The sequence below is a fragment of the Pedobacter sp. genome (assembly GCF_039594775.1).
Taxonomy (GTDB): domain Bacteria; phylum Bacteroidota; class Bacteroidia; order Sphingobacteriales; family Sphingobacteriaceae; genus Pedobacter.
Genome location: NZ_JBCNMT010000005.1, coordinates 57,672 through 173,014, shown reverse-complemented (window position 1 = coordinate 173,014; position 115,343 = coordinate 57,672). Strand labels below are relative to the sequence as shown.

The following is a 115,343-nucleotide window of genomic DNA, read 5'->3' as shown; positions in this document are numbered from 1 at the left end:
TTACTTCTACTGCCTAAAAACCAACTAAATAACCAATTTATACATGTTGGGAACATAAAACCAACTTTTCTAAAATTGGTTTAACTAACTTTAAATATGAAAAAAATTATCACTCTGCTCTTGGTCGTTCTTTTTTGTTTAAACACCTACTCTTGCAAACGCAGTTATGGTTGCGACGATGATACCCGCGACGCGCCTCTTTCCCTCTTTGATTCTAGATTGGTCATCACTTTTAAAGATAAATCCACAGGTGATTTTTTAATTAAAGGAAACTCTGGCACTTACGCCATTTCGGATATTAAAATACTTGATGAAAACCAAAAAGAAGTGAGTTTTAATGCACAAATTGCCAAGGAAAATCAAAAGGAGTACTACGTTATACACATCCCAGTATTAGCAAGCCAACCCCTACCTGAGTGGGGCCAGGCATATACTCGCAGACTGTATATTCATTTAAAAGGCGATATAGACACCTTGGATTACACCTTTAAAGCAAAAGCCTTACCATGCGGTTCCAAATTAGAGCAAATCAATGTCAAGTATAACGATTTAGAGTTAAATTCGATAGCTGACGGTTGGTATGTTTCTTTCGATGTCAATAAATAAGAACTATCTATTTTAAAGCCATCAGCATTTCACCTTGCAATACCGGAATAGTTTTACAAACATCAATTTTTAAGCAAAAACGAACATCTTCTTCTATATTCAGCTTAATTAAACGATGGTTATGAGAAGATTTTTGAAGATACCCACGTAAATTTTCTTTGGCTAGTTGGTACATATCCAGAGCAGCCACACTAGAATCATCAGCAACACTGAAATCACTTTGAAGCTGTTCTACCACGGCTCCAGCAAACAAAGTATCCTCTAAATTGAAATTGTCTTTCCAACCGGCACATAACAATAAAACATCTTTGTTTTCTTTCCTGAGATAATCGCAAACAGCAGAAAGATTAAGAAAAGAACCCACAATTACCTGATAAGCTCTTTCTTGCGCCAAGTGCATGGCTTTTGTACCATTGGTGGTGGTAAGTACAATCGTTTTTCCAGCTACTTTCTCGGCAGTATATGAAAAAGGCGAGTTCCCAAAATCATAACCTTCAACCACTTCTCCATTACGCTCTGCTGCCAACAAATAATCTTGATCAGCATAAGCTAGGCAATCTTCCACATTCATTACTGGAATAATAGCTTCGGCACCATTTTCGATACCATAGGTAATAGAAGAAGTTGCTCTTAGAATATCAATGACAACTACAATACTATTTTCGATGGCATATAAATCGAGCAGTGCAGGCGTTAAACAAACTTCAATTTTGGACATTTCTAAGTCATCTGTTTTAAGTTATAAGTTTTAAGTTGTAGCTAGTACGGATAATCTACAACTTAAAACCTAAAACCTTACTTTTTAAGAAAAGGGAATTTAACTATTTGGGCCTTTACTTTATTATTTCTGATGTCGATAAAGATTTCCGTGCCTTCTTTGGCAAATTCTTTAGCAACATAGGCAATACCAATAGCTTTTTGTAATGATGGTGACTGTGTACCTGAAGTTACTTTACCAATTTGGTTTCCATCGGCATCAACAATCAAATAATCATGACGAGGAATCCCCCTATCAATCATTTCAAAACCTACTAGTTTACGGCTTACGCCGGCTTCTTTTTGAGCAAGTAAAGCTGCCGAATTGGTAAACTCTTTGGTAAACTTGGTTACCCAACCCAAACCGGCTTCAATTGGCGAGGTGGTATCGTCTATATCATTACCATACAAACAGAAACCCATTTCCAAACGCAAGGTATCACGTGCACCTAAACCGATCGGTTTAATACCAAACTCTGCACCTGCTTTGAAAATTGCGTCCCAAATTTGATCTGCATATTGGTTTTCGAAATAAATCTCAAATCCACCAGCACCTGTATAACCTGTTGCCGAAACAAGTACATTATCAACACCAGCAAATTTGCCTTTTTTGAAAGTATAATACTCCATTGAAGCCAGGTCCATATTCGTTAACGACTGCAAAGCATCTGCAGCTTTAGGTCCCTGAACTGCCAATAGCGAAGTTTGGTCAGAAATATTATGCATTTCAACACCCTTGTCATTGAATTTTTGAATCCAGTTCCAATCTTTTTCGATGTTCGACGCATTTACCACCAACATATAGGTTTTTTCGTCAATACGATAAACCAAAAGATCGTCTACAATACCTCCAGTTTCATTAGGTAAACACGAATATTGGATTTTTCCATCATAAAGTTTCGAAGCATCGTTGCTGGTCACACGCTGAATTAAATCCAAGGCATTTTCACCCTTAAGGATAAATTCGCCCATGTGGCTCACGTCAAAAACCCCCACTGCATTACGTACAGTAGCGTGTTCTGCATTTATACCTTCATATTGTACAGGCATATTGTAACCTGCAAAAGGAACCATCTTGGCGCCCAACGAAATGTGTTTCTCGGTTAAAGCGGTGTTTTTCATTTATTCTTTATCTATTTTGAATTGCAATGAGCCCATCTTTCAAACAAGCTCATTAATATATTTGGTTGCTATTTTAACGGCCAAAAGTACTAAGAAACTGGCTAAGTTTTATTTTAAATATTTTTTATGGCAAGCCAATCATTAGAAAATGAAAACCCCTGCCAGTCGGCTGCTGTAGCCCCCGCTATATGCTACAATCTTTTTGTCCATAGCTGCCATTCAGAGGAACGAGGAATCTTAAAACCTACTAAATCTAATCCAGCATGTTTGTCATCCTGAGCCTATCGAAGGATTATGAAGCAAAAAACACTTCGACAAGCAGCCTGACACCAGTATTAGCGAAAATGCCAACAAAAAGTATTTCCCTGCCTACCGCAGGCAGACGCTGTTATTGGGTTTAGCACACACTAATCCACTTCAACTTTGTCAATCTTATCAACCTAACACGTTTAAAGATTGACAAAGTCTACAACTGTATTCCAAACCTCGTAGGTTTTTAAAAACCTACGAGGTTTAATAACAAACCTTTCATCCGTGCGTCTATCGTTAAAAACAACTTATATTTGAATCATAAATCTCAACCATGACCTTTACCACTAAAAGAACCACCTCTTCAAACCCCGATTTTATTGCCCTGGTCAAATTATTAGATGCCGAATTGGCTAAAATAGATGGCGAAGAACACGGCTTTTACGCCCAATACAATAAAATTGACAAAATCAACCACGTAATATTGATTTACGACCACGATATAGCCATTGCCTGCGGGGCAATAAAAGCTTACGCTGAGGACACGATGGAAATTAAACGGATGTTTACTCAACCCAGTTATAGAGGACAGGGTGCAGCCAGCACGCTTTTGCAAGAGCTTGAAAAATGGGCATACGAAATGAACTTCCACAAATGCATACTCGAAACCGGCAAACGCCAGCCCGATGCCGTAGCACTTTATCAAAAAAATGGTTATCAGATCATACCAAACTACGGGCAATATGAAGGAATAGATAACAGCGTTTGCTTTAAGAAAACACTAGCACAACACTAGATATTTTCAAATTTTATTAAAATTACGGTAATTATTCAATCAATTTCACAACACGCGAATAAAAAAATTAAAAAATTCACCAAAAACATTTGCATTTATAAAAAATAATATCCTTATTTGCAGTGTATAAAATACACCAACAAGAAATGATTTTTAACTCTTCAATTATTACCACCATTATTATTACCGGAGGCAAAAGCTATCGGGAGCAGTAACGTTGTGTAAAATTGAAAAACATATAAAACACAAAAAGGCGCTCCCGATAACTCGGGAGCGCCTTTTTTTTTAACCACTGAAAACTAATAAATAAACGAATGAAAGTCCTCAAATTTGGCGGTACATCCGTAGGTACCACCGAAAACATTAAAACACTGCTAAAACTAGTACAGGAAGAAAGAAAGCATGCCAATCCGGTAGTTGTATTATCGGCCATGAGCGGGGTAACCAATCTTCTTCTGGAAATGGCAGACTTGGCCGAAAAAGGCGAAAACTATCAAGAACAGCTCAATGGCATCGAGAAAAAACATTTCGACGTTGTTAAAACCTTATTACCTGCAGCGGCACAAAATCCAATTTTAACCAAGCTGAAAATTCTTTTTAACGACTTGGAAGATGCCTTACAAGCAGTTGCCAGCTTGAAGGAATTGAGCTTACGCACCAAAGATTTCATTGTTAGCTTTGGCGAAAGATGTTCAAACATGATGGTAAGCCACATCGCCACCCAATATTTCGACAATTCATTGTTTGTGGATGGCTCTCAATTGATCAAAACCGACAGCAACTTTGGCAATGCCAGGGTAGATTTTGAACTGACCGACGCACTGATCAACGAATTTTACGAGCAACACAATGACAAAGTTTTATTCGTAACTGGCTTTATTGCTAGCACTAACGATGGTAAAATAACCACTTTGGGCCGTGGTGGTTCTGATTATACCGCAGCCATATGGGGAGCAGCGCTGAATGTTGCAGAGATTGAAATATGGACTGATGTAAACGGCATGATGACCGCCGATCCTCGCATTGTTAAAAAAGCCTTTTCATTAGACGAACTGAGCTACATTGAAGCGATGGAATTGAGTTATTTTGGTGCTAAGGTAATCTATCCGCCAACCATGGTCCCCGCTTTCGCCAAGAAAATCCCATTGGTAATCAAAAATACTTTTGAACCAGAATTTCCGGGCACTTTCATTCGTAGCAATATCAAACCTTCAGATTTACCTATCAAAGGCATCTCGTCCATCAACCATATCAGCATCATTAACTTGAGCGGTAGCGGCATGGTAGGCAAAGCGGGTTTCAGTGGACGCCTGTTCTCTTTACTTTCAAGGGAGCAGATCAATGTGATATTGATTACCCAGTCTTCATCGGAGCACAGCATTACTTTCGCAGTTAATCCACCAGATGCAGCAAAAGCCGTTACACTAATTAACAAAGAATTTGAGCTAGAGTTGGCCGCTGGAAAGTTGGCTTATCCAGAAGTGGAAGGCGATTTAGCGGTATTGGCCATTGTTGGCGAGAACATGAAACGTACACCTGGCATGAGCGGCAGATTGTTCCATGCACTGGGCCGTAACGGTATTAACGTTAGAGCCATTGCACAAGGTTCATCAGAGTATAACATTTCGGTAATCATCAGCAAAGATGATTTGGCGAAATCCCTAAATGCGGTACACGATGCTTTCTATACCGATTTAAAGCGAACCTTAAACGTTTACTGTTTGGGAACAGGGAATATTGGCAAAACTTTGTTCAAGCAAATTAAGGAGCAAAGTCAATTCCTGGCTGAGAAAAATGATCTACAGGTAAAAGTAGTAGGCATTGCCAATACCAGAAAAATGGTATTTGATGCCAATGGTATCGACCTTGACCAATGGGAAGCTACCTTGGAAGAAAAAGGCGAACAAGCCAATCTATCGGAATATGTGGCAAAAATGCAATCGCTAAACTTGGCAAACAGTGTTTTTGTAGATAATACGGCAAGCGAAGCACCTATTCCTTTTTACAAACAGGTTTTCGAAAACAGCGTATCTATTGTAGCCTGCAACAAAAAAGGTAATTCTGCCGAATTTGCACAATACAAACTTTTCAAAGACACGGCTAAAAAACATGGCGTAGATTTTTATTACGAAACCAACGTGGGTGCTGGCCTTCCAATTATCGGCACTTTGAAAAACCTAATGATGAGCGGTGATAGAATAGATAGGATTGAAGCCATTTTATCAGGAACTATCTCTTTTATCTTCAACAGCTTTAAAGGCGATAAAGCTTTTTACGACATCGTGAAAGAAGCGCAAGACTTAGGCTACACCGAACCAGATCCACGCGACGATTTGAATGGCAAAGATTTCATGCGCAAAATGTTGATTTTAGCGAGAGATGCGGGCTATCCTTTAGAAGAATCGGATGTTAAAATTGACAATATTTTACCTGAAGCTTGTTTAAAAGCTGACTCGGTAGAATCATTTTATGAGGAGCTAAAGAACAATGCCGCTTATTTCGAAAATCTGAAAAACACTGCGGAAAGCGAGAAAAAAGTACTTCGCTATATCGGCAAACTGGAAGATGGCAAAGTAGACATCAGTTTACAAATGGTTGGCGAAGACCATCCGTTTTATGCCTTGTCTGGTGCCGACAATATCATTTCTTTTGTAACCGACAGATACAAGTTCCGTCCCATGGTGGTAAAAGGTCCAGGTGCTGGTGCCGAAGTAACCGCCGCAGGCGTGTTCGCAGATATTATCAACGTAGCTACTCCTTAATCAACAACTTTGTCATTCTGAGCGTAGCAAAGATTCCCGATGAGATTCCTTCTATCGTCGGAATGACAAAATGAAAAAATAAAAATGATAAAAGACCTTAAAATAGACAACCCACCTACAGTAGCTGTTGGAACAGAAATAAAAGTTTTTGCCCCTGCAACGGTAGCCAATGTAGTTTGCGGCTTCGACGTGCTTGGCTTTGCCGTAAATGCTCCCGGCGATGAAGTAGTGATGCGTTTGGTAGAAGAACCTGGAGTTCGCTTACTTAAAATTACTGGCGACGATGGAAAACTTCCTTTAAACAGTGATAAAAATACCGTAAGCGCTTCGGTAAAACATTACCTAGCACATATCGGTAGAGAAGATGTTGGCGTAGAAATAGAACTTCACAAAAAAATGCCAATTGGCAGTGGTTTGGGTTCTAGCTCTGCCAGTACTGTAGCAGGACTTTACGCCATCAACCAGCTGATGGGTAATTTGCTAACCGCAAAAGAGTTGGTGCCATTTGCCATGAAAGGCGAAGAAATTGCCTGTGGCTATGGGCATGCCGACAATGTTGCTCCCGCTATTATGGGCGGCTTTGTATTGGTCCGTAGTTACGAACCTTTGGATGTAATTTCCTTACCAGTACCACAAGGTATGTATGCCGCCATTGTTTATCCTGAGGTAGACGTACCTACCAAAGATGCCCGTCAAATGATCCGTGCAAAAGTGCAGCTAAAAGATGCCGTTACCCAATGGGGAAATGTGGCGGGTTTAGTAAGCGGACTGTTTTTAAACGATTTAGACTTGGTTGGCCGTAGTATGAAGGACGTTTTGGTAGAACCAACACGCTCTATTTTGATCCCCGATTTTGAAGTACTGCGCAAGTTAGCCATGGAAAATGGTGCCGTAGGTTTTGGCATCTCTGGTTCTGGCCCATCTGTGTTTGCCTTAACCAAAGATGAAGAGAGTGCTAAATTGATTACCAAAGCCCAACAAATGCATTTGCATCAAATCAACATTAAAAGTCAAGCTTACGTATCTGAAGTGAATACGGAAGGACCGAGAACACTTTAGATTTTAGAATTACGATTTAAAACCACATTCAAAACTTCTTTAAGACCTTATAAGTGATGTGTTTTAAGTTATACGTCATCAATAGTCGAAATGCAAAACGTATAACTTATAACGAAAACCTAATACTCAAAAAATGCAATTCTATTCAACCAACAATAAAGATTTACGCGTTTCTTTTAAAGAGGCTGTTTTTAACAGCATGCCTTTAGACAAAGGACTATACATGCCCGAGGCAATTCCTCAACTACCCGCTTCTTTCATCGACAACATCGAAAAATACTCTCTTACAGAAATTGCTTACGAAGTAGCCTCTGCTTTGCTAAAAGACGAGATGCCTGCTGAAGATTTAAAAGCTCTGGTAGAAGAAGCCGCTAATTTTGAGGCTCCTGCTGTTCCTTTGGACAACAACACTTTCGTGTTAGAACTTTTCCATGGTCCTTCGTTAGCATTCAAAGATTTTGGCGCACGTTTCATGAGCCGGGTAATGGGCTACTACCTTAAAGATGGCGAGCAGCTACTAGATGTTTTGGTGGCAACATCAGGAGATACTGGTGGCGCCGTAGCACTGGGTTTCTTAGGTGTTCCAAATACTCGAGTTACCATTCTTTATCCAAAAGGAAAGGTAAGCCCTATACAAGAACAACAACTCACTACACTTGGACAAAACATTAGAGCCATTGAAGTTGATGGTACTTTCGACGACTGCCAAGCTTTGGTAAAGCAGGCTTTTGCCGATGAAGAACTCAACCAAAAATTCCGTTTAACTTCAGCCAATTCTATCAATATCTCTAGGTTAATCCCTCAAACTTTTTATTATTTCAATGCCTATGCGCAACTAAAAAGAAAAGGCTGGAAGGATGTGGTGTTTTCTGTACCCAGTGGAAACTTTGGTAACATTGGTGCAGGCTTGCTAGCTTACAAAATGGGTTTGCCAGTAAAACAATTTATTGCGGCAACCAATGTAAACGACACCGTCCCACGTTTCTTAGAAACGGGTATTTACGAAACCAAACCATCAGTACAAACCTACGCCAACGCTATGGATGTAGGTGCACCTAGCAACTGGGTGCGCATTATGGATTTGTTTAAACAAGATACCGCAGCATTAAAAGAAGTAGTAAGTGCTTATCGTTTTACAGATGAGGAAACCTTGGAGGGCATTAAAGCCATTGCTGAAAAATACGACTACATTGCCTGTCCACATACCGCAATTGCCTATTTAGCTGTAGAGAAATTTAGACAACAAACTGGAGATGAGGCAGCAGCGGTATTCTTATCCACAGCTCATGCTTGTAAATTCCCTGATATTTTTCCACCATTGTTGGCTACTAAAATCGAAATCCCAAGTTCCGTAGAAGAACTGGCTGGAAGAGCTAAACAGGCCGACAACCTAAAAATTGACTTTGCAGGCTTTAAAAGCTATTTGCTCAACCACTAAAACCAAATTCAGGTGGAAAATCACTTTCCATCTGAATTTACACATTCCTTCTAAACAAAAAATCAGACAATTAAAAGACAATAGTTATCCACTTTTCCACACAAACTGGCCTAGTGTTTGTTTATGCTATACAACAAGGAGGAGTAGTCATGATAGCAAAAATACATTCGGGCACTGCCACGTATTATAAGGCCAAGGAGAAAAGAGCGGTTAAATCCTCAACTTACAGAGAAAGGGTGAAGGCCGACCGTATTGTAATGATTCTGATGTTGTTAGGCACTATTGCATTTGCAGTATTTACTACATAATTATAGCAATAACGCATCTATACGCTGAGCCTGTACCATATTCAAAGATTTTGACCAACTGAAAACAGTAAAGTGTCCATCCTGCGATGCTACCAAAGCCAATGCATTACGCTGGTCAAACACAAATTGTGCTGCCGACAAATGCCTTGTCCCTCCTATTTTAGCCGGATGCACTACCACAGCTTCTGCATTATTAATAGGTTCAGTATAGGAAATCTGTTGAATGTGCTCACTACTATTTGCCCTTCCGGTTTTAGCACCAAAGGCCAGTAATTCATATTCGTCTGTAATAATGGTAGCCCCATCTACTGCGGTTAATCCTGCCAAGTGGTCAATTTCTCTTTTCAAAGCTGTTTGCCAAAAAATTTCACTAGCATCACTCCGGTCTTTCTTTACCAGATCTGATAAACCTTTAAATGGCGGAGTCAGCGCGTAGCTGATAGGATGTATCACAGATTGTTTCCAATCATCACTACCCTGAGGTACCATGAGCACTGCTCCACCCCTACCATGTGCTCGCATAGAAACGGATAGTTGTATCAGAATATTTGCAGAATCGTTCCAATAACTATCAGCTGTAAGGTCAAGCAGCGATAATAAAATACTAGGACATTCACCTATTTTTGGAGCGTTTTCATTTACGATCTTAATCTGGTCACCTTTTAGTACCGCAACATTGGTAAATTTACCATAACCCGCCATCCTACGATGCTTCACCACCAATAAAGCTGGCTCCGAAACATCTACCACGAAACAGTAGTTGGGGATATTCAAGGTGGTACCCCAAATATATAGATCATAACCATCGTGCCATACCCCGATATGGATGCCTCCACGTTCTACACCAGGTGCTAATTTGGTTAACACATTTGGATTTAAAGGCAAATTCTGTTTAAACAACAAAGGCTTTGTGGCTTGCTCTGGCGGCAAAAACGCGATGGAAATTTTAGGGGAGTGCCCTTCCTCTTTCCGTAAGCTACTCCAAAAAGCAGCATCCAAAATAGCTTCAATTACTCGGGCTGGCGGTTGAGGCGCCAAGTCAATTTCTCCCTTAGCGCTAGCTTCTGCCAAGTGTTCAGCGAAATGCGTTTCTATAGTAGCTGCAACAATTTGCGCCGCTTGATAAGTAGCCCTGTTAATCATGTTACTAAGTTATCTATTTGGTTTGGCAAAGTTATCAAGTTAGCTATTTCATGTTGTAAAACTAACGTCAGTTTTAGCATCCGCTTATTATCCGGTAACTGATCTAAACAAGTAATATTCCGCAGCTAATTTATAATTGCCCATTAGTTGCCAATAAAACTCGCCTGATACCCTAAGAGCCCTCGCCTCTCTATGCACTACTTTCTTATCCTAGATCAAGAAATGGCAAAAAAATGCGCCGTAAATTTGTTTCAACAAAGGAGAAAAAACAATGGCACAGACCGTATTACACACCGCCAGCACACGCGGAGCAGCAGATCATGGCTGGTTAAAAAGCTTTCACTCTTTCAGCTTTGCTGGATATTACAATCCAGACCGCATCCATTTTGGAGCATTAAGAGTATTGAATGATGACTTTGTAACCGGTGGCATGGGATTTGGAGAGCACCCACATGACAATATGGAAATTATTTCAATTCCATTAGAAGGTGAGCTGCAACATAAAGACAGCTTGGGCAATACCGCCACCATTAAAGCTGGTGAAATACAAGTAATGAGCGCAGGAACAGGAGTATATCACTCTGAATACAACCCTGATGGTAAAAACCCTGCTAAGTTTTTGCAGATATGGGTATTCCCTAACAAAAGGAATGTAGAGCCTCGTTACGACCAAATTACTATAGACAAAGACACTAGAAATGAATTTGTACAGGTGCTTTCGCCGAATTCCAATGATGCAGGGGTATGGATTTATCAAGACGCATGGTTTAACATGGGTAGATTTGATGCAAACACTGCAAAAACCTATCAATTACATAAAGAAGGAAATGGAGTTTATATTTTTGTGTTGAATGGTTCGCTTAAAGTGGAAGGACAGGAATTAAATACCAGAGATGGCTTTGGAATTTCAGAAACTAACCAATTTGAAATTGTGGCTAGCACCGATGCTGAATTTTTAATCATGGAAGTTCCCATGAAATTTTAACCTATAAATCTGTCTGGGCTTGTCGAAAATAACCATACTTCGACAAGCCCAGTTTGATAATAGCCAAAACATAAAGCAATGATCAATATTTTAATAGTTTGTGCTAACGAATCCATTGCGGCTACAATAGCACGCTTAATTGATAAAGTAGATGACTGGCATGCTACAGTAGCTTTGTCCCTAAATGATGCCATGGAAAATTGCTATGCCAAAACTTTTGAAGTGGTTCTAATCGGTTCGGGCATTACACAAGCACAAGAAGATGTTTTAAAGCTACATTTGGAAAAACTGAAAACAAGTAGTACAATAGTAAAGCACTATGGAGGGGGCAGCGGATTGCTCTATGCAGAAGTTTATCAGGCCTTGGCCACTAAGTGACAAAAGTCATTTTTTTGGTTGACAGCGCTAACCGTCGACCATTTAAACTACCTTTACTTTTGACGCCTATAGCAAAACACACAACCCATACATTTGTTAATCAAGCCAAATCGTATGTACAAGAACAGAATACTTAACCCAGAATTAGAGCGCCTGATCATTACTGCACAAGAAGCGGCAATGATGTTTAAAGATAAAATGGTAGTGGCTTCCAGTGGCTTTACCAAGGCTGGCGACAGCAAGGCCGTACTCATGGCTTTAGCTGAAAGAGCACATACAGACCCTTTAAAAGTAACTTTAATGACTGGTGCATCTCTGGGACAGGGAACAGATGGTGCGCTTGTTGAAGCAGGTGCCCTATCTCTGCGTTTGCCTTTTCAAGTTGACCCGATTATGCGCAAGGCCATTAACAAAGGTGAAGTATTTTTCATTGACCAACATTTGGGAGAAACAGCCAATTTATTAAGGGCCAACAATTTTCCAAAAATTGACATCGCCATTTTAGAAGCTTGTTTGATAGAAGAAGACGGAAGTATTATACCCACAACCTCTATTGGGAACTCGGCTTCGTTTGCCGCATTGGCCGAAAAAATCATTATCGAGCTCAATCTATCTGTCCCCCTATCTATTAAGGGTATCCACGATATTTTTTCAACTGGCGAGTACCCCAATCGCAGAGAAATTCCAATTACCAAGGCTAATACAAAAGTAGGGGCTCCAGTGATTACTATCAATCCAGATAAAATTGTAGGTATTGTAATTACTCAAAAAACGGATAGCCCTGCAGAAATTGAAGCACCAGACACCTCTACCAAAGCCATTGCCAACCATTTGATCCGTTTCTTTAACCAAGAAGTGGCCAAGGGAAATTTAACCAAGTCTTTGTTACCATTACAGGCTGGCATCGGTAAAGTAGCCAATGCAGTATTAACAGGTTTTGTACACAGTGATTTTGAAGACTTGACTATGTATTCTGAAGTACTACAGGATAGTACTTTTGACTTATTGGACTCTGGAAAATTGCTATTTGCCTCTGGTTCATCCATCACTGTCTCCCAAGCATATTACGAAAAGATATTCTCTAATTTCGATACCTATAAAGATAAAGTATTGCTACGCCCACAAGACATTAGCAATGCAGCAGAAGTCATTAGGCGATTAGGCATTATTGCCATCAACACCGCACTGGAATGTGACATCTATGGCAATGTAAACTCTACCCATGTGAGCGGAACGCACATGATGAATGGCATAGGAGGCTCTGGCGACTTTGCCCGCAATTCATACCTCAGTATTTTTGTAACCACATCAATAGCTAAAGGGAATAACATTTCTTGCATTGTTCCTATGGTCTCACATGTTGACCATTGCGAGCACGATGTGGATATTATTGTAACAGAACAAGGGCTTGCAGATTTAAGAGGCTTGGCACCACGACAACGAGCACAGGTAATCATTAACAAATGCGTACATCCTGAATACAGACAGCAATTACAGAGCTATTTCAATCGGGCTGCTAACGAACGCGGCGGACAAACACCTCATCTATTGGAAGAAGCTTTTAGCTGGCATATTTCATTAAGGGAAACTGGCAGTATGAAAAAGCCCTTACTTAATAAATAAGCAAGGGCTTTAAGAGCGTAAACAATAGCAATTTATTGTTTAATGAATTTATGTACAGTTTTTGTGTTGCCAGATGTTAATACTACCGTATAAACACCAGCAGGTAACAAAGCGATATTTAGCTTATGCTCTTGGTCTTTAGCGGTGATTTTGCTACTCATTACCACTTTTCCCAACATATCAATCACCTGTAGCTGGTTGTACACATTTGCTGGGAATTTAACAGTAATTGCATGTGAAGCAGGATTAGGGAACAATGACACCTCGTCTTTAGCTTGACTGAAGTTAACTTGTTTAACCCCATAATCTTTAGTATCCCCATTCCTATCAACCTGCAATAACTGATAGTAGTTTTGGCCATTTATAGCATTCTTATGTAAGAAAGAATAACGCTTACCAACCTTAGAGTCACCTAGTGCGTCTACTTTGGCAAGTGGCTTAAATTCTCCTTTTTCTGTAGCATGTAATAGTTCAAAGTGCGAAGAATTAGACTCAGACTTAGTAGCCCAAGTAACCTCAACACCCGTAGCTACTGCCTTTGCAGCAAAATTGATCAAATCTACAGGTAGTGGATCTTCCACTTTAATGCTTACGTTAACCGTTTTGGTACAAGCATTGGCATCGGTTACGGAAACCGTAAAACTGTAATCTCCAGCTACAGTTGGCGTGCCTGACAATACACCTCCTGCAGACAATGTTAGCCCAGTTGGAAGTGTACCAGAACTACTGTATGAATAACTTGTAGTTCCTCCTGTTGCTAGGAAAGTATATGTAAATGCGGTATTCTTATTCACCACAGCAGCCCCTGAATAAGCCAATTGTAATGCCGATGGCTGAGTAATGGTAAATGTTTGTGTTTTTGTGCAATTATTTGCATCCGTAACGGTGCAAGTATAGGTACCTGCAACTAGTCCAGTTGCTGTGGCTGCTGTACCTCCCGATGGAGACCATGAATAGGTATATCCAGGCGTACCTCCCGATACTGAAACAGAAGCAGATCCAGTAGCACCGCCATTACAAGCAATATTGGTTTGCATAAGCGGGTTAACAACCAATGCCGGTGGTTGGGTAATGGTAAATGACCTGGTTAAGGTACAAGCATTGGCATCGGTTACGGTAACCGTATAAACACCTACAGGCAATCCGCTTGCTGTTGCAGCTGTACCGCCTGATGGTGCCCATGAATAGGTATATGGAGCAGTTCCTCCCGAAACATTAATACTAGCCACTCCATTTGATCCACCGTTACAAGCAACCGTAGTCATCGATGCGGTAGACGTTAAAGCGCTTGGTTGGGTAATGGTAACTGATCTTGTGATAGAACAAGCATTGGCATCAGTAATGGTACAAGTATAAACACCTACTGGTAAGCCAGTAGCTGTAGCCGCTGTACCGCCTGATGGTGCCCATGAATAGGTATAAGGCCCTGTACCGCCTGAAGCAGTAACTGAAGCTGTCCCATTTGCACCACCATTGCAAGAAACTGTAGTAAATGAACTAGTAGCCGTTAAAGCGGTTGGTTGGGTAATGGTAAATGTTTGTGTTTTAGTACAGGCATTAGCATCTGTAATGGTACAAGTATAGGTCCCTGCTGCTAATCCAGTTGCTGTGGCTGCTGTACCACCAGTCGGAGACCATGAATAGGTATATCCTGGCGTACCACCGGTTACAGATACAGTAGCTGTACCATTTGAACCGCCATTACAAGCAACATTAGTTTGCGAAGGCGTAACTGAAATTGCCGTAGGCTGCGTAACCGTAAATGTCCTGGTCAAGGTACAGGCATTGGCATCGGTAACCGTAACCGTATAAGTACCCGCGGCTAAACCCGTAGCGGTAGCAGCGGTACCACCGCTTGGTGCCCATGAATAGGTATAAGGTGCAGTCCCCCCGGAAACGTTAATCGTAGCCATACCATTTGAGCCGCCGTTACAAGCAACAGTGGTCATTGAAGCGGTAGAAGTCAATGCCGTTGGCTGGGTAATCGTTACCGTTCTGGTAATCGAACAGGCATTGGCATCGGTAATGGTACAGGTATAAGTGCCCACCGATAAGCCCGAAGCGGTAGCCGCAGTACCACCCCTTGGCGCCCACGAATAGGTATAGCCCGGCGTGCCGCCAGAGACCGAAACCGTAGCGGTTCCGTTACTGCCACCATTGCACGAAACATTCGTAGAGGAAGTAGTGGCCGTCAATGCCGTAGGCTGCGTTATGGTAAAGGTTTGTGTTTTAGTACAAGCATTAGCATCGGTAATGGTACAAGTATAAGTTCCTGCTGCTAATCCAGTTGCCGTGGCCGCTGTACCGCCGCTTGGTGCCCATGAATAGGTATATCCTGGTGTGCCACCCGTTACAGATACAGTAGCCGTACCGTTGGTACCCCCATTACAAGCAACATTAGTTTGCGAAGGCGTAACTGAAATTGCCGTTGGTTGGGCAATTGTAAAAGTTCTCGTAGCTGTACAACTGTTAGCATCCGTAATGGTAACGGTATAAGTACCTGCCGCCAATCCAGAAGCAGTTGCCGCTGTACCACCTAATGGTGACCATGAATAGCTATATGGAGGTACTCCGCCAGTAACACTTACACTTGCCACACCATTTGAACCACCGTTACAAGCTACATCAGTTCTAGAAGTGGTGATTGACATTGCACTAGGCTGGGTGATTGTAAACCCCCTGTTGATCGTACAGCCATTTGCATCGGTAATGGTACAGGTATAGCTACCTACGCTTAAACCTGACGCGGTTGCCCCCGTACCGCCACTTGGCGCCCACGAATAGGTATATGGACTGGTGCCGCCGCTTGGAACTACTGTAGCAGAGCCATTTGAACCACCATTACAGCTCACATTGGTTTTTGCAGAGCTAGCGCCAAGCGTACTTGGCTGGGTAATAGTGACATTTCTAGTAATAGAGCTACCTTCATTATCAGTAATGGTGCAAGTATAAACACCAACGGCTAAACCACTAGCAGTTGCCGCTGTACCTCCTGCAGGAGACCATGAATACGTATAAGGCGTTACACCTCCAGATGCCGTAACGGTAGCCGTACCATTGGAACCTCCGTTACATGAAACATTTGTAGAGGAAGTAGTAGCAGTTAAAGCAGCATTTGTAGTAAAAGTAAGGTTATTTCCATAAGCAGTTCCTGAAGAATTTGTAGCAAAAGCTCTAAAATTTACGGTTGTATTAGCTGGCAATGAGGATACAACAGAACTAAAAGTCCCTGTTCCGCTGCCAATTATTACTTTGTTATCTGACGTTGTCGGATTAGCAGTTAATCCCCATACTATCCCTCTTTCGGTAACAGATGCACCTCCGTCGGCAGTTACATTACCACCTAGGGTAGCTTTTACCGCTCCAACACCGCTTGCGGCAGTACTGGTTACTGTTGGATTAACCACCTCAGCGGTTATATTTGGTGTTGGAAAATTTGCTGGTAATAGACCCAAAGTTGCTGTACCGGTTTTGGTCCAGTTAGCTGTATTGTTAATGGCAGTTCTCAAAGCAGTGGCAGTTCCCGTTAAAGTTCCGGTATACTTGCTGTAAGCTTGTTCAGGTCCTGGTGCTGGAAAAAGAGAAATACAGTTCACGCCATTGGCAAGTCCCGTAGGCACAACACTTTCTGCTGTACCAGCTGTGTTGCTTGAATTCCAAGTGGTTACTGGATCATAGTTGGTACTGTTATAATCGCCATGAACTCCAGCAATAAAAATAGGACTAGCTGGCGCAACGCCTGTAGTACTTTGGTAAGCCAGAATCTGATCACCACCCGATAAGTTGAAGTTTGAATTTAATGCAATACTAAATCCAGAGGTACCACTAACAGTAAACGTATCTGCTGACGTTTCCATCACTGTGATAATCGTCCCGATAGGAACTGTAGCAGGAATCACCCATTGTAAGTGGGTTTCCGAGTTGGCAGCCCAGCCTGTACCCGTCCATCCTTGTTCGGAGAAATAAATGGTTTCACCCGCTGGGAGTGCTTTGAGAGCGATGAATGAGAAGCCATCTGTCGTACCGAAATCATAGCCGATAAAGGCAATGTCTCCAGCGGCGAGCGTTTGCGCCCGTAGCTTACTCATTCCAATCCCAAGAAAAGCACAGCATATGATCAATGCCATGCAAAATTTCTTTCGAAAAGAGTTGTTAAAATAGATCATGATATATTGTTTTTTTTACGATACAAAAAAACGTCATCATGCGGTCCTTGATACCTTATCCAAGAATATGACCTTGATAAAAATCAATATTTCTTTTACTCATTCAACAAAAAAAAGCCTATAGGTTAAGCCTGTTACATTTGGCAATTTTGGTACGAACCCTGCTCAATGTCTCTTCGGATACATTAAGGAAAGAAGCAATAAATCGTAAAGGAATTCTTTCTATTAGATGTGGATAGGCTTTTAAAAACCTTAAGTACTTGGATTCGGCAGACGGTAGCCTAGCAATGAAGGCCCGTTCTTCTGCGGCAGCATAAGAGCGCTCAATTAACACACGACCTATATAATTAATCTCAAAATAGTTATCATATAGATAATTTAGCATTTCTTTATTGATAACCACTAATTCGCAATCTTCTATTGCTTCAATATATTCTTCTGTGATGCCAAGGCCGTCAATACTTCGAATACGACCAATGAGCACATTCTCGACTTCAAGCCATGTAGTAATTTTTTTAGTGTTGATTTTAGTGAAGCCTCTAACGGCTCCCTTAACTACAAAAAACAAACAATCTTCCTTGTCTAACGGGCTAATCAAATACTTACCTTTTTTGAATTCAACGGTAGTTACCTTTTCAGATAAGTAGGTTACTAAATGTTCCTTTAAAGGATATATTTGATTTAAATAGTTAAAAAATATGGTAACTGGCATAAAAATTTGAGCGTTGAGATTGAAGCAAAGCAGGATTCTCTCCAACTTCAAGATAAATAAAGGTTAAAAGCAGTTTAACTTTCGATAGGGTAAAACAAATTCATCTACCCTAGAATACACGAAAGTCAAAGAGTACTAATACAATCCTTGTATTAGGATAAAGAGAATCGCCTTTTAATAAAGTTTTTGGCATTTTATTTTAGAAATACCTTATCGCAGAAAATATTTATTTGATTTATTGGTTTGAAATATGCAAGCAAATAGTCCATAACACTTGATTTTAACACAAAAAACGCCAATATTGATGATATTCCAATAGCGAAAGAAAATAAATATTGACAAATATCAAGACTTTTCATGTATCATTCTTACCTTCAATATATTGTCCTTAATAGCTATTTTTGTTCTTACCCTACTGAGCGTTTCCACCGAAAGTCCCAAAAAAAATGCGATATACTTTAAAGGCACCCTACCATTCAAATCGGGATAAACCATTAAAAAGCGCTTATACTTTTCTTCAGCCGTTGGCAACCTACAAATAAAGGCCCGTTCTTCGGTAGCAGCATATAAATTTTGCCCCAGCACTCGGCTAATGTAATTAAGCTCAAAATTGTTAAGATAAAGTACGTCTAACAAAGTCCTACTGACCTTCACTACCTCACACTGTTCTATAGCCTCGATATATTCCTCCACTTCGTCATCGGTTTCCCTTGCCCTTAAGCGTCCAATTAAATTATTTTCAACAGCAATCCAAGTGGTAATTTTCTTTTGACCAATTTTAGTAAAGCCCCTAACGGCCCCGCTAGATAAAAAATACAAACAATCCTCCTTGTCCAACGGGCTAATTAAAAATCTTCCTTTATTAAAGAAAGATGTCGTTGCTTTATCAGCCAAATAAGCTAGCAAATGCGGTTTCATTGGATACAATTGATTTAAAAACTTAAGAAAAGCAGTAATAGGCATAATTATACAAGCTAAACACTAATGCCTATAAGTAGACTCCAATTAATATTCGTTACACCTGAAAAAATATTTTTTTAATATATACTAAACCTTTGCTGTTTCAAGATGAAAACACAACCCACTATGACTGCAATAACGCACATAATTTGTCATTTCGACCTTGTGTAAATCGCGAACAGATACAAAGAAAATAGCGAGGCTAAATCTTTTTCTTTTATCCTCATTAAAAACAATTATTTCTTTATGGTTAAGTTTCTCCGCTCGTTACGATTATCGAAATGAGCGACAAATAAAAAAGCCCCGACGCTAACATCGAGGCTTTTTATAGGCAATTCGTACTTTTGCCTTTTAAAACTTTTAATTCTAATAGGTTGCAGCTAATTTCAACGCATTATAAGCGTTAACTACACCACCAGTAACCGAAATATCTTTCAAAGCATCTGCTTTCTCTACAGAATTCATGATGATTTCCTTTACTTGCTTAGCTGATAATTTCGGATAGTAAGAACGAATTAATGCCGCCAAACCAGCTACCACTGGAGCAGCCATACTCGTACCATTGTTATCTTGATATTTTTGATCTGGATAAGTAGAATAGATACCGAAACCTGGAGCAAATACATCTACGGAAGTTTTTCCGTAGTTAGAAAAACTTGCTTTAAGTCTACGATCGTTATAAGGAGTTGATGCACCAACTGTAATCCAGTTCTCTGCTAGAGTACCGTCCTCATATTTGTTAGTTGGGAAATTAGTCTCTACATCAAGGTTTTTGTTATCGTTACCTGCTGCGTGTACCAATAAAACATCTTTACTTATTGCATACTTCACAGCATCGTCTACTACTTTTTTATCTTGTGAGTAAGCTTTACCAAAACTCATGTTCAGAACCTTCGCCCCGTTATCTACCGCATAGCGAATAGCATTAGCAACATCTTTATCACGCTCATCACCATTAGGCACGTTACGTACCGCCATTAACAATACATTATCGGCAACACCTTTAATGCCAATATCATTTTTTCTATCTGCACCAACAATACCCGCTACGTGTGTACCATGCGATGGATCTGGTCCTTTAGAATCGGCGTTACCATAAATGCGTTCGTTGCTATTGTTCTCATCATCACCAACTATATTACGCGGATCAAAAGTTAAGTTGTAATTGTAATTAACCTGATCATAAAAATGCTCATAACCAGCTTTTACTCTAGTTTCATAGAAAGTTTTATAATCAGTATTGGCCAAAGCCCTAAGCAAAGCATTTTTAGCAGTACTTTCAGCCTGTCCTTCCGGTGTAAAGCCTTTCACATCCTCCAAAGTAGGATTTTCTTTACCTAATTTTTTAACAATACTTTCTACGCCATTTTTCAATCCTGTATAGCCAGCAAGGTTTGCTTTAGCTTCTGCCAAACCTTTATCAAACTCCTTTTTCATAGCTAAATAAGCCTCAAAAGCAGGTCTGTCATTAGCAGTTACATTCTCTTCAGTAACGTTAGCGAAACGGGCGGCATCACGACGTATCAAACGAGTAAGCTCCAATGCCTCTTGGTTGATATTACCTCCCTTTCCACCTAAAAAGCTCCAGCCGTTAACATCATCTATGTAACCATTCTTATCATCGTCCTTACCATTACCGGCTTTTTCTTTTTTGTTCACCCACATTACAGACTTTAGGTCCTCGTGAACCCCATCAACACCACTATCCAAGATACCAACAATTACAGTAGTCGATTTTTTACCTTTTAATAACTCATTGTATGCTTTTTCAGTACTGATCCCAAAAACGCTATCTGCTTTAAGATCTAAGTTGTACCAGTTTTTCTTTTGCGATTGGGCAGACGCAATAAAAGGACCTGTTGCCAATAATGCTAAGGCAACCAATCTTTTAATTTGGTTTGTATTCATTTGTGTTAATAATAAGTTTTAGAAATAAAAAACGGCAAGATAGCTTGTTTTATTATCATTATCAATGCGGCGGATCCCTCAAGGCACATTTATGGGCTAAACCTGACAAACCCATTGCTGATAAAGCAAGACCTCATAGGTTTTGAAAACCTACGAGGCCTGAATGAATTGGTAGTGCTTAATCGTTTTTAACTTCATCCGCTCAATACACTCACAACCTTTCCTAAGCTCTTCTCTCTCCATTTTTAGGGAGAGAGGGTTAAAAAAACAGCGACCAATTAGGCCGCTGCTTTAAAAACCAACATTAACGAAATGAATCCTTAATTGTTGTCATACTATGCCTTATTGCCAGCCTCCACCCAAAGCTCTGTACAATTCTACACTAGCATTTAACTGCGCCGTCTTCAAACCTGCTAAATCAAGCTCGCCCTGCAACAGATTAGATTGCGCAGTAATTACCTCTAAATAATTGGCCATTCCGCTTTTGAATAATAAATCTGCATTTTTCACTGCCGATTTCAGAGTGCGTACCCTATTTTGGGCAATGCCAAACTCCGTTTTTAGATTTTCCAATTTAGATTGCTCATTCGATACCTCAACTACTGCCTGTATTACCACCTGTCTAAACAGCAATACCGACTTTTCCCTTTCCACCTTCGCCAATTCAAATTGCGTTTTCAATTCCTTTCTATTGAAAATAGGTTGGGTAATGCCCCCACCAACAATTCCAAATAACGAAGCAGGAACATTAAACCAATTGCTGGCCTTAAAAGAGTTAACACCCGCACTTGCCGAAATCGTTAACGATGGGTACAAGCTCGCATTAGCAACACCAACCTTGGCATTCGCTATTTTCAAACCAAGTTCTACACTCTTCACGTCCGGTCTAATAGCCAACATGATGGATGGAATGCCAACGGCCAATTGCGTTGAAATTTCTAATTGCGCTAATGTTTCCGAACGTTCTATCGCTGTTGGAAATCTACCTGTCAGTTCGCTCAATGCATTTTCCTGGATGCTGATTTCCTGGGTAATTTGTGGAATAAGCTGGCTAGCTTTAAGCAGTTGCGCTTCCGTTTGTTCTACCGCCAGTGAAGTTACCTGACCTACCTCAAACTGCTTACTCACCATTTTCAAAGTGCTATCACTAAGTGCCAAATTTCTTTTGGCAATGCTTAACTGCTCGTCAAGCAACAGCAAACGATAAAAACTAGTCGCCACCGTGGCAACTATCCTCGTTTGCACCGCTTTCTTCGCTTCCGCACTCTGTAAATAAGTAGCATATGAAGCCTCTTTTTGCTTGCTGATTTTACCCCAAATATCAGCTTCCCAGCTCAGGGCCAAATTGGCATTATAATCTTCAACGTGGGTAGTCTTCAAAAACTGCGAAGCACTAAGCCCGTTCAAACTATTATCAGAAGGACGATTTGAACTGGCAGTCACCTGCAAATTTAACTGTGGAAGATTCCCCATTTTAGCCCGCTTTAACAGCAAATTGGCCGCATCTATATTTTTAATAGCAATCTGTAAATCAATATTTCGCTCAATGGCACTATCAATCAAGCGTTGAATAGTCTTCGTCGCAAAAAAATCCTTGACTAAAATATTTCCGATACTTGTGGTATCAGTTTGAACTACCCCTCTGTACTGCGAAGGCGTATCCCGTATCGGGTTAATCACATTTTTGGGAATGCTACAACCGTAGCTCCCCAAAATGAAGGTGATTAAAAAACTATATATGAATGTTCTCATGATTTTATATTATTTAATTTCCTCATGTTTATGCTGAGGGTTTGCATTGATTTCTGCCAATGGAGCACCAGTTACCTTTTCCTGTAAATATTGGAAGATGATGAAGAGTACGGGGATGATGAACAACCCTAAAATTACGCCGGAAACCATACCTCCCGCTGCACCAATACTAATACTATGGTTACCTTGTGCCGATGGTCCAGTGGCAAACATCATCGGGATCAGTCCCACCACAAAAGCAAGAGATGTCATGATGATAGGACGCAGCCTCAATTTCGCCGCTTCCAATGCCGCAGCAATCAACGGTTTACCAGCCCTTCTGCGCTGTGCCGCAAACTCCACAATCAAAATCGCGTTTTTAGCGAGCAAGCCGATAAGCATGACCAAAGCTACCTGTACGTAAATGTTGTTTTCTATACCAGCAAAGCCGATGGCCAAGAACACTCCAAATATTCCCACTGGAATAGAAAGGATAACTCCCAAAGGCAGCAAATAACTCTCGTATTGAGCGGCCAATAAAAAGTAAACAAATACCAAACACAGAATAAAAATCACGGCCGACTGTCCACCAGAAGAAATCTCCTCCCTTGTTTGGCCAGAGAACTCGTAGCTATAGCCTGCTGGCAATTGTTTAGCGGCGACTTCTTCAATCGCTTTAATAGCATCACCCGAACTAAAGCCTGGTTTTGGTATTGCATTAATGGCGATAGAATTAAACAGGTTATATCTTGAAGCAGTTTCCGACCCATAAATACGGCGCAAATTCACCAAGGTATTAATAGGCACCATTTCACCCGTTTTGTTTTTCACAAACACCCTATCAATAGAAGCTGGATCTGCTCTATCGGCAATATCGGCCTGTACAATTACCCTATAATACTTTCCAAATCGGTTAAAGTCAGATGCTTGCGCACTACCAAAATAAGCCTGCATCGTTTGCAATATATCTTTTACGTTCACTCCTAACTGGTCGGCCTTTTCCTGGTTAATATCTAATTCCAATTGAGGGTAATCAGCCTTGAAACTGGTAAATGCTACCGCAATGGCTGGTTGTTTCATCAATTCGCCAATAAAGTTTTGCGAAATGCCACTAAATTTATCCAGCTTACCTCCTGTTTTGTCTTGCAGTACCATATCTAAGGCTTCTACGTTACTAAAACCAGGCACCGTTGGGAAACTGAATACAAAGAAACTACCCCCAGGTATACCCGCCAGTTGTCCCCTCACTTGGTTCATGATTTCGTCGATATTCTTCACAGCACCCCTTTCTTCTGTAGGCTTAAGCAATACGAAAACTACCGCAGCCGACGGACTAGTAGAGTTGGTTAGCAAGTTAAAACCCGAAATGGCCGTTACAAACCTCGATGCATCTAACTTCTTCAAAGTATTCTCTGCTTCCGTCATTACCTTTTGGGTTCCATCCAAAGAAGTTCCCGAAGGTGTTGATACCGAAATTGCGATAAAGCCCTGATCTTCCGTAGGAATAAAACCCGTACGAGTAGTTCTAACCATCCAAATCGTCACTATGGTAATGACCGCCAAACCACCCAAGCTTAACCATCTGTTTTTCACCAAAAATTTCAGACTGCTCACATAACGGTTGGTCATGGCATTAAAGCTGCTGTTAAAACCACTAAAGAATTTTTCCTTAAAGCCCTTTTTAACTGGTACCTCACCTTCTTTAACTGCCTTATGATTGTCTTTTAAAAACAAGGCAGCCAGTGCAGGACTTAAGGTTAAAGCGTTAACCGCAGAAATGACAATGGCAATGGCCATAGTAAAGGCAAACTGACGGTAAAACAAGCCCGTTGAACCTTCCATAAAACCAACAGGTAAAAATACCGCGGCCATCACCAAGGTAATGGAAATAATAGCCCCTGTAATTTCGCTCATGGCCTCATGCGTAGCCACTTTGGGTGGCAAGTGTTTATGTTCCATTTTGGCATGCACTGCTTCCACCACTACAATCGCATCATCAACCACAATACCAATGGCCAAGATTAAAGCGAATAGGGTGAGCAAGTTAATGGAGAAACCAAACAACTGCATGAAAAAGAATGTACCCAAAATAGCTACAGGTACTGCAATAGCAGGAATCAACGTTGACCTAAAGTCTTGAAGGAAGATAAATACAACAATAAACACTAGAATAAATGCCTCAATCAATGTATGGATTACCTGATCAATACTTTGATCCAAGGCGACTTTTGTACTATAAAAAATATTGTGCTTAATCCCTTTTGGAAAATCTTTTGAAGCTTTCTCCATCAGCTTATTAATGGCAATCTGTATTTCGTTAGAGTTAGAGCCTGCCAATTGGATTACCCCAATTACAACCCCTTTCTGCCCATTTAAACGCGTTAAACTGTTGTAAGAATAAGCACCAAGTTCAACCCTAGCCACATCTTTTAAACGGAGTATAGAACCATCCGCATTAGTTCTTACCGCAATATTTTCATATTCTTCGGGCTTGGTTAGTTTGCCTTTGTACTTAATTACATACTCAAAAACCTCTTTGCTTCGCTCTCCAAATTTACCAGGAGCAGCCTCCAAGCTTTTATCCTGAATAGCACCCATTACCTCGTTAGGCGTAACTTTATAAGTAGCCATTTGTGTTGGGTTTAACCAAACACGCATCGAGTAATCTTTTACTCCACCAAAAATACTGGCAGCTCCTACCCCAGGGATCCTTTTGATTTCCGGAATAATGTTAATTTGGGCATAGTTGGCCACGAAAGTCTGGTCATATTTCGCCTCGTCCTCTGTAAACATCCCAATAGCCATGATAAAGCTATTTTGTTGTTTTGCAGTGGTAATACCTTGTTGCACCACTTCGGCAGGCAATTGGCTGGTAGCCTGAGCTACCCTATTTTGAACATTTACCGCCGCCTGATCCGCATTGGTACCTAATTTAAAGAAAACCGTAATGGCCAATGAACCATCATTACTGGCCGTTGAGCTCATGTAAGTCATGTTTTCCACCCCGTTAATCGATTCTTCGATAGATGGTGCTACTGAACGCAAAACCGTCTCGGCATTCGCACCCGGATATACCGCAGTAACCAAAACCGACGGTGGAGCAATATCTGGGAACTGTTGAAGCGGTAACTTAGTTAAACCAAGCACCCCAAGTATTACCAATAAAATGGAAATAACCGTGGCAAGTACCGGCCTTTGTATAAATATTTTGAACATTATGTTATTGTTAATTTTTAGAAATTAATTGGGCTATTTTTTCACCTTTTTTATCTGGCTGAATAAGTTGCCCATCTTGAAGTTTATCTAAACCACTTAAAACGATTTGATCTCCCGATTTTAAGCCGTCTTTAATTAAATAGTTGGTACCAGCTTTTCCATCGATAGCAATAGCCACTTTGTTTACTTTGTTGTCTTTCCCAACAGCAAACACAAAGATCTTATCCTGCATTTCTACCGTTGCAGACTGTGGAATCAACATCGTATCATCGTGAGACAGGCCTAATCTAATTTTTCCGGTATTACCAGATCTTAATAAGCCTTTTGAGTTGGCAAAAACTGCTCTTAAGGTAATTGAACCAGTAGTTTTATCGAACTGACCATTGATCATGTCTATCTTTCCCTTAACTGGATATACACTTTGATCTGCCAAAACCAATGATACGGCAGGCAAATGCTTAATTCTATCCGCTACAGAATTTCCTTCGTATTTAGCATTAAAGTTGATGAAATCAGTTTCTGCCAAAGAGAAATAGGCATACACTTGATTTACATCCGAAAGTTGGGTAAGCGCTTCAGGATCTGTAGGAGCAACTAAGCTTCCTTGTTTTTTGGGCAAACGCCCGATGTAACCGCTACTTGGTGCTTTAATTTGGGTATAGCCCAAATTAATTTGTGCACTGTTTACACTTGCTTTAGCCTGTTCAACATTGGCCAATGCAATTTGATAAGTAGTTTTTGCAGTCTTCAGTTGAAAATCTGAAACTACCTTACTTTGCACCAAAGGTGTTAATTTATCGACTTCTAATTGAGCATTTAAAACTGCAGCCTGCGCAGCCTGTAGTGCAGCTTTGGCATTATTCAATTGTGCCTTAAAAGGCAGTTCCGAAATTTGGAATAACAACTGGCCCTTGCTTACCAACTGGCCTTCGTTCACAAAAATTCGGTCAATAGTACCTGCAATTTGAGGTCTGATTTCCACGTCCGTAGTTCCTTGTATCGCAGCTGGATAATCGACAAAAGTTTGTTGCTCACCAGTAGTTACCGTAGTTACGGGCAATAAAGGTGGTGCAGCGGCGGCCATCTGCTCAGGTTTTGCTGTACAGCTGGTAAGAAATAGCACTATGGTGATGATAAACAAAATTATCCATTCGTTAAATAATTTAACACTGTTAAATTGAGGGTGATGTTTGTATATATGATTCATGATATTGGGGATTTTATTACTTTATCTTACGTTAATAATTAATTTAACACTGTTAAATTGAGGGCGAAAAAAATTTTAGTCGTTAATGGTCTTAATGATTGCCTTGATAGCACTTCTTAAAATTTGCTGATTAATCTCATCATTAGCACCTTTTTGGACAAGGTTGATAGATACTAATCCGTGGATTAACGACCAAAAAGTATAATATTTTAAACAAGAAGTGTCTTCTGATACCGGCTGTTTAGTCAACAATTTTTCAATGGCATCGTAAAACAAATCAGTGGTATATTCCGCTTCCGGCATTTTCTTGTACAACTCACAACAGTTAACCTGAACGCCATACATCAGCTGGTAATATTCTTTTTCTTCAAAAGCAAAATCCCAGTAAGCTAACCACATGGCCTCTAATTGATCTTCTGCATTGGTCTTGCTATCTCTGGCTTCTTTAACTTTTAATCCTAAGTTGATATAACCTTGCCTAGTCAGTTCCAACAGGATTCCTTCTTTGTTTGGAAAGTACTCGTAAATGATTGGCGCCGTATATTCAATTACATCCGCAATTTTTCGCATACTTAATGCGGCCCAACCCTCCTGTTTCACAATTTGTAAAGCAGCGGCCAAGATACCTTTTCTGGTATCATCTTTTTGACGCTGTATTCTTTCTTTACTTCCCATGAGTTATAGTGCCATAAAATTATTTAACACCGTTAAACAAAGGTATAAACACTTTTAATTTCTCATATCATCTATTTGTCAGAAATATTTATGACACAAAAAAACCTGCCTAGAACACGTCCTGACAGGTTTTGAGTATGAGGTCTGATTAAGGTTTAAGCTACTTTTTTCTCGCCAATCAATCTTTTGATCCTACTTTCAATGTAATCAAGATCAAAAGGCTTACTGATATAGTCATCAGGACTTACGCTCTCGCTCAATTCTTTACTACGAACATTTGCCGACATCACAATTACCGGAATATGTTTGGTAAAAACATCAGTTTTCAAATCTCTGCAGATATCGATACCGTTTCCATCCGGCAGCATCACATCTAGGATAAATAAATCTGGAATAGAGTCTTTAAGCTTTGTTTTTAGTTCACTAAAGGTAGATGATACTTGGATTTCGTAACCTTCATCTTTCAATAAAAATTCAATAATGAAAGCAATGTCTTTGTCATCTTCTAAAACATGGATGCGTTTTTTCATGTGGCTAATTTAAATAGTCTATACGGTTTAACACTGATTTTGTTAGAGGTTAAACAAGCCTTGGCACAAAAGGTTTTAAAAAAGATTTATTTTTTATTCTTCGGTCAATTTTAACCTGCTGAAAAAGTAGGCACAAAAAACCAATAAAGCCGTTACAGCGATCCAAAGTGTATTATAGCCAAATTTTTCGGCAATGTAAAAACCACTCGTAGGCCCTACCACTTGCGCCACCGACCAACTTAGCGTATAGCCAGCGGCATAAAGCCCCCGGTTATATTCGTTACTGCGCTTCACTACAAAAGTATTGAAGAATGGAAGAGAGAACATCTCTCCAAAGGTAAAAAGCAAGATACTGAGCACCGCCAATACCAAAGGAATAAATTTAGGCAACAGTAAAACTGCGAAGGAGAGTGATACAATAATCACTCCCATCACAATATAAAAAATAGGAGACCTCTTATTTTCAATTTTGCTGATCATCACCATTTCCATCAAGGCAATAACTACGCCGTTAATGCCAAGAATAAATCCAATCAACGCTTCATTCAAATGCCAAACTTCCTTATAAAAAACTGGCACCACCCTAAACATTAAAAAGAAACAGGTGGTAAACATGGCCGATAGGATAAGAAATTTTATAAAAGGCATATCTTCCCAAGGCTTTCTTACATTCATTGCCCTTTTTTCCTGAGCTGTTTGATGTTGGAGCTTCTTAGCAGGAAGTAAAAAGAATATGGCTATGGCTACCAATACACTTACGCCACCATCAACTATAAAAAGTAATTTATAGTTAAATGATGCAATAATACCACCCATACTAACCCCTACTGCCCAACCAATATTAGTAGCCAAACGGTTTAATGAGTAGGATCTAGTTTCTGTACCCTTGGCCGCATAAGAAGCAATGGCGGCATAATTGGCTGGCCTAAAAGCTTCCGAAAAAAAACTAATGACCACTGACAATACACAAAGCCAAGTAAAATCTTCAACCATTGCAAAAAACAGAAAAAATGTTCCGCCCAATAAAGCTGCAATAATTTGCACCGGCCTAAAACCAAAAACATCAGTAAGTTTTCCTCCAACGGCTGCCCCAGCAATAGATCCAAAGCCAAATAACGAAATAATAATTCCCGCATCTGACTCAGAGCGGTGCAGTGCCTGTGTGACATATAAGCCCATGAAGGGCACAGCCATAAAACCGCAACGATTGACTAAAATTACAAGACTGAGTATCCAGGTTTGCCGACTTAAGCCAGAAAACGAGGTTCTATAAGCATTTAAAATACGGCTGAACATTCGGATTTAGTTGATGTGTAAAATTACGTTTTTGGCTATTAATTAACCACAGATGCACAGATAAATAAAAATCAAATTCATGCAACTGATTTGATAATTTCAATATCATTATTAGCAATCAAAAATATTATCCGTGCATCTGTGGTTAACAATGCTTAATTTTGATACTCTTTTTCCGAAACAACAAATTTTATTATGTCAACAGAAATCAAGTGCCCTAGCTGTAATCATTCATTTCCTTTAGAAGAAGTAATGGTGGAAGAGTATAAAAAAGACTTGCGAGAAAAAATGCAATCCTTTACCAAGCAAAAGGAAGATGAGTATCGCAAAAAATTGGATGCGATTGAAAGCTCTAAAAAACAGCAAGAAGAGGCTTTTGAGAACCAAAAGAAATTACAAGAACAAGCTTTTGAGCAACGTTTGGCAAAGGAAAAAGAAGCTTTACAGGCCAGTGTCTCTGAAAATTTGCGCAAGTCTATCAGTGCCGATTTTGAAAACAGGCTGAAACTGCTTGACGAAGCCAATAAAGAAAACGAAGAAAAGCTAAAAACCGCCCGTCAGAAAGAGTTGGAATATTTGCAGATGGCCAACGACTTAAAACGAAAAGAAGAGGAGCTTGACCTGTCCATACAAAAAAAGCTTACCGAAGAACGCGAAAAAATGGCCATAGATATTAGGAATATCGAAAACCAGCGTTTACAACAAGCCGAGCTTGATTTTAAGATGAAACTGGCAGAAAAAGATAAACAACTAGAGGATCAAAAGAAGCTGGCGGAAGAGATGAAGCGCAAGGCGGAACAGGGTTCTATGCAATTACAGGGCGAAATCCAAGAGTTGGCATTAGAGGAACTGCTACGCAACTCGTTCCCTTTTGATTTGGTACAAGAAGTTGGCAAGGGCGTACGGGGAGCTGATTGTATTCAAACGGTAAGGAATAATTTCGGACAAGAGTGCGGACACATCATTTATGAGAGTAAACGTACCGTTGCCTTTGCTAATGATTGGATAGAGAAACTAAAGGCAGACATGCGTAGCCAGGGCGCTGAAATTGCGGTACTAGTTACGCAAAACATGCCAAAAGACATGAGCTGCTTTGGTTTAAAGGACGGTGTTTGGATTTGTACTTTCAATGAAGTACAGGCTTTAGCTGCCGTTTTACGTGACGGTATTTTACGCTTATTCAACGCTGCCAAATCGCAAGAAAACAAAGGCGATAAAATGCACATGCTTTATGATTATTTGACTAGCAATGAATTTTCTGAACAGTGGAAAGCAATTAGAGAAGGTTTCTTAAGCATGAAGCTATCCATCCAAAAGGAAAGAGACGCAATGGAAAAACTCTGGAAAGCAAGGGAAAAACAACTGGACAAAGTCCTATTGAACGCCGCTCACGTGAAGGGTTCCATTGAAGGAATTGCTGGAAGTGATAATATACAATTAAGTTTAACAGACGACGAGGACCTCTTTTTAGAATAACTAGCATTTTTTTTAACGTTTGCGACATTGATTTTGTAAATTGCTAGGTATAAAGCCAAATAACTAAAACTAAATGAATAGCAGTTTACTCGATATTAAGGATTACATTGTATTCCTAGTTTACTTTGTGGTAGTAGCCGGTTACGGATTATACATCTATTACAAAAAGAAATCCGCAACTACCGATTCCAAAGACTATTTTCTGGCAGAAGGATCCTTAACCTGGTGGGCAATTGGTGCTTCGCTCATTGCTTCCAATATTTCTGCCGAACAATTTATAGGCATGAGCGGTTCTGGCTTTAAAATGGGATTAGCCATAGCGGCTTATGAATGGATGGCCGCAGTTACCCTCATTGTAGTAGCTGTCTTTTTCATGCCGGTATATCTTAAGAATAAGATTTTTACCATGCCGCAATTCCTCAACCAGCGCTATAACGGCACTGTTGGAATGATCATGGCCATATTTTGGTTAATGCTTTATATTGTCGTTAACCTTATGTCTATCCTCTATTTGGGAGCCGTAGCCATTAGTGGTATTTCTGGACTTAACATTACTCTTTGTATTGTATTACTTGCAGCTTTTGCTATTATCATTACCCTTGGCGGAATGAAGGTAATTGGCTATACTGATGTGATCCAAGTATTTGTATTGGTTTTGGGAGGATTGGTTGCTACTTATCTGGCCTTGGATATTATTTCCGAAGGAAAAGGCGTTTTAAATGGATTCACCAATTTACATAACGGAGCATCTGAACATTTCCATCTCATCTTTAAACCCAACAATCCGAATTATATGGATTTACCGGGCATTAGTGTTTTAATCGGAGGTATGTGGATTGCCAATTTGAGTTATTGGGGTTGTAACCAGTATATCACTCAGCGTGCCTTAGGCGCATCCTTGCCTACGGCTAGGAACGGTCTTTTATTTGCAGCATTCCTTAAACTTTTGATGCCTATTATTGTGGTAATTCCAGGTATTGCGGTGTACTACATTATTAAAAACAACATGGGCGATATCAGTGCCGACAGCCTATTAACCTCATCAGGGGCTCAAGATCCAAACAAAGCCTATCCAGCACTTTTAACTTTACTCCCAGTGGGCCTCAAAGGTCTTTCTTTTGCTGCACTTACCGCGGCTATTGTCGCTTCTTTGGCAGGAAAAGCTAATAGTATTGCCACTATTTTCACTTTAGATATCTATAAAAAAGCAATCAACAAAGATGCCTCAGAGAAAAAGTTGGTGGGCATTGGAAAAATTGCCGTTTTAGTTTCTATGCTCTTAGGAACAGGTTTGGCCTTAGTGGTTGGCGATGCTTTAATGGGAGAAGGGAAACAAGGCTTCCAATACATACAGGAATATACTGGTTTTGTATCCCCAGGTATTTTTGCCATGTTTATCTTAGGTTTCTTTTGGAAAAAAACCACCTCAAATGCTGCATTGTTCGCTACCATTGGAGGCTTTGTATTTTCGGTAATCCTTAAGTTTTCTCCTGATTTTATGGATCTTTCCTTCTTATCGAGCATTAACTTTTCAGTACCTAATGCCAAAGGTATCTATGAAATCCCATTTATTGATAGAATGGCTATCGTATTTTTACTTTGCGTAACAGGCATGTACATTATATCTGTGATAGAAAACAAGAAAAAACCAGTTACGAGTGGATTAGAGATAGACCCAAGCATGTTTAAAACCAATAGGGCATTTACCATAGGAGCATTATTGGTTATTGCTATAGTTACAATTTTATACACTATTTATTGGTAGCAAAAAAAGGTTTGGAAGACTTTATGGAAAGCGCTTTTCGCTATCATCAATTCAATAGATTAAACATTTCTATTGAAAAAAGAGTTTATTAACGTAAATAAATATAAAATGATGAAAATGAAACTTAGAAACTTTGCATGGGCCGTTTTGGCATTGCCAATGGCTTACAGTTGTAATCAAAGTGGCAACAAACAAACCGATGATCATGCGAGCAAAGCTGTAGCCGATACAGTGACCCAATGTTACACCTCAGCTTTTGAAGGTGATAGCGCGGTCATGAACATCAACATCATCGACAGTACAAAAGTCGAAGGTAAATTGGTCATCAACTATAAGGAAAAACCTCATAATGATGGTATTGTAAGAGGTGAGTTTAAAGGAGATACTTTATTTGTAGACTATACTTTTAAAACTGGCCAAAATCCTACAGAATTTTCAAATCCTTTGGCATTCATCAAAAAAGATGGCCATTTGAAAATGGGTGTCGGCATTATAGAAACTACCATGGGCAGGTCTTACTTTGCAAAGGACAAACCAATTAACTTTGAAAGGGGGAAATTTGATTTTGCTCCAACTGAATGTAAATAGCATCAACTCTTATAACTTGAGTCAACTCCGAACTTACTGGTAATTAACCTGTAAAACTGATGCTGAACTAAATTTGCTTCGCAGCTACTTTGTGATCAGCATGATGGAACGTTTATTTTGCGTCACCCTGAATTTATTTCAGGGTTGGTATACATAAAATAATTAAAAATTATAAGTCAGCGACATAACACAGATTTATAAACACAAAAAAGCCCCGCACATGCGAGGCTTTTTTTTTTCATAAGCAATTTGTATTTTCTAGTAAAGAGTAAACTCTACCCTTCTGTTTTGCTGACGACCTGCAGCAGTTTTGTTAGTTGCAATTGGTTGGTCTGGACCATAACCTGTTGCCTCTATACGTGAAGCGTTAGCACCTTGAGAAACTAAATAAGCTTTTACTGATTCTGCTCTTTCTTTCGATAAGCGCATGTTCAATTCTCTTGAGCCAGTGTTATCAGTATGGCCAGCTAATTTTAAGCTAAAGTTTTTCTCTACCAATAAAGCAGCTACTCTGTTTAAAGTTGCATAAGATTTAGAACGGATAGTTGCTTTACCTAAATCAAATTCAAGGTTGGCAATCGCATCTCTTACTACCTTACGATCAGCTTCAGTCACAATTACTTTCTCAGTAACTACTGGAGCAGGGATTTTAATAGGACATCCTGAACCATCTACCACAGTACCCGCAGGCGTGTTAGGGCATTTATCCAATTTATCAGCCACGCCGTCACCATCACTGTCTTTCAATAAGTCGTTCATTTCCGAACGTAATTTTGAATTTTCAGCTTTTTGCGCATCTAGGTCAGATTTAAGTGCATTTGCTGTGTTTTTAGCAGCCAAAGCCTCTTCATAAGTAGCGGCAGTTGGGCTAAAGAAAGCTAATTGTTTCCCTTTACCTAACGCAAACTCTAGACCTGCATAACCGTAGTTATACTTGTCGTTGCTACCTCTGGCATAGCCATCAAATTTGTCGCCATCAACAAAGTTGATGGTCCAACCTAAATCGAAGTTAATACCTTCAGATAAACGGAATTTCGCACCAACACCAACAGGAACAATCATTTTGTTAACCGCTGGCCCAGTAACTTCTGTACTAGATCCCGTAGCAACAGTAGTTGGCGCGTAATTTACAAAACCACCACCCGCCAAGGCATAAAGCGTTGCATTGTTGTGCTGATTGAACATGCTCCAGTTTACCATGTTAACCTGTGCACTTAAACTTGCCGAATACCTAAGATCAGTATTATAAGAAGCGATCGGGCTGGTATTTATCGTACCATCATTAAAAGTTTCAGAGTTGTCACCTCGAACTTTACCTCTCACTCCGTCTAAACGTAATGCGAAAGCAGGGCTAATTTGTTTTTTGATGTATAGACCGTAACCGAAACTAGTTTTCCAATTTGAGAAATCGTTTTGACCGCCCAAAGGAGAAATACCGGTTAAAGCACCAGCGTTTACACCAATTGACCAGGTTCTAAGAGCTGGTTTTTGGCCCGAAGTTTCTTGAGCTTGGGCACTGTTACCGATGATTAGTCCAGCTAATGCAATCGGAAAAATTTTTAAGAAATTTTGTTTCATAATATTGACTTTATAAGTATCTGTCAGACACCAAATCTTAGTCAATAGCTGTACCAACTCTTAGCCAACAGCAAAAAAACAAAACACAACAAACTGAAAAACAATAAATTAACAATAGTAACAAAAAAGTTAAAGAAAGAAAAAAAGTGTGTGGTTTGCTATACACTTTTAAAAAAAGGCAATAAAATAAACGGAAAAAGCAGGCATTTATTTTATGCCAATTTATAAATTATCTAAAAATTTAAAATAAAATTTCCATTTTGTAGATTCCATTCGATCAAGATGGGGAATGAATTTGTAAAAGAAATCCTCAGCATCTTGGAAAATACTGAAAAAAAGAGGTCAACATCCATTAACCTCTTTCTATATTTTATACAATCGTTTTATTACCATCCACCGGCAGTGTCATCTCCCCTGGGATCAGCCCCTGTTTGATAGATGCCTTTTTTAGTTACCAAAATGGCATCTACTCTTCCAATGCTGCCACGCTTATAAAAAGTATAACCTTTTGCTTCCAACTTTTGCTGGGCTTCGGGGGTTAATGTATTAGGTTCAATATCCACTCGATCAGGCAACCATTGGTGGTGGAATTTTTTGGCATTCACGGCCTCCTGCATATTCATTCCAAAATCTACCACGTTAACAATAGTTTGAAAAACGGAAGTCATAATGGTAGAACCTCCAGGTGTTCCAACTACCATTGCCAGTTTACCATCTTTTTCCAAAATGGTTGGCGTCATCGAACTTAGCATTCTTTTGTTTGGTGCAATAGCATTAGCTTCATACCCAACCAATCCAAAATAATTTGGAACTCCGGGCTTAACCGAAAAATCATCCATTTCATTATTTAAGAAAAATCCAGCCCCTTTTACCACCACATAGTTTCCATAGGAAGTATTAATAGTAGTAGTTAAAGATACAGCATTGCCATCTTTATCTACGACAGAAAAGTGTGTAGTTTGTTCGCTTTCTTTTCTGGCAAACTCTCCAGCTTGGATTTCGCTACTTGGCGTCGCTTTTGCCCAATTAAAATTAGCCATACGCTCCTTATTATACGCAGGCTCCAATAGCTGCTTTTGAGGAACTTTCCAAAAATCAGGGTCACCAAGGTGCTTTGCCCGATCAGCATATACTCTTCTCTCTGCTTCCACCATCACTTGCACCGTTGAATCGGCATTATGCCCCCATTTAGAAAGTGGAAACGGCTCCACCGACTGTAACAGCTGAACCAAAGCAATACCTCCGCTTGATGTTGGCGGCATGGTAACTACCTTATATCCTCTATAGCTACCAATAATAGGCGTTCTCCAAGCGGCATGATAATTTTTCAGGTCCTCTTTGGAAATCAATCCTCCGCCCCTTTTCATTTCTTCTACAATATAGTTGGCTACTTCACCTTCATAAAAACCCGCTCTGCCTTTATCTCGAATCAATTTCATCGTGTTTGCCAATTCAGTTTGAACCAATAAGTCGCCTGCTGCCCATTCCCCATCTTGTTTAATAAATACCGTACCCAAAGGATTAAACTGTTTGAACTTGTTTTGCAACCTATTTAACTCATTAGCTTGTTGTTTAGTAATTTTAAATCCATTGGCAGCTAATTGATAGGCTGGCTCAACCAAATCGGCCCATTTCAGTTTACCATATTTTTTATGCAGCTCTACCATTCCGGCAACCGTACCTGGTACACCAGCCGCTAAATGTCCTTCTTTACTCTTTTCAGAGATGGCATCGCCATTGGCATCCAAATACATGTCTTTAGAAGCTAGTGCGGGTGCTTTTTCTCTAAAATCCATAGAATTAAGTTCCCCCTTGGCAGATCTATAGATTAAAAAGCCCCCGCCGCCAATATTACCAGCATTTGGGTATACTACTGCCAATGCAAACTTTACCGCTACGGTAGCATCAACCGCATTACCTCCTTTTTTAAGGATTTCGACACCTACTGCTGTGGCCTCTGGATGGGCTGATACTACAGCGCCTTTTTTAAATTCTAAAGCTTTTCCTGCCTTTTTCGAATCAGCATTTGACAGGAATTCAAATGCTTTTACATCTTTTTCTACCTGAGCCTTCGCCTGGTTAAAATTTAACAGTAATACCATGGCGAGCCATTTGCTCATTTTAATCCTTCTATTTAGTTTCTGGATGATAGTTTTCTGCATCTTTATATATTTTCTCAATAATTTCTTTGTTCTTTTCCAAAATCACTTTACGTTTCAAACTTAGTTTTGGCGTTAGTTCACCCCCATCAATACTCCATTCTTTAGGCAACAGCGCGAATTGTTTTACCTGTTCCCATTTACCAAATTCCTTATTGGCTTCATCAATTAACTTTCGAAATTTCTCGTGCACCTCTTTATTCTCTACAATGGTTTCGTTACTGCCATATTCAATACCCTTCACTTTGCACCAACCTTTTAAGGTTTCAAAATTTGGCACGACCAATGCTGCTGGGAATTTTCTATTTTCGCCCAAAACCATGATTTGTTCAATAAGCGGTGCTTCCTTAATTTTGTTCTCAACCATCTGTGGTGCTACATACTTGCCACCCGCTGTTTTAAACATTTCTTTTTTCCTATCGGTAATTTTCAGATAACCATCTGTAAGCTCACCAATATCGCCAGTATGAAACCAACCATCTGCATCTACGTTTTCACTCGTTAAATCAGGTCTATTGTAATATCCTTTCATTACATTATGGCCTTTCACTAATATCTCGCCATCTTCAGCAATTTTCACCTGTACGCCTTCAATAGGCTTTCCAACGGAACCAAATTTAATAGCGTCAAAATGGTTTACCGATATTACTGGAGAAGTTTCAGTAAGACCATACCCCTCAAAAACAGGCAAACCCGCCGCCCAAAACACCTTTGCTAAGCGAGGATTTAGGGCAGCTCCCCCAGAAATGATCACTTGAATATTTCCTCCAAGTGCTTCCTGCCATTTTTTAAACACTAATTTTCTGGCGACACCTAATTTAAAGGTATACCACCAACTTTTTTCGATATCGTATTGCTCCGCCAAACTTAACGACCAAAAGAAAATCATTTTCTTAATACCTGTTAAGGCTTTCCCTTTCTCTACTATTTTATCATAGACTTTTTCCAAGAGCCTAGGGACCGTTGAAAAACCACTTGGCTTCACAAATTGTATATCTGCCACAATTGTGTCCATACTCTCGGCATAATAAACTGCAATGTTTAAATAGACATAAAGGTAATGAATCATTCTTTCGAAAATATGCGACAAGGGCAGAAAACTAAGGGCATGGGTAACGTTTGGGGGTAAAAGCACTGCCGACATCTTGAAGTTCTGCACCAAATTATCATGGGTGAGCATTACGCCTTTAGGTGTCCCCGTAGTTCCTGAGGTATAAATAATGGTCAAAATATCTTCTGGACTAACGGCTGCCCTATATTGTTCTAAATCCACTGCTGAATTTTGCTTTCCTACTTCTACCAACTCTTCCCAACAGGCTACTCCTTCAACCTTATTAAAGCTATAGATTTTCACTTCATGTTTCACCTCGGCAATCACCTTTTTTACTTTATTGTAAAGTTGATCATCGGCTACAAAGATCACGGTGATTTCAGCATCTTCTATGATAAATTTGATATCATGCTCAGCCAATGTTGGATAAAGGGGAATTTGATAAGCTCCGAGCTGCAAAATAGCATAGTCGCAGATGTTCCATTCTGGTCTATTTGCAGACATAATAGCCACCCTAGATCCTTTTCCTATGCCAAGAGTCGTTAGTCCCCGGCTCACATGGTCAGTCAACTCACAAAATTTTTGTGTACTGTATTTGCGCCACTCGCCATTTATTTTTCCGCTGACAAACTCATCTTTAGAAAATTTTTCTAGATTATATTTTAGGAGGTCGAAAACTCTCGTTACTGATACTGACATACGATTGATATTTATATTGGCTAATCCTGAAAAACAGCCTTTTGTAGCTGTAGAACATCCTAATTTAGGATTTTTAAATGAAGTTTATACTATGCAAGCATAATTATTTTACACCTAATTGGTTTTATCAGAAAACAAAAAAACTGCTCTATTGTTGTTTTAAATGTACAAAAGGCACAGAAGTTGATAAGCGTGCTCTTATATATTAAACAACAATTAACATTTTTATGAAAAAATTACTTTTTACTATTATCGCTGGCGTTGCCTTTTTTGCTATGAACTTATCTAATGCAAATGCACAAAGTTACAAGACGGCCTTGGGTTTAGGTCTTGACTTCGGTAACGGTTCTACTTTGGTTGGTCCTTCAATCAAGCATTTTTTTAGTGCTACAGGCGCAGGACAAGCTGAAGTTTTATTTGGTGGACACAGCACTCGTTTGCAAGCTTTCTATCAATACCATGGTGCCATTAATGGTGCCCAAGGCTTAAAATGGTATGTAGGTGGTGGTCCAGGTTTAAATTTCTTTAGTGCTGGAGGTTATAGCCACACTAATTTTTTATTGATTCCACAAGCTGGTTTAGATTTTAAAATTCCAGGAGCACCTATTCAAATGGGTTTTGACTGGAGACCAACTGCTTGGATTGGCGACAATTCTGATTTCGAAGCAGGAAGATTTGGTTTTGGTTTTAGATTTACTTTCTAATCGCAAAACAAAGTAACTAAACAAAAAGGGCAGCCAATGGCTGCCCTTTTTGTTTATAAGACTATCTTAAACACCCATCCAGCGTTTTCTTACCGCCAGTTGTTGCGCAGTAGCATTTTCATTATAGCTAGCTTTTATGCGCACGTTAGGGCTTTCTTTTAGGGTTAAAGAAATTTTCTTTTCCATCCCATCACGCTTCACCGTTACTTCTACTACATCCCCCACTTGCTTTTTGGCAATAGTTGGCAAGGCTTCCAAAGTAAGTCCTGGATTTGGCAATTTGATGTTGCGCATTTCTTCGTTAATGCTTGAACCGTCTAACGCCAAAATTTCATCATTAACGTTTAATCCTTGAATCCAAGCTGGTGAATTTCTAGAAACACCACTAATATTTACACTTCTTGTAACCGACAATGTCGTTCCAGTATACGGCTTATTTGGTGAAGCGATTTCTGCCTTGGCATCAATTCCGGCATATGCAAAAAACTTTTCAAAGTCGATGTCATCTACACCATCAATATATTTTGCCCAAAAATTGGTAAAGCTTATTCCGCTAATTTTCTCTACCATCGCTTTGAATTCGGCATCGGTATAGCCTCTTTTCTGAACTTTTCCTTGCTCATACATGGCTTTCATCACGTCGTCCAAACTTTTAGCACCTTTAGTAGCATTCGCAATTTCCAAATCCATCAACATTCCTACCACTTCACCTTTGCTATAGTAAGAGATGGAACTGTTTTTTGAGTTTTCATTAGGACGATAGCCTATGATCCAAGCATCAAAACTAGAAGATGAAGCCGACTGGAATTTAGATCCAGGAGTGTTAATTACTGTTCCTAATCCACCAATAAGATCATTCAAGAAAGTAGTTTGATTGGTAGCACCAGCCCTAATCAATAACTTGTTTTCATAATATGAAGTAAATCCTTCGGCAGTCCAAAGATTGGTCGTGTAGTTTTCGTTATCATAATCAAACGGTCCTAAAGCAATTGGACGAAGTCTCTTTACGTTCCATAAGTGGAAATATTCGTGAGCTACTAATGAAAGGAAACTTTTGTAGCCTCTTTCAGACCCATATGCATTTCTACTTGCACCTAGCACGGTTGAATTTAAATGCTCTAAGCCACCGCCGCCTTGCGCATAGTTATGAACAATAAAGGTGTAGTGTTTATTGGGGTTTTCACCAAAAATTGCGGTGCCTTGCTCCACAATTTTAGCCATGTCTACTTTTAAACGCTCTTTATCGTAATTACCGCCGCCGTACATGGCCACCTCATGTTTTACACCTGAAGCCATAAATTCAAAAATATCCTGATTACCCACTTCTATCGGGCTATCAAACAGGATATCAAAATCTGACGCATGATAAGTGAATTTTTGTCCAGCCACTGGTTCTAAACCAGTGCTCACCTTATCCCATTTACCAAAAGGCACAATTTTTACGGTGCTTGGATTTTTGATCATTCCAGCTGGATACATGAAAATACCCGCCGAAGAAAGAAAGGCATGGGACTCATCGATGAATGCTGTACGTACCGAGATTTCAAAAGCATAAACTCTATAGTTAACTTTTAGGGCTGCTGCTTTGGCATTATAAACCCTCCAAGTGTTTTTGGTTACCTTTTGCACTTTGGCAGGCTTACCATTAATGGTAGCAGTAAAGCTTTCTACATTTTTACCAAATTCACGCACCAAATAAGAACCTGGTGTCCAAACAGGCATTTTCAAATCTACATAATCTTTTGCGGCAATGCCCGACATGTTCATTTCTACCTCTGCATAGTGTGCCTGGGGCTCTTTAAAAGACACCTCAAAGCCAATTTTAACCTGCGATTTAGCTGCCATAGTTAATGTTAGCAACAATGCTGCTCCTAGGATTTTTTTCATTTAATAGTTAATAGTTTCACAATGATAAAGAACCAAAACCACTTTGTCGATTGATTCTTTAATTTACATTTTCTGCTGGTATAACAAAGGGGTTCAAATCCATAAGAATACCAAGCGTATTGGCACAAAAATAGAATTTAAAACTTCTTTCCTCAATGTTTATCCTCAAAGCGCTGTAACATAGTTAGTACATCTTAGTAATGGTGAAACAATTAGATATTTTTGTTTGTATTCACTTCGCAATTTTTGAGCATAGTAGCTTAAACTGAAGACGACATAAACCATTTAAAATTCTATACCGAATACAAACTATTAAGATGAAAAAAAGGTATATATTCTATTTTGTATTGGCACTTGGATTGGCCTATCTTGTTTATTACAGAATTACTGAAAATAAAAAAATTGAAGGTGGAGGACCAAGCGGTGCAGGCCCTGGAAAAGGTGGAAAAGGCAAAGGAGGAGCTCCCTTAAATGTAGATGGAATTATAGCCACAACCAGTGATTTCTCTAGCAATTTAGATATTACCGGAAGTATCGAAGCCAACGAAGCCGTTACGTTGAGAAGCGAGGTTTCTGGATTGGTTACTGGTATTTATTTCAAAGAGGGCAGTAATGTAAGTAAAGGTACAACCTTGGTTAAAATCAATGATCGAGATATACAAGCTCAGCTTAGAGAAGTAGTCACAAGGGAAAACCTGTCGGCAAGTAATGAAAACAGGGCCAAGCAATTATTGGCAAAGGGCGCCATTAGTCAAGAGGAATACGACACCTCTTTGGCCGAATTGCAAGCTTTGAAATCGCAAGTGCAATTAATCAGAGCACAGCTTGCCAAAACGACCATTATAGCACCTTTTAGTGGCAAAGTGGGCTTGCGCAACATTTCGGTGGGCGAATATATTACCCCTAGCACCACCATCGCGAATTTGTTAAGTACCAATCCGGTAAAAATCAGTTTCTCCATCCCTGAAAAATACGTTTCGCAACTAAAACCAAATAGCAATATTTCATTTACCATTGATGGTAGCAATAAAACTTTCTCCGGAAAAGTATTCGCTATAGAACCAGGTATTAACCAAACTACAAGAACCTTACAAATTAAAGCCTTGGCACAAAATGCCAGCGGTGAATTACTTCCTGGTTCGTTCGCCAAAGTAAAGCTATCGTTATCGACTATCAAAGATGCCATATTAATCCCAACGGAAGCTGTGATTCCTGTACTTAAGGGCAAAGTGGTTTATATTGCCAAAAATGGCAAGGCTCAACAGGTGCCTGTGGAGACTGGAACCAGAACAGCAGATAAAATTTTAGTGCTTTCGGGGCTGAACGTTGGAGACACCATACTCACCACAGGTGCAATGGCCCTAAAACCTGATGCAGATGTGAAAGTTAAAATAGCCAAAAAGTAAATATGAGTATTTCAACCACCAGTATAAAAAGGCCAGTTTTGGCCATTGTGATGAATCTCATCATTATCCTGTTTGGGGTAATTGGCTACAACTTTTTGGGTATTAGGGAATATCCCTCTATTGACCCTTCTATCATTTCGGTGCGAACCTCGTACCCGGGCGCAAACTCCGACATTATCGAATCTCAGATTACCGAGCCCTTAGAAAAATCCATCAACTCCATTGATGGGATAAGGAACATTACTTCGTCAAGCAACCAAGGAACCAGTAATATTACGGTCGAATTTAACCTTGGAAAAGATATCGATGTAGCGGCTAATGACGTCCGAGACAAGGTATCTCAAGCAGCCAGAAATTTACCCAAAGATATTGATGGTTTACCTATTGTAAGTAAAGCCGACGCCAATTCGGACGCGATTATCTCCATGACCATTCAAAGTGACAAACGTGGCGTGACCGATTTGAGTGATTTTGCAGAAAACGTAATTGCCGATAGGATACAAACCATACCGGGTGTAAGCAGTATGCAGATACAAGGGCAGCGTAAATATGCCATGCGGATCAGGATTGACCCTTCCAAATTGGCTTCCTATGGACTTACTTCTCAAGATATTGTAACCGCATTAGACCGAGAAAACGTAGAACTTCCTTCGGGCAAACTAACTGGTGCTTCCACTGAGCTTACCGTAAAAACACTTGGAAAGCTTGCCAACGCTGAGCAGTTCAACAATTTAATCATCAAGGCCGATAGTAGCAATGTAGTAAAGCTTCAGGATGTAGCTGTTGCTGAGATTGGTTCTGAAAATGAGGAGACAGTATTACGCGAATCCGGAAAGCCCATGGTGGCAGTTGGGGTAATTCCTCAACCCGGAGCCAACTACTTAGACATTAGCAAAGAGTTCTACAAAAGATTTGAGAAGTTACAAGCCGATATGCCAAGCGATATTAAGCTAAAAGTTTCGCTTGATACTACTCAATTCATCAAAAGATCGGTAACCGAAGTAGCAGAAACTATTTTAATTTCACTGGTACTGGTAATCCTTATCATCTATCTTTTCTTTAGAGATTGGGGTATTGCTTTTAGACCACTGATAGATATTCCGGTGTCCTTAATCGCTACTTTTTTCATTATGTATATTTTTGGTTTTTCCATTAATGTACTGACGTTGTTGGCTATTGTTTTAGCGACAGGTTTGGTAGTTGATGATGGAATTGTGGTTACAGAGAATATCTTCAAAAAAGTGGAGGAAGGTTTATCTCCTATTGAAGCAGCCATTAAAGGCTCTAACGAAATTTTCTTTGCTGTAATTTCTATTTCTATCACCTTAGCAGCGGTGTTCTTACCGGTAATTTTTCTGCAGGGTTTTGTAGGGCGATTATTTAGGGAATTTGGGGTCACCATTGGTGCAGCGGTATTAATTTCAGCTTTTGTATCGTTGACGCTGACGCCAATGTTAAATGCGTATTTGATGAAAAAAGGAGGCCATAAACCTTCTAAATTTTATCGATTAACAGAACCTTATTTTATCAAATTAAACGAAGGCTATCAAACCAATCTAGAGAAATTCCTTAAACGCCGTTGGTTGGCAGCCCCAATTATTTTGGTTTGCGCAGGCCTGATCTTCCTTTTTTGGAAAGTATTGCCCAAGGAAACAGCACCGTACGATGATAGAAGTGCGATTAATATGAGCGTTAGTACTCCCGAGGGTACTTCTTTTGCCTACACAGATAGGTTTATGATGAAGATTAACCAGATGGTTCTGGATTCAATACCAGAAAAAAATGTTAATATCACCATTACTTCTCCAGGTTTTGGGGGTGCGGGCTCTACCAACTCGGGCTTTGTGAGAATGGGCTTAGTTGACCCTGGAGAGAGGAAGAGAAGCCAAAAAGAAATAGCAGAACAGCTTACTAAAATTACCCGTAAATATACCGAAGGGAAAGTAACCGTTACCCAACAGCCTACCATTTCTGTAGGGCGGAGAGGCGGCTTACCCATCAGTTACATTATTCAGGCGCAAAACTTTGAAAAGCTTCGTGAGAAAGTGCCTCAATTTATGGAAGAAGTATCGCAAGATCCAACTTTCACTACCTCTGACGTAAACCTTAAATTTAATAAGCCAGAAATTAATCTTACCATTGATAGAGACAAGGCCAAAAACCTTGGTGTTTCTATTGTGGATATTGCCCAAACCTTACAACTTGGTTTAAGCGGACAACGTTTCTCTTATTTCTTTATGAACGGCAAGCAATATCAGGTAATTGGGCAGTTTGACGTAAGCAATAGAAAAGACCCATTGGATTTAAGCTCGGTATACGTACGAAATAATAAAGGTCAGTTGATCCAGCTCGACAACTTGGTAACCGCTAAGGAAGAAAGTAGTCCGCCACAACTGTATCGAAATAACAGGTTCATTTCGGCCACGGTTTCTGCTGGCTTAGCTCCTGGAAGAAGTATTGGCGACGGTATTGAGGCTATGGATAGGATTGCGGCCAAAGTACTCGATGAAAGTTTCACCACCGATCTAAGTGGTGAATCGAGAGATTTTAAAGAAAGTTCATCTAACACCATGTTTGCTTTCGGATTGGCGCTTTTACTGGTCTATCTTATTTTAGCAGCGCAGTTCGAAAGTTTTAAAGACCCTATTATCATTATTTTAACGGTACCAATGGCTGTTGCAGGCGCGTTTTTATCTCTATGGTTATGCGGACAAAGTTGGAATATTTTTAGTCAAATTGGTACTATTATGCTCATTGGCTTGGTAACCAAAAACGGTATTTTAATTGTTGAGTTTGCCAACCAGCTTAAAGAACAAGGGAAATCTGTACAGGAAGCTATTAGAGAAGCCGCTGTTTCAAGGCTGCGTCCAATTTTAATGACCAGTTTGGCTATTGCCATTGGAGCATTGCCTATTGCAATGGCCTTGGGTGCAGCTGCTAAAAGCCGTATGAGCATGGGAACGGTAATTATTGGGGGAACGCTTTTCTCATTAATATTAACCCTTTTTGTAATTCCAGCCATCTACTCCCTTTGGTCAAAAGAGCATAAAGAAAATACAGACCTCAAGCAATCGCTAGCAGCGGCATTGGCCGATGAAGAAAAACCGAAAAACCAATAGTGAAAATGAAAATCAAATCATACATATACGCAACGTTCACGATTTGCCTTTGTAGTATTTCATCGGTTTTTGCACAAGAAAAACTGACTTTACAGGAAGCAATCAGCATTGCACTACAAAATAACTACGATATTAAACTGGTTAAAAATGAAGTAGAAATAGCAAAGAATAACTCCAATTGGGGCAATGCGGGTATGCTTCCTATAGTTACTGGCGATTTTTCTACCGGAGGCAGTAGACAGAACACGGTACAAACCCAAGCCAGTGGCACCGAAAGAAGAATCAACGGAGCTAGAAATAGCAACATGGGCTATGGTTTCGGCATTAACTGGACGGTATTCGACGGCTTCAGCATGTTTGCCAACTACGAACGCCTAAAGACTTTGGAACAACAGGGCCAAAAGAACGTGAATACGCAAATTCTCAATACCATTACCGAAGTACTTTCTGCCTACTACAACATGGCCAAGCAACAACAATTAGTGATTGCGGCTGATAGTACCATTGATGTTTCAGCACTACGTTTACGCATAGCAGATAGTAAGCTAAAAATAGGGCGTGGCTCAAAACTGGATGTCGTGGCAGCACAGGTAGATTATAATACCGATACATCTACCTACCTTCAACAAAAAAATCTACTGAATAACTATATGGTAGCATTAAATAGGCTTTTGGCCAGAGATATTACTACCAAATTTTCAGTGGATAACATTTTTGACATCGACGCAAACCTCAACTACACTACACTCTCCTCTCAACTTGAACAGCTAAACCCAACTTTGCAAAGTGCTATTCTTAACCAAAAGGTGGCAGAATTAAGCTTGAAACAGATTCAGGGAAACCGCTATCCACAAATTAGTCTTAACAGTGGTTATGATTTCAATAAAAGCGAATCCCCTACTGGCTTTAACACCCAATTTAGGGCCCGTGGCTTCAGCTATGGATTAACTGCTAGCATCAATATCTTTAATGGCTTTTTACAGCGTCAAAACGAGCGCAATGCCAAAATAAACATTAGCACGGCGAAAACACAAGTGGAGCAAACCAAACAAAATCTTGTTGCGCAGCTTACCGAAGCTTATCAAGACTATACTACTTTTTTGGAGCTGGTTAAATTAGAGCAGGGAAATGTGAATCTGGCCAATCAAAATTTGGATATTACCCTAGAAAAATACAGACTTGGAAATATTACACCATTGGAATTACGTGAAGCCCAAAGAAATGCTATTAATGCCAACAATAGGTACCTAGAAATAAAATATCAAGCAAAATTGTCGGAAATCTACTTAAAACAGATTAGTGGCACGTTAAATTTGTAATATTTTTTTATTTTAGAGCATGATTTTAGTTGCAGATAGCGGCTCGTCCAAAACAGACTGGATGGCCTACAGCCCGAGCGAAACACTTTCATTCAGCACACAAGGTATTAATCCTTATTTTGCAAATGCTCAAGATGTGGTAAGAATACTTTCTAAGAACAAAGATATTTCAGCCATTGCAAGTCAAGTTAAGGAAGTTTATTTTTTTGGTGCAGGATGTTTAAACCCTGATAAACACGAGATTATTTCCAATGGTCTTTCCTCATTTTTCAAAAATGCCTTTATCAGTGTAGACCATGACCTGTTAGGTTCGGCTTATGCTACCTGCGGTGATAAAAAAGGCCTAGCCTGTATTTTAGGAACAGGTTCAAATATTGCTTATTATGACGGTCAAAACGTTTATAATGGCAAACACGGCTTAGGCTACATTTTAGGTGATGAAGGTTCTGGCACTTACTTCGGCAAAAAAATGCTGATTTCATTTCTCCATAAAACTATGCCGGCTGATCTGAGAGAAATTTTTGAAGAAACTTTTCAGATTACCAAAGACATTGTGGTCGAAAACATTTACCAAAAGCCTTTCCCTAACTCATACCTTGCTACTTTCAGTAGGTTTATGGTTCATCATAGGCAACATCCTTTCATCCAAAAAACCTTAAGAGATGGTTTCCAAGAGTTTATAGATTCAAATGTTAAGGATTATAAGAATTACAAAACCTTAGAATGCAATTTCGTAGGCTCTATTAGCTACTATTATCAAGAAGAATTAAGAGCTGTATTTGCAGAAAACAATCTTAGAATTGGCAAAACGTTGCAAAAACCGATAGAAGGTATCTTCGAGTATATCTTAAAAAGAGAAGGGATATTAGAGAAAGCCGGTTAGCGTTCTAAGCGGCTTCTGAGTTTTTATTTTGTTTACGTTTATCGTAAACTTTTTTCATACCATAAGCTACGCCAGCTGCAACCAAAATACCTACACCTCCATCTATTGGTACCGGGTAGTCTGTTATATCATCATTAGGTGAATCGTTAGGATTACTGGGCCCAGGATCTTCTGACTCAACTTGAGCTACCACATAATTACTGACAGAGACTGCCAAAACAACTAGAAAAAAAGCCTTGTAAATTGTTTTTGTTATGTTATACCTCACAAATCCTAAAGTTATGAATTAGTCGGCTATCGCCATCTTATAAATATGTCTGCAATTATAGATTTTTTTAATTGAAAAAAAGAATTTTTCTGATAAAAAATACTCTTTACAACTCTAAAAATCAGTTTATTACTAACGTCTACAAAACTACTTTTAATAGGCCGCTTTATAATTGACATTAATATCGAGCTTAACCTTTTGTCCGGCCACAATTTCGACGGTATTGATCTCCCCCTCTCCGTTGAAACTATTCGCAAAAAAGCTGTTCTTTTCTTCTATCGTAAAAATTGAATATTTCCCGGGCGGCAATTCACATTGATAAAAGCCTTTGGAATTAGACTTGATGGCTTTCACCAATTGGGCGTTGATTTTCGTAAATAGAGGTGCTTGTCCTTCTACGTCCTTAAACGTAGCGACCTTATAGATATTGATTTGTTTTTCAACAGCTCTTCCGCCGTTAGCCTTGGGCTCATCTGGCGAAGGCATCATGTTACCCTGCACCCAATAAACATAACCGTATACGCCTTGCTTAATACTAGGCCTAGCATTATTTTGTAACGTACAACTCATCAACAAGAACATTGAACATAAAATTGTTATATTTTTTTTAATGTAAGTCATCTAATTATGCTTAAAATTGTTCCTCAAAATAATCATTTATTTAGATTTAATAAAATTTATGCCCCGCAGCGTTAAAATAGGATTGTCGTTCTCTATTTATATCAGTATTTTATGCTATTTACCTTTCTATTCATATGCTCAAGCTGATCAGCGCAATCAAACGAATACCGCATTTTTAAAGGAAAATTCTATTGCGCTAGAAAAAATAGAAAATACGAAGCTAACTAAGGCATTTTCGTTGGCACTGGAAAAAGGTTGGGAAACATTTGGAATAACTAAAGAAGGAAAAGTTTTCACCCTACATGGTGTTGACGATTTTGGCATGCCCTTATATAAAATCACAGACAATAATTCTGTCTCTGCGGCAACCATTAATACAAATAGGCTTTACACCGGAGGCTCTTTAGGGCTCAATTTAAGTGGAAGCACCCTGCCAATTAACAAGGTTGCCATTTGGGATGGCGGTGCTGTTTTAGCCTCACACACTGAATTCGAAAACAACAGAGTGGAAGTAAAAGACGGTGTTAGCGGTAGTTCTATGCATGCAACTCACGTTGCAGGCACCATGATGGCGTCTGGCAAAAATCCAAATGCTAGAGGCATGGCATTTGGCCTCCCAAAACTCCTTTCTTTCGATTTCAACAACGACAATTCAGAAATGTCCAGTTATGCGGCTTCGCTACTACTTTCCAACCATTCTTATGGAGTTATTGCTGGCTGGTACGAAAATACCAGTGCTATTCCAAATAGGTGGGAGTTTAGAGGGCAGGCTGGAGCAACTGAGGACTACAAATTTGGGTATTATGATAGCGATGCAAAAGAGTGGGATAGAATTTGCTATAACGCACCTTTCTACCTACCCGTTAAATCGGCTGGGAACTACCGCAATGACAATGGTCCTCCCGTTGGCACAACTTACTATAGGTATAATGCAAGCGGCAGTATGGTAAATGCAGGTCCACGTCCAGAAGGCATATCCAACAATGATGGTTATGATATATTAGGAACTTACTCGGTAGCAAAAAATGTAATGACTGTAGCTGCAGTAAATCCCTTGCCTTACGGAACAGTAACGCCAACCGACATTATCATTTCTTCTTTTAGTGCTTGGGGCCCCACAGATGATGGAAGGATTAAACCTGATATTGCTGCCGATGGTGTAAGTGTTACCTCTACGAGCAACACTAGCAATCAATCATACACTACTCTTTCAGGCACTTCTATGTCTGCGCCGAGTGTAACAGGGTCTTTGGTATTATTGCAAGAGCTTTATTACCAAAAAAATAATGCCTTTATGCGTGCATCAACCTTAAAAGGCTTAACCATAGGTACTGCAAGCGAAGCTGGTGCAACTCCTGGCCCCGATTATATTTTTGGATGGGGCTTAATGAATAGTGAGAGCGCCGCAAAAGCAATCTTAAATAATGGGACTAAAAGTTTAATTGCCGAACGCATATTAGCTCAGGGCAATACCGAAACGTTCAATGTAGTGGCCTCTGGAGATGGCCCACTCATTGCCACCATTTGCTGGACCGACCCAGAAATTGATGTAATACCGGTTGCTAATGCCCTTAATAACCCCACACTAAGATTAGTAAACGATTTAGATATGAGAACTAGTGATGGAACTGATACATTTTTCCCTTGGATTTTAAATCCTGCAACCCCATCAGCTGCGGCGACAAAAGGTGATAATTTTAGGGACAATGTAGAGCAGATTTATATTGCCAATGCTGTTCCAGGTAAAACCTACAGCATCAACATTAATCATAAAGGCACTTTACAAAGAGGGGCACAGGCATACTCGTTAGTGGTTACAGGTGTTGGAGGCAACCCATATTGCACCTCAAGTCCCCTATCTTCAAACGACTCCAAAATAAACAGTCTAAGCATTGCTAATATCAACTACACCGCATTAGCGGGATGCACATCTTATCAGGATTTTACCCAGCAAACCATTGAGTTGGAGAAGGCAAAAACCTACCCTTTAAATATTTCCTTAGGTACTTGTGGGAATAACTTTAACAAAGTTGCCAAGGTTTTTATAGATTGGAATAGCGATGGCGACTTTAATGATGCAAATGAGCTGGTAGCCACCAGTGGAGTAATCAATGCCACTGGATTATTCACCGCAAATATTACCGTACCTTCAACGGTGAACATCAACAATTTTTCGCTGCTAAGGGTTGTACTCAGCGAAACCAACGATGCTACGACTGTTTTATCCTGCGGAAATTATGCAAAAGGTGAAACGCAAGATTATAGGGTGAAATTCCTCAACGTAACTACCGACGTTGGTATCTCCGCAATCAAAGAATCACTGACCAAGTGTGCAAATCCTCAACAAATGGTTAGTGTAGTGATTCGCAACTTTGGCACCCAGAATATTTCCAACATTCCAGTAACCGTTATGGTTAAAGATGGCAACACTACTATTGCCTCGCTGAATGGGACTTTCGTAAATACGATTAAACCTTCGGAAGAAAGAGAATTTACCTTGCCAGGGTTTTATGCTGCACAGAGTGGAAAAATCTATACAATTACCGCTAAAACTAACTTGGCTACAGACTTTATTGCTACTAATGACGAAAACACCAAAACGGAGCAAATTAACTTACCACCTGTTGTAAATGGTCAAGCAGCATTTTATTGTGATGATAGCAAACAGTACCAATTGACAGCTAATGGTGATGGCGTTATTTATTGGTATAAAGATGCTACCGAAACTACACCGTTTGCTAGTGGAAATAACATTAACACCACTATTGCTCCTATTAACGGAAAGTTTTACGCAGGCTTAAATGAATACAGTAACACTTTTGGGCCTAAAAACAAGTATGAAACCAGGCTTGGGGGAGGTTCTTACCTGCAAACAAGCGGAGGCGTACTTGTACGTACTTTTGCGCCTGCAATCCTAGAAAGTGCCCGTTTGTATATTGGTCATTCGGGAACAATTAGATTTTATGTTAAAGATAGCCAAGGCATGGAAATTTCGAGCAGCACTATTAAAGTAACTGCTACAAGAAGTACTCCTGTTGTTGGAAATGCCGCGGATGACTTAACTGACCAAGGTCAGGTTTATACTTTAAATCTTAAATTTCCTACGGCAGGCAATTACAGCATCCATACAGAATATGAGGATGATGCTACCATTTTCAGGAATAACACAGTGCCTCGTTCTATTTATCCGCTAAGTTCACATCTTGATGTGTTCAATATTATAGGGAATGATGTAAGCAGCCCAAGCTCATTTTATTACTACTTCTATGATGTTAAAGTAAGAGCATTTGGCTGCCTTGCTGATCAAAGAATGGAAGTTCCATTAACAACCGTAGGCATTACTAAACAGGGGAATATTTTGGTTTCAAGTGCTGCCACAGGCAACCAGTGGTATTTAAATGGAGTTAAAATTGAAGGAGCCACTTCGCAAACTTATCAACCAACTATACCGGGAAGATATCAGGTCTCCTCGGGTTTTAGCAGTAACTGCAATTCTTTTTCGAGCGAACTTTTGTATCTGCCAAGTGATAAAGATGATAACGAGATAAGGCTTAAGGTATTTCCAGTTCCGGCGTCAAAAGATTTGACAGTGGCCTTTGAAGTCCTGGAAGCAAAAACCATAACGGTAAGCATCGCAAATATCATCGGGCAAAAGGTTTATGAACAAAGCAAGGGAACCCGTACCGGAACAATCATCGACCAGATAGATGTTTCTAAACTGGCTTCGGGTACTTATGTTCTAAGTATAAAGGTAGGTGATAGGATTTATACTGAAAAAATCATTGTTATTTAACGGGGATTAACGTCCGGTGATTTATTGTAAGGCCCATCAAAAGCTAAATCTTATTATAGCAGCATCCTTTTGCATGGTTATGCCAGCAAAAGGTAAAGCGGAAACAAGGGCAGCATTGTTAGGGATAATGAAGTTTGATTTTCTTAAATTTCTCAAATAACAGAAAAGGGAATACCATATGGCATTCCCTTTTTCTTTAATATGAATATTTATACTATTGTTTAACCAATTTGGTCTGACCCACACGTTGGTTTCCATTTTCATAAACTTCTACAATGTACAGTCCTGAAGCGTAACTAGCGATATCAAGTTCTTGGCCCTCCAACAAGTTAATTTTACCAATTGTTTTGCTCAATAACACCTGTCCGGTTGCGTTTACAATTTTTAAAGTTTGCTGGTTATCTTTCAAACTACCATTATATTTTATGGTAAAGCTTGAAATTACCGGATTAGGGAAAATGCCAACAATATCAAGTGTTCCGTTAACTTCACCCGTATAATTAATTACCTGTGGTTCGGTTGGATTTTTTGTACCGTTGTTGTCCATTTGTACCAATCGGTAATAGTTATTTCCAATTAATGGAGTCTTATCAATAAAAGAATAGCTTGAGTTATTGCCTTTGGCGAGCTCAGTATGCAATTCCATATAACGACGGTCATCTCCGGCTCTTTCAACCAAAAACTTGCTATTATTAACTTCGGCAAGTGTATTCCATTTTACGGCTACACCTTGGTTAATTTTAACCACATTAAAAGAAGCATAGGTTACAGGTAATACGGTTGGATTTTCGAATGAAACGCTAAACCTATTGGCTCCAAAACTTGCGGCATTGTTCACATCTATGCCAAAAGTATGTACCCCTCCATTTTGCATATTGGTTGAAGTTCCCAGAAAGCTATCGTGAAGTTTCACCAAATACCCAGTTGGTACATCTTTATATTTTACCTGAAGTTGGTAATTACCGTTGCCATTTAGTTTATCAATATCAAATTTAACTAAAGAGTTTTCATTGATTTCGGGCATATAGTTAATTACCAATCTCCTATTGTCGCTAGAGAAACTAGATAAGAACACTTTTTGCTCTGAGAATTCTTTGATATAGGAAACATCTTCGGAGGCATTGTATTGTGCTAATTTTCCAGATTGGAATACCACTGCCGTTTCTTCTTCAAACAAACTGCCTTGATTTTTAAGTGTCATCCTTAATTCGGCACGCGGATTAACCAAAGTGAAATCTGAACTTGGCCCTACCGCTAATTTTTGCACGATTAAGTTGCTCTCATTAGGGGTAGACATTAACAAAGCTGGTGCCTGACTACCTACTTTAGCTTCCTCTGTGAAGGTTAAACTACCTGAAGCATTAGACTGAACGAAAAAGCCCTGACCAGCTGGAATGATATTACTAGCCACTCCTGCAGGAACACCAATGGTACCATCGTATGTAGTATAAGTTCTACTAGCTGGATTCCAAATTCTAATCACATTATTTAATAGATTGTTTCTTACGATACCGGTTGAATTCCAATCGATACTGGAAGCATAAGGATTACCTACCAAGTTATATCCGCTTGTAAGTGGAACGTTTACATCTCTCTGGTTCAATACTCCGTCAAACGTCATCACAATACTTTCTGGATCCACGAAAGGTGGAGTGGTTTTATTGGCTAAATTAGACTTGTCTCCACGATAGAAAATATAAGCGCCTTTACCTACAGCAATAGAAGTATTGATGTTTGGCAATGGTACAAAAGGGTTGGACAGGGTACCGTTGTAAGTCCAAGCGCCGGCCTGATTAGTAGCAGTTTGATCGAAACCATTAGCTGAACCACCAGTACCAGAAATAATCATGTCATCGATAAACTGAGTAAAGCTATAGGTTCTATTCGAGGCATTACCATTGTCATAAATAGGTGATGACAGCATTCTGTAGGTTCTGTACATGTTTTTATCACCGCCACTGATGAATCTTTCAACTTTCACATTTCCGGTAATAGATGAACCTGAATGGATATTTGCGACCGTTGCTGAGCTTGAAGCATTTGACATTAGCGTTAAATGGCCATTTGCATTTAAGTTAGCTCCTGAGTTTAAGGTAAGCACGCCTGTTGGTGGAATTGAAAAATTACCTGAAGTCAATGTTTTTGTACCATTATTGCTAAAGAACACACTAGGTAGAAGAAGCGTAGAGGTAGTTGATAACCCCTGAGCCGATGTGCCATCAAAAGTAATGATACTGGACCCTGGAGTAAAAGTTCCTCCATTAAGGGCAAAATTGCCCCCAACATTTAAGCTCTGGTTAACTACAAAAGTACCGGCAGACTGAGTAAAGTTTCCACTAACAGTGGCGGCACCCACATTTAAGGCTCCAGCTCCTGTAGAGGTAACGGTAAAGTTCCTCGCCGAAAAAGCATTGTCCAAGGTAGCTGTGCTTGCAGCAGTTTGTCCCGTTGAATTCCAAACAAAGTCAGAGAAAGTTTGGCCACTTCCTAATACAGTACCTGCAAAAGTAGTATAGCCCGAAACCTCACATATAGAACCTACCGCCCATAAAAATGTAGGAATAGTTCCCGAAGCCGTGGTGAAATGATGTTGGTATTTCCCTGCGTTATCAACTTGCAATGCAGCCCCTGCATTTATTACAATAGGACGAGCATTGTTTCGCAAGACTCCCTGTACATTAAAATCTATCGCAGTTGCAGCATTATTATTAATCGTTAATGTTCCGCCATTAATATTCACCTGCGCGCCGCTTTCAATTAAAACATCATCAACCGTAACGTTACCTATAATGTTAACGGTATGTGTATTTCTAATTAACACCCCTTTTGCAGCGTTGGTAGGTGTTCTGGTGGCTGGTTGCCAAGTTGTATTATTTGCAGAACTTTCCCAAGTAGATGAATTGCTCCAATCGCCCAAAAGCACAGCAGTTCTGTAATAATCGGTAGTAGCGCTTGGTCCTACTACTGTAATAGCACCAGTGGTATATGGCGTTTTGGTACCATCGGTAATACTAGTTGCTGTAAGCGTTGCAGAAGTACTTGCTGAATTTAATCCTACTGAAAAATTTGTTTTTATACCGTTAACAAGTGGTGCATTTGCTGGTAAAACGGCTAAAGGATCGTTAGACGTAATGCCTATTTGATCATTAACGCTAGTAACGGTATTCCAAGCAATATCTACCGCTCTAACGGTAATATTGAATGCCGTACCAATACCTTGGTTGCCAGGTGTGCCAGTTTTCCCCAATGGTGAACCTGCCACGTAAGTTTCACCGGGCAGTACAATTAGCAAACCAGCATAAGGTCCAATGTTCACCACAAATGTTGGACTTTGACTAGCTGTTTTGGTATTATCTGTTACATCAGATACCGTTAGTCGTCTGTTGTTAGAGGTACTTCCAATACGATAAGTTGCCGATGAATTTAAAATTCCGTTAACAAGTGCAGTGTTAGGTGGCAATTGTGCATAAACATCGCTAGTTGCGGTAAAAGCAACCACATCATTAACGGTAGTTACTGTATTTCCATAAGCGTCTGCAGCTTTAACAAAAATATTAAAAGGCTGTCCTGCTACCTGGCTACTTGGCGTTCCTGTTTTACCTGCCACAAGTCCTTCAACCGCTGTTTCTCCAGGCAATACCAATACCAATTTGGCAAATGCACCACCTGTAACCGTTATTGGATTAGTGGTATAAGATGTTTTAGTATTATCCGTTACATCGTTTACCGTAATGGTATGAACATTTGCCGCTGTTCTCAATCTAGCGGTAAATGTTCTTGTTCCTGCAGCCAGAGCCAAATTATTGGTAGTAAATGAGCCATTTGGATCTGTAGTGGTTAATAGCACCACATCAGTTACAGTATTCACAAAGTTCCAATATGCATCGACCGCTCTCACCACTACCGAAAGATTACCGCTAGCTGGGTGAGGATTTGATGTACCTGTTTTACCAGTAACAGTTCCTGGGGCATATGTTTCTCCTGGAAGAGTAATCAATAATTTTGCAAACGCACCTCTATTTACGGTAAGGCTAGTACTTGTATTTGATAGGATAGATGGTTGAGTAATATTGGATGCAATCAGTTGATGATTAGTTGCAGATCTTCTTAAGGTTACACTAAATGTTCCTGTACCTGACACCAAGTTTGCATTAGCTGGCAGCACAGATGTAGCTGCGTCAGCGGCAAGCGCATTAGCAATTGCTACCTCATCTGTTACAGTCGAAACAACATTCCAATTGGCATCCACGGCATTCACCGTTACATTAAATGGTACCCCTGCATTCTGCGCAGTTGGTGTACCTGTTTTACCTGAAGCAGTGTTAGGAACAGCTGTTTCACCAGGAAACAATATTTGTAGTTTAACAAATGGTCCCACAGCAACCGCTGGTAGCAATTGCGTATAAGGTGTTTTTGTACCATCGGTATTGTTGGTGGCTGTTACATTAGGTGTTTCGCCCACAGTTTTAAAGACCAAGCTAAAATTACGTCCGGTAGCAGAAAGTGCAGCCGCAGCAGGAGGTGTAAAATTAGTTACCCCTGTAGCGGAAATGGCTACCGAGTTGGTGCTATTAACTCTATTCCAGTAAGCATCTACCCCCGATACGTTGACCGAATAGGCTACATTTCCCGTAGGGGCTGTTGCAGTACCTGTTTTTCCGGTTACCGACCCTGGATCATAGGTTTCACCAGGCATTATCATCAACAATTTTGTAAAAGCACCGGCCGTCGGCCTAATGTTCGAACTCGTGTTGGCAGTAATGGCATTATTGGTATCATCGCTAGCGGTAATGGTATAATTTACTGTAGTACCTGAGCTATAACGGTAAAAAATAGCATTAAAGCTTGCCGTGCCACTTACCAAAGTCACCGGTGCAGATAAAGTTGCATAGGGATTATTGGTACTTAATGACACCTGATGGGCAGGTGCTGAAGTAATGATGTTAAAAGCATAATCTGTAGCGTTTACAGTAACCGCTAATGACGCCCCTGCTACCGGTGTAGCCACCGTACTGTTTGAACGTCCCGTAGCCGTTCCTGGCGAATTGGTTTGTCCAGGCAGCAAAACTTGCAATGAGGCAAAAGGTCCTGCAGCTCTCGATAAAGTAGCCGCTATCGCATTGGTACCGAATCCCGCAATTATTCCTCCCCCTGCAATGGAAGTTCTTGTGATATTACCCGCTATACCTACTGCTTTACTGGTAGATTTTACTCTTAAACCCGAAATGGTTAGAGAGTTACCAGCAGACACTGTAGAAGTTGCTGTATAACTAACGGTAATATAGGTTGCTGTACTTTCAGTTATGGAAGATGCCGTTAGTTTTGGTCCCGCATGAATAACCGTGGCTGTCCCAATTTCAAATTGCCAACCTGCAGGTGCCGTTAACCTGATTAGCAGATTTGTACCGGCTGTAAAGTCGGCAGCGGCATTATCGGCAATTACAATATCGCCAATAGCAGTAAATTGTTCCAAAGGACCTCCCACAGCTCTTTCTACAGATAAGTTCTGTCCTCCCGTTGGACGGGTAACAGTTACCTGGGCCAGTACTGCGGTAGTACTAAACAAAACAAGAAACAGGAAGAAAAAATTACGCTTGGTAAAAATATTCATAGGCATTAAAAATTAGCTCTCATCATTTTAAATAAAACCAAAAAAAACATATTATTCTGTAAATCAAATAATTCGGCTAAAGTCGAAATTTTTAAAGACTTACACAATACCAAAAAAGTATTAATTACAACTTTTTTTACTATTCCAAAAAAGAGAGCGTACGCTATGATTAAGTTGATAAAAAAGTTCAGTTAGCGATTAAAATCTAACTATTTCTTGATCAACTTTGCGGCAGCGATTTTTTTGCCTTTTGCGTCAATAAGCATTGCGAAATAAACTCCTGAAGATGCGTCAGACAAAGCTCCAGTATAACCATTCATTATCTCGTTTTTAGCAACTTCCTTATTGTACAATTCTTTCCCTGTTACGTCAGCAATTTTTAAAGTATAGCGATCTGAATTAAGGCTACCTGCATATTTGAGGGTAAAGTTGGTTTCAATAACTGTTGGGTAAATGAGCATATCATAAGAAGCATTGGCATTTAAATCATATTTTACCACTACAAGCTTTTGATAAGGCGTTGGGGTACCGTCTTTATCTACCTGAACCAATTTATAATAGTTATTTCCTGCCAATGGAGATTTGTCCAATAAATTATAAATACCTGTTTGATTTGCCGGTACGGTTCCTATTGAAGTAAAAACTTGGTTTTCACCAGCTCTTTGTAAAGAGAAGTGGCTGTTATTAACTTCCGAAGAGGTTTTCCAGGTTAATACCACCCCTTCATTTGTTTTAACGCCAGCAAATTCGGTAAAAGTTACCGGCAATGTACTTGGTGGAGTTACCTGTAATTCGAAACGATTGTTGCCCAAACTTGCCGTATTACTTTTATCAATATTTAATAGGTAAGTTGTTCCTTCGTTGGCGATATCGGTAAGCGTATTCAAATATTTATCTTTTAGTCTCACTACATATCCTGCTGGAACATCTGTTAAAATGAATTTTAAAGTATAGGCTCCACCATTATCAGCATTAACAGTCAGCGCTACTTTTTCAACATTTGAAATATGAGGCATATAATTAATGGCCAATTCTCTAGCATCAGTTGATTGACTTGATAAAAATACCGATTCGCCACCCATTCTGGTCACGTCATTTCCTGAGAAAGTAGCTTCGCCACCATTTTTTAATACCACTAAGGTTTCATCTGTATTTTCGGTTTCATTCCTAACCAATTGTACTCTAATTCTAGCAGGCTCCTCTTCCTCTATAAGGACAGTATTTGTTTGTCCGCTAGATAAGCTGGTTACCTCTAAATTAGTGTTACCTACAGACATCACTCTCGACATATTACTAGTAGAGGTTCCAGCAACCACTTTTGATGCTTCTGTAAATGTTATTGACGGCGATGAGCTATTGGTAGTTTGTACGAAAAATGATTGGCCTGGTGCAATAAATTTAGAACCCCCGTTTACACCATCGGCACCATTATAAGTCGAATATTGTCTGCGACTAGGATTCCAAACCCTCACTACTGCTCCAATATTAGCTGTTTTGGTTACTTTGCTCCAATCTACCACTGCTGCATAAGGGTTGCCTACCAAACTGTATCCCGTACTACCATGAATTAAAGGCACGGTAACATTTTGCTGGTTCAGTATTCCTTTATAGGTCATCACGATAGACTCCGGGTTTACAAACGGAGCGGTTATCTTTGCATTGAAATTACTTCTGCCTCCTCTGTAAAACAGATACGCTCCCCTTCCAATATTTACGCTTGTATTGATGTTCGGAATTTCTATATACTTATTGTTATAGGTCCAAGCACTGGCCTGATTATTTGGAGTTTGATCAAAACCGTTAGCTGAACCGCCTGCTCCTGAAACAATCATGTCGTCAATAAACTGGGTAAAACTATAAGTTCTGTTGCCCTCTATATCTGCATTGATGAAATTAGTGGTGTTATCATAAACGGGCGACGAGAACATTCTGTAAGTACGCCACATTCCCTTATCTCCACCTTGAACATAACGCTCAACGGTTACTTGTCCTTTAATCGCCGCACTCGATGGAATAGCTGCTACATAAGCTGAACTAGAGGCATCTGCTTTTAATGTAAGATTTCCTGATGCTATCAAAGTAGCGTTGGCTGCCATGGTAATAGAACCATTTGCGGCAATAGAGAATTTCCCAACCCCTTCTAAAGTTTTGATGCTAGCACCCGAGAAATACACATTTTTAAACACCACGCCATTACCGGCATTAGACCCTTCATCTTTGATTGATTGGTCCTTAGCCCCACTAAAACTAACCGCTATGTTACCATTTGCAAGATCAATAGCTCCACCAGAAGTATTCCAGTTACCTTCTACAGCCAAGGTGCCAGTGCCAGAAAATGTTGAGTTCCTATCATTCTTAAAAGTTCCTGCAACCGTTAAGGTAGCACCACCATCAATGGTAACCGATGGAGTATTGCCCGTAGTACCTGTAATCATTAAATTGCCCACTTTAGTATTGACTGATAAAGTAGGGGCCGCATTTAATTGACCATTGCCAATCCTTACTAAATCGCTAGGTCCTGGAAGCACAGAAGGATTACTGCCATTAGCTAATTTCCAGTTTGACAAGGTACTCCATGAACCACTAGCGCCTACCCAATCGTAGATATTTCCATTGGGTATTGTTGGCGAAGCAGTACTGCTATTTACCACACCTGAAGTGTTTTTATAGTTCAACTGCGAATCTTCTCCACCAACTTTATTAAGATTGGTAAAGCTAAAGGTCGCATCAGTGGGCGCATTGCTCTTTACATCGGCCTTAATGCAGTAATAAGCTGCAGGCAACATCGAACCATCGGCAGCACCAATTGTAAACATTCTGCTTTTTTGGGGGAAAGGATCAACACGAGCTGCCCTCCACTCTACATTCATGCTAGACACCAATGCATCATCAGCATTACCAAAATAACTATCATTTGATTTGAATATTCGAAGATTTTCGATAATGTCATTCAAACCTTTACTACTAGGAGAAACAGAAGCATCCAATACCAAATAGTTAATATCGAACAAACCGCGGCTCATCATCTTAAGTCCATAAATCACCGCATCTTTTTGTCCATTGTACAGTGGGCTCGAAATTCCATAAACTGGGTCATTGGCACCAACAATTTCAAATTTCATGCTGTACATTTTCAATTCATCAAATTTGAAACGGTTTGCCGATGTGGCATTGATATGAAGACCTGAATTGGTAGCAGTATAATTACCCAAGGTACTATGATAAGCTCCGGTTCCACCTCTTTCGGTTTTGGCTTCCCTAACAGTGGAAGTGTATTCATCAACAAATAAATGCCAAACATACTGTCCCTGTCTTTTCAATCTTTGCAGCCTGATAGCATAGGTTTTATTTTCCCATCCTGCTCCTAGCGATGACATGTCAAAACTAATTAGGTTATTGTACCTATTTCCCCAAGGATCATTGTCATATCTCCACCTCAGTGATAGGTTGTTTCCGTCTTGGGTTAAATAATAGCCAGTATTTGGATTAGCAAAATTACCTGTTGATAGCGCCCAGTATTTCCATGAATTCTGTCCAGCGTTGATTACATCCGATTGATCAGCAGTATTTGAGCTATTTTTATAAATAAAAGTCCATTCCCAACCGAAGGTTTCATCATTAAGGTTTGTATTATTGGACAAAAAAGAAAATTGATACGCTCCCGGAACATTGTTTCCCGTAGTGGTTAAGCAGTATCCATTTTCAACGGATAGATTATTTGCTCCATTTGAAGAAACTGCCAAAGCAGCACTAGTACCTATTTGTGATATCCCCGAACCTAATTGGCCACCATCAAAATTATTGTAGTAGTAATTGGTCGCGGTGTAAACCTGCGCAGAAGAAAGCATCGTCAAAAAGGACAAAGCTAGGGTAGATATGATGAATAAAAGTTTGTTTGGTCTTTTCATTATGCTAATGAAAAGTCAAATCACGAGCCACAACCTATAGATCTAGCCTAGCTATTGCAGAATCCAATATCCATACAACTTAGCGGAATAACTCCACATTTCCACACTGGAAAACATTGCCCAAATAGTGAAAAAAAATCCACAAAACTTCCACAGAATTCAATCCGCCACAAACCTTTAAAACACTGATTATATGCCTTATAATCGTTTATTCTAGTTTTTAACTACTTTATGCACAGTAAGCACTTTTCCTGTATCAATTTCCTCAACTTTGACGAAGAAAAATCCCGAGTTTAAACCTGCAATATTTACTTCATACCCGTTGGTCAGCTCTGTTTTTGAAAGAGTATATTCGCGTAGCACTTTTCCTGTAAGATCATATAATTTCAGTTTAAATTTCTCGCTCAAAAGACCATCTACTTTTACCTTAAATTTATCAATCACCGGATTTGGATAAATTGATACCATATTTTGTTGTCCAATTTTAAAATTAACCACTATTGGGCCAATTTCTGTTTTTTGACCATCCGCATCCATCTGAACCAATTTATAATAATTATCCCCCTGCAAGGGAACAGCATCCATATGGAGGTAATTTCCAGCCCCTTTGGGCAAAACATCAGCAATTAAAACATACACCCCGTCGCTAGATGCCCTATACAACTTGAACAGCTTGTTATTGGCCTCATAAGAAGTAGTCCACCTAATTGCAACACCTTCATTTTGCTTTTTCGCCACAAAACTCACCATCCCTACAGGCAATGTCACTGGAGGTTCGACCAGCACACTAAACCTGTCAGCACCAAACGTTTGAGCATTTGTTCTATCAATATTGAAATTATAAACAAAATCTGATGTTATTGGGATACTCTGATTAAGAAAATTATCCTTCAAGGTCAAATTGTGCGGTTGATAATATTCATTCAGGTTAAATTTCATCAGGTAACTACCAGTGGCATTGGCAGAAACATTCATGGCAATCTCTGCCGCTTGAGACATAGGCGGCATAAAATTGATGGCCAGTTTGCTGGCACCCGCTAAGGTTGAAACATTAACCACTTCTCCATCAAAATGCAAGGCATCTTCTTGATTATTATAGGCTGCACTACTAGACTCGTTAAAAACAATCACGGCTTCATCTTCACCATATGAAGCCAATGGGGTCATTCTTATCCTAACCAGACTTTGGGGCACTTCGGCATTCTGCCTTGTCTCCATAATCGCCAGCCCATCATTTCTCTTCTCTGTACTCATCAACAGAACGGCAGGCTGTAGTGTCGATGCCTTTACACCTTCCTTAAACCTAATGGAGCCAGCGGCCGTAGTTCTTACAAAAAATGCCTGGCCAGAGGAAATATAGTTACTTCCATTTAAAGACCCTACTCCGTTAATATAGGTCGCATAACCTCTGGCAGAGGGTTTCCATATCCAAATGGCATTACTTACATTCACTTTGTCCCAATTTGAGGAGTTCCAATCAATAGTGGAGGCGTATGGATTACCAAGTAGATTATAGCCTGCACCCAAAGTTACGGTCACATTTTGCTGGTTTAGCACGCCGTTAAAGTCTACAATGGTATTTTCGGGATTTGCAAAAGGAGCATTTGTTTTGCTTGTGAAATTATCCCTGTTTCCTCTATAAAAAACATACATGCCCCTACCCGCATTCACAGCCGTATTAATATTGGGAATTTCCACAAAACCAGCATTATAGGTCCAAGCACTTGCTTGGTTATTATGGGTAACATCAAAATTACCCGCAGCGCCCGTTTTTCCACTAACAATCATATTATCTATCAATTGTGAAAACTTCGCGCTTCTGTTACCTTCGGTATCCGTGTTGGTAAACATTGTAGTATTATCGTACACCGGGGATGACAGCATGCGATAGGTCCGGTAAGGGTTGACGGCCCCACCTTGCACATAACGTTCTACTTTTACCTGACCAATAATGGATGCGCCTACTGCAACAGGCCCTACCTGTGCTGTGGAAGCGGCACTAGAAGCCAAAGTGAGGTAGCCATTAGCATTAAAAGCGCCAGCACTAACGGTCAATAATCCCGTTAAACGCAAGGCTCCATTTAAAGTTACCCCCGCCGCGTTGTTGATTGTTAAATCTTTAATCAAGTTGCCAGCAAAAAGATTAGCCGAAATAGTTTGAGCCGAGGTGCCGTTAAAGACCATACCCCCACTGCTTACCGTTAGGGTGCCACTATTGGAAGCTGCACCTGCTACAGAAAGTGAATTTGTTACCGTAACAGAAGCCCCTGTAGCTATCATTAAATCATTGACAGCCTGATTTGTGTTTATGGTGGGATAAGTGGACCTTCCCGAAGGGATAGAAACGTTAACGCTAGCTGTTGGCACTATCCCATTACACCAGCTATTGGCCGTTGCCCAGTTATTTCCGGCATTACCAGTCCACTGGCCTTCGCCCATAGAAACTACCGTAGTAGAAGCTATAGCCACACAGCCATTTCTGCTTACCGTAACCGTATAAACCCCTTTTGCTGCATCAGAATAGGTAAGGGTGGGGTTTTGCAAAGACGAAGTAAAGTTATTGGGACCTGTCCACGAATAAGTTGCCCCATCAATAGTATTAGCCGTTAACGTTAAGGTTGTTTGGGCGCAAACCGGACTGGTACTACCTATGCCTTCAGTAGCATTATAAAGCTGAGTGACTTCAGCAGCACTTAACGCTCTGCTATAGATGTAAGCATCATCTAAACTTCCGGTAAAATACCTATTCGTGGGGGCGCTGGGCCATGAATCGATGTTGTCATAAGCTAAGCGCCAATACCCCGTAGTACTTTCGGCGGTAGTAACAGCTGCATCTTGCGCCACCAAAGTGCCATCTATGTAAAGCGCCATGCCGCTGCCCGATAGAACTCCCGTAGCCATATGCCAGTTACCATCGGCATAAGCGACGGTAGAATTGATCGTTTTAAAGATTCCTCCAGGTTTTACACCAAAGAAAATCCGTCCATTATTGGCCATATAAATATGCCGATCCGCATTGGTGCTTACACCAGTTTGACTACTTCCAAAACCGATCAACTTTCCACCTGCCGTGGTGGTTTTAAACCAAATGGAAACCGTAAATACGGTGGGATTTACAAAAGAGTTAGCTGTGGAAACATATTGCGTTGTACCATTGAATTGATAGGCTGAGTTAGCAATATTAAACCTGTTAGTGGTCGCTGTCGGCGAACCCTGTAAAGTGCCATTATTGGTGACGAAAAAATCATTGGCATTGCCATCCAGTTTATAGGCAGCGGTGACGTTACCCAAGGGAATATTAGCCAAAGAAAAACCTTGGCAACTTGCCACTTGACTTCCAGTAACGGATGCCCCCAAATTTTCTCGGATCACATACACGATGTAAGTATAATTTACTCCATTAGTTAGGCCTGTATCATTAAATGTAGTAACCCCTGTTGCCGTTTGACCTATATAAGTGAAGCCGGATCCACTTGACCGATAAATAGCAAAACCTATTTCATTACTTGAAACATAATTCCAATTCAGTGTCATTCCTGTAGCCCCAACATTCGAAAAGGTTAAATTACTAGGAGCAGTAGTAAGCTCCACTGGATCGAAGGTATAAACCTGTCCATTTGCTGGTTTGGCATTAAGTGTAGTCGTTTCAAAATCATTACGTGCGGTTGGGGAAGCGCCTACACCATTCAGCGAACGATAAACACCATTGTTAAGCCCAGTAATACCTATAGAGGCTGAGCCATTATTTACCCCACCTGCTTCTGGGGTATAAACAAACTGTATATTTCCATTTTCGTAAATTTTTGCCTGAAAGGTAATTACAGAGGTTAGAGCCAGAGTAAGTAAATTAAATGAATTTTTATCCCAGCGCATGGAATACCATTGCACTGTTAAAACCATATTCCCTGGTGTGCCGGAGGTAACATAACTCATTTTACCAGGGCCGAGAAGGTTTAGAATGCCTGGGAAAACTTCCAAATCGTCCCATAATGGCGCAATAACAGGTCTGTTACCACCCGTTGCTAAATTATTCGTCGGCATAGCTCCAGTAACCGAACTTCCCAGCGAAATCCAGCCATTAGCGCTTAAACAGAACCTATCATAACGTTGTCCCATATACCAAAAGTCGAACCCAATAGGCAAATTTTGATAGACATTCTCGTCGTTACCTGCGGTTGTCCCGGGCTCCGTACCTGTTACTGCCGCATAAGTTCCAGAGGACGCACTGAAAACATAATTGTTAATATTCTGCGCACTAGATTTCAGCGCAAAAAACATAAAACATAGGATAAAAATCCTACGCAACGAGAGTAGAGAAGCTGCCATAACATTTTTGTTTATGGCACCCACATTTAGTGATGAGAGGCGAAAATAAAGACCGAGCGTAACAGCACAAAAAACAGGATTTATTAGCAAATAACCCCACTAAATGCAAATGCAATTAATTAAAAATTTTGCGGCATTTGTGCTTAAAAAAACAAATATGAGAGAGATAGCGTTAATAAATTTCCAATGAGCGTTGACGGCAAATAAAATTTATTTTCTAAACTCAAATGCACTACAATGTAGAATATTTTTCTCTATTTAACAACTTTAAGTTGTAATTGTTCCCAAAAAGAGAAAATTAATACACAAAACCAAACGCAGTTTCTAGAACAAATTAAACCCGGCCGACCAACCTAACCAAGCATTATTTCCATTAATTTTTTTACTGTTTGACGGAGCTATTTGACTTTTATAACCAGTTGCAATCACATAATTATCTGGGGCTTCGGTAACATAGTAATTAAGCACCGGCCCTCCATAAATGCTGAAACCTTTAAATAGCTTTAGCTGAAAATTAAGATGAAACTTATTGAGAATATTGGCATAATCCCATCTTCCCAAATGCAAATGTTGGGTAGTAGTTTCTGTTGAGAAAGAAAGTGTTTTACCTGCAAAAAAATCATGGCCAAGTCCTAAACCAAAAGTTTCAATCTTTTCATTATCAACAAAGTTTTTGCCTAGCATAAATATGGTATACAGGTTTGCATTTCCACTTTTAAATGAAACGTTGGCATTAATCAAGTCATTTGAAGAGATACTCAGCTTATGATAGCCATGCTTAACAATATTTATGAGTCCTAGGCTTACTCCCGTAGAAGTTTCGGATATATTGACCAAACCCAATTGAAGTCCTCTGTTATGTTTAGCATAATTAAAAACGCCCGAAATTTGCAAGCCCCTCATTTCTTTCAATGCTGCATTTCCCACCGCCGAAAGCTGCATACCCTTAGTCTCCTTACGTACAATATTAAGCAATCCTGTCATTTGAAAACCGCGTAAATTACCACTAACGGTATTGGAAACTGCCGAGAGTTGTAGCCCCTCGGTTGAACCGTCAACATAATTAATGGTAGACATCTGTATCCCATCAACATTTCCCTTTACATGGTTATAAACAGCTGATAGCTGCGCGCCATTAGCATTTTTCCCTACCATATTGAAAACTCCGGCCATTTGAACTCCTTCCGTGTTACCTCCAACAATGTTTAGTACACCCGCGACTTGCACATATCTTACGTCGGCTTTGTTAAGATTGAAAACTCCAGCCATTTCCAATCCGTCAACTCCAGCAGTGTATCCTCCAACCAGATTAAGGGAAAATTTATTCACCACACTACCGCTCATGCTCCCTTGCGAACTTAAGCCCGGTGTTAAGGAAGCCTGTACGGGCATGTTGGCTAAAAAGTTAGGAATATTCATGTTTTGAATACGCTGTTTCGACGAGGTTAGCCAACGTCCAATCTTTAAATTATCCAACATATTGGACATAAAAGTGCCCTTTTCCTTATCAGGATCATCGTATCCTTTGGGCTTTACATCGATACTGGAAAGAAAAATAATAGAAGTATCCCTATAGGTTTCTTTACTTGCCGTTAGGATAATGCCATTATGTTCACCCTTAAATTTCAAACTAAAAAAGCCCTCATCATCTGTTAGGGCCGATTGTAGCAAACGCTTCTCATATACGCTCGCATTCTTTACCCTTTTCCCAGTTTGTATATCCACCACCCTACCTGTAATACTGTAAAGATTTTCCGCCGTTACAATACTCTCTGCCTCAATCGAAAAATGATTGACCGCATAACGTAAAATGATATACTCGTCATTTTCTTTGTAATCTACCTTACCTTCGAAAAGTTGGTCCAATATTTCGCGGACAGGCTTATTACGCACATTAACATTCACAATGCTATCTCTGGCAAATAATGCACCGTTGTAAGTAAAATAAAAACTTCCCGCTTTCCCTATTTTTTGCAGCACCAGGCCAATCTTCTCTTCCTTGATATCCATGGTAACCCTTTTTGCAAGGTTACTTTGGTTATAGTTGACTACGGAGGTTTGTGCGGCACAAATGGTGCTGATCAAGAGCAATAAGATAAATAGCTGTTTTTTCATTTCTACTTTTTAGACAGCAAAATTTCATCGCCGTTACGCTGCATTTTCAAATTCAAGGTGCCGCAAATCGTCTTCAAGTTTTCTTCCAAGGAATATTTAAAAGGTAAAGTGGTAGAAATACCTAGAGATTTCACCTCGTCGCTCAACAGCACTTTGCTTCCGTAAGCTTCATTTAAAACATTAACTACTTTAGGTAAAGGCGTATTGTTAGTCACAAAAAGTTGGGTTCGGTAATAGTTGTACAATTCATCTTCTACAGGTTCCTTCACTATTTTTTCATCAGCATCCAACAACATCACGCGTTCACCTTTGGTAAGCTTTAACTCTTCATCGCCTTTATTTACTTTCACTATACCGCTCTCCACAATAACCTCAACAGCATTTTTAAGTCGCTTGATATTGAAAGAAGTTCCCACTACTTCAACCTGCACCTTGTTGATTGCAATCACAAATGGATGCGAACGATCATGGGCCACCTCAAAAAACACTTCGCCGCTGATCAGTTCTACCTTTCGGTTGGTTTTAAAATCAGTGATGTAACTAATACTGGTATTTTTGTTGAGCACTAATTGGCTTCCGTCTGGCAGGGCCTGGTTCAATACTTGCTCGTTACTTTCTAAATCGGTATAAGTATTCCCAAATTGTTGATAGGCTAACCAAGCACCAAAACAAAACACAAAAACAGCAGCTATGCGCAGCCAGACCACATTGTGTCTTATTCTTTTCACCACAGGCACGGTCGATTTTTCCTCCACACGTTGCTTAAATTTCTGCCAAGCCAATTCCTCGTTAACCGTATTGGCAGGAGCTAAATCGGCGCTTTCGTTCCATATCCGTTCTAGTTGTTGATAGTAGGTAGCATTTTCGGTGCTTTCCGCAACCCAATCCTGCACCTGCTTTATTTCATCTGTCGTGGTTTCCTTAAGCAGAAACTTTATCAATAACTCATCATTCATATCGCTTCGCTTAATTTAAATAATCATTATAATTGGCCAGCCCCAATAGTACCAGCACCAAAAAGTCAACTAACTTGAGGCGTAAAATTTTAAGGGCCTTGCCCATTTGATTTTCTACCGTTTTAATAGATATGCCTAGACGTTCTGCTATTTCCTTATATTTTAATTCCTCAAAACGGCTCATCTGAAAAATAATCCTACACTGCTCCGGCAAAGTATTTAGAGCATTTTGCAACTGCCTTTGCAACTCCGACAGCTCCACTTTATTAGAGGCCGACTCATGCTCGGTATTCATGGTATGCAGGGTAAAATCCTGGTACTTATTTTTAACCCGCTCGTGTTTCATGAGGTTAAGACTATCATTATATACACACTTGTATAAATAGGCCTTTACGGAAGTTTGTACATCTAACAGATGCCTCTTTTCCCACAACCTTAAAAACATCGTTTGTACTACTTCTTCGGCAGCATCAAGGTCTTTAAGCAGCATGTTGGCATAACTGTGCAAAGCCTTGTAATGGGACTTAAAAAGTTGCTCGAAAGCAACATCGTTATATGTTTGTACGGCTATATTCACGTTTGGATAGTTCAAATATATTGGTTTGATTTCAGCTACACAATTAACCATTTGACAACAAATTAATTCGTTTCAAAATTTGCGCTCCATTCTCGCTATCAATGGTAAATAAATCGATATACTGTACCTTGGGGAACCAAAAACTTCCACCTTCCACTTTCACAAAAACGCGTTTCAGCAACAGGTCCTTTCCCTCGTCTTTAATGTACAAACGATACTGTTGGTCGGCGGGCGATTTCAATAAATACATGGGCAACTTTTTGTAGGAAACCAAACGCACCTCATAGGCTTCGTTACCCAAAGCTTTGCATTTTACCCCATAGGCAAATTTCTTTTCAATGCCCGAAAGCTCCTTAACAGCCCCATCTTCCTCGTACCTGATCCACGAAGCCTTCACCGGAGATTTTTCATTTAAGCTGCCATCTTTTTCTAAATTCAATTGGTAAACTACCGTGTTGGCATCGGGTGTGCGCTGCAAAAAGAACAACAGGTTTTTCAACTTTGGTTCGGGCAAGGGAGGTTGTGCCATTAACAATCGCGCCACCAACAGCAAAAACAATCCCAACACCATTCCTTTTAAAAAGCGAGTGAGCCTATATCGTTTATCATTTTTGGGTTGTTGATTAGCTTTGTACCGATAAACCTTAGCTGGACTGGCAAACAGGAAGAAAAGCATTTCCTTTAAGCCATCGCTTTGCCTAATATCTTTGGCAATGGCCCTATACTCATGGAAATTAAGCACAAAGGGATTGCTCTTATCCGTAAGTGGAGTAGTAAGCCCGTATTTGGGTTTTTCCTCTTCGTACTGAAAAGTGCCAAATAAATGGTCCCAAATCATCAACGTAGCCCCAAAGTTTTTATCAATGTATTTTTCTTGACTGCCATGATGTACCCTGTGATTAGATGGCGTACCAAAATATTTCTCTATCCATGGATGAAGTTTGCCAATGGTTTCGGTATGTACCCAAAATTGGTAAAGCGTACTCATTTGGCTGGCTACCATGAAAATTACCGGATGAAAACCGCACAGCGCTACCGGAATAAAAAACACCACCTTTACATGCTGCACCCAGCTTTGCCTAAAAGCCACCGTTAAATTGTAATGTTCTGCCGAGTGATGCACTACATGCGATGCCCAAAAGAAACGGTTAAAATGGGAAATACGATGCGACCAATAGCTACAAAAGTCGTAGATCAAAAAGCAGGGCACCAAGCTCCACCATCCAAACTCCATGCGCCAAGGCAAAAGGTTATAAAGCCAAACAGCACCAATAAACAATCCCGATTTTAAGAAAAGGTTCACCAATAAATTTCCCAAACCAACCCATAGTGAGCCTTTCAATTCCTCGTGGGTATAATCTTCGTGCCCAAAAATCTTTCCAAGCGCAAATTCCAGCACGGTAAACACCACTACGAAAGGCAAAGCATAGGTAATAAGGTTGGGCGTACTGCTTTGCAATAGGTATAGATCTTCCAGGGCAAGCTTCTGGGCACCAAAATTGTCCACAAAAGCTTGCCAAAATGATTGGCCAGCCATAAAACTTAAATTAAATTAGTACTTGATCAATTTGCCTGATCCGCTAATGTCCTGTTGTACTACCGGATTGCCTTTATAGTAAATTTTGCCACTACCGCTTATTTTTGCCTTAATTCGGTCTTGCACCTGAAGTTTCAGGCTACCACTACCAGAAATATCAGCATCAGCAGTTTTGGACATAACTTCTTCAAAGTCTACCATTCCGGAGCCCGAAATATCAACTTTTACGTTGTCTATTTGCATGGCATTATCTGCCTCCACTTTTCCGGATCCGCTAATGGAAACATTCAAATTAGCGATCAACGGAAAGTTTCCTTCAATTTCAACCTTGGTGCTACCGCTTAAGTCTATCCTGTTTAAGGTTGGCATGGTCAAGGTCACCTCTATATCATCCCTATTTATATTTACCCTTTCAAAACCAATATGAAGCACATTGTTAACTATTCTGGTGGTATAACGAGGAACAATATTGCTCGAGCCCTTAACTACTACACCAAACTCCGTCCCATATTTAACTTCAACAGGTGTAGCACCACTGGAGCTTATTCCTGTAAACTGTCCCAAGTTTCTGGTTTCAGAGATAATGTTTCCATTACCTGTTAAACGATCTTTTTTACACGCCGAAAAGTGAATAACGACGACCAATCCTAATACTATTGCAATTACTCTTTTCATATTTCATTTATTTGTGTGTGAAATCTTTTAACCTAATTTTTAATTGTATATCGCTAATTAAAGTGGTTTAACCAGTGAGTAGCAGACCCTGAAATAAATTCAGGGTGACGCTAATCAACGTTTCGTCATGCTGACCACAAAGTAGCTGCGAAGCAAATTTAGTTCAGCATCAGTTTTACAAGGTTAATTACCAATAGGTAATCAAAATCTGTTTTAAAAAACAAACTGTAAACCTGCTTGGTAGCCAACATGCAGCGACTGTTTAAAATCTGAATGCTTACGGTTCCAAGTACGAATCACCAAATCATCACTTTCTGGATGTAGGGCTTTCCCTTCAACGGTATTGGTACTTACGAAATTGATAGATGGGCCACCAAAAATCTCTAGCCATGGAGCTACCTTTACCGCTGGCAATAATCTAAAAGTGCCCTTAAAATATTCACCCTTTTCAAAGCTTTCCAAAATGGTTTGCGTTAACTCCATATTTAGTCTAAAGTATTTCGACTTAAAGAAATGAGCACCCAAACCAGCCTCAAAAGCATAAACTTCATCTTTGTTTTTAAAGTTGTAGCCCACACCAATAATTCCGTACATATTTTTTCCTCCAGACCTGAACGTTAACATAGACGTCTGACTTTCATCAATGGTTGCAGCAATACTTTTTTCTCCATTTTTAATAATGTTGATGATTCCAATAGGACTATCGCTTGTTTCGGCGATGTTAATGAAACCGGCAACTTGGGCCCCCTTAACTTTTTTGGCTACGTTAATAAAACCGGCAAACTGGCTCCCGTTTACATCCTTAGCCACATTCATAAAGCCTGCAAATTGCGATGCCGATATGTCTTTAGCAATATTAGAAAAACCGGCAAACTGCGTTCCTTTTATATTTCTGGCTACGTTGGCAAAGCCCGCAAACTGCACGCCCTTCATCTCGCCACCTGTGGTATTTAAGAAACCGGCAAACTGCGCCCCCTCAACATCTTTTTGCGCCAAATTGGCGAAACCAGCGAACTGACTGCCCTTAGCCGAACGATAAGTGTTTAAAAACCCTGCGAATAAGGCACCATTGGCTTGCTTACCAATATGATTAGAGAAACCGGCAATTTGCACCCCATGGCTCTCGTTACGTACCACATTGCTTAAACCGGCATATGAAAAACCTTTCTCTACCGATGATACGCCTGCCAACAAATGGATAGATAGGTTATTGGTGTCCAAAGGTGCGTGTGTACCGTTGGTGCTTAACGGATAAATGAGCCCAAAGTGGGCTTTTGTTACTTTTACTTCCTGTGCATTTGCCTGGAAAGCCAAGCCTAAAAAAGTAATCCCTAGGCAGGTTGCTTTTTTTATTTGGTTAAATTGATCTTTAAGGTGTAATGATTTCATTTGTGTCTTATTTAAAAATGAGACAACAAGAAAGAAATGTACCCCTACGTGAATTTTTAAAAAAGCAAAAAATATTTATAAAACACTAAATATCAGAATTATAAAACATAAAATTCTAAGTGATTTTTTTTTGAAAAGCTATGTTCGGTAATATTTTGTATAAAAGATTGTCATTTCGAGCGTAGTCGAGACCGCGAAGCAGCTACGAAGTAAAATCTTTTGATGAAGCATTTACATTCCAAAGATTTAACTCCGTTGATTTTCAATTCTCCGCTCGCTTCGCTGTGGTCGAAATGACGAACTGTATAAGCTTCCAAAGCCTTATTTCGGCTCCAATAGAAACAAAACCTTACACTACGCCACCCATATAAGGATCGGTAACACTATCCGCATCCGTTTCAATATGGCCAGCATAATGCGCTTGGTAGTCATCAAAACCTTTCACCTTCACCTTGAAGTTATACCAATGGTGGTATTTCTTCAAGTTAAGCAATACTATCTTTTTACTACCTGCATCAACCTTTATAGTTTTATTATTGGTCTTGTAAACATCATTTGCAATCAGCACTTCCATAACCTCATTGCTTTTGTTCTCCAGGTGCAACTGTAAATTCCCTGAATATCTTTTTAAACCATCTTGCACTTCGGGCACTCCTCTAAGCAACAAATCAGGATCAGCTTTACTGCCCATAAACCTACGATAGAAACCATTTGGCCCATGTACAGACAAATCATAACGACCTTGTGCAAAAGCCTCTATCTCCCAATTATCCTCAATGTGATCATTTGCCTTTACACCAATGTACCAGTTACGACCCTGCTCACCACTGTAGGTATTTAATGCCGAAACATTGAATGGTGCGCCAACACTTCGCTCATCTGTCATGAAATCAAGAACTACACTCGTTTTGGCTTCATTTAAACGAGCATCAACCCTTAAATAATAAGGCAACGCACAAGCAGGCTTAGTACCTGTCTCCTGTTTAGCCATAAAGGCTGACGCCCCATCTTCAAAAGCGTGGTGTGCATTGATTTTCGCAATATCTTCTTCTTTTAACGGAAAAGGAATACGCTGTTGAGGCTTAGTTTTTACCTTCTGGATATGGTCAATCACCTCGTTACGCGCTAACACATTTGGGTATTTGAGTCTCTCTCCCTTATAGGGCCTAAACACGGAGGTTAAGTTTCCACAAATGGCCCTGCGCCACGTGCTGATCTGTTCGCTCTTTAACTGTTTTCCTGTTTTATGTTTCAGGAAATCCTCCAAAAACATTAAAGTACTGGTATGATCAAAAACCTGTGAATTTACATACCCGCCCCGGCTCCATGGCGAAGCTACAATCATGGGTACACGATAGCCCAAACCAATAGGACTACCTTCATTGGCCTCGTAATCTGAAGCTGTATCAATCCCCTCAGAGACTTTTCCTCGGGCCAAAGTATCCGGTTTTGGGGCCACAAATGGCGTCATATGGTCGTAATAGCCATCATTTTCATCGTAGTTCACAATAAAAATAGTCTTCTTCCATATCTCAGGGTTTTCCGTCAATATATTTAAAGCTTCCGACACATACCAAATACCATATAGCGGTGAACTTGTATGTTCCGAAAAACGTTGGGGCGCCACCAACCATGAAACTGTAGGCAGTTTCCCCTCTTTTACATCTTTTCTAAACTGATAAAAAATATCGCCCTTAGGCACATTTATATTTTCCTGCTCCCCCTGTTCATTCTTATAAGTGTGGGGAGCGAGATCCAAATAATCTGCTGCGTTAATATTGGTGGTAAAAGCTTTGTCAATTAAGTTTTTCTCCCGTTGCGTTAAACGATTATACTTTTCAATCACTTCTTCAGCCGAAAGATTTGGCGTTACCGTTTTGTCTCCGTTTTTCCTGAAATAGGCCGATAGTTTCACTTGATGCCTCTTCACATACTCCAAAGCATTATCGCCGTAATTCCCCAACCAATCGTCGGTTTCCGATGGAAGTTTAGCTGTCCAAATTTCGTTTTGATACACTCGCCAATCAACACCGTGGTCTTCCAGCAATTCGGGAAAAGTAGGCCAATCCACAAAACGGTTATTATGCGATTCCGCTTGATGGTTGCTCACCACTGCCTTTGTTTGCTTATCGTTAGGGTGCGGGCGTACATTGCCCGTCCAAAAGAACAATCTATTAGGCGTAGTTCCCGTTAAGGAAGAACAAAAATGGTGGTCACAAATTGTGAAAGCATCCGCCATTGCATAGTAGAAAGGCAAATCTTGTCGTTTGTAATGCGCTAAACACATTGCAGTTTTAGCGGGAATCCATTTGTCGTATTTCCCGTCATTTCTAGCTGCAATTTGATCAGGCCACGAATGTGCCAAACCACCCTGCCAGGTAATTTTGGTTTTATGAATATCGACATGAAAAGGCGTATAAGCATTGCCCTTGGCATCGCGCTGCACCCAAACCTTGTCTTGGTTGGGCAAAATATGTGGATGAGGGTCATTAAAACCACGCACCCCTTTCATGGCTCCAAACATATGGTCGAACGATCGATTTTCCTGCATCAAGAAAACAACATGCTCGGCATCGTAAAAAGTACTGCCCAAGTTAGGGTTAATGGCCAAAGCCCGCTGAATGGCCTCGGGGAACATTGTAGATAATGCGGTTGCTCCCGACAGTAAGCTGGCCTGCTTTAAGAAATCTCTTCTGGTAGTCAAATCGATTCAATTCAAAAGGTTAAAACTAAGAACTTTTTCAAGGTTCATAACGCTCATAATCATAAGATTACTTCGTAAACTCGCGGAGACGATAACGTTTATTTAAAAACAGCAGATTTCCCAGCTCCGCTCCCAGCTTTGTCCGCTTTCCAATCTTTCAATCCCTTCCTTGTCTTCCAGCTGTTGGTTATGGTCCATTGCATCGGCTATGCCGCACCAAGGTTCCAAGCAAACAAAATCAGCATCTTTGGCTGCCCAAATTCCAAAATAAGGGAAACCTTCGAAATGAAAATCTAGGCCATTATAATTTTTGGTGTTCAGCAGCCTGATATGTTTGCTCTTCAGATTTTTAAAAACCAAGGCATCCTCATAAAAGAGTTCATGCGTTAAAGGCAAAATTTTGTCCTCAAGTTTTAAAGTAGTGGTTTGGTCCAAAACCAGATTATCTACAATATGATGAAAAGTAAGCTCATCATCATTATCAAATTGCAGATAGTAATCCGTATAAACACCTTGGTGATGCAAAGGTGCCGCAAAGGCGGGATGACCACCAATTGAGAACAAGAGCAATTTACTACTTGGGTTTGACACTTGGTAGGTACACTGAAGACTAGCTCCCTGAAGTCGGTATTTAATGACCAGCTCAAATTCAAACGGATAGTTTTTTAAGGTTTCCTCGTTGTATCCTAATTTAAAAGCTATTTCTGTAGTATTTAACTTTTCGTAAGAAAACTCCATATCTCGGGCAAAGCCATGCCGCGACAAATAATACTGATTGCCCTGATAGAAATAGGTATTTTCTTTAAATGCACCTACAATTGGGAACAACACTGGACTAAACTTCCCCCAAAACTTTGCATCGCCACTCCACATGTAGTTTACCTCACTATCGGTTCCCATGATACGTTGAAGTTCTGCGCCTTTGGTAGAAAAATCTACAACCAAATGCTCATTCTTTATAGAAACAATCATGAAATAAAAATATAACTTTTAAGAATAGCTTTTTAAAATTTTAACAAACTCTAACAAATTGTAACATTGGCCACAGCAGAAACTTAATATCCTGTAGAAAAGCAAATGATAGCGGTGGCTATCTCTCCCTTTGGAGGAGATCAAGAGGGAGGAATTAATTTCGAGATAAAAAAATCCTCCCCCTACCCCCTCAAAGAGGGGGATATAGCAACAACACCAAGCATTGGCCACAGCAGAAACTTAATATCCTGTAGAAAAGCAAATGATAACAGTACCCATCTCTCCCTTTGGAGGGAGATCAAGAGGGAGGATATTAATTTAGAAGTAAAAAAACTTTTAAACTAAGCCTGATACATCTCGGGATTAATGACCTGCGGCATTCGCTCTCCTTTCAAGGCCTTAATGATATTTTGTGCCGCCATCACCGCCATTTTCTCTCTGGTTTCCTCTGTAGCGGATCCAATATGTGGCAATACACAAACATTTTCCATATTTAACAAAGGGCTGTTTCTGTCCATGGGCTCGGGATTGGTCACATCTAAACCAGCACCCCAAATAATTTTGTTTTGTAATGCCGTAATCAGATCTTCTTCATGGTGGATGGCTCCACGAGCAGTATTGATAAAGATGGCATTGGGCTTCATTTTTTCAAATGTGGTAAGGTTAAACATACCCGTAGTTTCTTTGGTTAAATTAACATGTACTGATAGCACATCACTTTGTCTCAACAGTTCATCAAAAGATACATACGTGGCATCCAATAATCGCTCCGCATTCTGGTTTTTACTTCTATTATGATAAACTATTTCCATTCCGTAAGCTGCTTTCGCTTTTTTGGCAAGCTCCAGCCCTATCCTTCCCAAGCCTAGTACACCAAGGGTTTTTCCATAAAGCTCCTGTCCAAGATTTTTCATAGGCTCAAAAAACCCCCATTCGCCACGCTCAATAGTTTTATGCATGTAGAATGCTTTTCTTGCCACGGAAAGCATTAACAAGAAAGCTACGTCTGCCGTAGCCTCGCTCAAAACATCGGGCGTGTTGCTAATGGGCATGCCCTGTTTAATGGCCGCATTAACATCTACCTTGTCGTAACCAACGCTCATCAATGCAATACCTTTCAAATGCTTACATGAATTAAGAAAGTGCTCATCAATTTTATTAGGTCCAACGCTCAACAAAGCCGCGTGGCCTTCACACATTTTAATGAGTTCCATAGGTGTTAAGTCCCTGCTTTCGCTATAAACACTCAATTCGTAACCCTCATTCCTGATCAATTCCAGAGCATTCTCGCTAATGCGGCGTGTAACTAAAACTTTCTCCATAACCCAAATAGTATTCTGTAAAACTAACGTTTTTAATTGGCTATTGTTTAGGCCAAAACCGCTATTTGGAGTTGTTTTGACATTTTTAGCATGTTTTTTACCTAGCCTGTTAAACCATATCCCAAAACACCACTCTATCCGGTATGCAAGCAAAATATTATTTCAGGCTTCCACTACTGACATTGTTCATATTTACTTCGCTATTATCGGCAGTAGCTCAGGAGAACAGTCCAAAAACAATGGAATGGACCATTAATGGCGAGGTCAGAAAAGCATTGGTTTATATTCCCCCTATGGCCAAAAGCAAGCCAACAGCCATTATTTTTGCTTTTCACGGACACGGTGGAACCATGTTGAACATGTACAGAACAAGAGGTTTTGACAAACTTTGGCCAGATGCCATTTTCATTTGCCCGCAGGGATTGAACACTCCTGGCTTGCTTACAGATCCCGAAGGTAAAAGAAGTGGGTGGGTAATGAGCAGTGAAACGGAAAGCAACAGAGATTTGCAGTTTTTTGATGCCATGCTTAAAACGCTTAAAACAGATTATCATATTGACAATAATAGAATTTATGCTACAGGCCATTCCAATGGTGGTGGTTTTACCTATTTGCTTTGGGCAACAAGAGCTAAGGAGTTTGCAGCCTTTGCACCAACGGCCACGGCAGCCGGTAAGTTAAGAACCAGCCTTACGCCAAAACCTGCCTTACACTTAATGGGCGAAGCAGATCCTTTGGTAAAGCCGTTCATGCAAAAGGCAACCTACAACATGGCATTAAACATCAATGGCTGTACCAAAGAGGGAGTAAAACTAGATAGCAATGCCACTTTATATGCGGGTAAAAATGGAAATGATGTTATTATTTTCTTACATGGCGGTGGACATGAATACCCTAGAAATGCCAACCAAACCATCATTGATTTCTTTAAGAAATACACAAAGAAATAGGACAATGCATCCCATTAAAACTAATTCTCTAATTTAGGGTTTAGTTGATATGGCAAAAAACATTCTCATTGCAGGTGCAACTGGCCTAATAGGCCAAGAATTGGTTGCACAGCTACAGGCAAAAGGACATCAGGTAAGTATTTTAACAAGGAAGCCCACACCAAAAGCGGGCATAAAGGTTTTTCTCTGGAATGTTGACGAGCAACAAATCGACAAAGATGCTCTTACTGGAGTGGATACCGTCATTAATCTAGCGGGAGAAGGCATTGCCGACCAGCCATGGAACAGGCAACGCAAACAACAGATCATCGATAGTCGGGTGAAATCCACCGAGCTTCTCTTTAAAGCCATTAAAGAGACTAATACACCTATTGAAAGTTATATTTCTGCTTCGGGTGTAGGCTATTATGGAAATAGAGGCGATGAGATTTTAGATGAAGAAAGCGCAGCAGGAGATGACTTTATGGCCCATTGCTGTATTGAATGGGAAAAAGCCGCAGACCAAGGCATAGCCTTAGGGATTAGAGTAGTGAAGTTGAGAACAGGCATTGTATTGAGTGAAAGAGGGGGTGCTTTGCCTACCTTGGAAAAACCGATAAAAAATTTTGTGGGCGCAGCCCTTGGCACGGGCAAGCAATGGATGCCTTGGATACATATGGATGATCTAGTGAACATCTATATCAATGCTGTGGAAGATACTTTAATGTTCGATGCTTACAATGCCACAGCCCCTTCGCCGGTAACCAATGCTACCTTTACCAAGGCACTAGCCAAAGCTTTGCATAGACCTGTTTGGCCTATTAATGTTCCAAAATTTATCTTAAAACTAATTTTGGGTGAAATGAGTATCCTACCACTAATCAGCAATAATACTTCAGCGCAAAAGATCTTGAATACTGGATTTCAATTCAGATATTTGACCCTCGAAAATGCTTTAACCGCAATTTATGAGCAAAAAAAGTAATGCACACGCCATTAGTATTTGTTGGCTACGAAGAGATTTGAGATTAGAGGACCATGCCTCAATGTACCATGCTCTTAGATCTGGCTATCCGGTACTCGTCATTTTCATTTTCGACGCCAATATTTTAAATCAACTGGAAAATAGAAAAGATGCGAGGGTAGATTTTATCCACCAACAGTTAGGCAACATCAACCAGCAATTAGTCAAGAATGGTTCATGCATACTCGTTAAGAACCAAACACCTCAACAAGCGTGGCAGGAAATTATTAACGATTTTAAGGTGCAGGGTGTTTACACCAACCATGATTATGAACCTTATGCCAGAGAGCGAGACGAAGAAATAGCTAATCTGCTAAAACAAAACGGCATTGCCTTTCACACTTACAAAGACCAAGTAATTTTTGAAAAAGGTGAAATACAAAAAACAGACGGAACGCCTTATACGGTTTTCACTCCGTATTACAAGCAATGGAAATTAAAGCTTAATGATTTTTATTTAAAAACTTATCCTACCAACAAGTATCTACAAAATTTATATCAAATAAACACCCATCTTCCCGAAGGGACAGAACAAGGAAAATTTAAGTTCCCTTCCTTAGAAGACATTGGGTTTTCTGCTAGCGGTGTCAAATTTCCAACTATCCAGTTTGAGGACAAATTAGATGGCTACGAAACAGACAGAGATTACCCCTCCAAAGATGCTACCACTAAACTTGGCTTGCATTTACGCTTTGGCACGATAAGCATTAGGCAGGTTGTAAGTAAAGCCCTTGCCCACAAGGCCGAAAAATGGGTATCTGAATTAGCTTGGCGTGAATTTTACATGATGATTTTATGGCACTTCCCAAAAACCGTTAATACTTCCTTTAAGCCTGACTACGATAAAATCAATTGGCGAAATAACGAAAAAGAATTTGAGCTTTGGTGCAAAGGGGAAACAGGCTATCCTTTGGTAGATGCAGGTATGCGTGAACTGAACAATACGGGCTTTATGCATAACCGCGTACGTATGGTGGTTGCTAGTTTTTTATGCAAACACTTATTAATTGATTGGCGATGGGGCGAAGCTTATTTTGCTGAAAAGCTTTTAGATTATGAACAGGCCAGCAATGTTGGTGGGTGGCAATGGGCCTGTGGGAGCGGTAACGATGCTGCGCCTTATTTTAGGGTATTTAACCCTGAGCTACAGCTCAAAAAGTTTGACCCTAAAATGGAGTATGTGTTTAAATGGGCACCTGAATACCAGAAGGCCATCGTGCCTATCCCAATCGTAAACCATGAGTTTGCCCGCAACAGAGCTTTAGAAAGTTACAAAAGGGCATTAAATGAAAAAGCCAGCTAGTTGCTGGCTTTTTTTATCAAAAAGATACTTAATCTTAGTCTGTAACGGTAACGACCTCCACATCAAAATCCAATGAATTTACACCATCACCTAGATGTGCAGGCAGCAGCATTCTTAATTTACCTCCAGCAGTGAGACGGCCTGGCAACATGATTCTCCATCCCTTATACAAATTTAGGTCATCCATTTTTGCGGAAAAACCAGCACCCGTTTGCAAAACAGTTCCATCTAAATATCTTACGGTATAATTAGCAGTGATATTCGAGCCGCTTTCAATCTGCTTAGTCCCAGTTCCTGGGGTGACAACATTAAATTTTATACCCGATGGGTCTGTATTGAAAGTTAAATTATTCCTTGTAATAAAAGTTGACATTTCATAATTATCAACTTCATGCCTTTTTTCAAAAGTATAAAGACCTAATTCTACTACAATGGTTTCATTAGGACCAATTCCAAAATTACTTAACCCATTTTTGCCAAAAGCCATTCTAGAAGGAAGAAGAAGAGTTGCTTTCCCTCCTCGCTTTAGCTTTCCTAAAACCTCTCTCACCGGAGAAAAGCTATAAGCCTTTCCACCAACTGTAAATCGATCGGCATAACCTAACAGAGTTCCCGGAATAACCAAATCACTTGTTTGATTATAAACTGTCCCCGAAGTAGATTTAAAAACGTACGAATAGTAAATAGAATCAGTATTTACCACTGCGCTACCTGTTCCCGGTGCCGTGATACTATAACTATAGCCATCAACATCATTAAATATTAGGTTGGGGTGTGCATTTTTATAGTTTTTAATATTTCTATTATCTAGCTCTTCAGTTGTTTCGTATTCCTTCTTACAAGATGTAAAAAGTATTAGCACTGAGAACAGCGCCAGCAAATAATTAGTTATTTTACGCATTAAATTTTTATTGTGCATGGAGTAAATCAATAGTAAAGTCTAAAACCGAATTTTTAGGAATGCCTGGACCGGGTGACTGGTTACCATAAGCCAAAGTAGAAGGGAGGATCAATCTGATACGTCCGCCTACTTTAATCAAAGGCACGCCAATAGTCCAACCTTGAATCACACCAGTTAAGGGAAAAGTAACGGTCTGTGTAGATTTATCGAACTGTGTACCATTCAACAGTTTTCCTTCGTAGTTTACACCAACGGTAGAAGCCGCAGTAACGCTTGCCCCCGTACCTTGGTTAATAATTTGATAATACAGTCCAGAACTGTGCTTTGTTGCTTGAATATTGTTTTTGGCAATAAAATCAACAATTAAGGCATCATCCTTCTTCGCTTGTTCCTCCGCATTATAATTGTCTTTACTACATGAGCCTAAAGCTGTTATAAGAACAACCATAGGAAGTAAAAACCTGGCCACTATCTTCATTTAGCAAAAATAAACTTTTAAACCCGATGCTACAATTTTTAACCAAATTTAACAAATAGGCCCTTATATATTAGCTTAACACACTATAACCAAATACGGTCCTTTCTCTCTTTAAATCAGTCATCTATAAGAACTTAAAAATTTAAAACAATGAAAAGAAACTTAAAAATGCTAGCTGTAGCTACTGTAATGGGGCTTACAGTTTTTTCGTGCGCTAAACAGAATGAAGCTGATTTAGCAAACGCTCAAGCCGAAAAGCTCGTTTCAAGTACCGAAGCGCAAATGGCCGCACTAACCACTTACATACCAGGCACAAGCTACAAGTACAACGTAACGAATGGCACATCGAGCTTTCTTGCAATTGAATACATTGCTGGAGATGCTGATTCCAGATTGATCATTGCTGCTCCTCACGGCGGCGGGACCAAGCCCGCATTTATGAAAGATAGAACGGAAACATATACTTACGGCACGCTACCTTATGACCAATATAGTACCGACACGAGCTTTTCAGACCTTGCCGATACCAAAACCAAAGAATTGGCCATTGCCATTGCCGATTCTGTTCGTATTAAAACAGGCAAAAGGCCCCACCTCATCATTAACCACCTTCACCGCTCAAAACTAGATGCTAATAGAAGAAAAGAAGTAGCCACACAGGGCGGCATCTATGCCGGACCTGCTTGGGATAAGTTCCATGAATTTATTGACGACGCCAAAGCAACCATCAATGCCAATCATGCTTCTGGTTTATTTATTGATATCCACGGGCAAATACATACCCCAGAAAGGACAGAAGTAGGCTACATGCTCACCAAGTACCAGCTTGCTACCTATACCAATACCTTAGGCAATTTAACCAGTCAATCGAGCATTAGGGCCATGGTTGGCAATGGCATCACCCATACTAGCTTAATTAAAGGAACCAATGCTTTTGGCAGTTTATTAAATGCGCAATTAGGTTACATGGTGACACCAAGCAATACTTATCCGTTACCTGGCGATACAGCTATTTTTACGGACGGTAAATATTTCGATGGTGGATACAACACCTCCCGTCATGGTTCAAAACATGGAGGTACTATTTCGGGTTTTCAGTTGGAATTTAATTCGAGTGTTAGAACCAATGATAGCACAAGACCTAGTTTTGCAGGAAAAATTGCTAACGCATTGAAAAGCTATATGAACGTGTATTTCTAAACCTTTTATATCACCCTTTCAGGGTTCAGAAAAATAGATGTTTCATATCATCTTGGGCTATAAAAAATATCAATGCTAGAAAAACATCAGACTTTTAGACAAAGAAATAAATTTAAGCACTAAGACAAATCAAAAAACGAAGATGAACACCAAGAACATCATATATAAATCTCAAAGGGTGATATATTAAAAAAGGCTTAAGGATGGCATCGCCATAACCTTAAGCCTTAACAACAAATCATATAACCTTAGAACAAATATTTATTAGCCTCAATAATTTGCTGGGCAACATTTTGACGAGCCTGCTTTACATTGAATGGCTCCATTTTGGTAAACCTTCTTAAACCTACCAACATCATACGTAATTCATCACCCTCACCAAATGCCCAAAGTGCTTCTTTACCTGCTTTGGCTACGCCATCAACAGCTTCTACAAAGTAGATGCGCATCATATCCAACTGACCTTTACAAGCTTCTTCTCCCCTTAGGCTTACCAGCTTTTCTGTACGCAACATCGTCGACTCAGCTACATATACATAACTAGCCATGTCAGCAATGTTCATCAAAATTTCCTGCTCTTTGCTCAAGCTCATCATTAGTTTCTGTACTGCTGCGCCCGCCACCATTAAAGTAGCTTTTTTCAGATTTTGCAATACTTTTTTCTCGGCTGCAAACAGTGTATTATCTTCCTCTCCAAAATCAGGAATCGACATCAGCTCTGCTACTACTGCCGTTGCGGGGGTCATCAAATCTAACTCACCCTTCATGGCACGTTTCAACATCATATCAACGGTCAGCAAGCGGTTGATTTCATTCGTGCCTTCGAAAATACGGTTGATACGTGCATCACGGTAAGCTCTATCCATTGGCGCATCAGCACTAAAACCCATACCACCATAAATCTGTACGCCTTCATCCACCACGTAATCCAAGGCCTCAGAACCCCAAACTTTCAAAATGGCACATTCTACCGCAAACTGCTCTACCGATTTCAATTTAGCTTTAGCTGGCTCCATTCCATCGGCCACTAAAGCATCGTAAGTATCATCGATATTTTGTCCGGCACGATAATTTGCGGCATCTACCGCATAAACCTTGGTCGCCATTTCAGCCAATTTATAACGGATAGCTCCATATTTTGAAATTGACCTGCCAAATTGCTGACGCTCGTTGGCATAGTTTACTGCTGTACTGATAGTAGCCTTTGAAGCCCCAATAGCCGCAGCCGAAAGTTTAATACGACCAATGTTCAGGATATTAACTGCAATCTTAAACCCATTTTGACGGTCGCTCAACATATTCTCTACCGGTACCGCACAATCATTAAAGAAAATTTGGCGAGTTGACGAACCTTTAATACCCATTTTATGTTCTTCGGGATTCATAGTGATACCACCAAAATCACGTTCTACAATAAAAGCCGTTAGATTCTCGTCATCATCAATTTTAGCAAAAACGATAAAGATATCTGCAAAACCACCATTGGTGATCCACATTTTTTGTCCATTAATGATATAATGCTTGCCATCATCACTCAACTTGGCCTTGGTTTTTCCCGAATTGGCATCAGAACCTGAATTAGGCTCGGTTAAACAGTAGGCGGCTTTCCACTCGCCCGTACCTAATTTGGGAATATATTTGGCTTTTTGCTCTTCGTTGCCGTAGTAAAGAATAGGTAAGGTACCAATTCCAGTATGGGCCGAAAGGGCTACCGCAAAGGAATGTCCTGCACCAACTACATCGGCCACCAGCATGGAAGTATTAAAGTTTTTTCCAAAACCGCCATATTCCTCTGGCACAGAAACCCCTAAAATGCCCAATTCACCCGCCTTAGTCAATAAGGTTGGCATTAATTCAGGATCTTCATGGCTATCCAGTTTTTCCAAGTTAGGATAAACTTCGGCAGCTAGGAAATCGCGACAGGTTTGTGCAATCATTTGCTGCTCTTCATCAAATTCTTCTGGTATAAATACATCGTGGTAAGATGTTTCCTTGATCAGGAATTCTCCGCCTTTAATTGTTTTGCTCATTGTATTTTGGATTAAGGATTAAGGAGCAAGGAATAAAGACCAAGCGCCTAAATCGATACTTATATTTTTGGATTAAGGATTAAAGAACAAAGAGTAATGACTTGGTGCTTTAATCGATATTATTTTATACTTCGTGCAAGAAATCCTTATTCTTTGCTCCTTGCTCTTTTTTCTTAAAAAATTTCAAATATGCCCGCAGCGCCTTGTCCTGTTCCAACACACATGGTGACCATACCGTATTTTTGGTTTTGGCGTTTGGCTTCGTTGAACAGCTGTACCGATAGTTTAGCTCCCGTACAACCCAACGGGTGGCCTAAGGCAATAGCCCCACCGTTTACATTGATCCTATTTTGGTCCAAGCCCAAAGTCCTGATGATAGCTAATGATTGTGACGCGAAAGCTTCGTTCAATTCAATCAAGCCAATTTCATCCTGTTTCATATTAGCCATTTTTAAGGCTTTTGGAATAGCCTCAATTGGACCAATACCCATAATTCGAGGTGGCACACCGGCCACACCATAGCTCACCATGCGGGCAATCGGCTCGGCACCTAGTTCTTTCATTTTCTTTTCTGAAACCACCAATACAAAAGCGGCACCATCTGAAGTTTGCGACGAATTACCGGCGGTAATACAACCATCAGCAGCAAAAACAGGTTTTAACTTAGCCAATCGATCTAAGGTTGTATCTGCACGTGGTCCCTCATCGGTATCTACTACATACGACTTGGTTTTCTTTTTCAAGTGCTCATCTAGATAGGTTTCGTTCACCGTAATTGGCGCAACGCCTGCCTTTAGGTGACCATTTTTAATTGCCTCAATAGCTTTCATGTGCGAGCGATAAGCAAACTCATCTTGGTCTTCCCTGCTCACGCTATATTCTTTAGCTACAGCTTCGGCAGTTAGCCCCATACCCCAGTACCAATCTGGATTGTTTTTGGCTACGTCTGGATTGGGCACCAATTTCCATCCACCAAATGGCATTCCCGACATCACCTCTACACCACCTGCCACAATGCAATCGGCCATGCCAGCTTTAATTTTAGCTACTGCAGTGGCAATGGTTTCCAAACCAGAGGCACAATACCTGTTTACGGTTACGCCCGGTACTTTGTCGGTATCCAAGCCCATTAAACTGATCATGCGACCAATATTCAAGCCTTGTTCTGCTTCGGGAGTGGCATTACCCACAATCACATCGTCAATTTCTTCTTTTACCAGATTAGGTACCGATGCTACCAACTGTCTGATTACATCTGCGGCTAAATCATCGGCTCTGGTAAAGCGAAATACTCCTCTTGGAGCCTTGCCCACGGCCGTTCTAATTCCTGCTATTATGTATGCTTCCATGCTATTTTAGATTAAAGATTAAGGAGCAAGGAATAAAGATCAAGCACCTTAACCAATAAATATTATTTTAATGTCTTTTTAAAAGCCGATATTTTCTTTTGCAATTGGATAATGCTTTCGATAATAGGGCCCATTTCATCTCTATTAATCATTTCTAATTCTATTGCGAGCAAAAGCTGAGTTTCTAATTCGAATAAAGAGCCTAAAGCAATTGACAAAAAATGCGAAAATTCTTTATTTGATGACCTAGATGAACCTTCAGCAATATTCGAAGGAACTGAGACTGCACATCTAGAAATTTGAGATATCAGGCCAAACTTTTCTGAAGATGGAAACTTCGCCAAAAGCAGATAAACTTGTTTGGTCATTTCCATTCCCTCTTTCCAAATTTGCAATTGCCTAAAGTTATGCATAAAATCTTTGCTCTTTGTTCCTTGCTCTTTGTTCCTTGCTCTTTGTTCCTTGCTCTTTGTTCCTTGCTCCAACCTAATTCCTCAACGGTTTCCCCTTCGTTACAATACTTTGTATACGCTCAAGTGTTTTACGTTCTCCGCATAGCGATAAAAAGGCTTCGCGCTCCAGATCTAGCAAATATTGCTCGCTTACTTCCGTTGGAGACGACAAATCTCCACCACACATTACGTAACCTAGTTTTTCTGAAATCTTCTTATCGTGTTCTGAGATATAATGACCAGAGTACATGCTATTGGCTCCAGCGTAAACAATACCTAGACCTTGCTTGCCTAGCACTTTAATATTTTTACGCTGCACGGGCTTGGTATAGCCTGCCTCAGCCAACTCAATAGCTTTAGCTTTAGCATCGGCAATTAAGCGGCTACGATTCATTGTGATGGCATACTTACCTTTCTGCAAATAACCCAACTCAAAGGCTTCAACAGCAGAGGTTGACACTTTGGCCATACCAATGGTTAAGAAGCGGTTTTTTAACGTATTTTGCACAATCTGATCATCGCTAAACTCATCAGATGCTCTCAAGGCAAATTCTTTGGTACCTCCACCACCTGGAATTACACCCACGCCAAACTCCACCAGTCCCATATAGGTTTCGGCACTCAGCTGCACGTGGTCGGCATGTAAGCTAAACTCGCAGCCACCGCCCAGCGTAAGGTTATGTGGTGCCACTACCACAGGAATGGAAGAATAGCGGATGCGCATAGAAGTATTCTGGAACAAACGTATAGCCATGTTCAGTTCTTCCCACTCCTGCTCTACAGCCATCATAAAAATCATTCCCACATTGGCTCCGGCAGAGAAGTTAGCTCCATCGTTACCTATCACCACACCACGATAATCTTTTTCGGCCATATCAATGGCTTTATTGATGGCACTTAGGGTATCGCCTCCAATAGTATTCATTTTAGAATGGAATTCTACGTTTAAGATACCATCACCAAGATCAATGATAGATGCACCAGCATTTTTATAAAGCACTTTATCATTGGCTTTCAGGTTTTCGAGGATAATGAAATCTGATGTACCCGGAATAGCTTTATAGCTTTTTGAAGGAATGTCGTAGTATTTCTTTACACCACCTTCCACTTTATAGAATGAATTGTTTCCAGCAGCCAACATTTCACTTACCCAAGCAGCTGGTTCATTGCCATATTTCTTCATTCCTTCAATGGCTTCGGTTACGCCCACAGCATCCCAAACTTCGAAAGGACCAAGCTCCCAGCCAAAGCCGGCACGCATAGCATCGTCTATTTTATAAAGTTCATCGGCAATTTCCGGGATACGGTCCGAAACATATTCGAACAGCCCAAAGAATGAGGTGCGGAACAGTTCGCCAGCTTTATCTTTTCCCGCAGCAAAAACCTTCATCCTATCAGCCACCCTATCAATGTTTTTGGTCATTTCTAACGTAGCAGATTTTACTTTTTGCTGTGGTTTATATTCTAAGGTTTTAAGGTCTAGCGCCAAGATTTCACTTTTACCTTCTGCATTTTTAATCTTTTTGTAGAAACCTTGCTTGGTCTTATCACCCAACCAATTGTTTTCGGCCATTTTTTCTACATAAGCAGGGAGCTTAAACAAATCATGCGCCTTATCATTCGGTACATTATCGTACAAGCCTTTGGCCACTTTAATCATGGTATCCAGGCCTACTACATCCGAAGTACGGAAAGTGGCCGATTTTGGCCTGCCTAGGGCCGGTCCTGTAAACTTATCTACTTCTTCTATGGTAAGGTCTAATTTCTCCACAGAATGCAATAAGGCCATAATCGAGTATACCCCTACACGGTTAGCAATAAATGCTGGGGTATCTTTACACAACACTGTTGTTTTACCCAAAAACTTGTCACCATAGTGCATCAAGAAATCCACAATTTCTGGCTTGGTGTAAGGCGTTGGAATGATTTCGAGCAATCTTAAATAGCGTGGCGGATTAAAAAAGTGAGTACCACAGAAATTCGCCTTAAAATCATCACTTCTTCCTTCGGCCATTAAGTGGATAGGAATACCCGAGGTATTAGAGGTAACCAACGTTCCCGCCTTGCGAAACTGCTCCACCTGCTCAAATACCTTTTTCTTAATGTCCAAGTTTTCTACTACCACCTCAATAATCCAATCGTAGTTGGCAATCTTCGACATGTCATCATCAAAATTACCTGTACTGATTTTTTGTAGTACACTTTGGGAGTAGACCGGCGAAGGGTTGCTTTTTACAGCGGTCTGCAACGCAGCATTAACGATTCTGTTTTTTACTGCCTTATGGTCCAGTGCCAAACCTTTTGCTTGTTCTTCAGCCGTTAATTCCTTAGGCGCAATATCCAACAATAAAACTTCTACGCCAATATTAGCAAAGTGGCAAGCAATACGCGAGCCCATAATACCCGACCCTAAAACCGCTACTTTCGTTATATTTTTTTTTAGCATCATTTTTTCTTTAATGGTAAAAAAGCTATTATGATTTTTTTAAATATTCTCTATTTAGCAGATCATAATGGTTCTGTTTATGATTATTTTTTTGATGGCCGATAGGCCAATGTTAACTGGTTAACTTTATCCAGCGTATTGATCAATTGTTCTTTCTCTCTAACGCTCAGCTTTTCATTCAGATATTCATTAAATGAAACCACCACATCCCGGGCAAGCTTACGCTTTTCTATGCCAAAAGGTGTTAAAAAAATCTTTACAGACCTTTTATCTCCTTCAGATGTTTCTCTATAAATCAACCCCGATTCTTCCATATTGTTTAGCATTCTGGATAAACTTGTAGCTTTAACTCCAAGCAAACTTGCCAATGCCGATACCGCAGTGCCCTCTGCTTCAATATTGATGAGCACATAGCCAATGGCTTGGGTAATCCCAAATCCCGATGCTATTTGGTTATAGGTATTTGAAACGTTTTGCCAAACCACCTTTAAAAAATAATCTACTGTTTCTTTCTGCTTCATCAATTTATTATGCTTGCATAACAAATTTAGTAAATTGATTTTTACTATGCAAGCAGAATATTATTTTTTTGAACAGAACTTAAAAACAATAAAAAAACACTCGAAGATTTAAACAATAAGAGAATTTACTGATTCAATTTCAACGATTACCTGAGTTCGGGTTTTACTGTTATTTGTTACTTCATCGCGCTTCGCAAACAAAATTTTATCAAGTCCTTTTATCGTTTATTTACCTCGTTGCTTTCACAAGCTCAGGTTTCCTATATAATGAAAAATTACAAAACGCTTTTCCCTAAACTCACGTTATTAAGTTAATTAACATCCTTATATCTCACTTTAAAATTTGATAATATGGAAGCATTACCCTAATCCGCAGAAATTCATTTACTTTGTAGACAAATGAAAAAAATCTCTCTTACGATTTTATGTCTTTGCATGGCCCATTTCAGCTTTGCACAGGGCAAATTTCTTAAAAAGCTTTTCTCTAACGAAAAGGATACCACTCGCAAATCCAGCTATATGCCTATACCAGTATTTGGCTATGCTCAAGAAACTGGCTTTGAATTTGGCCTAGGTAGTATTTATTCCTTTTATGTAGACAAGGCCGACACTAACAACCGTAGCTCCAATTTTTTTGGTGCAGCTTCTTATTCTACCAAAAAAACGTACAACGTTACTTTTCGTGGCGAAGCTTGGACCAAGCGCAATGACTTACACTTTATAGGGGAAATGCGTTTTAAAAATATGCCTTTTAATTTTTATGGCATTGGCAATAATACTTCTCATATAGATGAAGATAAATTGGTACAACGCATGGTTAAGGTACAGTTTGATGCGGAAAAGGCCTTTGCCAAAAATACCTACACGGGCCTATCGATAGGTTTTGAGAACTACCGCTTTAAAGACAGCGAACCTGGAGGCATTTATAACACAGGCAAGGGCATGTATGACAGGGATGGTGGTTCGGTTATCTTTGTAGGTTTATCACAGAGCTATGACACCCGTAACTCTAACAATTATCCTACTAAAGGATTTTTTGGCCGCGTCAGTTATCAATACGCTCCTAATATATTTGGTGGACAGAATTTTACCGGAAGCCAAATAAAGGTTAACGTACGCAACTTCTGGTCTTTGAGCCCCAAAATTGTACTAGGGGTACAGGCACTATACCATACCATACAGAGTAAAAACACCTCCTTTTATTTACTACCACAATTGGGTAATGATGAAATTATGCGAGGGTATTACGGGGGGCGCTATCGCGATGAAAATCTTTTTGCTACCCAAGCGGAGCTCAGATATAGATTTATGGAGAGGCTAGGCTTAGTTGTTTTTGGTGGTACAGGTAAAGTTTTTGCCAACAATGATTTTGATTTTAAAAACTTAAAACCTAACTATGGCATTGGAGGAAGATACTTTTTTGATCCCGCCAAAGGTTTAAGTGTGCGTATTGACTATGGTGTTGGCGAGAAACGTCCAAATGAAAAACGTCAAAGTGGGTTTTACATTAGTTTCGCTGAATCTTTTTAAGACGGTAAAACTGATTAACACGAAGTTTTTACAAGCATTTCTCCATAATAATAGTTAAGTACCTTTAACTTTCTGCTAATTTTATTGAAATTAGCTTAACGCTAATATTTCGAATCTAAAAACTTCACGACGATTTGCGCACCACAATCGCTTCTTCGTCGCCGAAAAAACAAATTATAAACAGATGAAAAAGTTTCTATTGTTATCGCTTTTACCCTTAGCTGTATTTGCGCAAAAACCAAGCCCTAAAGAAATCAGCGATTGGGAAAAGCAAGCTGAACAAATAGAAATTATACGAGATAAATGGGGAATTGCTCATGTTTATGGCAAAAGCGATGCAGATGCCGTTTTTGGAATGCTATACGCCCAGTGCGAAGACGACTTTAAACGTATAGAGCTTAACTATATTGAAAAACTTGGCCGTTTAGCAGAAATTGAGGGCGAAAAAAGCTTGTACAACGATCTACAAATAAGACTGCTTATTGATAGCACACAAGCCATTAACGACTATAAAAAGGCCGAACCTTGGTTTAAAAAAATCTTGGAAGCCTACGCCAACGGAATTAACTTTTACCTGTATAAAAACCCTCAAGTAAAACCTGCGCTACTTACCAAATTTAAGCCATGGTATCCATTTTTATGGACTGATGGCAGCATAGGCGCTATCAGTACCGGCAACCTGACCATTAACGAACTTAAAAAATTCTATACCAACGATTACTCGCCAACCAGTGCTCTACCTCAAATCAGAGATCAGCACAGTGGTTCCAACGGCTTCGCTTTTGCGCCTAAAATAAGCAAAACAGGTAAAGCCATGTTGTATATAAACCCACATACTACTTTTTATTTCAGACCCGAAATACACATGCAAAGCGAGGAAGGTTTGAATACTTACGGTGCCGTTACCTGGGGCCAATTCTTCATCTATCAAGGCTTCAATGAATTTTGCGGCTGGATGCATACTTCCAACAATGTAGACGTGGCTGATATGTATGCCGAGAAAATTACCAAACTGAACAAAACGCTTTATTACACATACGACAAAAAGCTTTATCCAATTGGCAAAAAAACGATAGAGATCAAGTATCTAGAAAATGGCCTTCAGCAAACTAAAAAGTTTGAGACATATTTTACACATAATGGTCCGGTAATGGCCATTAGAGATGGTAAATGGATCAGCTTAAAACACAAAAACCAAAATCCTCAAAGTTTACTGCAAAGCTGGGTTCGCACCAAATCTAAAAGTTTTGAAGACTACCAGAAAGCAATGGATTTAAATGCCAACGCATCTAACAACACGGTTTATGCCGATGCCAAAGGCAATATTGCTTATTGGCATGGCAATTTTGTTCCCAAAAGAGATACCGCTTATAACTGGAGTGAAGTAGTAGACGGTACTACTTCTGCTACGGCATGGAAAGGCCTTCACCCTGTTAGCGAAACCGTTCATTTATACAACCCAGTAAATGGCTGGTTGCAGAACTGCAACTCCACTCCATTCACCGTGGCTGGCGTAAACAGCCCTAAAAAATCAGCCTACCCGAGCTACATGGCACCTGATGGTGAAAATTTCAGAGGTGTTGCAGCTTTGCGCTTATTAAACCAACCTAAAAAATATGATTTAAATGATGTGATCAGCATGGGTTACGACACTTACCTCCCTGCTTTTGAAGTATTATTGCCGGCCCTCACTAAAGCTTATGAACAATTACCGCTAGACCATACTTTACGTGCAAGCTTAAAAGAGCCCATTGCCGAACTGAAAAAATGGAACTATTATTCCTCCACCTCTTCTGTAGCAGCTACTTTGGCCATGGAGTGGGCCCAAAGGGTAAATAGGGATATTCAAAACGTATACATTAATCCTGGAGAAAAAGATCAGGTAGAGAAAACTACTGAATTTGCCAAAACAGCGAAGGCCGAAACCTTACTACAACCTTTGAAAACCACCGTTGATGATTTAAGCAAACGTTTTGGCAAATGGCAAATGCCATGGGGCGAAGTAAACAGATTTCAACGCCTTACTGGGCAAATCAACGAAAAATATGATGATAATGCTCCTAGCCTTCCCGTAGCTTATGGTTCGGCACTTTGGGGCCAATTGCCATCGTACCGCAGTAATCCATTTAACACCAACAAACGTTATGGCTATAGCGGAAACAGTTTTGTTTGTGCGGTGGAGTTTGGCGAAAAGGTAAAAGCTAAATCGGTATTGGCGGGTGGTAATAGTGGCAATCCGGCTTCTAAACATTTCAACGACCAAGCAGAAATGTTTGCCAAAGGGGAATTTAAAGATGTGCTGTTCTACAAAGAAGATATACTGGCCAACATGGAAAAGAAATATCGCCCAGGAGAGTAGGCTTTAACTGAACCAAGGAAAATACATGGACGGCGAGGACGCCGTCCTTTGCATCAATACTTTGATGTCTAGCTTAGGTTTGGCGCCCGCGGGTATCGGCCTGTTCGGAATGCACAAATATCCCTAATCACTCTTTAAAAACCATTCGCTATAATTTAAAAATAATGCCCTATGTGTTTTTATTTATTAAAAAGGAAATAACCACATAGACACATAGCAGGTCCGACCTACAATGATTTCAAGCGACAGAACCTAGATAGTAGAAAAACTAATATTTTAGATATAGGAGCCTGACCATAGATTTCCTTAACCCGAACTCATGTTAAATTTACCCGAATAACCCTGCTACCGCACTAATGGTAAGTGCTACAATACAGGTATTGAATACAAAGGAAATTAAGCTGTGCCCCAGCGTTAATCTACGCATTCGTTTGGAAGTGATATCAATATCCGATACTTGGAAAGTCATTCCGATCACGAAGGAATGGTAGGCAAAATCAATAAAATCAGGTTCTTCATCGCCTGGAAAAACTAGTCCCTTATGCAATTTACCTGCTTTAGTATCGTAATAGAGATGGGCATAGCGAGAGGTATAACTAGTATGCACCAATATCCAACTCAAAAACATTCCCACCATTCCAAGTAATACATCAATCCACTGCTTTGAGCTATTATCAGTTTTAATTAACAAAATAAAAACAGCCATCATACCAGCAAAAGTCGCCAATAACACGGTTAAGGAGACAATTGCTCGTCCACCATCCTCAATACCTGCATGTTGACGGGTTTGTTTTGCCGATGATTTGACGAAAACCAACCAGCTAATTCCTGTTTGAATGGTGCAGAATGTAATCCAAGAGAGCATTATTCTGCTTATTAAATTGCTAAGTACCATCCCTGAAAAAAAGTAAACAACTACTGCCATCACCAAGCTAATGGCAAGGTGCTCTACAGCTTTTAGTTGATGAATTTTTTTAAGTTCGGCGTCCATTGTCAATATTTTAGTTTAAAGTGCTCCTTGGCTTGTCCTTTTCGAAAATAAACCAAACCGATCCAAAATAAATCTACCGTAATAGTTACCTGGGGATGTGCCTTAATTTGTTCCCAAGCTTGCTTCATGCCTTCGCTCCAATAAATATCGTCGAAAATAAGCAGACTATTTTCGGTAAGTTTTGGCAAACACCACTCAAAATAATTGAGCGTGGCTTCTTTGGTATGGTTTCCGTCAATATAAACAAAATCTAAATGGGTGCTCTCTTCAATGGCTTTAGGCAACAAATCATTAAAATTACCTACTTGTAATTCAACATTGTTCAAGCCTAGTTCGTTAAAATTTTGATAGGCCACTTCGGCGGTTTGCGGGCAGCCTTCAATGGTTAGCACATTAGCTTTAGGCTGTGCTTTGGATAAATATGCTGTAGTAATGCCTAGGCAGGTACCCAGCTCAATGATGTTAGCCGGTTGATGGTTAGCCGCCAAACGATAGATCAATTGCGCTAATTTGGGAGATTTTAAGGCATTTTTTGCAATTTGAGCAACCTTTTTTGTACGGTTTTTATTTAAATGGGAACCCGCTCCCAAATCGGTTACGGTAATGAGCTTTTGGTCAGCTAAAAGTTTTTTTCGCTGTGCTTCTATGTCTTTGTAAGCGCTTTTTATAGAAAAATCGTAAATTACCTCATCCGCTAGTTTGTATACAAATGGAGAATGCGTTCCGTGTCTGGTTTTAGCAGTAAACTGATGTTTAAGATAATCGGCAAAAAATTGTAGGACCATGGAGCAAAAGTAGAAAGTTAAAAGTTAAAAGTAGAACGTTAAAAGTAGAAAGTGGCGTATGAATCTTTGAGATATGACGTTACTTATGTACTGTAGCAGGTTTTTAGCAGTATTTTTTAAGCTAAACCCGATTGAAGTGCCTGGCTGCTGTCGGCAGATGGGGCTGTTTTTACCGACGGGAAGCTGGCTTTGATTTTCGAAAAAACAAACACAATAATGGTTAGAAAGGGTGACATCAAATGAAAAATGTTGCAGAAATAGATGCGTTGGTAAAATTACTGGATGATCCTGATGAGGAGGTTTTTATGCACGTGCAAGAGAAACTACTCGAATACGGGAGCGATGCGATTAGCTCACTGGAATTGGCATGGGAGAAATCGTTGGATACAATGCTACATGAAAGAATAGAGAATATTGTGCATACTATTCAGTTTACCAATGTTAAACAAGATCTCAATTTGTGGTACCAAAGTGGTGCTTTTGACCTTTTACAAGGTGCACTGATCATTAACCGTTACCAGTTTCCCGATCTGGATGAACAGGCAGTAATTAACCAAATTGAAGACATTAAAAGGGAAGTTTGGGTGGGCCTACAATACGAAATGAGCTCGATTGAGAAAATCAAACTGATCAATCATGTTTTTTATAATCAGTTTGGGTTTGGTGGCAACACCAAAAATCATCACGACCCGCAAAATTCCTATTTGAACCAGGTGCTGGAAAGCAAAAAAGGAAACCAGATTTCATTGGCCATTATTTACTCGACCATTGCGCAAAAGCTAGATATCCCTGTTTATGGAGTTAATTTGCCGCAGCATTTTATATTGGGTTATATTGATGAAAGTAATCCTGATAGGGAGCAAGCGGTGCTATTTTACATTAATGCTTTTAATAAAGGAGCTATTTTTGGCAAACACGATGTAGACCAATTTTTGCGCCAGCTTAACTTGGAACCCCAACCGGGTTTTTATGCACCGTGCAGCAATGCGGAAATTGTTCGCCGTATTTTAAGAAACCTGATTTCGGCCTACGAGAATTTGGGTGCTTCTGAAAAAGTAGCAGAACTTAAGGAAATGCAGGAAATACTATCCTAGGTTTGGCGCTTATGCAAAATCATCTTAAGAAAGCTTTTTGCTTTGGAGAAATTTTATGGGACAATTTACCCTCAGGCCGATTGGCCGGCGGTGCCCCCATGAATGTAGCCTACCATTTACGAAAGTTAGGGGTTGATGCTTCGCTGATTAGCCGTGTTGGTGATGACGAGGCTGGCAGGGAGCTGATCAATTTTATTGTATCAATTAAAATTCCTTCCGAGAATATTCAGGTTGACGCCGAACAAAGCACCAGCGAAGTGATTGGAGAATTAAAGGAAAACAATGAGATGGTTTATACCATTACCTATCCTACGGCCTGGGATTATATTGCTTGGCAAAGTGATTTTAAGGCAAAAATCGCGGATGCGGACGTTTTTATTTTTGGTAGCCTTTCTGCACGAAACGAAGTAAGCAGGACCACCTTGCTCCAATTGTTGGAACATGCCAGGTTTAAGGTTTTTGATGTGAACCTTAGGGCTCCTTATTACAATAGGGATACGATTGCCACTTTTTTAAGCAAAGCTGATTTTGTAAAACTCAATGAAAATGAAATTGTGATTTTGGGTAATTGGTTTACGGAACATCGTGATGAGCAAAATGTGGTAACGGCTTTAATGGAAAAATTTCGGCTTTCGGCAATATTAATTACCAAGGGAGCCGACGGCGGCACTTATTATGATGCTGACCAACGAATTGATTACCACGCTGAAAAGGTAGCTGTAGTAGATACCGTGGGCAGTGGCGATAGCTTTTTAGCGGCGTTTTTGAGCAAAAAGCTGGCTGGCGAAAAGATAGCCGATTGCCTAAATTTTGCGGCCAAGGTGGCTGGTTTTGTTACTTCGCAAAAGGGCGCCTGCCCTAGTTATAATGCAGCAAGCTTGATGTTTTAGGTTTAATGTTACATTAACAACCCCTACTTTGCGTTCTTCGCGAGACTCTTCTTTTCTTTGCGTTTAATTTAAATAGTTTTAACGCAAAGGTGTTTGAAGTACTCGCAAAGAGCACAAAGCCTCATCCCTCGCAATGACGGGTTTCGCACCAAGTCTACTTGCCCGCTATAAAATCGCTCAAATAACTACACGCATTGGTGGCTTTTTTAAAGTAAGCGGTGTTTGCGTATTGTTGTTTTAATTCTGCGAAGTAAATATTGTTACGGTTTGAATGGTATAGTTGGTTAATTCTATTGCTGTAATCAATATCGTACCATTTGGACGAGCTTAATACACCATTTGCTTTTCGCTTTTGCTCACATTTGGCCAGCATAAAAGTGCATTGCGCCCTAAACTCTGGGTCTTTGCTTAAACTACGTGCCTTGAGGTACCATTTCTTAGCAGTTTGCGCCAGCTTATAATCATTGTCGTATACATAAATTGGTTTTTCGTTCACGGCATAGGAGCTCCATCCGTAACTGATCAATATCCATGAGTTACCAAAATACCCGGTTTGGTACACGCCATTAGCCATTTTAAAATAGTACTGCGCCGCATTTTTCTTGTCGCTAAGCACCAGTTTTTCTAAACGCAACATTTCTTTGGCAAAGGTTTTCTTATTATAGGTTTCGCCTTTGGAAGTAAATTGTTTAGGGTAATCCTTAATGGTAGTCAAAAAAGGATTAGCATACATAGTAACTTCTTGATACCAATTCTCTGGAGTTTTAAACTTATGGGTAGCTTCCAGTTTTTCAAAACACCTTACCGCCCTTTGGTATTGATGGTCACGGAGGTATGCCGTTCCAAAAAGCTCATAGAAATCAGATTGGCTTAACTTTCGTAAATCATCGTTTAATAAAGCATCAAAGCTGCCTTCGCCGGATTTTACCCATCTTTTTTCCAATTGTTCCAAAGTGGCCGAACTTAAATAGTTTTGCCAAAATTCAAGGGTGGTCCAGCTCATACGGCTAGAAAAACCATTGCTTTTAGTAGAATCTGGAATTAAATCGCCTTTTAACATCAGCAATGCTGCTCGAGCGGTATCACCCATTTTCATGTAGGTCGGCGCCAACAACTCTTGATAAAAATTGCGGGTGGTTGAAACGAACCTGTTTCCGACAGAATAGCCATCTGTGGGAACTTGTATTTCTTTACGCTTTTCATCCAACCATTTTAGGGTAGGCACTAATTCATCGACATTAAAAGTCCCTGCCCGCTTAATTTTCTTTGCGTTGATCAATAAATTAATGATCTGGTATTGGTTGTTGTATCGAGGCTTTAGCTGCGAGGGGTTAAGCTGCTTTAATAGTTCGGCAGCTGCGCGGTCATCATTTTTTAGCCAATTGAGGTAGGCAGCGGTCATAATTCCCAATTCTGGTTCTGGATATTTCTTTTCGTTTGCCAATTTTAGGGCAAAAGCTTTAGTGAGTTCCAGTTGCTGCAAATTTACTTTTCTGATGTTGTCCTTTTGTTGTTGGTCATCACCGTAATAGTAGTTTTTTGCCAAGCCAGAGGGTCTGTTCAAATTCTTTTCCAACTTATTCACTTCCCTTACCAATAAAGTTCCGTTCATTAAACTGGTTGGAATACTGGCATAAACTTTTTCCAAGGCATGAAGGTCATATTCGGGATTACCAAAGCTTGTAATTGCCCAAATATGCGCTCTTTCTTCATCATTTTTAGCCAAGGGCAGTACTTGTTCGGTAGTTGTTGAAGTATAGTGAAAGTTCTTGTAGGCTTGTACCTTTCGTTCCGGATTGCTGTTAAAAACTTTGGAAAAAAGGTATGCCGCTTCTGTTGGGTTTCCGCTATAGCGAACAGAACCCGCATAAACTGCCATGGACCAACCTTTGGCCAAATCGGTAGATGGCAGTGTTTCTACATATTGTTTATATACGGTCTTGCAAGCTTCATAATTCTCAGCATAATGGTACATCCTGAGCGCTTGGTAGGCATACCGAAGCTTTAGGAAAGTATCTTTTTTTACCTGTGCCAACAGTAACAGGGCTTCTTGTGCTTTATTGTTCATTTGCACAGTATCTCTTTGTACCGGGTTCCAAGGGTCATAACTCACTGTAGCCAGTGGCTCGCAACTTTTGGCAAAGGCAAAATAGGTTAAGGCTTGTTTATTTTTAGCCAAGGCTTTTACAAATGCATTTTGCTGCAAAGTTTGAGGCAGTTGCTTTAAATTTTTATTAGTAAGGTTTGCCAAAAGAACATTTGTAGCGCTATCGCTTTCGTACATGATCTGTTGGACGTCTTGTTTTTTAACTTTTAGGTAATTGGCCCACTCGGCACTATTCAAATCATACTCATTTACATTTTCCTGATCGTGATATAGGTATTCCCACTCGCTGAAATTGAATTGGTCATAATCTTGCCCCTGCACATCGTTATGAAAATAGGAGATGTAATAATCGTAAGGGTCTATTTCGCCACCACAGGCTATATTTACTACAATTTCACCAAAAAAGACGGTTAAAAAGCTAGCGCAGAATATGAGTGATTTCTTCCAGTTCATATATTTTAAAGTTATTCAGTGTTTGTTCATCTAAATGATAAAACACTAAGTTCAGCGGTTTTCTTGGCAGATATTTATCGAGATAGACGGCACTCTGCCTGATGTCTTCAAATTTACTTGCTTCAAATCTAATTTCATCATTTTTGTAGAGGCCAAATTCGGGCAGATCGGTATTTGCCTGATATAGTCCATTATGCATTTTAGTGAATGCGCCATTAGCAGTCAGATTTGCCAGCTTCAAGCGTTTGGAAATGCCAGCATAATTGCCATTTCTGAATACCACCGCCCACGAGAATAGTGGCAAGGCTACATCTATGGGCATGGGGTAGTATCCCAAATTTTCTCCCGCATATTTCTTAAATTCTTTTACGTCTAAAATTGAATTTTGCGTGCCATATTTCCTCAAATTGCCCATGTTATAACACATCAGCAGTACTTTATCAACCGGTGGGATGCCGCTTTTTTCCTGATTTTTCAGTTGGTGCAATCGCAGGGTAGATGAAATGGTTTTGTTGCCTATATACTTCTTGATTTCTTTAAGCAACAGAAAATAACTGGTTCTGGTGGTGGCTGTCCAATCACAGTCTATTTGTAGTTCTGCATAATTTGATTTGCCGGCTTGCTTTACTTTTCCATCCACAAACTGCACAATATTGGCTGCGAGTTTTTTGATTTGGGCATCGTTGACCTCTTTCAGCACCTCGTTTACGATAAAAACGACGGGTACCAATTGTAATGTTGCGGGCAATTGATCTTTGAACTTGATGGGGGCTACCGGGCTAATTCCTCCGTTTAAGTCCCTATCTACGTCCAAAATCCTCACAAATAGTTTTTTGCTGTTGAAATGTTGTAAATAATTTTGCTCAGCGGCATTGGTTTGATACACGGTTTTCCAAAAGTAAAAACTGGTTTCTACTTCCCGCTTTTGTTCGCAACCTATTAACAGAATTACAAAAAACAATATATACTTGCATTTCATAAGGCAAAATTAACATTAAGTATGGTATGAGAGCAGTAATACAAAGGGTAACTGAAGCAAGTTGTAAGGTAGATGAACAGATAACAGGCGAAATTAGCAATGGTTTTTTGGTTTTATTGGGGATTGAGGATGCCGATACACAGGAAGATTTGGAATGGCTGGCTCAAAAAATCGCAAATATGCGGGTTTTTGGGGATGAAAATGGATTGATGAACAAATCGCTAGGAGATATTGATGGGAATATTTTGTTGATCAGTCAATTTACCTTGTTTGCTTCTACCAAAAAAGGCAATCGCCCTGGCTTTACTCGTGCCGCCCGACCTGACAAGGCTATTCCGCTTTATGAGGAAATGAAGAAACAGTTGGGCTTATTGATTGGCAAAGAAGTGCAATGTGGCATTTTTGGCGCCGACATGAAAATCAGTTTACTGAACGATGGTCCGGTAACCATCATGATAGATACCAAGAATAAGGAATAGGAATTTGGTGGGTTAGGATACTTCGAGGTGCAAATTTTCTCCTATAGCTAATGTAATTTTAGCTTCACATATGATGATTGACATAGAACAAAAATGCCCCGATTTAATTCCGGGGCATTTTCTGTTAAGAGCGAAAATATATTAATAAGCTCCCAAGTAGAAACTACCTGATTGATTTTTCAGTTTAGCACCTTTGGTGATCTGCTTAGTTTTGTAGTTAATCACATACAAATTACCATCAGTACCATTAGGGGTCATAGGAACGTATATGTTATCGCCAAAGATGGCTACGTTTTGGAATTGACCAAACGCACCCGTGATAGCAGTTACACCAGTGTTTGTATTTGCTGACCTACCTGAAAAACCAATATCAGTTTCATTATCGGTAGTCAATTTAGTGGCTGTTTTAGCATTTAAATCTACCAGTGCCAAATAACCTCCAGTAGTTCCACTAACGGTATAAAGTACAATACCAATGCCATCTTTAATATATCTCCAAGAACTGATAGAAACATTGCTAGAGGAATTTAGCGCTGCTTTCAAATCAAAATTGTAGCTATTATCATATTCGTTAGTTGTGCTGCTAATACGTAAAATCTGAGAACCAGAAGTAGCCGTAGCTTGGTAAACATATCCATCAGTGCCCACATATTGTGTCATGGTACGGTAGCTATGGTTATTTGTTTTACTAATCGTAGGATCTACATAAATCAATTTAGGATTAGTCAGAGACGGATAGTCAACCACCAAAGTGGCTGTTCCCAATTCCCTTGTTCCATTACTCCAAATTTGAGTTCCATTAGTATTTACTGTAGATTTTTTGGTCACATCTGTTCTTGTCAAGTTACAGCCGATGAAAATTTTGGTTTTTGCTTTATTTAATACAGGGACGTCAATACGGCCAATTTGATAACCAGCTTTTGTTTGTTCGGCAGTAAATGGAATGGTAAATTCTGTTTGACGAGTGATTTTAGGGTCATCTAAGCTAAGTATGGCAATTTTGGCGGTGCTTTTCACATCAATAAAATCAGCTCCAGCACCTGCAGCAGATGCCTGAACGGTAGCAGAAGCATATACGCCAATACCTATTCCTTCTGCAGCCACTACCCAACGTGGTGCCTCACCTAAAATTGGCTCCGTATCTACCTCTTCACGGGTATCTACAAAGTTTTTACCGCCTTCAACCTTGTATTTGTTAAAAATACCGCCATCTGTTCCCGTATATTGAATATTGTACAAGAAATTTCCATTAACCGATCCTTGCACACGGGCAGTACGTTGAGACCTCAAGCCATAACCACCTGTGAAGACATTAACTTCAAAATTAGGATTAATTGCTTGCTCAGGTGTAATTGCAAAAGCCATCGTTCCGCCGTTTCCTGCTGTGCCTGTTGCATCTGGAAATGCTGCCGTTAAGGTAATAAACTTTCTAGCCCAAACATCGGGACCTGAAACTGAAGTAGCTTCGGAGCTTCCACCCTTTTTACATCCGGTTAAGGCCCCAATAGCCAATGCGGACCCTAACAATGCAGTTTTATAAAAACTATTTTTCATATTGTTATTTATTAAAATTATTTATCGTGTAGTTTAATTTGAAATAGAAAGCTCTTCCAGGTTTTTGAACACCAAAATTGTCATACAGCTCGGCATTCAATATATTTTTACAGTCGAAACTGGCCACTAATTTCCCGCTGGGAAAACGATAGCTCGCCCCTAAGTCATGCGCAAATTGGGTAGGTGTGGTAAACCATTCCGATTCCATCCATATTGTTCTGAATGGCGCCACATAACCGGCATTATAATAAACATTGAGATTGGAACGCTTCTGAAAAACATCGTTCAAACGATACTGTAGGTTTCCATTAACCGTAAAGAAGGGCTCATTTGGCACTTGTTTGTTATACAAACTGTGTGGGTTTCCTCTTTCATCCTTTTCCACTTTAAATAGGGAATTGAATTTGGAGAAATTAACCATCGCATTGAGTTTATTATCGAAAATATAATTGACTTCCGCTTCAAAGCCCACTGATTGGGTTTTTGACAAATTGACAAATTGAGTCACTTGTATATCTTCAACCTGATTTTCACGTCCCTCTATCACCTCGTCTATACGGGTTTGCAGCATGATTTTGTCGTAACCATTGCGCCAGAACATATTTCCATATAGCATAATTTTATGCTTATTGGATTTAACAATGTTATAGCGGGCACCTAGGTTGTAATTGATCGCCATTTCTGGCAGAATATTCGGGTTTGCCAATAAATTGTTTTCTGGTTCTCCATAGATATGGCGATCAGTAGGCATAATGAAAGACTTTTCGGCAGAAACAATCAAATAGCCATTATTGATCGGCTGATAAGATAGTGTACCGCCAAACCCTTTGTTATCTCTTGTCGTTCTAGAATTTTCATAAACCAAACCACCCGAATTATCTGCTTTTGGCGATTTTTGATCGGTTTGATAAATAGCGTATTTTCCAAAAATATTGGTCCTTAACTTCCCATTAAGAAGCTCCGACTCGTAGTTCATTGCCCAAATATTAGTGGTAAGTACATTTTGGGTAATCCATTTGCTCCTTTCCGGATCCAATAGATCTTGGTCATTTCTATTAGATTTTTCAAACTTGTGGTTTAGGGAAACACGGTGTCCAGAGAAAATATCATAAGCCAAATTTGAACGTATATTGGATATTCTACGTTCTATATTACTCATTACGGCATCTCCTTGTTGTCCCTTGCCCGGACTATAACCATAAGTCTCAGGGGGGCCTTCCGCATTTTTAACCAGCAATGTACCATCCCAATTATATCTTAAGCTTACGGTATCTTGTAAATAGGTACTCCTTCTGCTGTGTACCGCATTCACATTGAGCGAAAGGCCATCAAAGAACAAATCCTTTTTATTATAATTCAGGCTAAATACATGGGCCTGATATTCATTAAAGCGTCCGAAATAGGGCTTCGTCATGGTAACTCCGTGAGGAATTTCTTTATAGGAATCTGAGATATTATAACCTAGAAACACCTGATCAGCCCATTTTACATTGGTAAAACCAACTTCAAAACGTCCACCAATGGTCTCAAACTCATCGTTAGATCGTTTCACGCGATAGTTTCTAATAATTCGACCACCAGGCAAAGTATATTTCGAGAACTTTCCCCACATCTCATAATTATTATCGGAATGGCTATAAAATCCAGAAGCACGGGTAGTAAAACCATTTTTGGGATTACGATATAAAGCACCAACATCAGCCCGATAGGTATTGAACGACCCGTAGGAAACTGCAGCGGTAATGTTATTTGCCGAAGCATCTTTTTTCATAATAACATTGATGGCCCCACCTATATAATTTCCACTCAAATGAGAAGGCAGTACACCTTTGTAAACTTCTATACGTTCAATCATAGCAGGAGGAATATTATTCAAGTTGAAAGATGAACCGTACGTAGAAATCTCGATACCATCCAAAAACAAGCCTATGGTACTTCCCGACATTCCATTTAAATTGTATTCGATAGGAGAACCTTCCCCTCCATTTTGCCTCACTCGAACACCAACACTGCGATTCAATAGCTCATTGGTGGTTAAATTTCTCAATGAAGCCTCTTTGGTTTCAATAATTGCCACCGCAAATCCGCTGGTTTCCATTTTTTTCTTTTCGGTTTTACCGGTAATGCTAACCTCATTAAGCGTTTTATGATCCTTTGCTTTTGTTGAGACATTAAACACATGTTCATTTTTATCGATGGTAATGGACTGCTTTTTAAGGTGTATTTCCATCGATCCAATTTCCAACACATGGCTACCATAAGCAATGTTCTTTAACTCGTAGTACCCCTTTTCATCAGATAAGGTTTGTTTGTTTAAAGCTTTGATCATTACCACCGCTCCCACCACAGGCTCTTTATTTTCCATGGTAATTTTCCCTGTAATATTCCCAGTTTGAGCTTTTGCAACAGTATTGAGGGCGAAAACCCATATGATGGCGAATAAAAAATGCTTCATCTTTCCCTATTAATTTCATTTTTTTATTTAGAAGAAGTCTAAATAAATGTAAATTGCGGCAAATATAGGTTTAACCCTATCCTAGGAAATGACTTCATACGAAAATTTAGCAACGCAAAAGGAAAAAGAAATAACACTCAATTTGGGCTTATGTACCGAAGCTCATGATACAGAAACTCTCTCATTATTAAAGAAATTACGGTTTAGCAAATTTCTATTCAGAAAGTTCACGGCAGAAGAAATTGGAGACAATCCTATTTCCATCGTGACTAATCAGAATATTTTATTGATCCAATATTGTCTACAAGGAAGCTGCAGCTTAAAAAATTCGTCTAGCAAAAAAGCAGAGTTTTTTAAACAGGCAGAATATAACATTATCTTACTGCCAAAAGACGAAACCACTGTCATTACCAATGATGGCGACTATGATCTAATGCATATCTACCTTAGCGAAGCATTTTTCTATCAATACATGCCGCAAGATTACAGCACCCCACTGTATAACCTGAAGGATATTGGAAAACTGTTCCATAAAAATCTCTATCTCAGCCCCAAGCTAAAGTACATTTTAAATGAAATTAACCTTTGTGATTTCGGAGATCATTTAAAAAACCTGTATACCAAAGCGAAAATCATAGAATTGCTTAGTCTTCAATTGGCACAACATGAAGAAGAAAAGCTTATTCCTGCTACCTTAAAACCATTGGAGGTTGAAAAGATGATTTTAGTAAAAGAACTTATTGAAAACAATATTACCGAGTCGCACACCATTTCATCTTTGGCCAGGGCCGTAGGTACTAATGAGCAATATTTAAAAAAACATTTCAAGTTGCTATTTGGAAGCACCGTTTTTGGACATATGATTTCATGCAAAATGGAAAAAGCTAAAGAAATGCTTTTAACGGGCCAATATCGTATTACCGAAATCGCCGAAAAGGTTGGCTACAAACATGCTACCCATTTTACCAATGCTTTTAAAAAATTCTTTGGCTGTTTACCGCAATCCTTCAAGACCAAGCTATTTTTTGGATATTTTTCATTTGGTTTTGAATTAGAAGCCTTGGAGATATTGATGATGGTTTGATTTTTAGGGGTTAGGGGTTAGTGGTTAGTCATTTGCGTCGTTACTTCCTATGCCGTCATTTCAACCTTAAACTTTGTCATTCCGAGAGAAGTGCAACGACAAGGAATCTCTTCGGTGCTGATTCATTGATTAAGCGTTTAACTGGTTAATTGTTATCCCGCAGATTGGAAATTGATTATTGATTATTATTAATTAATCATTGATACTTAACCGTTGGTCATTAATTCCCAATCCTTATCTTTACCTCATGACTATTATCGAAGCGCAGCAAATTATTGATCGTTGGATCAACACTACTGGTATCCGTTATTTTAACGAGCTAACCAATACGGCTATTTTAATGGAAGAAGTAGGTGAGGTTGCACGGATCATGGCCCGCAAATACGGAGAACAATCATTCAAAAAAAGTGATGAGCAAGTAGATTTGGCCGATGAAATGGCCGACGTGCTTTTTGTTTTGATGTGCTTGGCCAATCAAACGGGAATTAACCTTGAAGAAGCCCTAGCAAAAAATCTGGAGAAAAAAACCATACGCGATGCCGACCGTCATCAAAACAATGAAAAGTTGAACCCCTAAATCCCCTAGAGGGAACTGATATTAGCCACTCAAAAGCGCCTTTACGGGTTTGGCATTAACTCGGCTTTAATCTTCGCTGCTACTTCTGCCAATTGCTCTTTGCTAAGCTTCAATTTGGGATTGGCAAAGTTCATGTCATTCATTTGGTTAATAGGAATAAGATGTACATGGGCATGCGGTACTTCTAAACCAATAACGGCAACACCAACCCTATCGCAGGGATAAGCTTTTTTAATTCCTCCAGCTACTCGCTTTGCAAACAGCATCAGACCTTGGTACAGCTCATCATCTATATCAAAAATGTAATCCACTTCCTTTTTTGGAATTACCAGGGTATGCCCCAGCACCAAAGGACTGATGTCCAAAAAGGCTAAAAAGTCTTCGGTTTCGGCTACCTTATGTGCTGGAATGTCTCCTGCTACTATTTTAGAAAAGATGCTTGCCATAAAAGTATTAAGTTTTAAGTAATACGTTGTACGTAGGCACGGCCAAAACGTAAAACGTATTACTTATTACGTATAACGTAATTATCTAGAGATTTCCAGAATTTCGAATTCAATTTTACCCGCCGGCACTTCAATTTCAGTTTTATCGCCAACAGATTTGCCTAACAAGCCTTGTGCAATCGGTGACTTTACAGAAATCTTTCCCGACTTCAAATCGGCTTCGCTCTCTGCTACTAGTTGATAAGTCATAGTAGCACCGTTTTTGATATTTTTTATTTTAACGATAGAAAGCGCCAATACTTTTGACAAGTCTAATTTCGATTCGTCCAGTAGCCTAGAATTAGCCAAAACCGTTTCCAATTTCGCAATTTTAGCTTCATGCAAACCTTGTGCTTCCTTCGCCGCATCGTACTCTGCATTTTCCGATAAATCCCCTTTATCGCGGGCTTCCGCAATAGCTTTTGCCATTGCCGCTCTACCTTCAGTTTTTAACTGATGTAATTCTTCTTTAAGTTTATCTAACCCTTCTTTAGTGTAATAGGTAATTTCTGCCATAACGCTATTTCTTTCTTTAATCCTCTTAAAAAACAAACAAGACTACATGGGTGATTAACCTACATAGTCTTGCTTTGTGTTAAAAACGAAGATATAAGCCTTAAACTATAAAAGCAAATAAATTGATGGAATTTTTAACGACTATAATGTCCTTTGAATAGCTATTGTTTAATCAATTTATATCCCTTATCAGCTGTTTTCAGCGCATAAACATCTGTAGACCAATTGAAAAAGTATTATCTTGGTTGTACCTGCTGCTAGCCCATTCCATTTGTGGTTTATTTACCTATGGCAGTACAGCTTGCTTGATGTTTTACAGGAAAGTTAAGTGAACTGGCAATAAAGCACATTCTATTGGCCTCGGCATGTAATGAGTTGGCCCAAGAAATATCCTCTGGTTTTGAAATTACGACTTGTGGCTGCAATAATATCTCGGTAAACTTGCCGCTACCATCCGCATTTTCGACCATGGTACCCGTGGCATTATCGGTATATTCAATCACTACAATGCCGTTTTTAGAGCATAAATGCAAATACCAAAGCATGTGACAAGATGATACAGAAGAGAGCAACAAGTCTTCCGGATTGTATTTTGATTTATCACCCAAAAAAACCGAATCGGAAGAACCCTGAATCGGCATTTTACCTTCTATCTCAACGGTAAAATCACGATCGTACGAACGGTAATCCATTGTACCGGAACCTTTGTTACCTACCCAAATTAAGTTGGTTTTGTATATATGATGCTTAGCCATAATTAGATACGAATAGAGAGATATAAGTTTTGATTTTTTTTCTCTACCTATACTTTCCTAAATTGTTTTGTTTGTGCCAATTTAACAAATTATCTATTCATATTCTCTAATTTCTGGGCTAAAACTTCAGAAATTTTACGATAGGAATCGAATGTCCAACCACCTACATGAGGCGTTAAGATCACTTTCTCATTGGTTTTCAAGGAGTCATACCAAGATTGCTCTAACAAAACTGGAAACTTCTCTTTTTCCAATACGTCTAGGCCCGCGCCAATAATTTTTCCGCTAGCAATATTATTCAGCACCGATTGGGTATTTACAATTTCTCCCCTAGCGGTATTGATAAAGAAAATAGGCTTTTTGAAGTGAAAAAAGTATTCGTCATTAACCATCTGACGAGTTTCTTTGGTTAATGGAATATGAAGGCTCAGCACATCGCTATGCTTCACAATTTCTTCCATACTAGCTTCTTTGGCGTAAGCATCACTAAAGTTAGTTTTGTATTTATCGTAAGCCAGCACATTCACTCCAAAGCCTGATAGTTTACGGGCAAAGCTTTGCCCCATAAAGCCATAACCAATGATACCAACTGTTTTATCTTTTAGTTCATAACCTCTATTCCCCTCACGGTCCCAAACACCATTTCTAATCTGCAAATCAGCTTGTCGGAAATTGTTCATTAACGACAATAACAGGCCAACGGTGTGTTCTCCCACGGCATCCATATTTCCTTCATTGGCTGCTAAAAGGGCAATGTTGCGCTGCTTGGCAATGTCGATATCAATATTGTCAAGTCCAGCCCCTGCCCTGGCTACAAATTCAAGTTTTGGTGCAGCATCGAAAATCTCTTGGTCTATTCTAAATTTGGTCCTTACCGCAATTCCTTCATAACCAGCAATGGCTGCAAGTGTTTCTTCTCGGGTAATTAACGGCCTATCGTCAACAACATATCCCAATGCTGCAGCTCGCTCTTTAAAAACAGGATGTAAATCGTCGACAATTAATATTTTTTTGCTCATGCTAAGGCATTTTTTTAATGTATTCGAGCGTTTGTTCAATCCAATCGCCCTTATAAGGATCCAACAGCACATCTGGATCAACGCCCTTGCTTTCATAGGCCAGTTCCTTATCAATACCGTTCATATCGGTAGGATAAAAGGTAAAGCGCCCACTGGGAAGTAACACCGTTTTTCCATAGTTGCTGCCAAATGTAATCATCCCTTTAGATTGTTCGCCAAGCGTTACGACATTTTTTTGACCTTTTAACTCAATAATGACCTGCTCGGCATTACTCACCGTTTGAGCATTTTGCAGCATAAAAATTTTGCCTTTATATTTTTTAAAGAGATCAATAAATTTTTGGGAAGTTTTATAGCCACCACCTGTATTGTTCCTTAAGTCTACAATCAAATATTTGGAAGCCAAACGACCGTCGATGGTCTTGAAAAACTCTTCCGATTTTTTGATATTGGCATTATTAGTCCCAAAACTACTCAATCTCAAGTAGCCCATCTCTTGACCAAGAGGCTTATATTCAAAATTTTCAGTTGATTTAGCAAGTGCGGAAAAGCTCTTCTCCTTACTTTTCACAAACGGCGTTCCTATAAGTGTCCCGTTAATAAGCCTTATATTCTTGATCAATTGATAGGGAACATTTCTGCCACCATATTGTATACAGTCGTAGCCACCATAGGGAGTCTTGATGATTTCGCTCATTAAAACACCATTTTTCAGCAGTACCATTTTATAATGCTGTTGATCGGTAGTATAAAGTCCAAAATCATACTCTCCCATATAATAGATACCCTCCAACTCATTTTTGTCTTTCTGAACCAGTTGTTTTCTTAACGAATCGGTATTAATGGGCAAGGAAACATAAGCTACCTTTAAGACTGAATCGGGTGTGCGATAAAACCCTAAGTGATTATCGTTAATGGGATAAATTAAGCGGCTTAACTGCTTAAAAGTCGTTTTCTCGTCAGCATCTTTTATCTTTCCTTTAACATCTTCATAAATCTGCTGATAATTGGCGTCGCCTTTTAACAGCTTTTTGTATGAAGGCATTTTTTGAATGGCCTGATACAAGGCATTCAAATCTGTCTGGTTTTGATCTTGCTGGGCAAAAGCCGCAAGTCCTAGCAATGAAATTAAGAGTGTGCAAATTGAAGGTTTCATTACCATTAAAGATGTAAGGTTTTAAATTATCGTTGCATCACCTGGTAGATAAAAAATTGGTCAGCTCAATAAAATCGGCTACGGTAAGCTGTTCTGCTCGTTTTTCATAAAAAGGATGTTCGCCCAGCTTATCTCTTGGCACTACCGCAGAAAGCGCATTTCTCAGCGTTTTTCTACGTTGGTTAAACCCAGCTTTCACTGCTCTCCAAAATAATTTTTCATCGCAGCCCAACTGTTCCACACTATTTCTCGACAAGCGAATTACACCCGAATTAACTTTTGGAGGAGGATTAAAAGTCCCTGGTTTTACCGTAAAAAGGTAATCAATATCATAATATGCCTGAGTGAGCACACTTAATATGCCATATTCTTTGGTACTAGGTTTAGCAGCAACACGCTCGGCAACTTCCTTTTGGAACATGCCCACCATTTCCACTATGTTTTGGCGGTTCTCTAAAATCCTGAATAAGATTTGGGAAGAGATGTTATAAGGGAAATTTCCGATCACAGCAAATTTGCCTGGAAAAATGGATTCGAAGCTGAGTTTTAAAAAGTCTCCGTTAATAAGCCTATCGCCCAACTGCGGATATTTTTCGCGAAGGAAATTGAAAGATTCCACATCGATATCAATCAAAAAGGTCTGCAAATCTTCTCTCTGCAATAAAATATCGGAAAGAATACCCATTCCCGGCCCAACCTCTAATACCTGATGATATTTATCAGTATGGATCAATCCATCCACAATTTTTTGTGCAATGTTTTTATCCGTTAAAAAATGTTGCCCTAAATGCTTTTTCGCTTTAACTAAACTCATGCGTCAAAGGTAAGGATTTATGATGTACGATTGTAGATTTACAAATTACGACTATCTGTACATAAGCAAGTAAAATTCTTAATTAAACCGCTTTGTACGCTCTGTGCCTTTGTGGTTAAACTTAATAATCCTTATTTTGCGCTAAATTTAAACATGAGCATGAGCAACAAAGTTAAGATAGGTATTAGTATAGGCGATATTAACGGTATTGGTTTAGAGGTAATTTTAAAAACACTTGCCGAAAGCAAGATTTTAGACTACTGTACGCCAATTGTTTATGGCCATACCAAAGTTGCCTCTTTTCACCGCAAGACTTTACGTTTAAGCGAATTCATGTTTAATGTGACCCCCAATGCCGAGGCCGCCGCTTCCCATAAACCCAACATGATCAACTGTTGGGACGAAGACATAAAAATTGATTTGGGTACTGCCAATGAAACGGGAGGCAAATACGCCTTTATTTCATTGCAAAAAGCTACCGACGACTTAGTTCGTGGCGCTATTGATGCCCTGGTAACTGCACCTATTAATAAAAACAACATTCAATCTGCTGATTTTAAATTCCCTGGACATACCGAATATCTTCAGGAGCGCAGCGGAAGCAATGATGTATTGATGTTTTTGGTGAGCGATCTTTTACGCGTTGGCGTAGTAACAGGACATATTCCTGTGACCGATGTAGCGAAAAGCATTACCAAAGAGAAAATTGTTAAGAAACTTCAATTGATCAACGAAAGCTTGAAAAAGGATTTTTGGATCGAAAAACCTAAAATTGCAGTTTTGGGACTTAATCCACATGCCAGCGACAATGGTTTACTAGGCAATGAAGAAGCCGAAATTATTGCACCTGCTATTCAAGAAGCTTTTGATAAGGGAATCATCAGCTTTGGTCCATATCCTGCCGATGGCTTTTTTGGCAATGGCACCTACAAACAATTTGATGCGGTGTTAGCCATGTACCATGACCAAGGCTTAATCCCTTTTAAAACCATTGCTTTTGAAACGGGCGTAAATTATACTGCTGGATTGAAATTTGTACGCACTTCGCCAGACCATGGTACTGGTTATGATATTGCAGGTAAAAACCAAGCAGACCCTACCTCATTTATGGAAGCTTTATTTGCGGCCATTCACATTGTAAAAAACCGTAGGGAACAGGAAGCCATGCTACGTAACCAATTAAAAACTGGTGGTAAAATCATTGAAACGGCTACCGACGTAAAAGACGATGCGAATTAACATTTAAATACCCATGGAATGACAAGAAAACTCTTATTGATTTATACTTGCCTTATTCTATCTGGAGTTATATGTTACGCTCAACAAAAAAAGACAAGCCCTATTAAGGGCGAAATTATTTTTTCATCGTTTTCCGTAATACCCGACAGTTCTTTTTTTGTCAAATCTTTAAAAGAAAGCCAAAAACGATTGGTTAGTCATCTCGTTAAAAAACTTGACTACAACGATAGTAATATAGATACTGCTGAAATACTATCCCTAATGGGGAATCATATATTTCCCAGTATCTCTACCCACGAAAAAGACTATCATTATTTATATAAAGACAGTTCTATTAAAAGTCATCAAACAGATG

At 39.8% G+C, this 115,343-nt stretch carries 82 protein-coding genes (1 of these 82 only partly in view); 32 read left to right on the top strand and 50 right to left on the bottom strand.

Going from position 1 to position 115,343, the window contains the following annotated elements; all coding sequences use genetic code 11:
- The first annotated feature begins 96 nt into the window (after window positions 1–96).
- On the top strand, window positions 97–606 hold the full coding sequence (locus ABDV71_RS13695) for a hypothetical protein (RefSeq protein WP_343533485.1): 510 nt from the start codon (window positions 97–99) through the stop codon (window positions 604–606).
- 7 nt (window positions 607–613) lie between these two features.
- Here ABDV71_RS13695 and ABDV71_RS13690 read toward each other — a convergent pair whose 3' ends face one another.
- The gene (locus ABDV71_RS13690) at window positions 614–1,324 is read right to left on the bottom strand and encodes a 2-phosphosulfolactate phosphatase (RefSeq protein WP_343533483.1); all 711 of its coding nucleotides are present in this window, start codon (window positions 1,322–1,324) and stop codon (window positions 614–616) included.
- Window positions 1,325–1,401: 77 nt separating this feature from the next.
- A complete protein-coding gene (gene gcvT, locus ABDV71_RS13685; RefSeq protein WP_343533481.1) occupies window positions 1,402–2,484 on the bottom strand; it encodes a glycine cleavage system aminomethyltransferase GcvT in 1,083 nt (360 codons plus the stop codon).
- Window positions 2,485–3,067: 583 nt separating this feature from the next.
- Between gcvT and ABDV71_RS13680 the strand changes: the two genes are divergently transcribed.
- The 5 genes from ABDV71_RS13680 to ABDV71_RS13660 all read left to right on the top strand — a co-directional run bounded on the left by ABDV71_RS13680 (window position 3,068) and on the right by ABDV71_RS13660 (window position 9,096).
- The gene (locus tag ABDV71_RS13680) at window positions 3,068–3,529 is read left to right on the top strand and encodes a GNAT family N-acetyltransferase (protein ID WP_343533479.1); all 462 of its coding nucleotides are present in this window, start codon (window positions 3,068–3,070) and stop codon (window positions 3,527–3,529) included.
- A 314-nt stretch (window positions 3,530–3,843) separates the two neighbouring features.
- Window positions 3,844–6,291, top strand: coding sequence for a bifunctional aspartate kinase/homoserine dehydrogenase I (gene thrA / locus ABDV71_RS13675; RefSeq protein WP_343533477.1), 2,448 nt, complete (start codon window positions 3,844–3,846; stop codon window positions 6,289–6,291).
- Between the two features lie 84 nt (window positions 6,292–6,375).
- Entirely contained in the window at window positions 6,376–7,350 is a 975-nt protein-coding gene (locus ABDV71_RS13670; RefSeq protein ID WP_343533475.1) for a homoserine kinase, read from the top strand.
- Window positions 7,351–7,483: 133 nt separating this feature from the next.
- On the top strand, window positions 7,484–8,788 hold the full coding sequence (gene thrC, locus ABDV71_RS13665; RefSeq protein ID WP_343533473.1) for a threonine synthase: 1,305 nt from the start codon (window positions 7,484–7,486) through the stop codon (window positions 8,786–8,788).
- 149 nt (window positions 8,789–8,937) lie between these two features.
- Window positions 8,938–9,096: a hypothetical protein gene (locus ABDV71_RS13660; protein ID WP_343533471.1), complete on the top strand. Its 159-nt coding sequence runs from the start codon at window positions 8,938–8,940 to the stop codon at window positions 9,094–9,096.
- On the opposite strand, the gene ABDV71_RS13655 is transcribed toward ABDV71_RS13660, so the two are convergent.
- Window positions 9,097–10,239, bottom strand: a complete 1,143-nt coding sequence (locus tag ABDV71_RS13655) for a putative sensor domain DACNV-containing protein (RefSeq protein WP_343533469.1) — start codon at window positions 10,237–10,239, stop codon at window positions 9,097–9,099. It abuts the gene before it with no gap.
- A 271-nt stretch (window positions 10,240–10,510) separates the two neighbouring features.
- Here ABDV71_RS13655 and ABDV71_RS13650 point away from each other — a divergent pair, with 271 nt between their 5' ends.
- The 3 genes from ABDV71_RS13650 (at window position 10,511) to ABDV71_RS13640 (ending at window position 13,225) form a co-directional block, all read left to right on the top strand.
- On the top strand, window positions 10,511–11,224 hold the full coding sequence (locus ABDV71_RS13650) for a pirin family protein (protein WP_343533467.1): 714 nt from the start codon (window positions 10,511–10,513) through the stop codon (window positions 11,222–11,224).
- 78 nt (window positions 11,225–11,302) lie between these two features.
- Complete coding sequence (locus tag ABDV71_RS13645) at window positions 11,303–11,602, top strand: hypothetical protein (protein ID WP_343533465.1); 300 nt, start codon at window positions 11,303–11,305, stop codon at window positions 11,600–11,602.
- A gap of 114 nt (window positions 11,603–11,716) precedes the next feature.
- A complete protein-coding gene (locus ABDV71_RS13640) occupies window positions 11,717–13,225 on the top strand; it encodes a succinate CoA transferase (protein ID WP_343533463.1) in 1,509 nt (502 codons plus the stop codon).
- 32 nt (window positions 13,226–13,257) lie between these two features.
- Here ABDV71_RS13640 and ABDV71_RS13635 read toward each other — a convergent pair whose 3' ends face one another.
- The 10 genes from ABDV71_RS13635 to ABDV71_RS13590 form a co-directional block, all read right to left on the bottom strand.
- Window positions 13,258–17,352 carry a T9SS type A sorting domain-containing protein gene (locus tag ABDV71_RS13635; RefSeq protein WP_343533460.1) on the bottom strand — a complete coding sequence of 1,365 codons (4,095 nt, stop codon included), beginning with the start codon at window positions 17,350–17,352 and terminating at the stop codon, window positions 13,258–13,260.
- Window positions 17,353–17,509: 157 nt separating this feature from the next.
- The gene (locus ABDV71_RS13630; RefSeq protein WP_343533458.1) at window positions 17,510–18,103 is read right to left on the bottom strand and encodes a Crp/Fnr family transcriptional regulator; all 594 of its coding nucleotides are present in this window, start codon (window positions 18,101–18,103) and stop codon (window positions 17,510–17,512) included.
- A 345-nt stretch (window positions 18,104–18,448) separates the two neighbouring features.
- A complete protein-coding gene (locus ABDV71_RS13625) occupies window positions 18,449–19,021 on the bottom strand; it encodes a Crp/Fnr family transcriptional regulator (protein WP_343533457.1) in 573 nt (190 codons plus the stop codon).
- Window positions 19,022–19,429: 408 nt separating this feature from the next.
- Window positions 19,430–20,971, bottom strand: a complete 1,542-nt coding sequence (locus tag ABDV71_RS13620; protein WP_343533456.1) for a S8 family peptidase — start codon at window positions 20,969–20,971, stop codon at window positions 19,430–19,432.
- 342 nt (window positions 20,972–21,313) lie between these two features.
- Window positions 21,314–22,723 (bottom strand): TolC family protein, encoded by a 1,410-nt coding sequence (locus ABDV71_RS13615; RefSeq protein WP_343533455.1) that lies wholly within the window; start codon window positions 22,721–22,723, stop codon window positions 21,314–21,316.
- Window positions 22,724–22,732: 9 nt separating this feature from the next.
- Window positions 22,733–25,918 (bottom strand): efflux RND transporter permease subunit, encoded by a 3,186-nt coding sequence (locus ABDV71_RS13610; RefSeq protein ID WP_343533454.1) that lies wholly within the window; start codon window positions 25,916–25,918, stop codon window positions 22,733–22,735.
- A 10-nt stretch (window positions 25,919–25,928) separates the two neighbouring features.
- A complete protein-coding gene (locus ABDV71_RS13605; protein ID WP_343533452.1) occupies window positions 25,929–27,125 on the bottom strand; it encodes an efflux RND transporter periplasmic adaptor subunit in 1,197 nt (398 codons plus the stop codon).
- 75 nt (window positions 27,126–27,200) lie between these two features.
- Window positions 27,201–27,800: a TetR/AcrR family transcriptional regulator gene (locus tag ABDV71_RS13600; protein ID WP_343533451.1), complete on the bottom strand. Its 600-nt coding sequence runs from the start codon at window positions 27,798–27,800 to the stop codon at window positions 27,201–27,203.
- A 155-nt stretch (window positions 27,801–27,955) separates the two neighbouring features.
- Complete coding sequence (locus tag ABDV71_RS13595; RefSeq protein WP_343533450.1) at window positions 27,956–28,330, bottom strand: response regulator; 375 nt, start codon at window positions 28,328–28,330, stop codon at window positions 27,956–27,958.
- A gap of 93 nt (window positions 28,331–28,423) precedes the next feature.
- Complete coding sequence (locus ABDV71_RS13590; protein WP_343533449.1) at window positions 28,424–29,626, bottom strand: MFS transporter; 1,203 nt, start codon at window positions 29,624–29,626, stop codon at window positions 28,424–28,426.
- Window positions 29,627–29,821: 195 nt separating this feature from the next.
- Between ABDV71_RS13590 and ABDV71_RS13585 the strand changes: the two genes are divergently transcribed.
- The 3 genes from ABDV71_RS13585 (at window position 29,822) to ABDV71_RS13575 (ending at window position 33,455) form a co-directional block, all read left to right on the top strand.
- Entirely contained in the window at window positions 29,822–31,102 is a 1,281-nt protein-coding gene (locus tag ABDV71_RS13585) for a DUF2130 domain-containing protein (protein ID WP_343533447.1), read from the top strand.
- 73 nt (window positions 31,103–31,175) lie between these two features.
- Window positions 31,176–32,867, top strand: a complete 1,692-nt coding sequence (locus tag ABDV71_RS13580; RefSeq protein ID WP_343533445.1) for a sodium/sugar symporter — start codon at window positions 31,176–31,178, stop codon at window positions 32,865–32,867.
- A gap of 117 nt (window positions 32,868–32,984) precedes the next feature.
- Window positions 32,985–33,455, top strand: coding sequence for a hypothetical protein (locus ABDV71_RS13575; protein WP_343533443.1), 471 nt, complete (start codon window positions 32,985–32,987; stop codon window positions 33,453–33,455).
- Between the two features lie 258 nt (window positions 33,456–33,713).
- On the opposite strand, the gene ABDV71_RS13570 is transcribed toward ABDV71_RS13575, so the two are convergent.
- The 3 genes from ABDV71_RS13570 to ABDV71_RS13560 all read right to left on the bottom strand — a co-directional run bounded on the left by ABDV71_RS13570 (window position 33,714) and on the right by ABDV71_RS13560 (window position 38,942).
- Window positions 33,714–35,033, bottom strand: a complete 1,320-nt coding sequence (locus ABDV71_RS13570) for an OmpA family protein (protein ID WP_343533441.1) — start codon at window positions 35,031–35,033, stop codon at window positions 33,714–33,716.
- A gap of 386 nt (window positions 35,034–35,419) precedes the next feature.
- Window positions 35,420–37,153, bottom strand: coding sequence for a gamma-glutamyltransferase (gene ggt, locus ABDV71_RS13565; protein ID WP_343533439.1), 1,734 nt, complete (start codon window positions 37,151–37,153; stop codon window positions 35,420–35,422).
- Between the two features lie 10 nt (window positions 37,154–37,163).
- Window positions 37,164–38,942 carry an AMP-dependent synthetase/ligase gene (locus tag ABDV71_RS13560; RefSeq protein ID WP_343533437.1) on the bottom strand — a complete coding sequence of 593 codons (1,779 nt, stop codon included), beginning with the start codon at window positions 38,940–38,942 and terminating at the stop codon, window positions 37,164–37,166.
- A gap of 227 nt (window positions 38,943–39,169) precedes the next feature.
- Between ABDV71_RS13560 and ABDV71_RS13555 the strand changes: the two genes are divergently transcribed.
- Window positions 39,170–39,646 (top strand): hypothetical protein, encoded by a 477-nt coding sequence (locus ABDV71_RS13555; protein WP_343533435.1) that lies wholly within the window; start codon window positions 39,170–39,172, stop codon window positions 39,644–39,646.
- Between the two features lie 66 nt (window positions 39,647–39,712).
- On the opposite strand, the gene ABDV71_RS13550 is transcribed toward ABDV71_RS13555, so the two are convergent.
- Window positions 39,713–41,533, bottom strand: a complete 1,821-nt coding sequence (locus ABDV71_RS13550; RefSeq protein WP_343533433.1) for a PDZ domain-containing protein — start codon at window positions 41,531–41,533, stop codon at window positions 39,713–39,715.
- A gap of 317 nt (window positions 41,534–41,850) precedes the next feature.
- Between ABDV71_RS13550 and ABDV71_RS13545 the strand changes: the two genes are divergently transcribed.
- The 4 genes from ABDV71_RS13545 to ABDV71_RS13530 are packed head-to-tail and all read left to right on the top strand — an operon-like array spanning window position 41,851 to window position 48,260.
- A complete protein-coding gene (locus ABDV71_RS13545; RefSeq protein ID WP_343533431.1) occupies window positions 41,851–42,939 on the top strand; it encodes an efflux RND transporter periplasmic adaptor subunit in 1,089 nt (362 codons plus the stop codon).
- Between the two features lie 2 nt (window positions 42,940–42,941).
- Window positions 42,942–46,058: an efflux RND transporter permease subunit gene (locus tag ABDV71_RS13540; protein WP_343533429.1), complete on the top strand. Its 3,117-nt coding sequence runs from the start codon at window positions 42,942–42,944 to the stop codon at window positions 46,056–46,058.
- Between the two features lie 5 nt (window positions 46,059–46,063).
- Window positions 46,064–47,377 (top strand): TolC family protein, encoded by a 1,314-nt coding sequence (locus ABDV71_RS13535; RefSeq protein WP_343533427.1) that lies wholly within the window; start codon window positions 46,064–46,066, stop codon window positions 47,375–47,377.
- A gap of 19 nt (window positions 47,378–47,396) precedes the next feature.
- The gene (locus ABDV71_RS13530; protein WP_343533425.1) at window positions 47,397–48,260 is read left to right on the top strand and encodes an N-acetylglucosamine kinase; all 864 of its coding nucleotides are present in this window, start codon (window positions 47,397–47,399) and stop codon (window positions 48,258–48,260) included.
- Between the two features lie 4 nt (window positions 48,261–48,264).
- On the opposite strand, the gene ABDV71_RS13525 is transcribed toward ABDV71_RS13530, so the two are convergent.
- Window positions 48,265–48,477 (bottom strand): hypothetical protein, encoded by a 213-nt coding sequence (locus tag ABDV71_RS13525; protein ID WP_343533423.1) that lies wholly within the window; start codon window positions 48,475–48,477, stop codon window positions 48,265–48,267.
- A gap of 204 nt (window positions 48,478–48,681) precedes the next feature.
- On the bottom strand, window positions 48,682–49,098 hold the full coding sequence (locus ABDV71_RS13520; RefSeq protein ID WP_343533421.1) for a hypothetical protein: 417 nt from the start codon (window positions 49,096–49,098) through the stop codon (window positions 48,682–48,684).
- 109 nt (window positions 49,099–49,207) lie between these two features.
- Between ABDV71_RS13520 and ABDV71_RS13515 the strand changes: the two genes are divergently transcribed.
- Window positions 49,208–52,942, top strand: coding sequence for a S8 family serine peptidase (locus ABDV71_RS13515; protein ID WP_343533419.1), 3,735 nt, complete (start codon window positions 49,208–49,210; stop codon window positions 52,940–52,942).
- A 214-nt stretch (window positions 52,943–53,156) separates the two neighbouring features.
- Here the strand turns inward: ABDV71_RS13515 and ABDV71_RS13510 are convergent, their stop codons facing one another.
- From ABDV71_RS13510 to ABDV71_RS13460, 11 genes are all read right to left on the bottom strand, one after another.
- Window positions 53,157–58,553 (bottom strand): T9SS type A sorting domain-containing protein, encoded by a 5,397-nt coding sequence (locus ABDV71_RS13510; protein ID WP_343533417.1) that lies wholly within the window; start codon window positions 58,551–58,553, stop codon window positions 53,157–53,159.
- A gap of 209 nt (window positions 58,554–58,762) precedes the next feature.
- Complete coding sequence (locus tag ABDV71_RS13505; RefSeq protein WP_343533415.1) at window positions 58,763–62,461, bottom strand: hypothetical protein; 3,699 nt, start codon at window positions 62,459–62,461, stop codon at window positions 58,763–58,765.
- Between the two features lie 213 nt (window positions 62,462–62,674).
- Window positions 62,675–66,787: a LamG-like jellyroll fold domain-containing protein gene (locus ABDV71_RS13500; protein ID WP_343533414.1), complete on the bottom strand. Its 4,113-nt coding sequence runs from the start codon at window positions 66,785–66,787 to the stop codon at window positions 62,675–62,677.
- A gap of 324 nt (window positions 66,788–67,111) precedes the next feature.
- Complete coding sequence (locus tag ABDV71_RS13495; protein ID WP_343533412.1) at window positions 67,112–68,902, bottom strand: hypothetical protein; 1,791 nt, start codon at window positions 68,900–68,902, stop codon at window positions 67,112–67,114.
- Between the two features lie 2 nt (window positions 68,903–68,904).
- Entirely contained in the window at window positions 68,905–69,858 is a 954-nt protein-coding gene (locus tag ABDV71_RS13490) for a FecR domain-containing protein (protein ID WP_343533410.1), read from the bottom strand.
- A 10-nt stretch (window positions 69,859–69,868) separates the two neighbouring features.
- Window positions 69,869–70,486: an RNA polymerase sigma-70 factor gene (locus ABDV71_RS13485; protein WP_343533408.1), complete on the bottom strand. Its 618-nt coding sequence runs from the start codon at window positions 70,484–70,486 to the stop codon at window positions 69,869–69,871.
- Window positions 70,479–71,972, bottom strand: coding sequence for a DUF4833 domain-containing protein (locus tag ABDV71_RS13480; protein WP_343533407.1), 1,494 nt, complete (start codon window positions 71,970–71,972; stop codon window positions 70,479–70,481). Before ABDV71_RS13480 ends, ABDV71_RS13485 begins: the two co-directional genes overlap by 8 nt.
- 15 nt (window positions 71,973–71,987) lie before the next feature.
- Entirely contained in the window at window positions 71,988–72,647 is a 660-nt protein-coding gene (locus ABDV71_RS13475) for a head GIN domain-containing protein (RefSeq protein ID WP_343533406.1), read from the bottom strand.
- 213 nt (window positions 72,648–72,860) lie between these two features.
- Window positions 72,861–74,036 (bottom strand): hypothetical protein, encoded by a 1,176-nt coding sequence (locus tag ABDV71_RS13470; RefSeq protein ID WP_343533404.1) that lies wholly within the window; start codon window positions 74,034–74,036, stop codon window positions 72,861–72,863.
- A gap of 349 nt (window positions 74,037–74,385) precedes the next feature.
- Complete coding sequence (locus ABDV71_RS13465; RefSeq protein ID WP_343533402.1) at window positions 74,386–76,740, bottom strand: phospholipase C, phosphocholine-specific; 2,355 nt, start codon at window positions 76,738–76,740, stop codon at window positions 74,386–74,388.
- 102 nt (window positions 76,741–76,842) lie between these two features.
- Entirely contained in the window at window positions 76,843–77,712 is an 870-nt protein-coding gene (locus tag ABDV71_RS13460) for an aldose 1-epimerase family protein (RefSeq protein ID WP_343533400.1), read from the bottom strand.
- Between the two features lie 105 nt (window positions 77,713–77,817).
- Here ABDV71_RS13460 and ABDV71_RS13455 point away from each other — a divergent pair, with 105 nt between their 5' ends.
- Window positions 77,818–78,057 (top strand): hypothetical protein, encoded by a 240-nt coding sequence (locus ABDV71_RS13455; protein ID WP_343533398.1) that lies wholly within the window; start codon window positions 77,818–77,820, stop codon window positions 78,055–78,057.
- Here the strand turns inward: ABDV71_RS13455 and ABDV71_RS13450 are convergent.
- Entirely contained in the window at window positions 78,054–79,034 is a 981-nt protein-coding gene (locus ABDV71_RS13450; protein WP_343533396.1) for a D-glycerate dehydrogenase, read from the bottom strand. The genes ABDV71_RS13455 and ABDV71_RS13450 overlap by 4 nt on opposite strands.
- A 143-nt stretch (window positions 79,035–79,177) precedes the next feature.
- On the opposite strand from ABDV71_RS13450, the gene ABDV71_RS13445 reads away from it, so the two are divergent.
- Genes ABDV71_RS13445 through ABDV71_RS13435 form a run of 3 tightly spaced genes read left to right on the top strand, consistent with a single transcriptional unit; the run spans window position 79,178 to window position 82,290 of the window.
- Window positions 79,178–79,984, top strand: a complete 807-nt coding sequence (locus ABDV71_RS13445; RefSeq protein WP_343533394.1) for an esterase — start codon at window positions 79,178–79,180, stop codon at window positions 79,982–79,984.
- 49 nt (window positions 79,985–80,033) lie between these two features.
- Window positions 80,034–80,948 (top strand): TIGR01777 family oxidoreductase, encoded by a 915-nt coding sequence (locus ABDV71_RS13440; protein ID WP_343533392.1) that lies wholly within the window; start codon window positions 80,034–80,036, stop codon window positions 80,946–80,948.
- Entirely contained in the window at window positions 80,932–82,290 is a 1,359-nt protein-coding gene (locus ABDV71_RS13435) for a deoxyribodipyrimidine photo-lyase (protein ID WP_343533390.1), read from the top strand. Before ABDV71_RS13440 ends, ABDV71_RS13435 begins: the two co-directional genes overlap by 17 nt.
- A gap of 34 nt (window positions 82,291–82,324) precedes the next feature.
- Here the strand turns inward: ABDV71_RS13435 and ABDV71_RS13430 are convergent, their stop codons facing one another.
- Together ABDV71_RS13430 and ABDV71_RS13425 are read right to left on the bottom strand one after the other, a co-directional pair.
- Window positions 82,325–83,191, bottom strand: a complete 867-nt coding sequence (locus ABDV71_RS13430) for a hypothetical protein (RefSeq protein WP_343533389.1) — start codon at window positions 83,189–83,191, stop codon at window positions 82,325–82,327.
- Window positions 83,192–83,198: 7 nt separating this feature from the next.
- Window positions 83,199–83,669, bottom strand: coding sequence for an FKBP-type peptidyl-prolyl cis-trans isomerase (locus tag ABDV71_RS13425; protein WP_343533386.1), 471 nt, complete (start codon window positions 83,667–83,669; stop codon window positions 83,199–83,201).
- A gap of 150 nt (window positions 83,670–83,819) precedes the next feature.
- Between ABDV71_RS13425 and ABDV71_RS13420 the strand changes: the two genes are divergently transcribed.
- Complete coding sequence (locus tag ABDV71_RS13420; RefSeq protein ID WP_343533384.1) at window positions 83,820–84,869, top strand: hypothetical protein; 1,050 nt, start codon at window positions 83,820–83,822, stop codon at window positions 84,867–84,869.
- 248 nt (window positions 84,870–85,117) lie between these two features.
- Here the strand turns inward: ABDV71_RS13420 and ABDV71_RS13415 are convergent, their stop codons facing one another.
- The 5 genes from ABDV71_RS13415 to ABDV71_RS13395 form a co-directional block, all read right to left on the bottom strand.
- Window positions 85,118–86,899, bottom strand: coding sequence for an acyl-CoA dehydrogenase family protein (locus ABDV71_RS13415; RefSeq protein WP_343533382.1), 1,782 nt, complete (start codon window positions 86,897–86,899; stop codon window positions 85,118–85,120).
- Between the two features lie 173 nt (window positions 86,900–87,072).
- Window positions 87,073–88,248, bottom strand: a complete 1,176-nt coding sequence (locus ABDV71_RS13410; RefSeq protein ID WP_343533380.1) for an acetyl-CoA C-acyltransferase — start codon at window positions 88,246–88,248, stop codon at window positions 87,073–87,075.
- Window positions 88,249–88,310: 62 nt separating this feature from the next.
- Window positions 88,311–88,643 (bottom strand): four helix bundle protein, encoded by a 333-nt coding sequence (locus tag ABDV71_RS13405; protein WP_343533378.1) that lies wholly within the window; start codon window positions 88,641–88,643, stop codon window positions 88,311–88,313.
- Window positions 88,644–88,734: 91 nt separating this feature from the next.
- Window positions 88,735–91,146, bottom strand: a complete 2,412-nt coding sequence (locus ABDV71_RS13400) for a 3-hydroxyacyl-CoA dehydrogenase NAD-binding domain-containing protein (protein ID WP_343533767.1) — start codon at window positions 91,144–91,146, stop codon at window positions 88,735–88,737.
- An 83-nt stretch (window positions 91,147–91,229) separates the two neighbouring features.
- Window positions 91,230–91,667 (bottom strand): MarR family transcriptional regulator, encoded by a 438-nt coding sequence (locus ABDV71_RS13395; RefSeq protein WP_343533376.1) that lies wholly within the window; start codon window positions 91,665–91,667, stop codon window positions 91,230–91,232.
- Window positions 91,668–92,066: 399 nt separating this feature from the next.
- Between ABDV71_RS13395 and ABDV71_RS13390 the strand changes: the two genes are divergently transcribed.
- Window positions 92,067–93,197, top strand: coding sequence for a BamA/TamA family outer membrane protein (locus ABDV71_RS13390; RefSeq protein ID WP_343533374.1), 1,131 nt, complete (start codon window positions 92,067–92,069; stop codon window positions 93,195–93,197).
- A gap of 184 nt (window positions 93,198–93,381) precedes the next feature.
- The gene (locus ABDV71_RS13385; protein WP_343533372.1) at window positions 93,382–95,556 is read left to right on the top strand and encodes a penicillin acylase family protein; all 2,175 of its coding nucleotides are present in this window, start codon (window positions 93,382–93,384) and stop codon (window positions 95,554–95,556) included.
- Window positions 95,557–95,884: 328 nt separating this feature from the next.
- Here the strand turns inward: ABDV71_RS13385 and ABDV71_RS13380 are convergent, their stop codons facing one another.
- Window positions 95,885–96,547, bottom strand: a complete 663-nt coding sequence (locus tag ABDV71_RS13380) for a DUF1345 domain-containing protein (protein WP_343533370.1) — start codon at window positions 96,545–96,547, stop codon at window positions 95,885–95,887.
- 2 nt (window positions 96,548–96,549) lie between these two features.
- Complete coding sequence (locus ABDV71_RS13375) at window positions 96,550–97,332, bottom strand: class I SAM-dependent methyltransferase (protein WP_343533368.1); 783 nt, start codon at window positions 97,330–97,332, stop codon at window positions 96,550–96,552.
- 239 nt (window positions 97,333–97,571) lie between these two features.
- On the opposite strand from ABDV71_RS13375, the gene ABDV71_RS13370 reads away from it, so the two are divergent.
- Together ABDV71_RS13370 and ABDV71_RS13365 are read left to right on the top strand one after the other, a co-directional pair.
- Window positions 97,572–98,426: a transglutaminase-like domain-containing protein gene (locus ABDV71_RS13370; protein WP_343533366.1), complete on the top strand. Its 855-nt coding sequence runs from the start codon at window positions 97,572–97,574 to the stop codon at window positions 98,424–98,426.
- An 11-nt stretch (window positions 98,427–98,437) separates the two neighbouring features.
- Entirely contained in the window at window positions 98,438–99,316 is an 879-nt protein-coding gene (locus tag ABDV71_RS13365; protein WP_343533364.1) for a carbohydrate kinase, read from the top strand.
- 154 nt (window positions 99,317–99,470) lie between these two features.
- Here ABDV71_RS13365 and ABDV71_RS13360 read toward each other — a convergent pair whose 3' ends face one another.
- Window positions 99,471–101,876: a hypothetical protein gene (locus ABDV71_RS13360; RefSeq protein ID WP_343533362.1), complete on the bottom strand. Its 2,406-nt coding sequence runs from the start codon at window positions 101,874–101,876 to the stop codon at window positions 99,471–99,473.
- Entirely contained in the window at window positions 101,842–102,855 is a 1,014-nt protein-coding gene (locus ABDV71_RS13355; protein ID WP_343533360.1) for a hypothetical protein, read from the bottom strand. The genes ABDV71_RS13360 and ABDV71_RS13355 overlap by 35 nt, the downstream gene beginning before the upstream one ends.
- Window positions 102,856–102,881: 26 nt before the next feature.
- Here ABDV71_RS13355 and dtd point away from each other — a divergent pair, with 26 nt between their 5' ends.
- On the top strand, window positions 102,882–103,334 hold the full coding sequence (gene dtd, locus ABDV71_RS13350) for a D-aminoacyl-tRNA deacylase (RefSeq protein WP_343533358.1): 453 nt from the start codon (window positions 102,882–102,884) through the stop codon (window positions 103,332–103,334).
- A 141-nt stretch (window positions 103,335–103,475) separates the two neighbouring features.
- Here the strand turns inward: dtd and ABDV71_RS13345 are convergent, their stop codons facing one another.
- Together ABDV71_RS13345 and ABDV71_RS13340 are read right to left on the bottom strand one after the other, a co-directional pair.
- The gene (locus ABDV71_RS13345; RefSeq protein WP_343533356.1) at window positions 103,476–104,888 is read right to left on the bottom strand and encodes a hypothetical protein; all 1,413 of its coding nucleotides are present in this window, start codon (window positions 104,886–104,888) and stop codon (window positions 103,476–103,478) included.
- 4 nt (window positions 104,889–104,892) lie between these two features.
- On the bottom strand, window positions 104,893–107,343 hold the full coding sequence (locus ABDV71_RS13340; protein ID WP_343533354.1) for a TonB-dependent receptor plug domain-containing protein: 2,451 nt from the start codon (window positions 107,341–107,343) through the stop codon (window positions 104,893–104,895).
- A gap of 88 nt (window positions 107,344–107,431) precedes the next feature.
- On the opposite strand from ABDV71_RS13340, the gene ABDV71_RS13335 reads away from it, so the two are divergent.
- Window positions 107,432–108,427: an AraC family transcriptional regulator gene (locus ABDV71_RS13335; RefSeq protein WP_343533352.1), complete on the top strand. Its 996-nt coding sequence runs from the start codon at window positions 107,432–107,434 to the stop codon at window positions 108,425–108,427.
- 247 nt (window positions 108,428–108,674) lie between these two features.
- On the top strand, window positions 108,675–109,004 hold the full coding sequence (locus ABDV71_RS13330; protein ID WP_343533350.1) for a nucleotide pyrophosphohydrolase: 330 nt from the start codon (window positions 108,675–108,677) through the stop codon (window positions 109,002–109,004).
- Between the two features lie 41 nt (window positions 109,005–109,045).
- On the opposite strand, the gene ABDV71_RS13325 is transcribed toward ABDV71_RS13330, so the two are convergent.
- The 6 genes from ABDV71_RS13325 to rsmA all read right to left on the bottom strand — a co-directional run bounded on the left by ABDV71_RS13325 (window position 109,046) and on the right by rsmA (window position 113,749).
- Window positions 109,046–109,450 (bottom strand): HIT family protein, encoded by a 405-nt coding sequence (locus ABDV71_RS13325; protein ID WP_343533348.1) that lies wholly within the window; start codon window positions 109,448–109,450, stop codon window positions 109,046–109,048.
- An 81-nt stretch (window positions 109,451–109,531) separates the two neighbouring features.
- Window positions 109,532–110,005, bottom strand: coding sequence for a transcription elongation factor GreA (gene greA / locus ABDV71_RS13320; RefSeq protein WP_343533346.1), 474 nt, complete (start codon window positions 110,003–110,005; stop codon window positions 109,532–109,534).
- A 278-nt stretch (window positions 110,006–110,283) separates the two neighbouring features.
- Window positions 110,284–110,760: an OsmC family protein gene (locus ABDV71_RS13315; RefSeq protein ID WP_343533345.1), complete on the bottom strand. Its 477-nt coding sequence runs from the start codon at window positions 110,758–110,760 to the stop codon at window positions 110,284–110,286.
- Window positions 110,761–110,849: 89 nt separating this feature from the next.
- Complete coding sequence (locus tag ABDV71_RS13310; protein WP_343533343.1) at window positions 110,850–111,779, bottom strand: NAD(P)-dependent oxidoreductase; 930 nt, start codon at window positions 111,777–111,779, stop codon at window positions 110,850–110,852.
- Window position 111,780: 1 nt separating this feature from the next.
- A complete protein-coding gene (locus tag ABDV71_RS13305) occupies window positions 111,781–112,935 on the bottom strand; it encodes a S41 family peptidase (protein WP_343533341.1) in 1,155 nt (384 codons plus the stop codon).
- Window positions 112,936–112,972: 37 nt separating this feature from the next.
- Window positions 112,973–113,749 carry a 16S rRNA (adenine(1518)-N(6)/adenine(1519)-N(6))-dimethyltransferase RsmA gene (gene rsmA, locus ABDV71_RS13300; protein WP_343533339.1) on the bottom strand — a complete coding sequence of 259 codons (777 nt, stop codon included), beginning with the start codon at window positions 113,747–113,749 and terminating at the stop codon, window positions 112,973–112,975.
- 159 nt (window positions 113,750–113,908) lie between these two features.
- Here rsmA and pdxA point away from each other — a divergent pair, with 159 nt between their 5' ends.
- Both pdxA and ABDV71_RS13290 read left to right on the top strand, forming a co-directional pair.
- On the top strand, window positions 113,909–114,988 hold the full coding sequence (gene pdxA, locus ABDV71_RS13295; RefSeq protein ID WP_343533337.1) for a 4-hydroxythreonine-4-phosphate dehydrogenase PdxA: 1,080 nt from the start codon (window positions 113,909–113,911) through the stop codon (window positions 114,986–114,988).
- Between the two features lie 18 nt (window positions 114,989–115,006).
- Window positions 115,007–115,343: the 5' portion of a hypothetical protein gene (locus ABDV71_RS13290; protein WP_343533335.1), read on the top strand. The gene runs 431 nt beyond the window's last position; 337 of the gene's 768 nt are visible here — the first part of the coding sequence; its start codon is at window positions 115,007–115,009; the stop codon falls past the right edge of the window.

Coding starts and splice junctions, on each gene's coding strand:
- ABDV71_RS13490 (WP_343533410.1), bottom strand. CDS start 69,858: ATGAATGATGAGTTATTGATAAAGTTTCTGCTTAAGGAAACCACGACA.
- ABDV71_RS13690 (WP_343533483.1), bottom strand. CDS start 1,324: ATGTCCAAAATTGAAGTTTGTTTAACGCCTGCACTGCTCGATTTATAT.
- ABDV71_RS13410 (WP_343533380.1), bottom strand. CDS start 88,248: ATGGAAGCATACATAATAGCAGGAATTAGAACGGCCGTGGGCAAGGCT.
- ABDV71_RS13460 (WP_343533400.1), bottom strand. CDS start 77,712: ATGATTGTTTCTATAAAGAATGAGCATTTGGTTGTAGATTTTTCTACC.
- ABDV71_RS13420 (WP_343533384.1), top strand. CDS start 83,820: ATGAAAAGAAACTTAAAAATGCTAGCTGTAGCTACTGTAATGGGGCTT.
- ABDV71_RS13630 (WP_343533458.1), bottom strand. CDS start 18,103: ATGCCAGTTACCATATTTTTTAACTATTTAAATCAAATATATCCTTTA.
- ABDV71_RS13380 (WP_343533370.1), bottom strand. CDS start 96,547: ATGGACGCCGAACTTAAAAAAATTCATCAACTAAAAGCTGTAGAGCAC.
- ABDV71_RS13550 (WP_343533433.1), bottom strand. CDS start 41,533: ATGAAAAAAATCCTAGGAGCAGCATTGTTGCTAACATTAACTATGGCA.
- ABDV71_RS13530 (WP_343533425.1), top strand. CDS start 47,397: ATGATTTTAGTTGCAGATAGCGGCTCGTCCAAAACAGACTGGATGGCC.
- ABDV71_RS13335 (WP_343533352.1), top strand. CDS start 107,432: ATGACTTCATACGAAAATTTAGCAACGCAAAAGGAAAAAGAAATAACA.
- ABDV71_RS13370 (WP_343533366.1), top strand. CDS start 97,572: ATGAAAAATGTTGCAGAAATAGATGCGTTGGTAAAATTACTGGATGAT.
- ABDV71_RS13435 (WP_343533390.1), top strand. CDS start 80,932: ATGAGCAAAAAAAGTAATGCACACGCCATTAGTATTTGTTGGCTACGA.
- ABDV71_RS13520 (WP_343533421.1), bottom strand. CDS start 49,098: ATGAGTTGTACGTTACAAAATAATGCTAGGCCTAGTATTAAGCAAGGC.
- ABDV71_RS13365 (WP_343533364.1), top strand. CDS start 98,438: ATGCAAAATCATCTTAAGAAAGCTTTTTGCTTTGGAGAAATTTTATGG.
- ABDV71_RS13480 (WP_343533407.1), bottom strand. CDS start 71,972: ATGGCTGGCCAATCATTTTGGCAAGCTTTTGTGGACAATTTTGGTGCC.
- gcvT (WP_343533481.1), bottom strand. CDS start 2,484: ATGAAAAACACCGCTTTAACCGAGAAACACATTTCGTTGGGCGCCAAG.
- ABDV71_RS13385 (WP_343533372.1), top strand. CDS start 93,382: ATGAAAAAGTTTCTATTGTTATCGCTTTTACCCTTAGCTGTATTTGCG.
- ABDV71_RS13585 (WP_343533447.1), top strand. CDS start 29,822: ATGTCAACAGAAATCAAGTGCCCTAGCTGTAATCATTCATTTCCTTTA.
- ABDV71_RS13515 (WP_343533419.1), top strand. CDS start 49,208: ATGCCCCGCAGCGTTAAAATAGGATTGTCGTTCTCTATTTATATCAGT.
- ABDV71_RS13390 (WP_343533374.1), top strand. CDS start 92,067: ATGAAAAAAATCTCTCTTACGATTTTATGTCTTTGCATGGCCCATTTC.
- ABDV71_RS13500 (WP_343533414.1), bottom strand. CDS start 66,787: ATGGCAGCTTCTCTACTCTCGTTGCGTAGGATTTTTATCCTATGTTTT.
- ABDV71_RS13440 (WP_343533392.1), top strand. CDS start 80,034: ATGGCAAAAAACATTCTCATTGCAGGTGCAACTGGCCTAATAGGCCAA.
- ABDV71_RS13310 (WP_343533343.1), bottom strand. CDS start 111,779: ATGAGCAAAAAAATATTAATTGTCGACGATTTACATCCTGTTTTTAAA.
- ABDV71_RS13570 (WP_343533441.1), bottom strand. CDS start 35,033: ATGAAACAAAATTTCTTAAAAATTTTTCCGATTGCATTAGCTGGACTA.
- ABDV71_RS13450 (WP_343533396.1), bottom strand. CDS start 79,034: ATGGAGAAAGTTTTAGTTACACGCCGCATTAGCGAGAATGCTCTGGAA.
- ABDV71_RS13360 (WP_343533362.1), bottom strand. CDS start 101,876: ATGAACTGGAAGAAATCACTCATATTCTGCGCTAGCTTTTTAACCGTC.
- ABDV71_RS13545 (WP_343533431.1), top strand. CDS start 41,851: ATGAAAAAAAGGTATATATTCTATTTTGTATTGGCACTTGGATTGGCC.
- ABDV71_RS13655 (WP_343533469.1), bottom strand. CDS start 10,239: ATGATTAACAGGGCTACTTATCAAGCGGCGCAAATTGTTGCAGCTACT.
- ABDV71_RS13505 (WP_343533415.1), bottom strand. CDS start 62,461: ATGAAAAGACCAAACAAACTTTTATTCATCATATCTACCCTAGCTTTG.
- ABDV71_RS13415 (WP_343533382.1), bottom strand. CDS start 86,899: ATGAGCAAAACAATTAAAGGCGGAGAATTCCTGATCAAGGAAACATCT.
- ABDV71_RS13540 (WP_343533429.1), top strand. CDS start 42,942: ATGAGTATTTCAACCACCAGTATAAAAAGGCCAGTTTTGGCCATTGTG.
- ABDV71_RS13600 (WP_343533451.1), bottom strand. CDS start 27,800: ATGGGAAGTAAAGAAAGAATACAGCGTCAAAAAGATGATACCAGAAAA.
- ABDV71_RS13660 (WP_343533471.1), top strand. CDS start 8,938: ATGATAGCAAAAATACATTCGGGCACTGCCACGTATTATAAGGCCAAG.
- ABDV71_RS13430 (WP_343533389.1), bottom strand. CDS start 83,191: ATGCGTAAAATAACTAATTATTTGCTGGCGCTGTTCTCAGTGCTAATA.
- ABDV71_RS13395 (WP_343533376.1), bottom strand. CDS start 91,667: ATGAAGCAGAAAGAAACAGTAGATTATTTTTTAAAGGTGGTTTGGCAA.
- ABDV71_RS13580 (WP_343533445.1), top strand. CDS start 31,176: ATGAATAGCAGTTTACTCGATATTAAGGATTACATTGTATTCCTAGTT.
- ABDV71_RS13610 (WP_343533454.1), bottom strand. CDS start 25,918: ATGTTCAAAATATTTATACAAAGGCCGGTACTTGCCACGGTTATTTCC.
- greA (WP_343533346.1), bottom strand. CDS start 110,005: ATGGCAGAAATTACCTATTACACTAAAGAAGGGTTAGATAAACTTAAA.
- ABDV71_RS13455 (WP_343533398.1), top strand. CDS start 77,818: ATGATAGCGGTGGCTATCTCTCCCTTTGGAGGAGATCAAGAGGGAGGA.
- ABDV71_RS13330 (WP_343533350.1), top strand. CDS start 108,675: ATGACTATTATCGAAGCGCAGCAAATTATTGATCGTTGGATCAACACT.
- ggt (WP_343533439.1), bottom strand. CDS start 37,153: ATGAGCAAATGGCTCGCCATGGTATTACTGTTAAATTTTAACCAGGCG.
- pdxA (WP_343533337.1), top strand. CDS start 113,909: ATGAGCAACAAAGTTAAGATAGGTATTAGTATAGGCGATATTAACGGT.
- ABDV71_RS13345 (WP_343533356.1), bottom strand. CDS start 104,888: ATGAAAAATAGTTTTTATAAAACTGCATTGTTAGGGTCCGCATTGGCT.
- ABDV71_RS13650 (WP_343533467.1), top strand. CDS start 10,511: ATGGCACAGACCGTATTACACACCGCCAGCACACGCGGAGCAGCAGAT.
- ABDV71_RS13340 (WP_343533354.1), bottom strand. CDS start 107,343: ATGAAGCATTTTTTATTCGCCATCATATGGGTTTTCGCCCTCAATACT.
- thrC (WP_343533473.1), top strand. CDS start 7,484: ATGCAATTCTATTCAACCAACAATAAAGATTTACGCGTTTCTTTTAAA.
- ABDV71_RS13375 (WP_343533368.1), bottom strand. CDS start 97,332: ATGGTCCTACAATTTTTTGCCGATTATCTTAAACATCAGTTTACTGCT.
- ABDV71_RS13615 (WP_343533455.1), bottom strand. CDS start 22,723: ATGAGAACATTCATATATAGTTTTTTAATCACCTTCATTTTGGGGAGC.
- ABDV71_RS13680 (WP_343533479.1), top strand. CDS start 3,068: ATGACCTTTACCACTAAAAGAACCACCTCTTCAAACCCCGATTTTATT.
- ABDV71_RS13425 (WP_343533386.1), bottom strand. CDS start 83,669: ATGAAGATAGTGGCCAGGTTTTTACTTCCTATGGTTGTTCTTATAACA.
- ABDV71_RS13510 (WP_343533417.1), bottom strand. CDS start 58,553: ATGAATATTTTTACCAAGCGTAATTTTTTCTTCCTGTTTCTTGTTTTG.
- thrA (WP_343533477.1), top strand. CDS start 3,844: ATGAAAGTCCTCAAATTTGGCGGTACATCCGTAGGTACCACCGAAAAC.
- ABDV71_RS13315 (WP_343533345.1), bottom strand. CDS start 110,760: ATGGCTAAGCATCATATATACAAAACCAACTTAATTTGGGTAGGTAAC.
- ABDV71_RS13485 (WP_343533408.1), bottom strand. CDS start 70,486: ATGGTTAATTGTGTAGCTGAAATCAAACCAATATATTTGAACTATCCA.
- ABDV71_RS13400 (WP_343533767.1), bottom strand. CDS start 91,146: ATGCTAAAAAAAAATATAACGAAAGTAGCGGTTTTAGGGTCGGGTATT.
- ABDV71_RS13625 (WP_343533457.1), bottom strand. CDS start 19,021: ATGAAACCGCATTTGCTAGCTTATTTGGCTGATAAAGCAACGACATCT.
- ABDV71_RS13590 (WP_343533449.1), bottom strand. CDS start 29,626: ATGTTCAGCCGTATTTTAAATGCTTATAGAACCTCGTTTTCTGGCTTA.
- ABDV71_RS13470 (WP_343533404.1), bottom strand. CDS start 74,036: ATGAAATCATTACACCTTAAAGATCAATTTAACCAAATAAAAAAAGCA.
- ABDV71_RS13495 (WP_343533412.1), bottom strand. CDS start 68,902: ATGAAAAAACAGCTATTTATCTTATTGCTCTTGATCAGCACCATTTGT.
- ABDV71_RS13620 (WP_343533456.1), bottom strand. CDS start 20,971: ATGAATACAAACCAAATTAAAAGATTGGTTGCCTTAGCATTATTGGCA.
- rsmA (WP_343533339.1), bottom strand. CDS start 113,749: ATGAGTTTAGTTAAAGCGAAAAAGCATTTAGGGCAACATTTTTTAACG.
- ABDV71_RS13695 (WP_343533485.1), top strand. CDS start 97: ATGAAAAAAATTATCACTCTGCTCTTGGTCGTTCTTTTTTGTTTAAAC.
- ABDV71_RS13475 (WP_343533406.1), bottom strand. CDS start 72,647: ATGAAAAGAGTAATTGCAATAGTATTAGGATTGGTCGTCGTTATTCAC.
- ABDV71_RS13535 (WP_343533427.1), top strand. CDS start 46,064: ATGAAAATCAAATCATACATATACGCAACGTTCACGATTTGCCTTTGT.
- ABDV71_RS13605 (WP_343533452.1), bottom strand. CDS start 27,125: ATGAATCATATATACAAACATCACCCTCAATTTAACAGTGTTAAATTA.
- ABDV71_RS13445 (WP_343533394.1), top strand. CDS start 79,178: ATGCAAGCAAAATATTATTTCAGGCTTCCACTACTGACATTGTTCATA.
- ABDV71_RS13640 (WP_343533463.1), top strand. CDS start 11,717: ATGTACAAGAACAGAATACTTAACCCAGAATTAGAGCGCCTGATCATT.
- ABDV71_RS13635 (WP_343533460.1), bottom strand. CDS start 17,352: ATGGCATTGATCATATGCTGTGCTTTTCTTGGGATTGGAATGAGTAAG.
- ABDV71_RS13575 (WP_343533443.1), top strand. CDS start 32,985: ATGAAACTTAGAAACTTTGCATGGGCCGTTTTGGCATTGCCAATGGCT.
- ABDV71_RS13670 (WP_343533475.1), top strand. CDS start 6,376: ATGATAAAAGACCTTAAAATAGACAACCCACCTACAGTAGCTGTTGGA.
- ABDV71_RS13645 (WP_343533465.1), top strand. CDS start 11,303: ATGATCAATATTTTAATAGTTTGTGCTAACGAATCCATTGCGGCTACA.
- ABDV71_RS13555 (WP_343533435.1), top strand. CDS start 39,170: ATGAAAAAATTACTTTTTACTATTATCGCTGGCGTTGCCTTTTTTGCT.
- ABDV71_RS13305 (WP_343533341.1), bottom strand. CDS start 112,935: ATGAAACCTTCAATTTGCACACTCTTAATTTCATTGCTAGGACTTGCG.
- ABDV71_RS13595 (WP_343533450.1), bottom strand. CDS start 28,330: ATGAAAAAACGCATCCATGTTTTAGAAGATGACAAAGACATTGCTTTC.
- ABDV71_RS13325 (WP_343533348.1), bottom strand. CDS start 109,450: ATGGCAAGCATCTTTTCTAAAATAGTAGCAGGAGACATTCCAGCACAT.
- ABDV71_RS13560 (WP_343533437.1), bottom strand. CDS start 38,942: ATGTCAGTATCAGTAACGAGAGTTTTCGACCTCCTAAAATATAATCTA.
- ABDV71_RS13355 (WP_343533360.1), bottom strand. CDS start 102,855: ATGAAATGCAAGTATATATTGTTTTTTGTAATTCTGTTAATAGGTTGC.
- dtd (WP_343533358.1), top strand. CDS start 102,882: ATGAGAGCAGTAATACAAAGGGTAACTGAAGCAAGTTGTAAGGTAGAT.